75 protein-coding genes and 3 tRNA genes (1 of these 78 running past the window's edge) are annotated in these 81,373 nt (G+C 61.7%); 31 read left to right on the top strand and 47 right to left on the bottom strand.

Annotated elements, in window-relative coordinates; genetic code table 11:
- From CN673_RS17780 to hflX, 7 genes are all read left to right on the top strand, one after another.
- Positions 1–739 carry the 3' portion of a sensor histidine kinase NtrY-like gene (locus CN673_RS17780; protein WP_099867754.1) on the top strand. 1,541 nt of this gene lie to the left of the window's left edge, so the window shows 739 of its 2,280 coding nt (coding positions 1,542–2,280); its start codon lies beyond the left edge, outside the window; its stop codon occupies positions 737–739.
- Positions 729–2,093 carry a nitrogen assimilation response regulator NtrX gene (ntrX, locus tag CN673_RS17785; RefSeq protein ID WP_099867755.1) on the top strand — a complete coding sequence of 455 codons (1,365 nt, stop codon included), beginning with the start codon at positions 729–731 and terminating at the stop codon, positions 2,091–2,093. The genes CN673_RS17780 and ntrX overlap by 11 nt, the downstream gene beginning before the upstream one ends.
- Before the next feature lie 149 nt (positions 2,094–2,242).
- Positions 2,243–3,619 (top strand): Trk system potassium transporter TrkA, encoded by a 1,377-nt coding sequence (trkA, locus tag CN673_RS17790; RefSeq protein WP_099867756.1) that lies wholly within the window; start codon positions 2,243–2,245, stop codon positions 3,617–3,619.
- An 8-nt stretch (positions 3,620–3,627) separates the two neighbouring features.
- A complete protein-coding gene (locus tag CN673_RS17795) occupies positions 3,628–5,112 on the top strand; it encodes a potassium transporter TrkG (RefSeq protein ID WP_099867757.1) in 1,485 nt (494 codons plus the stop codon).
- Positions 5,113–5,193: 81 nt separating this feature from the next.
- The gene (locus CN673_RS17800) at positions 5,194–6,057 is read left to right on the top strand and encodes a D-amino-acid transaminase (RefSeq protein ID WP_099867758.1); all 864 of its coding nucleotides are present in this window, start codon (positions 5,194–5,196) and stop codon (positions 6,055–6,057) included.
- A gap of 116 nt (positions 6,058–6,173) precedes the next feature.
- Positions 6,174–6,422 (top strand): RNA chaperone Hfq, encoded by a 249-nt coding sequence (hfq, locus tag CN673_RS17805; RefSeq protein ID WP_099867759.1) that lies wholly within the window; start codon positions 6,174–6,176, stop codon positions 6,420–6,422.
- A 41-nt stretch (positions 6,423–6,463) separates the two neighbouring features.
- Positions 6,464–7,801, top strand: coding sequence for a GTPase HflX (hflX, locus tag CN673_RS17810; protein ID WP_370853072.1), 1,338 nt, complete (start codon positions 6,464–6,466; stop codon positions 7,799–7,801).
- Positions 7,802–7,829: 28 nt separating this feature from the next.
- On the opposite strand, the gene mazG is transcribed toward hflX, so the two are convergent.
- The 11 genes from mazG to CN673_RS17865 form a co-directional block, all read right to left on the bottom strand.
- On the bottom strand, positions 7,830–8,693 hold the full coding sequence (mazG, locus tag CN673_RS17815; RefSeq protein ID WP_099867761.1) for a nucleoside triphosphate pyrophosphohydrolase: 864 nt from the start codon (positions 8,691–8,693) through the stop codon (positions 7,830–7,832).
- Between the two features lie 142 nt (positions 8,694–8,835).
- Positions 8,836–9,927 (bottom strand): YeeE/YedE family protein, encoded by a 1,092-nt coding sequence (locus CN673_RS17820; RefSeq protein WP_099867762.1) that lies wholly within the window; start codon positions 9,925–9,927, stop codon positions 8,836–8,838.
- Between the two features lie 155 nt (positions 9,928–10,082).
- Complete coding sequence (locus CN673_RS17825; RefSeq protein WP_099867763.1) at positions 10,083–10,583, bottom strand: YbaK/EbsC family protein; 501 nt, start codon at positions 10,581–10,583, stop codon at positions 10,083–10,085.
- Complete coding sequence (locus CN673_RS17830; protein ID WP_099867764.1) at positions 10,583–11,413, bottom strand: MBL fold metallo-hydrolase; 831 nt, start codon at positions 11,411–11,413, stop codon at positions 10,583–10,585. The genes CN673_RS17825 and CN673_RS17830 overlap by 1 nt, the downstream gene beginning before the upstream one ends.
- Positions 11,413–12,207: a TatD family hydrolase gene (locus CN673_RS17835; RefSeq protein WP_099867765.1), complete on the bottom strand. Its 795-nt coding sequence runs from the start codon at positions 12,205–12,207 to the stop codon at positions 11,413–11,415. Before CN673_RS17835 ends, CN673_RS17830 begins: the two co-directional genes overlap by 1 nt.
- A 7-nt stretch (positions 12,208–12,214) precedes the next feature.
- Positions 12,215–13,762: a methionine--tRNA ligase gene (metG, locus tag CN673_RS17840; protein ID WP_099867766.1), complete on the bottom strand. Its 1,548-nt coding sequence runs from the start codon at positions 13,760–13,762 to the stop codon at positions 12,215–12,217.
- A 72-nt stretch (positions 13,763–13,834) separates the two neighbouring features.
- Positions 13,835–14,872 carry a DNA polymerase III subunit delta' gene (locus CN673_RS17845; protein ID WP_099867767.1) on the bottom strand — a complete coding sequence of 346 codons (1,038 nt, stop codon included), beginning with the start codon at positions 14,870–14,872 and terminating at the stop codon, positions 13,835–13,837.
- Positions 14,869–15,546, bottom strand: coding sequence for a dTMP kinase (tmk, locus tag CN673_RS17850; RefSeq protein ID WP_099867768.1), 678 nt, complete (start codon positions 15,544–15,546; stop codon positions 14,869–14,871). The genes CN673_RS17845 and tmk overlap by 4 nt, the downstream gene beginning before the upstream one ends.
- Positions 15,547–15,697: 151 nt before the next feature.
- A complete protein-coding gene (locus tag CN673_RS17855) occupies positions 15,698–16,879 on the bottom strand; it encodes a D-alanyl-D-alanine carboxypeptidase family protein (protein ID WP_099867769.1) in 1,182 nt (393 codons plus the stop codon).
- Between the two features lie 93 nt (positions 16,880–16,972).
- The gene (locus tag CN673_RS17860; protein WP_099867811.1) at positions 16,973–18,019 is read right to left on the bottom strand and encodes a septal ring lytic transglycosylase RlpA family protein; all 1,047 of its coding nucleotides are present in this window, start codon (positions 18,017–18,019) and stop codon (positions 16,973–16,975) included.
- 248 nt (positions 18,020–18,267) lie between these two features.
- On the bottom strand, positions 18,268–18,657 hold the full coding sequence (locus CN673_RS17865; RefSeq protein ID WP_198586046.1) for a hypothetical protein: 390 nt from the start codon (positions 18,655–18,657) through the stop codon (positions 18,268–18,270).
- 177 nt (positions 18,658–18,834) lie between these two features.
- On the opposite strand from CN673_RS17865, the gene CN673_RS17870 reads away from it, so the two are divergent.
- Together CN673_RS17870 and CN673_RS17875 are read left to right on the top strand one after the other, a co-directional pair.
- Positions 18,835–18,924: transfer RNA gene (locus tag CN673_RS17870), tRNA-Ser, on the top strand.
- A 225-nt stretch (positions 18,925–19,149) separates the two neighbouring features.
- Entirely contained in the window at positions 19,150–19,365 is a 216-nt protein-coding gene (locus CN673_RS17875; protein ID WP_157928939.1) for a hypothetical protein, read from the top strand.
- A 9-nt stretch (positions 19,366–19,374) separates the two neighbouring features.
- Here CN673_RS17875 and CN673_RS17880 read toward each other — a convergent pair whose 3' ends face one another.
- The 4 genes from CN673_RS17880 to CN673_RS17895 form a co-directional block, all read right to left on the bottom strand.
- Entirely contained in the window at positions 19,375–19,755 is a 381-nt protein-coding gene (locus CN673_RS17880; RefSeq protein ID WP_099867771.1) for a DUF1850 domain-containing protein, read from the bottom strand.
- Complete coding sequence (locus CN673_RS17885; RefSeq protein WP_370853071.1) at positions 19,752–21,884, bottom strand: TRAP transporter permease; 2,133 nt, start codon at positions 21,882–21,884, stop codon at positions 19,752–19,754. Before CN673_RS17885 ends, CN673_RS17880 begins: the two co-directional genes overlap by 4 nt.
- 130 nt (positions 21,885–22,014) lie before the next feature.
- Entirely contained in the window at positions 22,015–22,971 is a 957-nt protein-coding gene (locus CN673_RS17890) for a TAXI family TRAP transporter solute-binding subunit (protein ID WP_198586047.1), read from the bottom strand.
- A 209-nt stretch (positions 22,972–23,180) separates the two neighbouring features.
- Positions 23,181–24,170 carry a PepSY domain-containing protein gene (locus CN673_RS17895; RefSeq protein ID WP_099867772.1) on the bottom strand — a complete coding sequence of 330 codons (990 nt, stop codon included), beginning with the start codon at positions 24,168–24,170 and terminating at the stop codon, positions 23,181–23,183.
- Between the two features lie 168 nt (positions 24,171–24,338).
- Here CN673_RS17895 and CN673_RS17900 point away from each other — a divergent pair, with 168 nt between their 5' ends.
- The 3 genes from CN673_RS17900 to CN673_RS17910 are packed head-to-tail and all read left to right on the top strand — an operon-like array spanning position 24,339 to position 26,685.
- Positions 24,339–24,680, top strand: coding sequence for a PepSY domain-containing protein (locus CN673_RS17900; protein WP_099867773.1), 342 nt, complete (start codon positions 24,339–24,341; stop codon positions 24,678–24,680).
- Entirely contained in the window at positions 24,677–25,351 is a 675-nt protein-coding gene (locus CN673_RS17905; RefSeq protein WP_099867774.1) for a response regulator transcription factor, read from the top strand. The genes CN673_RS17900 and CN673_RS17905 overlap by 4 nt, the downstream gene beginning before the upstream one ends.
- Positions 25,348–26,685, top strand: coding sequence for an ATP-binding protein (locus CN673_RS17910; RefSeq protein ID WP_099867775.1), 1,338 nt, complete (start codon positions 25,348–25,350; stop codon positions 26,683–26,685). Before CN673_RS17905 ends, CN673_RS17910 begins: the two co-directional genes overlap by 4 nt.
- 7 nt (positions 26,686–26,692) lie before the next feature.
- Here the strand turns inward: CN673_RS17910 and CN673_RS17915 are convergent, their stop codons facing one another.
- From CN673_RS17915 to CN673_RS17930, 4 genes are all read right to left on the bottom strand, one after another.
- Entirely contained in the window at positions 26,693–27,121 is a 429-nt protein-coding gene (locus CN673_RS17915; protein ID WP_099867815.1) for a CBS domain-containing protein, read from the bottom strand.
- Positions 27,122–27,245: 124 nt separating this feature from the next.
- Entirely contained in the window at positions 27,246–27,950 is a 705-nt protein-coding gene (locus CN673_RS17920) for a rhomboid family intramembrane serine protease (RefSeq protein WP_099867816.1), read from the bottom strand.
- A 377-nt stretch (positions 27,951–28,327) separates the two neighbouring features.
- Positions 28,328–29,773 carry a trigger factor gene (gene tig, locus CN673_RS17925; RefSeq protein WP_099867776.1) on the bottom strand — a complete coding sequence of 482 codons (1,446 nt, stop codon included), beginning with the start codon at positions 29,771–29,773 and terminating at the stop codon, positions 28,328–28,330.
- A 93-nt stretch (positions 29,774–29,866) separates the two neighbouring features.
- A tRNA-Leu gene (locus CN673_RS17930) sits at positions 29,867–29,951 on the bottom strand.
- 766 nt (positions 29,952–30,717) lie between these two features.
- Between CN673_RS17930 and CN673_RS17935 the strand changes: the two genes are divergently transcribed.
- From CN673_RS17935 to trmFO, 3 genes are all read left to right on the top strand, one after another.
- Complete coding sequence (locus CN673_RS17935; protein ID WP_099867817.1) at positions 30,718–30,858, top strand: DUF1127 domain-containing protein; 141 nt, start codon at positions 30,718–30,720, stop codon at positions 30,856–30,858.
- A gap of 350 nt (positions 30,859–31,208) precedes the next feature.
- Positions 31,209–31,355 carry a DUF1127 domain-containing protein gene (locus tag CN673_RS17940; RefSeq protein ID WP_099867777.1) on the top strand — a complete coding sequence of 49 codons (147 nt, stop codon included), beginning with the start codon at positions 31,209–31,211 and terminating at the stop codon, positions 31,353–31,355.
- A gap of 53 nt (positions 31,356–31,408) precedes the next feature.
- Complete coding sequence (gene trmFO, locus CN673_RS17945; protein ID WP_245409980.1) at positions 31,409–32,860, top strand: methylenetetrahydrofolate--tRNA-(uracil(54)-C(5))-methyltransferase (FADH(2)-oxidizing) TrmFO; 1,452 nt, start codon at positions 31,409–31,411, stop codon at positions 32,858–32,860.
- Between the two features lie 40 nt (positions 32,861–32,900).
- On the opposite strand, the gene CN673_RS17950 is transcribed toward trmFO, so the two are convergent.
- The 6 genes from CN673_RS17950 to yajC all read right to left on the bottom strand — a co-directional run bounded on the left by CN673_RS17950 (position 32,901) and on the right by yajC (position 39,481).
- Complete coding sequence (locus CN673_RS17950) at positions 32,901–34,685, bottom strand: DUF4153 domain-containing protein (RefSeq protein ID WP_198586048.1); 1,785 nt, start codon at positions 34,683–34,685, stop codon at positions 32,901–32,903.
- Complete coding sequence (locus CN673_RS17955; protein ID WP_099867779.1) at positions 34,636–35,100, bottom strand: hypothetical protein; 465 nt, start codon at positions 35,098–35,100, stop codon at positions 34,636–34,638. Before CN673_RS17955 ends, CN673_RS17950 begins: the two co-directional genes overlap by 50 nt.
- 103 nt (positions 35,101–35,203) lie before the next feature.
- Positions 35,204–36,085, bottom strand: a complete 882-nt coding sequence (locus tag CN673_RS17960; protein ID WP_099867780.1) for a phytoene/squalene synthase family protein — start codon at positions 36,083–36,085, stop codon at positions 35,204–35,206.
- Positions 36,086–36,093: 8 nt separating this feature from the next.
- Positions 36,094–36,480: an Mth938-like domain-containing protein gene (locus CN673_RS17965; protein ID WP_099867781.1), complete on the bottom strand. Its 387-nt coding sequence runs from the start codon at positions 36,478–36,480 to the stop codon at positions 36,094–36,096.
- Between the two features lie 10 nt (positions 36,481–36,490).
- Complete coding sequence (gene secDF, locus CN673_RS17970; protein ID WP_099867782.1) at positions 36,491–39,061, bottom strand: protein translocase subunit SecDF; 2,571 nt, start codon at positions 39,059–39,061, stop codon at positions 36,491–36,493.
- A 96-nt stretch (positions 39,062–39,157) separates the two neighbouring features.
- On the bottom strand, positions 39,158–39,481 hold the full coding sequence (yajC, locus tag CN673_RS17975) for a preprotein translocase subunit YajC (protein ID WP_099867783.1): 324 nt from the start codon (positions 39,479–39,481) through the stop codon (positions 39,158–39,160).
- Positions 39,482–39,665: 184 nt separating this feature from the next.
- Between yajC and CN673_RS17980 the strand changes: the two genes are divergently transcribed.
- Entirely contained in the window at positions 39,666–40,541 is an 876-nt protein-coding gene (locus CN673_RS17980) for an ATP-binding protein (protein ID WP_099867819.1), read from the top strand.
- A 63-nt stretch (positions 40,542–40,604) separates the two neighbouring features.
- On the opposite strand, the gene CN673_RS17985 is transcribed toward CN673_RS17980, so the two are convergent.
- The 13 genes from CN673_RS17985 to CN673_RS18045 form a co-directional block, all read right to left on the bottom strand.
- On the bottom strand, positions 40,605–42,086 hold the full coding sequence (locus CN673_RS17985; RefSeq protein ID WP_198586049.1) for a peptidoglycan DD-metalloendopeptidase family protein: 1,482 nt from the start codon (positions 42,084–42,086) through the stop codon (positions 40,605–40,607).
- Between the two features lie 141 nt (positions 42,087–42,227).
- Complete coding sequence (locus CN673_RS17990; RefSeq protein ID WP_245409981.1) at positions 42,228–42,917, bottom strand: protein-L-isoaspartate(D-aspartate) O-methyltransferase; 690 nt, start codon at positions 42,915–42,917, stop codon at positions 42,228–42,230.
- Complete coding sequence (surE, locus tag CN673_RS17995) at positions 42,907–43,680, bottom strand: 5'/3'-nucleotidase SurE (RefSeq protein ID WP_099867785.1); 774 nt, start codon at positions 43,678–43,680, stop codon at positions 42,907–42,909. Before surE ends, CN673_RS17990 begins: the two co-directional genes overlap by 11 nt.
- Before the next feature lie 23 nt (positions 43,681–43,703).
- A complete protein-coding gene (gene serS / locus CN673_RS18000; protein ID WP_099867786.1) occupies positions 43,704–44,987 on the bottom strand; it encodes a serine--tRNA ligase in 1,284 nt (427 codons plus the stop codon).
- Positions 44,988–45,038: 51 nt separating this feature from the next.
- Positions 45,039–45,851: a twin-arginine translocase subunit TatC gene (gene tatC, locus CN673_RS18005; protein ID WP_099867787.1), complete on the bottom strand. Its 813-nt coding sequence runs from the start codon at positions 45,849–45,851 to the stop codon at positions 45,039–45,041.
- Positions 45,848–46,492, bottom strand: coding sequence for a Sec-independent protein translocase protein TatB (tatB, locus tag CN673_RS18010; RefSeq protein ID WP_099867788.1), 645 nt, complete (start codon positions 46,490–46,492; stop codon positions 45,848–45,850). The genes tatC and tatB overlap by 4 nt, the downstream gene beginning before the upstream one ends.
- Before the next feature lie 46 nt (positions 46,493–46,538).
- A complete protein-coding gene (locus CN673_RS18015; RefSeq protein WP_099867789.1) occupies positions 46,539–46,739 on the bottom strand; it encodes a twin-arginine translocase TatA/TatE family subunit in 201 nt (66 codons plus the stop codon).
- A gap of 192 nt (positions 46,740–46,931) precedes the next feature.
- On the bottom strand, positions 46,932–47,636 hold the full coding sequence (gene scpB / locus CN673_RS18020) for an SMC-Scp complex subunit ScpB (RefSeq protein WP_099867790.1): 705 nt from the start codon (positions 47,634–47,636) through the stop codon (positions 46,932–46,934).
- Positions 47,637–47,639: 3 nt separating this feature from the next.
- Positions 47,640–48,452 (bottom strand): segregation and condensation protein A, encoded by an 813-nt coding sequence (locus tag CN673_RS18025; protein WP_099867791.1) that lies wholly within the window; start codon positions 48,450–48,452, stop codon positions 47,640–47,642.
- A 50-nt stretch (positions 48,453–48,502) separates the two neighbouring features.
- Positions 48,503–49,528 (bottom strand): beta-N-acetylhexosaminidase, encoded by a 1,026-nt coding sequence (gene nagZ, locus CN673_RS18030; RefSeq protein WP_099867792.1) that lies wholly within the window; start codon positions 49,526–49,528, stop codon positions 48,503–48,505.
- Between the two features lie 82 nt (positions 49,529–49,610).
- A complete protein-coding gene (locus CN673_RS18035) occupies positions 49,611–52,733 on the bottom strand; it encodes an SPOR domain-containing protein (RefSeq protein ID WP_099867793.1) in 3,123 nt (1,040 codons plus the stop codon).
- A 63-nt stretch (positions 52,734–52,796) separates the two neighbouring features.
- Complete coding sequence (gene argS, locus CN673_RS18040) at positions 52,797–54,566, bottom strand: arginine--tRNA ligase (protein ID WP_099867794.1); 1,770 nt, start codon at positions 54,564–54,566, stop codon at positions 52,797–52,799.
- Positions 54,567–54,649: 83 nt separating this feature from the next.
- Positions 54,650–55,861: a deoxyguanosinetriphosphate triphosphohydrolase gene (locus tag CN673_RS18045; RefSeq protein WP_099867795.1), complete on the bottom strand. Its 1,212-nt coding sequence runs from the start codon at positions 55,859–55,861 to the stop codon at positions 54,650–54,652.
- 114 nt (positions 55,862–55,975) lie between these two features.
- Here CN673_RS18045 and erpA point away from each other — a divergent pair, with 114 nt between their 5' ends.
- The 7 genes from erpA (at position 55,976) to CN673_RS18080 (ending at position 63,806) form a co-directional block, all read left to right on the top strand.
- Positions 55,976–56,317, top strand: a complete 342-nt coding sequence (gene erpA, locus CN673_RS18050) for an iron-sulfur cluster insertion protein ErpA (protein ID WP_099867821.1) — start codon at positions 55,976–55,978, stop codon at positions 56,315–56,317.
- Between the two features lie 8 nt (positions 56,318–56,325).
- Positions 56,326–57,108, top strand: coding sequence for an exodeoxyribonuclease III (gene xth, locus CN673_RS18055; protein ID WP_099867822.1), 783 nt, complete (start codon positions 56,326–56,328; stop codon positions 57,106–57,108).
- Positions 57,109–57,332: 224 nt separating this feature from the next.
- Positions 57,333–58,802: a cryptochrome/photolyase family protein gene (locus CN673_RS18060; RefSeq protein WP_099867796.1), complete on the top strand. Its 1,470-nt coding sequence runs from the start codon at positions 57,333–57,335 to the stop codon at positions 58,800–58,802.
- A gap of 29 nt (positions 58,803–58,831) precedes the next feature.
- Entirely contained in the window at positions 58,832–60,166 is a 1,335-nt protein-coding gene (locus CN673_RS18065; RefSeq protein WP_099867823.1) for an NAD(P)/FAD-dependent oxidoreductase, read from the top strand.
- A 9-nt stretch (positions 60,167–60,175) separates the two neighbouring features.
- Positions 60,176–61,099, top strand: coding sequence for a DUF1365 domain-containing protein (locus tag CN673_RS18070; RefSeq protein WP_099867797.1), 924 nt, complete (start codon positions 60,176–60,178; stop codon positions 61,097–61,099).
- Positions 61,096–62,352, top strand: a complete 1,257-nt coding sequence (locus CN673_RS18075) for an SAM-dependent methyltransferase (RefSeq protein WP_099867798.1) — start codon at positions 61,096–61,098, stop codon at positions 62,350–62,352. Before CN673_RS18070 ends, CN673_RS18075 begins: the two co-directional genes overlap by 4 nt.
- A 53-nt stretch (positions 62,353–62,405) precedes the next feature.
- A complete protein-coding gene (locus tag CN673_RS18080; protein WP_198586050.1) occupies positions 62,406–63,806 on the top strand; it encodes an MFS transporter in 1,401 nt (466 codons plus the stop codon).
- Here the strand turns inward: CN673_RS18080 and CN673_RS18085 are convergent.
- Both CN673_RS18085 and CN673_RS18090 read right to left on the bottom strand, forming a co-directional pair.
- Entirely contained in the window at positions 63,766–64,557 is a 792-nt protein-coding gene (locus CN673_RS18085) for an SDR family NAD(P)-dependent oxidoreductase (RefSeq protein WP_245409982.1), read from the bottom strand. The genes CN673_RS18080 and CN673_RS18085 overlap by 41 nt on opposite strands.
- 45 nt (positions 64,558–64,602) lie before the next feature.
- Positions 64,603–65,253: a ChrR family anti-sigma-E factor gene (locus CN673_RS18090; protein ID WP_099867825.1), complete on the bottom strand. Its 651-nt coding sequence runs from the start codon at positions 65,251–65,253 to the stop codon at positions 64,603–64,605.
- A gap of 260 nt (positions 65,254–65,513) precedes the next feature.
- Between CN673_RS18090 and CN673_RS18095 the strand changes: the two genes are divergently transcribed.
- From CN673_RS18095 to CN673_RS18110, 4 genes are read left to right on the top strand one after another with little or no spacing between them, the layout of a single operon-like run.
- Positions 65,514–66,557 (top strand): cysteine synthase A, encoded by a 1,044-nt coding sequence (locus tag CN673_RS18095; RefSeq protein WP_099867800.1) that lies wholly within the window; start codon positions 65,514–65,516, stop codon positions 66,555–66,557.
- Between the two features lie 2 nt (positions 66,558–66,559).
- Complete coding sequence (locus tag CN673_RS18100; protein WP_099867826.1) at positions 66,560–67,291, top strand: alanyl-tRNA editing protein; 732 nt, start codon at positions 66,560–66,562, stop codon at positions 67,289–67,291.
- A 50-nt stretch (positions 67,292–67,341) separates the two neighbouring features.
- Positions 67,342–68,226 (top strand): 3-mercaptopyruvate sulfurtransferase, encoded by an 885-nt coding sequence (gene sseA, locus CN673_RS18105; protein WP_099867828.1) that lies wholly within the window; start codon positions 67,342–67,344, stop codon positions 68,224–68,226.
- A gap of 59 nt (positions 68,227–68,285) precedes the next feature.
- Positions 68,286–68,798, top strand: a complete 513-nt coding sequence (locus CN673_RS18110) for a GNAT family N-acetyltransferase (protein ID WP_099867827.1) — start codon at positions 68,286–68,288, stop codon at positions 68,796–68,798.
- Between the two features lie 42 nt (positions 68,799–68,840).
- Here the strand turns inward: CN673_RS18110 and ald are convergent, their stop codons facing one another.
- Positions 68,841–69,959, bottom strand: coding sequence for an alanine dehydrogenase (ald, locus tag CN673_RS18115; protein ID WP_099867801.1), 1,119 nt, complete (start codon positions 69,957–69,959; stop codon positions 68,841–68,843).
- Positions 69,960–70,114: 155 nt separating this feature from the next.
- Here ald and CN673_RS18120 point away from each other — a divergent pair, with 155 nt between their 5' ends.
- Both CN673_RS18120 and CN673_RS18125 read left to right on the top strand, forming a co-directional pair.
- Positions 70,115–70,588: an Lrp/AsnC family transcriptional regulator gene (locus tag CN673_RS18120; RefSeq protein WP_099867802.1), complete on the top strand. Its 474-nt coding sequence runs from the start codon at positions 70,115–70,117 to the stop codon at positions 70,586–70,588.
- Between the two features lie 99 nt (positions 70,589–70,687).
- Complete coding sequence (locus CN673_RS18125) at positions 70,688–72,337, top strand: MFS transporter (protein WP_099867803.1); 1,650 nt, start codon at positions 70,688–70,690, stop codon at positions 72,335–72,337.
- Positions 72,338–72,350: 13 nt separating this feature from the next.
- On the opposite strand, the gene CN673_RS18130 is transcribed toward CN673_RS18125, so the two are convergent.
- From CN673_RS18130 to CN673_RS18145, 4 genes are all read right to left on the bottom strand, one after another.
- Positions 72,351–72,896, bottom strand: coding sequence for an AAA family ATPase (locus CN673_RS18130; RefSeq protein ID WP_245409984.1), 546 nt, complete (start codon positions 72,894–72,896; stop codon positions 72,351–72,353).
- Between the two features lie 3 nt (positions 72,897–72,899).
- Positions 72,900–73,214 carry an HlyU family transcriptional regulator gene (locus CN673_RS18135; RefSeq protein WP_099867830.1) on the bottom strand — a complete coding sequence of 105 codons (315 nt, stop codon included), beginning with the start codon at positions 73,212–73,214 and terminating at the stop codon, positions 72,900–72,902.
- Positions 73,215–73,429: 215 nt separating this feature from the next.
- Positions 73,430–76,945, bottom strand: a complete 3,516-nt coding sequence (mfd, locus tag CN673_RS18140; protein ID WP_099867831.1) for a transcription-repair coupling factor — start codon at positions 76,943–76,945, stop codon at positions 73,430–73,432.
- A 4-nt stretch (positions 76,946–76,949) separates the two neighbouring features.
- Positions 76,950–77,246, bottom strand: a complete 297-nt coding sequence (locus CN673_RS18145; protein ID WP_099867804.1) for an FAD assembly factor SdhE — start codon at positions 77,244–77,246, stop codon at positions 76,950–76,952.
- Between the two features lie 92 nt (positions 77,247–77,338).
- Here CN673_RS18145 and recG point away from each other — a divergent pair, with 92 nt between their 5' ends.
- On the top strand, positions 77,339–79,444 hold the full coding sequence (gene recG / locus CN673_RS18150) for an ATP-dependent DNA helicase RecG (protein ID WP_099867805.1): 2,106 nt from the start codon (positions 77,339–77,341) through the stop codon (positions 79,442–79,444).
- Positions 79,445–79,452: 8 nt separating this feature from the next.
- Here recG and CN673_RS18155 read toward each other — a convergent pair whose 3' ends face one another.
- Entirely contained in the window at positions 79,453–80,154 is a 702-nt protein-coding gene (locus tag CN673_RS18155; RefSeq protein ID WP_099867806.1) for a DUF502 domain-containing protein, read from the bottom strand.
- A gap of 120 nt (positions 80,155–80,274) precedes the next feature.
- Positions 80,275–81,021, bottom strand: coding sequence for a cytochrome c biogenesis CcdA family protein (locus CN673_RS18160; protein ID WP_099867807.1), 747 nt, complete (start codon positions 81,019–81,021; stop codon positions 80,275–80,277).
- Between the two features lie 190 nt (positions 81,022–81,211).
- Here CN673_RS18160 and CN673_RS18165 point away from each other — a divergent pair.
- Positions 81,212–81,287 (top strand) — tRNA-Lys (locus CN673_RS18165).
- Positions 81,288–81,373 lie beyond the last annotated feature (86 nt).

Genomic DNA, 81,373 nt, shown 5'->3' on the forward strand with positions numbered 1-81,373 from the left:
CGTCGCGCGACGCATCGCGCACGAGATCAAGAATCCGCTGACGCCGATTCAGCTCTCCGCAGAGCGGATTCGTCGCCGGTACGGCAAGCAGATCGATCAGGACGATCGGACCATCTTCGACCAGTGCACTGATACGATCGTTCGGCAGGTCGAGGATATCGGCAAGATGGTCGACGAATTCTCCGCCTTCGCACGCATGCCGAAGCCGACCAAGGAGCGGCAGGATCTGCGCGCAATCGTCAAGGATGCCGTCTTCCTTCGGGAGGTGAGCCGCAACGACATCGCCTTTACCCAGGACCTTGGTGACGAGCCGATGGACGGCATGTATGACGGGCGCATGCTTGGCCAGGCCTTTGCAAACCTGATCAAGAATGCGACCGAGGCGATCGATGCGGTGCCGCCTGATGCCGTGCGCGACGGCAAGCGCATCGCCGTCAGGGCGAGCCGGGAAGGGGACATGACCATCGTCGACATCATCGACAATGGACGCGGCCTGCCGACAGAAAACCGCAACCGCATTCTCGAGCCTTACATCACCATGCGTGAGAAAGGCACCGGACTTGGTCTCGCGATCGTCAAGAAGATTGTCGAGGATCACCATGGTTCGCTGGAGCTACACGACGCCCCACAGGATTTCGATGCGCATGGGGGCGCGATGGTTCGCGTGAAGTTGCGCCCCGAAGGTCTTGAGGGCGAAGCAGAAATTAAAATGCCTGAGGAGGCCGACAATGGCGTCTGATATTCTTGTGGTCGATGATGAAGAAGATATCCGGGAGCTCGTCGCGGGGATCTTGTCCGACGAAGGCCATGAAACTCGTACCGCCTTCGACAGCGACAGCGCCCTGCAGGCCATCACGGATCGCGTGCCGCGCCTCGTCTTTCTCGACATCTGGCTTCAGGGAAGCCGTCTCGACGGGCTCGCTCTGCTGGACGAGATCAAGCAGCGCTATCCGGATCTGCCCGTCGTCATGATATCGGGGCACGGCAACATCGAGACGGCGGTTTCGGCAATCAAGCGCGGCGCCTATGATTTCATCGAGAAGCCGTTCAAAACCGATCGCCTGATTCTGGTGGCGGAGCGGGCGCTCGAGACATCCAAGCTGAAGCGCGAGGTCAGCGAACTGAAGCGCCGGTCTGGTGATCCAGCGGAACTGATCGGTACATCGATCGCGATATCGCAGCTCAAAGGCACCATCGAAAAGGTCGCGCCGACCAACAGCCGTATCATGATCCTCGGTCCTTCGGGCAGCGGCAAGGAACTGGTGGCGCGCCTCATTCACAAGAGTTCCTCGCGGGCCGCGGGCCCCTTCGTCGCCATGAACGCGGCGGCGATTACGCCGGAGCGAATGGAAATCGCGCTGTTCGGCACGGAAAACAACAATGGCCATGAGCGCAAGGTCGGTGCGCTGGAAGAGGCGCATGGCGGCATCCTTTATCTCGACGAGATAGCGGACATGCCGCGCGAGACGCAGAACAAGATATTGCGCGTTCTGGTCGATCAGCAATTCGAGCGGGTGGGTGGCTCCAAGCGGGTCAAGGTGGATGTCCGGATCATCTCCTCCACCGCCTGCAACCTCGAGGACCTCATCGCCGAAGGGCGTTTCCGGCAGGATCTTTATCATCGCCTGGCCGTTGTGCCTGTCAAAGTGCCTTCGCTCGCCGAGCGGCGTGAGGACATTCCGTTCCTGGTCGACATATTCATGCGCCAGATGGCCGAGCAGGCCGGGATCCGTCCTCGTCCGGTGGCCGATGATGCGATGGCGGTTCTCCAGGCACATGACTGGCCCGGAAATATCCGGCAACTCCGCAACAACATCGAACGACTTATGATTCTCGCGCGCAACGACGGGACCGACAAGCCGGTGTCTGCCGATATGCTTCCGACCGAGATCGGCGACATGCTGCCCAAGACGCCTAGCCGTGGCGACAGCCACATCATGACGCTTCCGCTGCGCGAGGCCCGTGAGATGTTCGAGCGGGACTACCTCATCGCTCAGATCAACCGGTTCGGCGGCAACATCTCGCGCACCTCGGAATTCGTGGGCATGGAGCGGTCGGCGCTGCATCGCAAGCTCAAGTCGCTTGGCGTTTGAACGAGCGCTCATCCGTCTCGAACTGCCACTTGCGCCGAGGCGTCCCGCTCTGCGTTCTGTTGCGTTCGAAACGCTCTAGCCGAGCACGCAGTGGAACACTATGCTGCCGCCCGATCCGCAATCGTTGGCGGCAAGGCACGTAGGACGGCATGAAGATTATCATCTGCGGCGCGGGACGCGTCGGCTTCGGCATCGCAGAGCGTCTCTCGCAAGAAGAAAATGACGTCTCCGTCATCGACACCTCCGCATCCCTGATCCATGCGATTCGCGATACGCTCGACGTGCGCGGCTATGTCGGGCATGGCGCCCATCCCGAGGTGCTGGCGCAGGCAGGCGCCGAAGAAGCCGATATGATCATCGCCGTGACACTCTCGGATGAGGTCAACATGGTGGCCTGTCAGGTGGCGCATTCGCTTTTCAACGTGCCGACCAAGATCGCCCGCATCCGCGCCCAGAACTACCTCGCGCCGCACTATCTCGACCTGTTCTCGCGCGAACACATGCCGATCGACGTGATCATTTCGCCGGAGGTGGAAGTCGGCAAGATGGTACTGCGCCGCATCGCTCTTCCTGGTGCGACGGATGCGGTGCGCTTCGCCAATGATGCGATCGCGATGGTGGCGATCGAGTGTCAGGAAGACTGCCCGGTCGTGAACACACCGCTGGAGCAGCTTACCGAACTCTTCCCCGATCTGACCGCGACGGTCGTCGGCATCGTGCGCAATGACGAATTGACTGTTCCCCATTCCAGCGATCAGTTGCAGACCGGCGACCTGGCCTATGTGATCTGCGACCGGGAACATGTGCGACGCACGCTCGGCCTTTTCGGTCACGAGGAGCCGGAAGCCGTGCGCATCGTCATCGCGGGCGGCGGGAATATCGGCTATTTCGTCGCCAACGCGATAGAGGAGCGGCAGCCCAACATCAAGATCAAGATCATCGAGCATGACCGTGCACGCGCCGTAGCGATCGCGGACAAGCTGCGCCGGGCCGTGGTGCTCAACGGTTCGTCGCTCGACCAGCAGATCCTGACGGAAGCCGACATTCACGATGCGGACCTGATGGTGGCCCTGACCAATGACGACCAGGTCAACATCCTGTCCTCCGTCATGGCGAAGAGACTTGGCTGCCAGGCCAATCTCGTTCTGATCAACAATCCGAGCTATCAGGACTTCACCAAGACGATCGGGATCGATGCCCATATCAATCCGCGCGCCGTCACCATTTCGCGTATTCTCCAACACGTCCGTCGCGGTCGCATTCGAGCGGTCTACAGCGTCGAACGCGGCGATGCGGAGGTGATCGAAGCGGAAGCCATGGATACCTCGCCGCTGGTCGGCAAGCCACTGCGTGAGCTCGATCTGCCCGAGGGCGTGCGCATCGGCGCGATCTACCGTGACAAGAAGGTGGTTCAGCCGGACGGGGCAACCAAGATCAAGGCCAAGGATCGGGTCGTCATGTTCGCGCGCGGGCGCTCCGTTCGCCATGTGGAGCAGATGTTCCGCGTCAGCCTTGAATTCTTCTGATCCAGACGATGGGACCGCTTTTCCTCGTCACGCTAAGTTCCGGCGGGCTGTTCATTCTCCTGATCCCCGCAATCCTGATCAACCTCGCGCTCGAGGAGCGCGATCTCGCCATCGAAATGGGGCTCGTGGGCGGTCTCGGCGCCTTCGTCTGCGTCATGATCATTGCGGCGCTTCTTGGCCGGATCAGGGGCGTCGAGCGTGAACTGAACTTCGTTTCGCTCGTGCTGATCTGGGTCTGTACGCCGTTGGTCGCGGCCGTCTGCCTCATGGTGCTCGCGGGCCTGCCGCCCGGCGGCGCCTGGTTCGAGGCCGTCTCGGCGCTGACCACGACGGGAGCCACCGTGCTGGTTCGCGACCGGTTCTCGGTCGGTTTCCTGTTCTGGCGCTCTTCGCTGGAATGGTATGGCGGCTTCCTGACACTGATCTCGATCATCCATGTCCTCGCTCCGGCCGGGTTCGGTGGTCTGCGGCCAAGTGGCCGCCGTCGGGGGACATCGAACCATCGGGACGGACACTGGGGCGCACTGTCAGCCTATTCGTCGGTCTTGTGGCAGTATGGCGCGCTCACCGTCGTCATCGCGCTCGGGCTGATCTTCTTCTCCGTTCATCCCGGAGATGCGATGATGCTCGCCATGGTCAGCATCGCGACGGGCGGGTTCCTGCCGTTTCAGGATCCGCTGGACACGCATATCGGGTCAGGCGCAATGCTGGTTCTCGCGATCGGCTTTTGTTTCGGCACGCTCAGCGTTTTCTGGAGACGCAACATCCTGCGCAGCCCCCGACGCCTGATCTACGGCAATCGGGAGGCCACCCTCGTTCTTAGCGTCATCGCGTGCCTGACGCTCTTCTATGCTGCCGCAATCGCCGAATCGGCGGGCAGCGGGATGCGCGGGATCGCTGCGGCCTTGCTTGAAGGGTTCTTCACGGCTGCCTCTCTGGTCTCGACCAGCGGCATCGAGAGTCGGCCCGGCGTGATCGGGCTTTTTCCGCCTTTTGCCGTTCTTCTCGTCATTTTCATCGGCGCAAGCGTCTACTCCACCGCTGGCGGCATCAAATATTACCGCTTGGCGAGCATGTGGACCTATGCACGTGCCGAGTTGAACCGACTGATCTATCCAAGCGGCATTTCACAGCTGAAATTCGGTCGCAGACATATCGACGACGCCGAGATTCGTGCGATCTGGGCATATTTCGTCCTGGCCCTGCTGTGCGTCGCGCTCGGAACCGTCCTGATCACCCTGTCGGCGGCGAATTTCGAGGGTGGGCTGGCGATGGCCATCTCGCTCTTTTCCGGTGCGGGCCCGGTCTACGATTCACTGCGTCCTGTCGGGGAGGGCGTTGCCAGCCATGCCGGCTACCTCAGCGGTTGGCCGGCCTTTGCCGATCTGCCGATCACCGCCTATGCGCCAGCCGTTGTTCTCATGACGATCGGCCGCCTTGAAGTTCTTCTCGTGTTTGCCGTAATCAACGTCAGCTATTGGCTGAACCGCTGAGGTCGGAGTATTCGCTTCGTCTCGACGGTCTCATCCGCCTTCGCCGCCTCTTCGGGCTATCAGAACTGAGAAAGATGCCGCATGTCTCGTATTGCCTATGTCAACGGCCGCTATCGCCCGCTCGCGCAGGCCGCCATTCATGTCGAGGATCGCGGCTATCAGTTCGCCGATGGCGTCTATGAGGTCTGTGAGATCCGGCATGGCTATATCATGGACATGACCCGCCATCTCGACCGACTGGACCGCTCGCTGCGAGAACTGGACATTGCCTGGCCGATGGAGCGGCGAGCGCTCGAGATGGTCCTGCGTGAGGTCGTGCGCCGCAACAAGGTGCGCAATGGCATCGTCTATTGGCAGGTGACGCGCGGCGTGGCGCGCCGCGATCACGTCTTTCCTGCCGAAGATACCGCGCCTGCGATCGTCGTGACGGCGAAGAAGATCAATCCGGCGACCCTTATCAAGAAGAACGAGACTGGCATCAAGGCGATCACGCTGCCGGAGAATCGTTGGGAAAGGGTCGACATCAAGACGGTCGGACTGCTCCCCAACGTGCTCGCCCGCCAGAAAGCCAAGCTCGCCGGTGCTCAGGAGGCGTTCTTCGTCGATGAGAATGGCATGGTCAAGGAAGGCGCGGCGACCAATGTCTGGATCGTCACGGCGGACAAGACGCTCGTCACCCGGCCGGCCGATTTCGGCATTCTGCGTGGCATCACGCGCACCACGGTGATCGATGTCGCCGACAAGCTGGGGTTGAAAGTGGAGGAACGCCCGTTTTCCGTGGACGAGGCGAAGGCGGCCCGGGAAGTCTTCATCAGCGCGGCTTCGTCGGTAGCCATCCCCGTCGTTTCGATCGATGGCGCGACGATCGCCAACGGACATCCGGGACACGTTTGCGGCGAACTCCGCGACGCCTTTTTTGACGTTGCGGAAAAGACACCAACCTGATACCACGGCAGCTTAAGGGGACCCTCGCTTCTGCACATTTCTAAGTCATTGCTTCGTCAATGCAAGCGGGGAAATCCGGTTCGGACGAAACCGGCAAAAAAGAAAGATGCGGCGCTATGGCGGAACGTTCTCAAAACCTGCAGGATCTCTTTCTAAACACCGTCCGCAAGCAGAAGATTTCGCTGACGATCTTCCTGATCAATGGCGTGAAACTGACAGGTGTCGTCACGTCCTTCGATAATTTCTGTGTTCTTCTGCGGCGGGACGGCCACTCGCAGCTGGTCTATAAACACGCCATATCGACCATCATGCCGGGGCAACCTTTGCAGATGTTTGAAAGCGAGGATTCCGGCGCCAACGCGTGACGACAGGCTGACGGACCATCAAACAGCACGACAAAGACGAACTGAACCCGGAGGGAACGAAGCGGAAGCTTCGCGACGATGGGCGTGCGCTTGTTCTGGTGCCGATCTTGCGCGCTACGGGCGACAGTGAAACCTTGCCCGCCGCGCCGCGCTCCAACGACGCGCGCCTCGAAGAGGCCGTCGGTCTGGCGTCGGCAATCGATCTGACGATCGCTGAAAAGCTTCTCGTGACGGTCAATCGCCCGCAACCGGCCACTCTCATCGGCAAAGGCAAGGTCGAGGAGATTGCAGCCCTGCTTGACGCCAACGATGCTGGTCTTGTTGTCGTCGACCATGCGCTGACGCCGGTTCAGCAGCGCAATCTGGAGAGAGCCTGGCACGCCAAGGTCATCGACCGGACGGGATTGATCCTGGAAATCTTCGGCAGCCGCGCATCGACGCGGGAAGGCGTGCTTCAGGTCGAGCTTGCGCATCTGAACTATCAGAGGGGGCGGCTGGTGCGCAGTTGGACGCACCTTGAGCGTCAGCGTGGCTCGACCAGCTTCATCGGCGGTCCGGGCGAAACGCAGATCGAAGCGGACCGCCGCATTCTTCAGGACAAGATCGTCAAGCTCGAGCGCGAGCTGGAGCAGGTCCGTCGTACGCGCCAACTGCATCGCTCGAAGCGCAAGAAGGTCCCGCATCCGATCGTCGCGCTGGTCGGATACACGAATGCCGGCAAGTCGACGCTGTTCAACGTGATCACTGGCGCTGATGTGATGGCTGAGGACATGCTGTTCGCCACGCTCGATCCCACCTTGCGGCGCATGCGACTGCCGCAAGGGCGCACCGTGATCCTGTCCGATACGGTGGGCTTCATCTCGAACCTTCCGACTCATCTCGTCGCTGCATTTCGCGCGACGCTTGAGGAGGTGCTGGAGGCCGACCTGATCCTGCATGTCCGAGACATGTCCGATCCCGACAACGGCGCGCAGGCTGCCGACGTGCTTGCCATTCTCGCGCAACTCGGAATCGGGGAGGGGAAATCCCACCGGATTCTCGAAGTGTGGAACAAGATCGATCGGCTATCCGCGGAAGCTGCGGACGCGGTGAGAGAAAAGGCGCGCCAGAGCAAGAATGCGCTGGCGGCATCGGCGCTGACCGGAGAAGGCTGTGATCGTCTTCTCGAGCGCATCGAAAAGGCGCTATCGGGGGAAATCGTCACGCGGGAAGTGATCATCGCGCCGGATCAGCAGGCTGTGCTGTCGTGGATCTACGACCGCGCCACGGTCCGCGAGCGCGACGACAGGGACGATGGCTCAGTCCGATTGACGTTTGACATCACCGAGTATGATGACGTTCAGCTTCAAAGCCAGCTTCGCTCCCCGAGCGACAACTGAGCCGCTGCCTATACAAGAGTAAAGCGGTCTAGGCGCTGCGCGAGCGATCTGCCGCCGGTGCGTCGATTGCGCGCTCGATGTCTTTGGCCGCCTGCCACAATGCCTCCATCCGCTCCAGCCCGGCGTCGGCGATCGCGATGTCTTCTGCCGCCAGGCTTGCCTCTATATGAGCGAAACGACGTCTGAACTTGGCATTGGTGTCGCGCAGCGCGATTTCCGGATCGACGTCGAGATGCCGGCCAAGATTTGCCACGGCAAAGATCACGTCGCCTAGCTCGTCCGACACGGCTGCGTGACGACCGGCCGTCATCGCTGCACGTAACTCACCGATCTCTTCTTCGATCTTGTCGATGATCGGACCGGCCTCCTTCCAGTCGAAACCGACCCTAGCGGCTTTCTGCTGGATCTTGAGCGCTTCGGTCAAAGCGGGCAGGGCACGGGGAACGCCGTCCAGCAGTCCGTCCGCTTCGTCGATCGGCTGGCCGCGAGCCCGGCGTCGCTCGGCCCGCTCGGTCTTCTCCTCGGCCTTTATCGATTCCCAGTTGATCTTCACCAAAGCCGGATCATCGGTGTCCTGGCCGCCGAAGACGTGGGGATGTCGCCGTATCAGCTTCGCGGTGATGGCGCGAACGACTTCGCCGAAATCAAAAGCCGCATCTTCCTCGGCCATGCGGGCATGAAAGACGACTTGCAGCAGGAGGTCACCGAGTTCGTCGCAGAGATCATCCATGTCGCTGCGTTCGATCGCGTCGGCCACTTCATAGGCCTCCTCGATCGTATAGGGCTTGATGGACTGAAAATCCTGCTGGAGGTCCCAGGGACAACCGGTGCCCGGCGTCCTGAGGGCGGCCATGATGTCGATCAGGACGGCGATATCGCGTGAAGGCTGCATGTGATTGGCCCTTGGGTCCCATTGCGGCAGCGAGAGGTGAACTGCCTCCTAATTACCAAGGACCTTAGCCGTCAAATACCATGCTGCACGCCGGGAACACGAATATCCACAAGCTCGGCGACAGCCATCTCGTGGCGTTCTCTTAGCGATTGGCCGGCTGCGCAGCCGATGCCATGGCGTCGACCGAGGGCCGGTCGACGAGCGTATCGGTGATCGCGCCGGCGATGACCATGGCCGTCAGGGCGATCAAACCGGACGCCGCCAGCGCCGATCCGCCGGTCAGACCGGCGCCAATGGAGCAGCCAGCGGCGAGCACACCGCCGCTGCCCATCAGCACGGCGCCGACCGTGTAGCGCAAGACGGAAGGCGATCCCGTCTGCGCGAAGGTCTCGATACGGAAGCTGCGCGATGCTACGGCAGCAACGAGCCCACCCACCAAGGCGCCAACCACCAATCCGCTATCGAATGTCGGTAGCTCCGCGGCGCCGAAGGCGTAGCCTGACCACTGGGCCAAAGGGCGGATGAACGACATGCTGTCAACGGCGATGGGGTCGAAGACCTGCTGCGACAATGTGGCGGTGAAATACCAGCCGCCGGCAACGGCCAGGCCAACCAGGGCGGCGCCGATCGTCTGGAGAACGCCAAGACGCGCGCGCGCGGCCAACGCCAACGCCACGATTGTAACGCCCAAGGCAAAGATCGCTCCGGTGAAATTTCCGCCGCCCGTGTGGTCGACAATCGCATTGCCGCCAATTGCGGCGGAACTCACCCAACTCGCGATCGATTCGCGGATCGGACCGAGGAAGCCGTAGAGCGTTGCAAAAGCGGCAAGTGCGACGACAACGATGCCGTAGAGCGCGCGCAGGTTTCCGCCTCCCGACAGGACGATGAGCCGCGAGACGCAACCACGGGTCAGCATCATACCGACGCCGAAGATCGCGCCGCCGACAGCTGCACCCGAAAGACTTTGGCCGGTGGCAAAATACCGGCTGTCACCGATGACGATGATGCCCAGCGCCTGCATCAGCTGGACGCTGAGCAGCGCGGACGCGAAGCCGACAATCCATGTGGCGGGACCGTAGAGGCTGCGAAGCCGGACCATGTCGATCACGGCCATACGTGTGCAAAAGCCGGTTCTCTGGACCGCCGCACCAAAGAGGATACCAAGTGACAGCCCGCCGACGAGCGCTGCACCGCCTTCGCCGAACCGGTCAATCAGAGGTATGAAATCCATAGAACGCGCTCCAGCTATTGCACGTCACGGCAAATACGGTGGCGAGGGAACCAAGGGAAGGGCTTACATCCCAAACTTCACGATCGTCATAGAATATCGTGCTAGGAGTCTATGTACCCGCCCCAAGCTTCAGTGGCATAAGATATATTATGGAACTATCTGGTGCCATGGGATGAGACGACATCAACGAGTTCGGCCGATGTCGCATCGGCAAGCTGCCCGGCATCGACCTCGAATACGCTGTCCGGTCGTCCAGCGGCAGCAAACACCGAAGAATGATCAAGAAGCGTTCGATCCATCAGGGTGCGGATCGGATTCAGATGCCCGATCGGCGCCACACCGCCGATTGCAAATCCGGTTTGCTCGCGTACGCGGCGTGGATCGCAGCGCTCCAATCGAACCCCACAGCGTGCGCCGACGGCATCGATATCGACGGTGTTGGCGCCCGATACCAGGATGAGAATGAGCCGGTCGGAGAGCGTATCGACAAAGACCAGTGATTTGATGATCTGCGCAACACCACATCCGCAGGCTTTGGCAGCTTCATCGGCGGTGCGCGTCGACTGGTCGAGAACCTGCAAATTGATGGCGAGCCCGAGTCGAGCGGCGCTCAGTGCCACGCGCTCGGCGCTCGTCTTCGGTGCTGAATCGTCCATCACACTTCTCCGACAGTGATCGAACGCTCGAAGCGCAACATGTCGAATGCCGGCTCGATGTGGTCGGGCGTTTCGTCCTGGACACGCTGGTAGTCAAGCGGAATATGCATGTGCGTCAGATAGGCGTGGTGCGGCTTCAGCCGTTCGATCCATTCCGTAGCTTCGTCCAGCGACAGATGGCTCGGATGCGTCTTGTATTGCAGCGCATCGATGATAAGCACGTCGAGATTCTGAAGTTTTGGAAGCGTTTCCTCCGGAAACCCACTGATATCACAGCAATAAGCCACATCGCCCACACGAAAGCCAAGCGAGGTGATGGCGCCGTGGATCTGGCGTAGCGGCGCCAGTTCGATCGGACCGCCGTCGCCCTCGACAACGATCGCTGAATCGGACTGCGCGATGATCTCGGGCCGGACGATCGGCGGGTAGTCGCTTCCCTCCGGGGTATCGAGGCAGTAGCCGAAGCCTTGCCGGATCCGCTCCATCGTGAAGGCGTTGGCATATATCGGAATCTGCGTGCGCTTGCGCAGCGCATAGATCCGCGCATCGTCGATCCCGTGAATATGGTCTGCGTGCGGATGGGTGTAGAAGATCGCGTCAAGCGACTGAACATCCGCGCGGATCATCTGTTCGCGAAAATCCGGCCCGGTATCGATCACCACCGTCGTCGTCCCGCGATCAGGATCGATCTGTTCGATCAGGAAGGATGCGCGGCTTCGCCTGTTTTTCGGGTTGGCGGGATCGCATGCGCCCCATTCACCATCGATGCGCGGCACTCCGGGTGAAGACCCGCAGCCGAGGATGGTGAAGCGGCGGATCACCTCGCGCATCACGCCGCGTGCTCTTCGATGGGCGGCATCTTCGTGAAGAGCCGCTCGACGTTGCCCGTCGTCTGCCGCGCCATCTCCGCCTCGGAAATGCCAAGCGTGTCGGCAAGAACCTTCGCCGTATGGACAACGTAGGACGGTTCGTTGCGCCGGCCGCGATGCGGCGTCGGCGCGAGATAGGGCGCATCGGTTTCCACCAACAGCCGGTTCATCGGCACGTCCCTGGCAATCGCACGCAGCTCATCGGACTTCTTGAACGTGAGAATGCCAGAAAAGGAGACATAGCCGCCAAGTTCGACGCCTTTTTCCGCAAGGTGTCTTCCAGCCGAGAAGCAATGCAGGATGAAGGGGAAGGGCCCCCTGCCCGTTTCCTCTTCCAGGATCGCGGCGACATCGTCATCGGCGTCGCGCGCGTGGATCACCAGCGGCAAGCCCGTCGCACGGGCAGCGGCGATGTGCGTGCGAAATCCCTTTGCCTGCAACTCGCGTGGCGCCTTGTCGTAATGGTAGTCAAGCCCTGCCTCGCCGATCGCCACTACCTTGGGATGCTGCGAAAGCGCGATCAGTTCTTCCGCCTCGATCCCAGCTTCCTCAGCAGCGTTGTGCGGGTGCGTGCCGACCGAGCAATAGACGTTGTCATAGCGTTCGGCGATCGCGAGGATATCCGCGAAGCGCCGCACACGCGTGCTGATCGTGACAAGACGCGTGACGCCAGATGCCCGTGCGCGCGACACAATCTCATCGCGCTCCTCGGCAAAGTCCGGAAAGTCGAGATGGCAGTGACTGTCGACCAGCATGCGGCGTTCACTCCTCAGCTTCGATGTAGCGCGGAAAGACCCCGGCCGGCTTGGGAAGCGGCGTTCCGGAGGCCAGGCGCCCCGCCTCCCCCAATCTTCCAAAGCCACGGTTCGCCTCGTCGATCGAAAGCAGATCGAGCAGTTTGGCCGCCGAGCCGGGCATGAAGGGCTGGCAAAGAATCGCGACCTGCCTGATGACTTCGGCCGTAACGTAGAGCACCGTGTTCATGCGTTCAGGATCGCTCTTGCGCAGTGCCCATGGTTCCTGGCCGGCAAAATACCGGTTGGCATTGGCCACCACCTGAAAGACGCGCGCGAGCGCCTTGTGAATGGCCTGGGTCGACATCTCCTCGCGCGCCTTCGTCAATACGCCGTCGATATCGGCCAGGATCTCTTCATCCTCGGTCGCAAGCGAGCCGCGAACAGGCACCCTGCCCTCGCAGTTCTTGGCGATCATCGAGAGTGATCGCTGTGCCAGATTGCCGAGATCGTTGGCCAAGTCGGCATTGATGCGCGCTGCGATCGATTCCTGACTGTAGTTTCCGTCCTGACCGAACGGAACTTCGCGCAGCAGGAAATAGCGCACCTGATCCAGCCCGAAATGCTCAACCAGTGCGAATGGATCGACAACGTTGCCGACCGACTTGGACATCTTCTCGCCCCTGTTGAACACAAACCCGTGGGCATAGATGCGCTTCGGAAGCTCGATGCCCGCCGACATCAGGAACGCCGGCCAGTAGACGGCGTGGAAACGGATGATGTCCTTGCCGATGATGTGAGCGTCGGCCGGCCAGTATCCCCATCTCTCATTGTTTTCATCGGGATAGCCGACTGCGGTTATGTAGTTTGTGAGCGCATCGACCCAGACATACATGACATGCTTGTCGTCGCCGGGAACCTTGATGCCCCAGTCGAACGTCGTGCGTGACATGGAAAGGTCCTTGAGGCCACCCTTGACGAAAGCCATCACCTCGTTGCGTCGTTCGGCAGGCCCGATGAAATCGGGACATTCGTCGTAATGCCGAAGCAGTCGATCCTGGAATTTGGAGAGGCGGAAGAAGTAGCTCTCCTCTTCGACCCACTCGACCGGTGTTCCCTGCGGCCCGTAGCGCACGCCGTCGTCGCGCGTTTCGGTCTCACTTTCCTGGTAGTAGGCTTCGTCACGGACCGAATACCATCCGGCATAGGTGTCCTTGTAAAGGTCGCCCGCCGCTTCCATACGCTGCCATATGGCCTTGCAGGCCGCGTGGTGCCGGGCCTCGCTGGTTCGGATAAAATCATCATTCGAAGCATTCAAGGACGTCGCCATCTTCTTGAATTCGAGCGTATTTCGATCAGCAAGCTCCTGCGCCTCCAGGCCGAGGCGCCGTGCGGTCTGCAGCATCTTCTGACCATGCTCGTCGGTACCGGTGAGGAAGAAGACATCCTTCCCGTCGAGACGCTGGAAGCGCGCCAGCGCGTCGGTCGCGATCAACTCATAAGCATGACCGATATGCGGGGTACCGTTCGGGTAGGAAATGGCCGTGGTGATGTAATAGCGATTGTCTGAACGCATGGGTATCGATGCCGTTATTTCTTGAAGGCCTTGTCGTGTGCGCTCTCTCATAGGACATCAGGCGCACCGAGGCTATGGGAGCCGCGCCGCAAAGAGGCAAGAAAAGAGCGACAAAACCGTCTGTTTGCGGTCGAGATTATACGCACCGGCTACCGTGACATCGTTCGCGATGCGTTCGGCAAGCGCCGCATCGGTCGCGGCGGCCTGGATATCGCCGGCAGCAGCCGCCATACGCGCACGGTCGCCGAGCCAGACGGAAACGTGATCGCAGAAGAATGTGAACAGATCGTCGCGATCCTTGGCTGACAGCGTATCGGCCAGCGCGTGGACCTTCAGCCGAGAGCTGGTCGCATCGCCCGCCATGATGGCTTCGAAAGCATCGACAATGTCGAGGCCGCCATAATTCAGCATCATGACGGCCTGCTGGACACTGCCGTCCGACCGTTCCGCAGCGCGCGAGCGTTCCTTTGCGGACGTACCTTGACCCGCCGGAAGTGCCTGCAGTGCCTGATCGACTTCATCCGTTGTCAGAGGCGAAAGACGAAGCGAGAGGCAGCGCGAACGGATGGTCGGCAACAACCGTCCAGGTGCGTGCGATAGAACAAGGAAGAGCGAGCGGCGCGGCGGTTCTTCCAGCATCTTGAGAATCGCATTTGCCGCTGATCGGTTGAGATCGTCGGCCGGATCCACAATGACGATGCGCCAGGCTCCAGTGCCGGAGGTCTGCCCAAAAAATCGCCCGGCGCGACGTACTTCGTCGACAGTGATCGCCGATTTGACACGGCCGGTCTTCTCGTCTGTTGGCCGCTCCAGATGGAGCAGATCGGGAGAGGCACCGGACGCGATATGTCGAAACACGGTTGACTCGGGATGCGCTTCGGCGAGTTCGGCTGGCGCGTCATGCGGCTCTGGATATCTCAAGACATGATTGGCGAACCGAAATGCCAGCGTGGCCTTCCCGATGCCGCGTGCCCCTTCGATCAAGACCGCATGATGGATCCGCCCACTGCGATAGGCCTGGGCAAGAAAGCTCTGCGCTGCCTCGTGTCCGACAAGAACAGGGTTGGCGCGCGGATCAACCGCGCCATCGAGAACGGTGCTTTCGCTCATCGCGCCGCCCCGCTTCGTCGCGGTCGCATCTTGTCGCCGAGCGTCGCATCGGCGAGGCTCCGGATGGCAGCGGCGATGGCGTCGACCGGCTGGAGGGCGTCCACCACCTTGCAGCGATCCGGCTCCCGCTCTGCCAGATCGAGAAAGGCCTCACGGCGCTTTTCATGGGTGGCGATGGCTTCCTTCTCGAACCTGTCGGGCGCAGCAGACGCTTCGCCGCGCTGCCGGGCGCGCTTCAGTCCCTCGATGGCTGGCAGATCGAGGATGATCGTCAGGTCGGGCACCATGCCGTTGACCGCGACGCGTTCCAGCGTCTCCATGAAACGCGGGTCGAGATTGCCGGTCACTCCCTGGTAGACGCGACTTGAATCCATGAAGCGGTCGCAAAGGACGATGGTGCCGCGCGACAAGGCGGGCCTGATGAAGACCTCCACATGATCGCATCGCGCAGCGGCGAAGAGGATCGCTTCCATCCGCACGCCGAATTCTTCCGCCGCGCCGGACAACAGAACGTGACGCACGGCCTCGGCACCGGGCGAGCCACCAGGCTCGCGTGTCACCGCCACATCGTGGCCGCGCTCTTGCAAACTCCGTGCGAGCAATCGAATCTGCGTCGACTTGCCGGCACCCTCGCCGCCCTCGAATGTGATGAATACGCCGCGACCGTCCGTCAATCCATGATCCTGCTGGTCACCATCTTGTGCTGCCCCCAATCAACTCCAGCCGGGCTGGAAGCGGGCAGGCTCCGACGCCATCGTCCCCGGACGTCTTAATGGATTTCATCGGTGAGGTGAACCGCCTGAGGCTTGCTCGCGCGCTGTGCCGTCACAGCCAGAACAGCATCAGCTCCTGCAGCGCATCAAGGGCCTGTCGATGGATCGGGCCGCGCTCGACTGCTTCCGCGGTATAAAGAGGCGTTTCCTGGCTGAGCGTCTCACCGATCCACACGCGCAGATGGCCGACAGGCTGACCGGTTTCGACCGGCGCGCGAAGCGGCCAGTCATAGACGATGCGCGCGGTGAGCCGATCGGCGTTTGCCGTCGGCACGAAGATATCGATCGGGCGCTGCGCGACGAGCGCAACGCCGGCCTGCGTGCCCCCATAGACGCTTGCCTCTCCAACGACTTCGTCGGCGGCGAACAGTGCGCGTCTTTCGAAAGAGCGCAATCCCCATTCGAGGATCTTGCGTGCCTCTTCTGCCCGTTCGCGCTCGCTCTCCATGCCGCTCATTGCCAGAAAGAGCCGGCGCCCGTTGCGCTCGATCGACGAAACAATGCCGTAGCCCGACTCTTCGGTGAAGCCGGTCTTCATGCCGTCCACACCGATGTTGGCGCTCAGGAGTGGGTTGCGGTTTCGCTGCCTGATGCCGTTCCAGGTGAATTCCGGCTGCGAATAATAGTGGTAGTAGTCCGGGTAGGACGCGTGGATATGGCGGGCGAGTTCGACCAGTTCACGCATCGTCACCTTGGCATCAGGATGCGGCAGTCCCGTCGCATTGCCGAAGACCGAGGTCTCCATACCCAGCGCACGGGCCCGTTCCGTCATCAGCTGCGCAAAATTCTCTTCCGACCCGGCCATGCCCTCAGCGATGATGATGCAGGCATCGTTGCCGGATTGAACGATGACGCCCTGGATCAGATCTTCGAGGCGGATCGACGAGCCGAGTTCCGCGAACATGGTCGACGTGCCAGAGATGGCGCCACCGGTGCGCCAAGCGTTTTCCGAGACCGCATAGGTGTCGTCGAGTGTCAATCGGCCCGACTTCAACGCGTTGAAGACAAGCTCCATCGTCATCAGCTTTGCCAGGGAGGCCGGCGGAACCGCCTCATTCTCGCTCTTGGCAAAGAGAACCGTGCCGGTCTCGGCCTCGACAAGATAGGCCTGAGCCGCGCGCGTCTCGAAAAGCTGAGCGCGCGCCGTTCCGCTGAATAACATCGGCGCGATCGCGGCAAGCAGCGCGACAATCAAGACGAGCGACGACAGGCCGCGACGCGTCCGAAATTTCATGACCTAAACCCCAGGCGGGAATCCCTACCTGGCCAGAGTATCAACGCGGCGATGGGCGATCAATGCGGCTGATCAAACGCAGCGTCGTCGCCCTTATCGATCCGACGGCATCCGCCGTTTCCAGGCTCCGACGATCGCAGCGGATGTCAACGCGTCACGATCCTGCTGAAGGACCCGCTGAAACGGCGCGGAGGACGCGACAATGCGTTCGGCAGCATAGGCGGCTGACAATGTCTGCCCAGGCGCTGGCTGAACGGCCTCGATGCCAGCCTCCGCAGGGCGTTCCGGTGGCAACGGTCCGGTCTGCGGCAAGGACAATGTGACTGTCGTGGTGGCCGGCACATCTTCCACTACGGCGGGCGCCGGCGCCTCGGTCACCGCGTCGTTGGCGGCCGGCACGAGGGCCGGTTGGGCGGCCAGCGCATCGCTGGCGACCCCCGGCATGGCGGGCGAGGTCTCGGTCATGGCCAGCATGACGCCCGATGCCACTACCCCTTCCGGGGCGACGACCGGGCCACGATCACCGGCCGGCCGGTAAGTGGCCATCAGATAGGGCATGTCGTGCCCGTCCATGCGCGCAGGACCCACATACTGCACATTCACCTTGGCAACACCCGAACTCTTGAAGTCGAGCAGGTCGGCGGCCTTGCTGGAAACGTCGATGATCCGGTTGTGGGCGAACGGTCCGCGATCGTTGACGCGAACGATCACCGAATTCCCATTGGTCTCGTTGGTGACGCGTGCATAGCTCGGCAGCGGAAATGTCGGATGGGCCGCCGACAGGTGGTACTGGTCGAAAATCTCGCCGTTGGCCGTCTTCCGCCCATGGAAATTGGGGCCGTACCAGGACGCCAGGCCACTCTTGTTGTAGTCCGGGTCTTCTGCGGGCGTGTACCACTTCCCACGCACCTTGTAGGGCTTGCCGACCATCTCCCGGCCACCGCCCTTGGGAACCGACTTGCTGGTGGTCACCCGCTCGCTCGCCGGCACACCGTATTCGACGGCAGCGAATTTTGTGGTCTCGCTGATTTCGGCGGCGGCCGCATCGTCCTCGGTGGTGACCGCCTTGGTCGTATTGCATGCGGCGACGCCGCTGCAGACCACGGCGACTGCCGCTATCCGAAACAATGGTTGCCGCATCTGCAGCAGCGTCGCTGCATTCAAACTCGGCAAGCGCGCAGCCCCTCGCTGCGAAAGATCGTGTCCCACACCAGCACTCATTCTGTCGGATCGCCCGGACGACGATGCTTCGTCCGTGAACGATCTGATGTCCCCGAAAGATTATCAAATCGTCAATTTCAGCGGGAACATGGCAGAAATGGGGGGAGTGAACCAGATCGTCCTGAACGGATCTGGGCGATTGTGATCGGGATCGGCCTGATCGAGGGTCAGCCCTCGATGCGAGCCGTGCCGGACTGGCCATCGTCACGCTGCCAGTTGATCGTGTTGTCGCCGGTCTTTTCGATGGTGAAGCAAGAGGCTTCCCCCTCGTACCATGTCGGGAACTGCTGGCACAGATTCGCGCCGTCGACCCACCAGTTGCCCGTCTCGCGTGGTGCGAAAAAGCGCGCCAGGCCGAGATCCGATCCATCGCCGGTTACCGAGCCGTCGGATGCATAAACAAGCGGAAACTCGCCGCCATAGGGCGTTTGAAGGTAGACACGCTTGCCGCTGACGAGGCTCTCCAGCTGCTCGCCGCTCATGTCTTGCGCCAGGGCCGGCGCCATCATGAGCGCTACGATGGCGCTTAGCGCGGTGACGGACTTCGTCGCGGCCATTGTGCGATCTCCTCAAGAGTTGGGCGGTCCTTTGAAGAACAACGGTCAAAGGCCACGTTTGGTTTTGGCGAGACCGCACTTATTGGTGCTACGCGTATTCACAAATGATTACGTTGTGTCATCTGCCTATGCGCCTTCTTGCAATCGCGGAGAGATTCGCGCAGAACGACCCGGTTCGGAGGAGTGGCCGAGCGGTTTAAGGCACCGGTCTTGAAAACCGGCGTGCGGGAGACCGTACCGTGGGTTCGAATCCCACCTCCTCCGCCATCATTCCCTAAAATTTTATTACCTCGGCCTTAAGCAATGTGGCTGCATTGTGGAACCATTTGGGCGCTCCGGGTGTTAACGGCGCAAACAAATGGAGAGGTCTCATGGACGAATTTTCCCGCCAGGCCACTGACGTGTTCGCGACGGCTCTTTCGGTTTTCGCCGTCGTGATGGTCGTCGTATCCATCGTTTGAACCGCCATCACCCAACCGGAGAGCGTGATCCATGTCCGAGAGCTTTACCAGAATGGTGCGTTATCTCGCCGAAGATTACGGCGTATCAGATGACGACCTCCACTCTGCTCTGATCGAACTTGACGAAGAATTCGCGGCGTCCGATCGCAGCACGGTCGTATCGATCGAGCGCTTCCGGCTGCGCAAGGTCTTGATGGCTGTCGCCAGACAGCGCGGGCTCGGTGCTGCCCCTCATGAGACTGCGTGATTCGCGCCTCTAATCGCCTTCTGCCGCGGTGCAGGCCCGCATGACCAGGCCGGAGCCCTTCGTCGGGATCACGCTATTCATCCGGTGACACTGTTCGTTCCAGCAGATGGTCCAGTCGCTGCCGAGCCCTGCATCGGCAAAGCGCACTTCCTCAAGCGGCGCCATGTCGGGCACATAGACCCAAGCGTTGCCTTCGCGCCGGGCGCCTTCAGGTATCTCCATGCCCGCGCCTGTGCCCTCGACGCTCGCCTGGACGATCGACAGTCCCTTTTCACCCACACGCCAGTCCTCACGCCATTCGGTCTTCTCAACCGAATGCGACCAGATCAGAGTGAAGGCTTCTATCGCCAGCGCGACCGTGCGGCCGGAGGCGTCCAGACAGAGCATCATTCCGGAATCGTCTGATGGGCGTGGCGCACGGCCCTGGCACGCCACCAGTGAAAGCCGATCACCCCTGCGGCCAGCGCGAAGCCGATTTCGTCCGTTACCGGCATGGCAAGGACCAAGGTAAAGGCCGCGATCGTCGCCACGCATCGCTCAGTCCAGTTGAGGGGAACGAGCAGAAAACCGATCGCCGCCGCGCCCCACAGGCCGATGGACAGCAACGTCTTGAACACGATGTAGGCAACGGCCGGCCAATAGCCGATCGCCGCTGCCAGGGGCCCACCGTCCTGCAGCATCAGTGCCGGCGTGTAGACCGCCATGAACGGAATGACGAAGCCGGCCAGCGCGATCTTCACGGCCTGCACGCCGATGCGCATTCCCGATTCCTTCGCGATCGGAGCTGCGGCGAAGGCAGCGAGCGCCACCGGCGGCGTCAGGTCGGCAAGGATGCCGAAGTAGAAGACGAACATGTGGCTGACAAGCAAGGGCACGCCGAGTTCCAGAAGGGCCGGCCCGGCGATCGATGAGGTGATGATGTAGTTCGGGATCGTCGGGATGCCCATGCCCAGCACCAGACATGTGAACATGGTCAGGACCAGCGAAAGAAAAAGATTCGCCTCTCCGACCCTGACGATGAAAGACGCAAATGTGGAGGCCGCGCCGGTCAGCGTCAGGATGCCGATGATCACGCCGACCATGGCGCAGGCGATGGCGACCGGCAGGGCATTCTTTGCACCGTCGGCCAGCGCATCGCGGCAATCGGCGAGCGTGGCGCGGCCGCCCTTGACGAAGGCGTTGACCAGGACGAGACCTGCAACCGTCAGGATGATGATGTCGACGCCGTATTGGAAGAACGCGGCACACAAGAGCCCCAGGAGCACCCAGAACAGGATGCGGATCGTCTGACGGGGCAGGCCGCGCGCGATGGCGCCGCCGAGGATCAGCACTGCCGTCAGCGCAAGTCCCATCGTGCCGGCGAAGAGCGGAGTGTAGCCTGTGAACAGGAGGTAGACGAGGATCGCCAGCGGAATGATGAGGTACCAACCGGCCTTCAAGGCGCCGAGTGCGCTTGGACACTCCTCCCGTTTCATGCCGAGCAGTCCGCGCTTTCCGGCCTCCAGATGCACCATCCAGAACGCGGAAGTGAAATAGAGGATTGCCGGCACGATCGCGGCGATGACCACCTGGGTGTAGGGAATGTTCAAAGTTTCGGCCATGATGAAGGCCACCGCGCCCATCACCGGGGGCATGATCTGCCCGCCCATCGATGCAACCGCCTCGACGCCGCCGGCGAATGCCGGCTTGTAGCCGAACCGCTTCATCAACGGGATCGTGAACTGGCCCGTGGTAACGACATTGGCGACACCCGAACCGGAAATCGTGCCCATGAATCCGGAGGAAACGACCGCGACTTTGGCCGGCCCGCCGCGCGTATGCCCGACGAGGCCGAGCGACACATCGGTGAAAAGCTTGATCATTCCGGCGCGTTCAAGGAACGAGCCGAACAGGATGAACAGAAAGATATAGGTCGCCGAGACATAGATCGGCGTTCCGTAGATGCCCTCGGTGCCGAATGCGAGATGACCGATGATCTGGTCGAAGCCATAACCGCGATGGGCGAGAACGCCGGGAAAATACTCGCCGAACATGCCGTAGAGCAGAAATATCCCGGCAATGATCGGCAGCGCCGCGCCCATCAGCCGCCGTGTTGCCTCGAAAACGAGCACAATCATAATCGTGCCGATCACGAGATCTTGCGGCAACAACCAGCCGCCTTCGCGCAGGATCAATTCCTCGTAGAAGACCAGATAGTAGAGGCCGCCGAGGAACCCGAGAATTCCCGCCGTCCACAGCGCAATGCGCAATGGCAGCGCGCCGCCCTTCAGGCTGGAAAGAAGGCCAAAGCCGAGGAGCAGGACGAAGCCGACATGCATCGCTCGCGCCGTCTGGCTGGGCAAGAGATGGTAGGCGGCGAACCAGAGCTGATACGCGGAAAAGGCAATGGCGATGAGGAAGACGATCTTGCCTTCGATGCCCTTGCCGAACCCGCCCGGTAAACCGTGCTCCGCGTCGACATCGGGCGGGGCCTGAAGCTCCGCGTCCATCGGAAGGTCACGCTGGGTGGTATCGGGCATCGTCTTTGCTCGCTCAATCTGGCGCCCGGACTGCAGCACGCATCCCACGCCGAAAACAGCTGGCGCTCCGGAAGAAATCCCGGAGCGCCGCACCAATCAGATCGTCGTCATCGCATGGTCAAGCGGACGATCAGTCGATCAAGCCTTCTTCCTTGTAGTAGCGCTCTGCGCCCGGATGCAGCGGAACGGGGTTCTCGTCCACGGCGGCATCGATGCTGATCGCCTCGGCGGCCGCGTGAGCGGAAACCATGCGGTCGAGGTTCTCGAAAAGAAGCTTGGTCATCTGGTAGACCGTCTCCTCATCGACGTCCTCGTGCGTGACGAGATAGTTGACGACCGTCGCCGTCTCCACGTCCTCATCCTGGCCCTCGTAGGTGCCGGCCGGGATGACGCCGGGTGCATAGGGCGCGCCGATGCTTTCAACGAGGTCGGACGGGATTTCCACGACCGTGGTCGGATTGGTCGTCGACAGGTCCTGAATGGATGCCACGCCGAGCCCGGCGGACTGCAAGGTGGCGTCGAGCTGACGGTTCTTCATGAGTTCGACCGATTCGGCGAACGGCAGATACTGGACCTGGCCGAGATCCTCGTAGCTCATGTCCGCGGCTGCGAGGATGGAGCGACTGTTCAGCTCGGTGCCCGACGCCGGTGCACCGACCGAGAGTGTCTTGCCTTCCAGGTCTGCAAGCGTCGTGATGCCGGAATCGGCCGTCGCGACCAGCTGGATATAGTTCGGATAGATCGCGGCCACACGGCGCAGCTTCTGCAGCGGCGCCCGGAAGCCGGCTTCCTCATTGCCTTCCCAGCCCATCACGAGGGAGTCGCCGAGCGAGAAGGCGATCTCGCCCCTGCCCTGCTCCAGAAGGTTCAGGTTCTCGACGGACGCGCGGGTCGACTGGACCTGGGTGCGAACGCCTTCGATGTTGTCGCCGTAGATCTCGGAAAGCGCGACGCCGAGCGGATAATACACGCCCGAGGTGCCCCCCGTCAGCACATTGATGAATTCCTGCGACTTGGCCGTCATCGGCACCATCGCCAAACCGAGCGCCAGCGCACCGGCGGCTGCCTTGGTGAACATTGTCGACATTGCTTGTCCTCCCTGGAGACGCGGAAAATGTCCGCGATCATGTCGTCTTCTTGGTTCTCGGAAGTCAGCTCCCGATCGCCGCTTAGGACTACACGCCGCCTCACAGCAAGGCAAGTTGACCGACCACACCGCGGCCACATTTCGCCGCAGGTGATCCGGGCCGCCGGAAGAGAACGCTCCAGCGGCCCTCATCGGACATCACGTGCAAATCAGCGGCGCAGCTGTTCCTTGTATATCTCGCCGTTGAGATCGACATGCAGTTCCACCGGTTCGCCTTCCGGATTTGTTGCGCGAACCTCGAAATGGCGCGGCTTGCGCTCGACATTGCCTTCGAACGTGTAACCGTTCGCCTCCACGCGTTCGCGCAACCCTGCCTCGTCGACGGTCGCCTGGGGCGGAGCAGCGCGATCATCGATCTCGACCTTGCGGATGCGGCCGTCATTCTCGATGTCCATCTCGATCTCACGCCCTTCTGCATCGAAACCCTCGACTTCATAGTGTCGGGGCTTGGCGTCGAACTCGCGGATGTCGACAACGCCGCGTTCATCGAGCGCGCGTTGTACGCCTTCCGGCAGAAGCGCGCGGAAATCAGCGTTCTGTGCCGCACCGCCGCTGTCGACCTCGACCTTCTTGAAGGATCCGTCGAACATCAGCTCGATCTCGACGGCCCGGCCGTCGACGTCTGTCGCGTCGAACTCGTAATGATGCTCGTCGCGTTCTTCCAATCGCACATCGGAGAACCCTGCATCGCGAAGAACGGCCGCTGCCTCGTCTTCATTCAAGCGAGCCTGGCGCGGTCCATCCGGTGCCTGCCGCCCGCTTTCACCCTGGCCGGCCCACGGCGGCGGACCGCTCGGGCGACGCACTTCAATCTCCGTTCCGTCCTCTCGCACGATCCGAAAGGCATCGAAGCTATCGCCATCGGGCTCCCCGAAGACCGTCAATCGCTCGCCCTCGCGCAGGTCGTACGACTGACCGCGCGCGGGTCCCGTCTCGACCAGAATGCGGCCGGTGTCGTCCTCGATCACGAAGCGGTTCCCGAAGACGTCGCGGACCTCCCCCTCGATGCTAAGCCCACCCGAAGCATCGAGCTGCTCGATGGACACGGTCTGCGCCAGCACGGAGCCAGAAAGCATCAGTATCGGTATGCCGGCAGCCGCGAAGATGGATTTTCTTGAAAGCGTGTTCTTCACAGTCATTTTCCTTCTGTGCGCTGCCAGCTGACCGGCAGCGGTCGTTGACGATGACTGGACCTTAGCTTCGAGAGGCTGAACCGCTGGGAAACCGTTCGGTTCAACTTCCGTTCAATCAGCCTGAACTATAATCTGATCATGATAGTGCGATCGACATTCCAGCGAAGCCTCTTCATGTTGATGACATCCGCCGCCAGCGCAGCTGCGCCTTTCCCGCTGATGGCCGGCGAGCGGCCCGCCGCGGTGGAAGAACGGGTCCAATCGGCATGGCGCGCCGCACAGTCGGAAACGATTTCCATCGCCGAGGCTATGGAAAAGGCTCAGGAGCGGTTCAAAGGCACCATCATCGAAGCCGCCATCGATGCCGGCCGGCCGCACGAAAAGACCGACGTGGTATTCGAGCTTCGTATGCTGACAGAGCGTGGCGACATCCTGAAGATTCGAATCGATGCCCTGGACGGAACGATCCTTGAGGCTGATGGGCGCGGTCTCGTTGACGCGAGACGCTTACCATGAGGGCTTTGGCCGTCGAAGATGATCCGCGGATCGCCGAGCAACTCAGGCAGGCCCTGACCATGGCCGGCTTCGCAGTCGATGTCGCCCATGACGGCGAGGAAGGCGAATTCCTCGGGTCCACCGAAACCTACGACGTTGTTGTGCTCGACCTCGGCCTGCCCAAAAAGGATGGCCTTTCCGTGCTCGAAAGCTGGCGGCGGGCCGGACGTACCGTCCCGGTTCTCATTCTGACGGCACGCGACGACTGGTCAGAGAAGGTGCGCGGCTTTCGTGCCGGAGCGGACGACTACGTCGTCAAGCCGTTCCGGATGGAAGAAGTCGTGGTTCGCTGCCGCAGCCTGGTGCGGCGTGCCGCCGGCCATGCGACCAGTGAACTGACATGCGGGGCGCTGACGCTCGATACGCAACTTGCGATCATCACGTTTAACGGACTGCCGCTCAAGCTGACGGCATTCGAGACACGGATGCTCGCTTATCTGATCCACCACGCCGAACGTCCGATCACCCGAACCGAGCTCAGCGAACATCTTTACGAGCGCGATACGGATCGTGACTTCAACTCCATTGAGGTGATCATCGGGCGGCTTCGCCGCAAGATCGGTCGCGACATGATCGAAACGATCCGCGGCCAGGGCTATCGTTTGTCCGCCGGTGGTGGCGAGACTCGATGACAATGCGCTCACTCCGGCTGCGGCTGATCGTTCTCGCGATCGTCTGGACCACGGTCGCCATCATCGTCGCAGGCTTCGTGATCTCTTCTCTACTGCGCAATTTCGTCGAACATACGTTCGACGAGGCGCTCTCAGCGACCATGGTCGCCGTAATGGCCGGCACTGAATTCGACCAGGCCGGCAATCTCGTCATCTCCAACTCGGTCGTCGATCCGCGATTCGATCAGCCGCTCTCGGGGTGGTACTGGCAATTGAACAATGCGCAGGAGGTTCTCTCCCGCTCCCGCTCGCTCTGGGATGTCGATCTTGGACTCGCGGTTGCAGAGCCGGACGGAACGATCACCACGCAAGAGGTCGGCGGCCCGGGCGGGGAAATGATTCGCCGCATGGCCAGGGATTTCACCGTGCCCGGCGGCACGCAGCGTCTGCGCGTGATCGTCGCCATGCCGGTTGCGGTGATCGATGAGGAAGTTGCCTCCGTGGTGGAGCCGCTGATCGTCTCTCTCCTCCTTCTGGCAACCGGTCTGTCACTGGCAATTGCCCTTCAGGTCCATTTCGGTCTTGCGCCGCTTCAGCGGCTCGGACGATATCTTGCAGAAGTTCGGCGCGGTGATCGAGAGCGAATTCCACCGCAAACTTACAGCGAAATCAGGCCGATCGCGAAAGAACTGAATGCGCTGCTTGATCACAATCAATCCGTGATTGCGCGCGCTCGGACTCACGTCGGCAATCTTGCCCACGGACTAAAGACGCCGCTCGCCGTCCTCGAAAACGAGATTGCCGCGCGAAACGAGGGATGCAATGGAAGGCTGGCGGAGGTGTCTGCGACGATGAACCGTCTCATCCGCCATCATCTGCGCCGGGCCCGATCGGCCGCGGCTCACGGCATACTCGGCGCACGAACGCCGGTCCGCGCAACACTTGATGACCTTTTGCCCGTTTTTAAAGGGGTCTACGCTGATCGGGCCATCTCGATTTCGGTCACGAGCCTTGGTGACGCGTTCTTCGCCGGCGACCGCCAGGATCTGGAGGAAATGCTCGGGAACCTCATCGACAACGCCTGCAAATGGGCAGCCTCAACAGTCGTGATCCATGCGACCAACTCGGCCAACTCGGTGGAAATCTCCGTATCCGATGACGGTCCCGGCATGTCGAAGGCTCAGATCGATGCCGCCCGATCGCGCGGCGTTCGTCTGGATGAGGCCAAGCCCGGGAGTGGGCTCGGTCTGGCGATCGTCGACGACCTCGTGCAACTCTACCAAGGACAACTCAGTCTGACTGCCGGAGCGTCGGGCGGTCTTGACGCGCACCTGACCCTTCCGAGGGTAAACTGACGCGCGGTCAACTCGCGATATAGGCCTTCATGTCCTCGGCTTCGCGTTCAACCTCCATGATGCGCCTGCGCACCACGTCGCCGATGGAAACAATGCCACCAAGTTTGCCATCGATTTCCACCGGCAAATGGCGGAATCGTCCGTTGGTCATGATCTCCATCACTTCATTGACGGTGTGAGTCTCGCGGCAGGTCACAACCTTCCGCGTCATGGCGCTCGACACCGGCTGGCCCAGCACCTCCGCCCCGGCTTCGGCGACGGCACGGACGATGTCCCGCTCGGACAAGACACCGAGGATCTGACGCTCGGCGTTTACGATAATGACGGCGCCGATCTTCTTACGCGCGAGAACAGCAGCGGCAGCGGCCAGCGTGGCCGATCTCTCAAGCGTTTCGACCTCCCGGCCCTTCTCGTCCAGAATTACCTTCACCGTCATCGCATCCTCCACGCCAGTTCCTGCCCCGCACGGCACCATAGCCGGCCACCATCATGATCGTGCGGCGCGATGCGGCAATTTGCAAGCCGGCCGTTCGGTCCATCCGCATGATCAAAATGGCCTGTCAGTGCCAGTCCCGCCGGTCGAACACGGCGAAGAGCAGGAAGCCGCACAGAAAGCCGCCGATGTGCGCCTCCCATGCGATATCCATCGTTCCCGAGGGGTCGCCACCAAACCCGAGCGCGGCGAGCGCATTGATGCCGAACCAGATGCCGAGATAGATCAGAACGGTGCGGTTGGTCAGGGACTCGGCGATCGACAAGCGCGGCAGAAAGTGCGCCTTGTCGCGACGGAAACGCCCATTTTCGGGAAACGCAAATCGCGCAGCCGCGCCCATCAGACCGGAAACGACGCCCGACGCCCCGATTACAGGAATTTCCTCGCCCCAGTGAAGCGCCAGATGCAGCGTAACCGCCGCCACCGACGTAGCGATCCAGAACGCGCAGAAGCGCGCCGTTCCGATCCGACGTGCGACAACCGCACCGAACGCAGCCATCCAAACCGAGTTGACGATGAGGTGCGCGAAACTGCCGTGCAGGAACGAATAGGTGACCGGAGACCAGAGCCAGGCCGGCGATTGGTCAGACAGTGGAACGGCGTAACGAAGCGGAATGAATGCCGTTTCGACAATCACGCGCAAATCCTGCCCACGGTCCAGCAGACCGACCCGTGCAAGATGGACCGCCCACACGATGCCCATGAAGATCAGCACGATACGGGGGAGATTGAAGATCGGCTCCCTGGGACGCTCCCTCAGCGCCTCCTGCATCGGCGGATGCAAGGACTGGGCGTCGGGCTCGGCATCGTTCGTCAAATTCGGTTCTCCAAATGGTTACCCCGCCCTTCCACGGGAACGCAGGCTTTCCAGACTTGGTATGGTGCGATGACGAAGTCAAATCGCCGGCCTCGATGCACAGCTCTGCCGGACCGGGGCTAAAAAAAGAGGCCGTCCGCAGGTATCGGACGGCCTCAACAGCTTCAGGCTGGGATGCCGGAAACATGGTCGAACTGGAGATGAGCCACGATGCCACAAGGTGGGATGCAGCTCAACATCAACAATCTGTTAACCCTAACGCAGCCATGGCCAAGAAAAAGGCCGCCAATGCGTGAGCATGGCAGCCTTTCTCCTCATCGAGATGGTCGCGATCAGGCTTCGTCGGAAGACTCGTCCTTCTTGGCAGCAGCCTTTTTCTTCGGTGCGGCCTTCTTCTTGGCGGGCTTCTTGTCGGCGGCTTCGGCCTTTGCCTCGCCGTCCTCGTCTTCATCCGCCATCAATTCTTCCTTGGTGACGGTCTTGTCCGTCACCTCGATCTCGCCGAGCAGGTGATCGATCACCTTCTCTTCAAAGATCGGAGCGCGCAGCGAGGCCGCGGCGCCCGGCGTCTTCTGGAAGTATTCGAGGATCTGCTTTTCCTGCCCGGGATACTGCCGGATCTGGTCATAGACAGCACGTTGCATCTCCTCATCGGAAACCGTCACGCCGGCCTTCTCACCGATTTCGGAAAGAACCAGACCGAGACGAACCCGACGCTCGGCCAGCTTGCGGTATTCTTCGCGCGCGGCCTCTTCGGTCGTGTCTTCGTCCTCGAACGTCTTGCCCGACTGTTCCAGGTCACGGGTGATCTGGGTCCAGATGTTGTTGAACTCCGCATCGACCAGGGTCTGCGGCGCGTCGAACTTATAGAGCGTATCCAGCTGATCGAGGATCTGCCGCTTCACTTTCTGACGCGTCATCTGGCCGTACTGGCTTTCGATCTGGCCGCGCACGACTTCACGCAGCTTGTCGGCTGATTCCAGCCCGAGCTTCGTTGCAAGCTCGTCGTCGATCTTCAGCTCCGCAGCCTTTGCGACATCCTTCACGGTGACGTCGAATGTTGCTTCCTTGCCGGCAAGGTGGGCGGCCGGGTAGTCCTCGGGAAAGGTGACGGTGATCGTCTTCTCATCGCCAGCCTTGACGCCGACCAGTTGCTCTTCGAAGCCGGGAATGAAGCGGTTCGAGCCGATCACCAGTTCCGCGTTCTCGTCCTTGCCGCCGTCGAATGCTTCGCCGTCGACCTTGCCGAGATAGTCCATGGTGACGCGGTCGCCGTCGGCCGCCTTGCCCTTCTTGGTCTCGTACGTCTTGGCATTCTCCGCCACACGCATCACCTGTTCCTCGACCTCCTCGTTCGGAACGTCGACGACTTCACGGGTGACCTTGAGCTTGGAGTTGTCCTGCAATTCGATCGCAGGAATGACTTCATAGGCGACAGAGAACTCGAAATCCTTCTTGGCGTTGAGGATTTCGTTCGCTTCCTCTTCGTCCTCGGTCATCTTGATCTCGGGCTGCGTAGCAGACCGTTCGCCGCGTTCGGTGAGGATCGCACTCGGCTTGTCGCGAATGATCTCGTTGACGAGATCGGCCATGAACGATTTGCCGTACATCTTCTTGAGGTGCGACATCGGCACCTTGCCGGGCCGGAAGCCGTTCAGCCGCACCTTGCTTTTTGCATCGGCCAGCCGCTCGTTGAGCTTCTGCTCCATTTCCTGAGCCGGAACGACGACCTTGATCTCGCGTTTCAGGCCTTCGGCCAGGGTCTCGGTAACCTGCATTGTCAAACCTTCTTGATAGTGTCTGGCAGCGCTCGACGCGGGTGGAGCGCTGAACCTGAATTCATTGTGCCTGAAGCGGCGTTCGATCGTTTCTGGTGCGGGTGGAGGGACTTGAACCCCCACGGCTTGCGCCACCAGAACCTAAATCTGGCGTGTCTACCAATTCCACCACACCCGCTCGGATACCCCATAGGACGATCGACGCTGCAAGGGCATCCTCGAGCGCGCGTCTCTATATCACTCGATTCCTGACGTTCAAAGGAAAAATGCTGCCAATCGCCCTGCCGCCAGCCCTACCTTGATGGCGGTGGGCGGCGCGCTGCAGCCGGCAGAGCTTGGCGTGAAGAAAAATGATGCCCAGCCCCTTCCCGCGGTGCGTCATCGTACCTAAATGCAAAGTCACGGCGATGACAGGTCGGCAAGTCGTTGACCTTCTTTCATGAAGGCGAATTTGTTGACGTTGTCGAGAACCGCGTAAGGTGCATAGCTTCCATGTGAATATTGCACTGCACAAAGTTCTCGAATCGCTTATTATGAGACCATCGAATGGTTTTAAGGATTATTCGATCGCCGACCGGGCGTTAATCGGCACCGGAATTCGGAGTGGCAATCTCCTCCTCCCATTGCCTCTTCGATACGATGGATGGTTATCCTCCTCCCAACCATCCATCACCATAAGTAGCGCCCGCCGGATCTCCTCCCCCGGCGGGCGTTATTTTTTGTCCAGGCCGGACAGGCAAGGCGCGGATCGCTGCTTCGGAAACAGGGTCGGCAGGGCCCAAGCGGCTGGTGTGAAGCTCCGGTTAATTTCCGCACGGTTTCTCATGCAGTGGGTGCATAGCCAAGATGCTTCTTTCGCACTGCACAAATGCCGCTTCACTCCCTATGTTCCGGCTATCGAATTCAGCCGCGCTGACGCGGCCGCAAGAAGAAGGATGAAGACGATGAACGTGACACGCTCTTTCAACAACTGGCGCAAGTTTCGGCAGACCTGCAACGAACTGAACCGCATGTCGGACCGTGAGCTGAGCGATATCGGTGTCAATCGCGCCGACATCTCGCGGATCGCTCGGGCCGCAATCTAAGCGGCTTTTAGAATTCGGCTTGAACGCTCCTCCTCCCAGCGTTCGCCGAACAGGCCGGCAGCCCTTCTCCTCCCAACTGTCGGCCATTTCACAAAGCCTGCTGGCACGATCGTGCCGGCGGGCTTTTTCGTTATGAAACCCCTTGCGCCGCCGCCGCCGTATTGGCGTTGCCCGTTTCACTTTCTGCCGTTTTTTTTCGCACGATGAACCGTGCGCCTTCATTCTCTGCAAGCAGCGCGCAGGCTGCATATCTGACGCCTAATGTTTGCGCTTCATGCGCAAGGATTGGGCGCCTATATCGGGCGCAATGCTGCACCGCACTATCGCGGTCGCCTCACAGGAACATTGACATGAGCATGATCGCCTCCGCCCGCGCGTGGCTGAACCACCGCCGCACGATGAGCCAACTCCGTGGTCTCTCCAACGAGGCTCTCGAGGACATCGGTCTGACGCGCTACGACGTCACCCACACCTTTGGCTCGCGCACCTCGCGCTGATATTCGCGCCGCGGTGCGTTGGCGCGATCGGACGAGCGTGCTAGAAGCCCGCGATGACGATGGATAACGATGCCCTCCCCGATGCCGCCGCGACGCCTGTTCATGTGATCGGAGGCGGTCTTGCCGGCTCGGAAGCCGCATGGCAGATCGCGGAAGCTGGTGTGCGGGTGATCTTGCACGAGATGCGCCCGGTTACTCCGACCGATGCGCACAAGACCGACGGGCTCGCCGAGCTCGTGTGCTCGAACTCGTTCCGGTCCGACGACAGCGAGACGAACGCCGTCGGTGTGCTCCATGCCGAGATGCGGCTTGCCGGTTCGCTCATCATGGCCTGCGGCGACCGCAATCAGGTGCCTGCGGGCAGCGCTCTGGCGGTGGATCGCGACGGGTTTTCCGATGCGGTCACTCAGGCGCTTGAAGCCCATCCCCTGGTCGAAATCGTGCGGGAAGAGGTGCCGGGGCTGCCGCCCGCCGAATGGGCCTCGACGATCATCGCAACGGGTCCACTGACCGCGCCTGCCCTCGCGCACGCCATCCAACATGAGACCGACGCCGACGCTCTCGCCTTTTTCGACGCCATTGCGCCGATCATCCATACCGATTCGATCGACATGGACATCTGCTGGCATCAATCGCGCTACGACAAGGTCGGTCCAGGCGGCACCGGCAAGGACTACATCAATTGTCCGATGACGCGCGATGAGTACTACGCCTTCATCGATGCGCTGATCGCCGGCGAGAAGACCGAGTTCAAGGAATGGGAAGGCACGCCCTATTTCGACGGCTGCCTGCCTATCGAGGTCATGGCAGAACGCGGACCGGAGACACTTCGGCATGGGCCGATGAAGCCGATGGGGCTGACCAACAGCCACAAACCCGACGAAAAGCCTTATGCCGTTGTGCAGCTACGCCAGGACAATGCGCTTGGAACGCTTTTCAACATGGTCGGCTTTCAAACAAAGCTGAAATATGGTGCCCAAACGGCCGTTTTCCGTATGATCCCCGGCCTTCAGAATGCGGAATTCGCAAGGCTCGGTGGGCTACACCGAAACACCTACATCAATTCTCCGGTTCTGCTCGACCCTTCTCTGCGGCTGAAATCACGCGCCAGCATCCGTTTCGCAGGTCAGATCACCGGCTGTGAGGGCTATGTGGAATCGGCGGCCGTTGGGCTGCTTGCGGGACGATTTGCTGCCGCCGAGGCGCTGGGCAGCCAACCGTCGCTCCCACCTGGAACCACGGCGATGGGGGCCCTGCTGAATCATATCACGGGCGGCCATCTGGTCTCCGATGATGAGCCCGGCAAGCGGTCGTTTCAGCCGATGAACATCAATTTCGGGCTGTTCCCGCCGCTCGATGCCGGTGCGATCGTCAAGCCGGAAGGGGTCAAGCGATTCCGGGGCAAGGACAAGGCGATTGCCAAGAAACGGGCGACCGCACGGCGCGCGCTAGCCGATTGCGCGGAATGGCTGGGCCTCCAACAGCCGGGAATCGCTGCCGAGTAGACCGTCTCTGCAGATTCCGGACTTCTCATCGCTCCTAATTCTAATTCCAATCCGCCTGATTGAGCAAAACGGTCGCGACGACGCTGTCGACGGTCGGTCCATCCCTTCGGCCGTGAACGTGGCTGGCGACCAGCGCCAGTCGCTTGGTGCCCGACGACAGATCGACACGTTCGCCCCCGCGCTCGCCGCCATCCGCCCAGACAGCGCGTTGGTCCGTGCTGAGCGCAAAACGCACCGTCGTCTCGCCGCGATGCACGAGAATGGCACTGCCTTCGAGTTCGATGGAAATCTCTGCACCGCCGGGCATCGAGATGGGCTGCGAGGCATTCGTTCCGATCGCGAGGCTCGGGATGACAACGTCAAAACCGGAAGCATCGATTGCCGGCGATTCCGGCATTGCACGGCTGAAATTGGGTCCATCCACCCTGAACCCGGCCTGAAGATCGACACCATAGGCCGATGCGACCTGCTCGATGGGACTAGCGCCGTCGGCGTCCGCGTCGCTGAAGTCGGCCTCGTCCAGCGCCACCACATCCAGGCCGTGATGCGTCTCGAGAAAGCGGAGGATCGACGAGGCCTCAGCCTGCTGTGAATCGGCAACGCGTCCATCATTGCCGAGCAGTCGTTCAAACCGGTGGCTCTGGCTGGAAATCGATGTCTGGATTGCGCCGAACGGACCAAAGGAGGCGATCAGCAAGGCGAGTACCGGCAATGCTGCCATCGGCCGGATGTCTCCGCGAAAACGGGACCACAGCTGAAGGACGACGACGATCAACGTAACCAGGCCGAAAAGAACCAGAAGGTAACGTTCCGGCGTGATGCCGTATGCAGCAATCCGCTGATAGGCCGCAAGGAACAGCAGTCCGACCGGCACAGGAAGAATAAAGCGCCAGATGCGGATCAGCGTACGCATCGGCGGCCGCGATGCCCTGAGGAAGGGATGGAGAACCATCAAGGCTGCGAAAAGGCAGAACCCGAAAGTCAGGACGAGCCAGCCTACCTGTCCCTCGGGCCATTCACCCGAGACAATGATCTTGGCCGCATAGACATGCAGCAATGCGGCGTAGATCAGGATCATCGGCGCTGCCACGAACTCGCCGAGCGTGCGCAGGCTTGCCTCGACATGCCGCGGAGCAGCCTCCGTGATCGTCTGGTCGAATGTTCGCGGCAATTGCCCGATTCCGAAGAGCGGCGCGGCCAGAAGGCCGGTGGTCATCCAGACATGGCCATAAAGGGATTCGGGCACCTCGATTCCGAAAAGATAGCTGAAGCTGGCAACGATCGCGGAGAGGCCGCCGGCGATGAGCAGAAGCGCGAAAAGTGCGAGCAGGCCGGCAAACATCACCGCAACGACGAACATCCAGAATCCGTCGCTCGTCCCGCGCGCAATAAAAGGTCCGACGAGCACGAATCCGGCTATTGCAGCCAGAAATGTCCATTCGTAGAGATGCACCGCTGTATCGAAGTGGCCGATCGCATAAATGGCGGCGGCGGCCAGCAACGACGCCGCATGGCGAAGCGCCGGGGCGATATCATGGGATTCACAGGTGAGCGCGATGGCAAGCGCCGCCATCGCTGAGGTGGCCAGTGGTAGACCGTTTGCTTCGAACAGCCGCTCGGCCCAAGCCCAGCCTCCGACAGCCGCATTGGCTTGGACGGCCATGACCAGAAGCACCAGGGCCGCCACTGGAAACCGGGCGATCGCGTGCTGCGTCCCAGCCAACATATCGGCGCCAACGCTTCGCCATCCGGCGATTGCACGATCTGCGGAGAGATCATGCATCGCCGCCACCATCTCCGGCTCGTTCGTCGGAACGGTTCTCAATTGCAAGCGATCCTACGAGCCAGAGCGCGACCTCCGCAGCATCAGCCGCGCTCTTGAACCGGAAGCTTCCGCCGGGGAAACTCACTTCACGAAAATCGAGCACGAGTGTGCGCTCATCAGGCGAAGGAGCGACACGGACGGCGTTCGCCGGCAGCAACCGTGTCAGAAAATGCCGTCCGACCGGCTGAACGAAGCCGGCCCGCCCGTCAGCCAGACGGAGGAAAGCAGCCTCATGCCCCGCCGTCATCACAACGCTGCGAATGGCAAGGGCGGGATAGGCCTTGCCGAATTCCACGATCGCCGCTCCGGCATCGTCGATCCGCGAGTTGCGAGTCTCCGTCCCCGACTTTCGGATCGACAAGGCTATGACGCACAGAACGGCAACACTGATCGCAATGAGCACGCTGAGACTCATCTCCTGGCCCTTTCCCCAAGATAGACGCAAAACGGAGCGTTGGCCTTACGTCCACGTCAAGGCTTGCAGGGAAAGATGGACAATTCAAGTCGTGTCCGAACGCTCAGATGCGCCCCGTAACGCGCGCCTTCAGCAGGATCAACTGACGTTTCCATTGTGCGATGGACGGCGCCTCGTGCCGAGGGTCGATCCCGCGTCGGCGCTCGGCTTGTCGAAATATCGGCTCGGCGAGCGCGACCGGCAACAGCGCGGCGAACGCATCCCCCGTTGGTCGCACCGAAGCGTTTCTCACCTCGTCCAGATGCTCACGGCCGTACGCCACCAGCGCCGCCACCAGACGTTGCAACCCTTCTTGTGGCGGATCACCGAAGAGAAGATCGCGATCAAGACCGCAGGCAGCGAGAAGGTCGCCTGGTACGTATACCTGACCTCGTGCCGAATGGATCGGCATCATCTGCAAGGTTCCCGCCACCGCCTGGGCAACGCCGGCGTGGCCGGCCGCATGGGCCGAACGGGACGCGGTCTCCGGCGCGAGAATGAGAAAGCTGAGCTGGATCAGCGCCGACGCCGTTTCGCCGGCATAGCCTTCGAAAGTCTGGCGATCGGGCATTGGATCATCATAGAGATCGAAAGTACGCGCATCGAGATAGGCCGCGAATGTAGAAACCGGCAATTTGTGTGCGGCAATCACGTGGGTCAGAGCTTCTGCCAGAGGATTTCCGGCAGGACCATCCTCAGAATGTGCCGTAACGACGTCGCGCCACCACTGGATGCGCATTTCCCCGGCGATCGGCTCCGTGACAAGCTCGCGCAGTCGCGCGATCTCGGCATTGAACAGATAGAGCGTGGCCAGCGGCCCACGAGCAGCTTCTGGAGCCAGAAGGCAAGCAAGATAACGATCGCGATCCAGGTCCCGCAATTGCGTGAGACAATAGGCGAAACATTCGGCGATGCGCTCGGGGGCAACGTTGCCAGCGTCGCTCATCTCTGGTCTCAAACGGCTATCAGCGCGGCCGCTACCGCACGCGATTCCGAAAGCATGACGTTGTAGGTGCGAACGGCCGCGCCCGTGCTCATCGGGTCGGATGTCATCCCTGCGTCGCGGAGCAGCGTCTTGATCTGGCTGGGGATGAGACGAATATCGCGCCCGGTCCCGATAAGCAGTGTCTCGATCTCTCCTGCATCCGCCAGCACCTTGGCGAACTGGTCCGGATCGAAGAGCGTCTCTTCGCTCGCCGCCCAGCCATGGATGCCGGACGGCAGGCAAAGAAGCGAGCCCCGGTGTGACATGTCTGCGAAGCGAAACCCGCCATTGCCATAAGCGTCGATCGGCGCTCTGCCGGGAAAATGCGCATCGCGGATTTCGATACCCTTGGCCATCGGCAGGGCCTCAGACCGTGCCCTGACGCGATGGGTGCGTTTGCGACGCGACCTCGGCATCGGACTTTTCGTCGTCCTCAGCGAAGGTTCCGGGCCGCAGCTTGAACAGATCGAGCAACGGACCGGCCACGAATACCGATGAATAGGTGCCGATCAGGATCCCCATGATCATCGCGAGGGTGAAGGATGCGATGACCTCACCGCCGAAGATATAGAGCGATGTCAGCGCCAGAAGCGTCGTGACGCCGGTCAGGATCGTGCGCGACAATGTCTGGTTCATCGAAAGATCGAGCAATTCGATGATCGGCATCTTCTTGTATCGTCGCAGGTTCTCGCGCACCCGGTCGTAGATCACGACGGTATCGTTGATCGAATAACCCACCACGGTCAGAATGGCCGCGATACTGGTGAGATTGAACTCGATCCCGGAGATGACGAAGAAACCGACCATCAATGCGACATCGTGCGCGGTCGTGACGATGGCGCCGAGCCCGAAATGCCACTCAAAGCGCAGCCAGATGTAGATCAGCATCGCGACAAGCGCTGCCAGAACGCCGATCGTGCCGGCGGTCGCCAATTCCGACGATACAGTTGGTCCCACCACCTCGACGCGGCGGATGTCATAGTCCTGCTGCAGGGCGGCCTGGGCTTGCGAAATCGCTTCTTGCGCGCCCTCGTCGTCCTCGCTGGCCCCGATGCGAACGAGAAGATCGCTTGCCGAGCCGAACTCCTGAACCTGGACATCGCCGATCTGGAGCGCGTTCAACCGGTCGCGGACGTCCGCGACATCGGCTTCGCCATCCAGCGCCTGAATTTCTATGCTCGAACCACCTCGGAAATCGATGCCGTAGTTCATCCCCATGGAGAAGAAAAGACCGATCGATGCGATCGTGGTGACGATCGAAAATACGTAGGCGAGCTTCCTGGCTTTCATGAAAGGAACGCTGGTATTCGCCGGCACCAGCGTCGCCAATCCATTCGGGATCTGCTTCGGCTTCATGCGGCGCAGCCACGCAGCGATGAGCCAGCGCGTCAGCGTGAATGCGGTGAAGACCGTCGTGATGATACCGATCGCCAGCGTGATGGCGAAGCCGCGAACCGGACCAGAGCCGAGATAGAAGAGGATGACGGCGGCGATCAGGGTGGTCATGTTGGCGTCGATGACCGTCGCCATGGCTCTGGAGAAGCCCGCATCCAGTGATTGAATGAGACTTCGCCCCTGTCGCTGTTCTTCCTTCACGCGTTCGAAGATCAGAACGTTGGAGTCAACGGCCATACCCATCGTCAGGACGATACCGGCAATGCCAGGCAAGGTAAGCGTCGCGCCGAGTAGCGTCAGCACCGCGATGATCAGCGTGACGTTGGCGATCAGCGCAAGGTTGGCAATGACGCCGAGCTGGCCATAAGCAACAATCATGAATGCGACGACGAGAACTGCGCCGATCAGCGAGGCGGTCTGGCCAGCGGAAATCGAGTCGGCGCCAAGGCCCGGGCCGATCGCGCGTTCCTCGATGACGGTCAGATCGGCGGGCAATGCCCCTGCCCTCAGCAAGATCGCAAGATCGTTGGCAGTCTCGGCCGTGAAGCTGCCGGAAATCTGACCGGTACCGCCCAGAATGGGCTCGCGGATCACAGGCGCAGATATGACCTCATTGTCGAGAACGATGGCGAAGGGCACGCCCACATTGCGCTGCGTCGCCGCGCCGAAACGCTGCGCGCCGCGGGTGTCGAAGCGGAACGTGACGATGGGTTCGTTGGTCCGCTGGTCGAACCCGGCCTGCGCGTCCGTCAAATTTTCGCCGGAGACCAGTTCCTGCCGCTCGACCAGGTATGGAACACGCGGCTCTTCAACGGAGTAAAGTACTTCGGAATTGGCCGGCGGGCGTCCATTTGCGGCCTCCTGCGCCGGCATCGACGTATCGACCATCCGGAACGCCAGCCTTGCCGTCTGGCCGATGAGGTCCTTGACCCGCTGGGGGTCGGCTTCGCCGGGCACCTGGACCAGGACGCGGTTCGTCCCCTGGCGCTGAATGACCGGTTCGGTCGTGCCGAGTTCATCGATCCGTCGGCGGACCACTTCGACCGACTGCGACACGGCGGTCGATACGCGGTGGTCTATGCCGGCTTCGGTCAAGGTGTAGACGAGCCGGCCCGGCTCGGGCTCGCTCGCCTCCAGTTCGGTGATCGAACCGCCCGCGAACATGCTGGTGCTGACTGGCTGAGTCAGCTCTTCGAGCGCGCTGCGCGCCGTCTCGATCTCGGCCTCGTCGCGCACACGGAATTGTACGCGGCCATCACTGGCCGACAGTCCGGTGTAGCCTACCCCGGCTTCGCGCAGCAATTGGCGCACATCGCTTTCCGCCGTGCGCAACCGCTCTTCCTCGATGTCCGCGCGATCGACCTCAAGCAACAGATGCACGCCACCCTGAAGATCCAGGCCAAGCGTCATCTGACGCTTCGGCAACCAATCGGGCATGGCGTTCAGGCGGTCCTGCGACACCAGATTCGGTGCCGCCATGATCACGCCGGCCAGAACGACGAGCCAGATGAGTACGGTTTTCCAGCGGGCGAAATAGAGCATGAGGTGCTAGTCCAGTTGAGGCGGCGGGTCGGCGGTCACCGCACCATGAGCGGACGCATAGGCCCGCTCCATGGTATTTGTGCGGCGCTGCGGCCTCTATTCTTTGACGGGTTCGCCCTTGACGCGAACGTCTGCGATCAGGCTTCGAGCTACCCGCACGCGCGTTCCCTCGGCGATCTCCGCCTCCACTTCCGTGTCGTCGACGACCTTGGTCACCTTGGCGATAATGCCGCCGCCCGTAACAACCTGGTCGCCGCGGCGGATGTTCTTCAACATCTCCTCGCGCTTCTTCATCTGCTGGCGCTGCGGCCGGATGATCAGGAAGTACATGATGACGAAGATCAGGATGAACGGCAGGATCGACATGACGATCTCGGCGCCGCCGCCAGCAGCTTGCGCATAGGCCGGGGTCACGAACATGGAGGAACTCCTTAAGGTGAAGGTCTTTGCGGCTTGCCGCCGTCTGTTTGGTGGGCGGAATATAGCCACGAACGTCCCGAATGCAACTGCGCGTCAATGCCGCTGATCGCGCGGAACCGGGCCCTTTCGCGGTTCGGACGGTCGTGCTACCGCGCCTGCGCGATCAAATGCAATGGGGAATGCGATGACGGATGTATTACTGCGCGACCTTCTGGAAGAGATGCGGCACTTGCGTCAGGCCATCGAACGGGCGACCGGTACTGCGCAGCGCGAGAGCGATCTGTCCACGGCCGACTGTTTCGTCTGGGAGCCCGGCCGCAGTTATCTGCAACCGGTGACGCAGCCCAACCGTATCGACATCGCCTTGATCAAGGGCGTCGATCGGGTGCGCGACATCCTTGTCGACAATACACGCAAGTTTGCCGAAGGTCTTCCGGCGAACAATGTCCTGCTGTGGGGCGCGCGCGGCATGGGCAAATCCTCGTTGATCAAGGCCGCCCACGCAATTCTGCTGGCCGATGCATCCTCGTCGCGGGCCCCCTTGAAGCTCATCGAGATCCATCGGGAGGACATCGCCTCCCTGCCGCGCCTGATGGGTCTTCTCAGAGACAATCGCGCCATCCGCTTTCTGCTCTTTTGCGACGATCTCTCCTTCGATCATGACGATACCGACTACAAGTCGCTCAAGGCGGCGCTTGATGGCGGCATCGAGGGCAGACCCGAGAACGTTCTGTTCTACGCGACATCGAACCGGCGGCATCTGTTGCCGCGCGACATGATGGAGAACGAGCGCTCGACGGCCATCAATCCGTCGGAGGCGGTCGAGGAGAAGGTGTCGCTGTCGGATCGCTTCGGCCTCTGGCTCGGCTTCCACAAATGCAGCCAGGATGACTATCTCGCCATGGTTTTCGGCTATGCCGATCACTACGGCTTCAGCATGGATCGCGACCAATTGCGGCGCGAGGCGCTGGAATGGGCGACCACCCGCGGGGACAGGTCCGGCCGTGTCGCCTGGCAGTTCACCCAGGATGTTGCCGGTCGATCGGGGATTTCACTCTGACAACGCAAAAGGGGACAGCTTTTTTGGCTGCCCCCTTTTTCCCACGCATCGCTGTACCGTCGATTATTCAAGGAAGCCGGTCGGATTGACGGGCGTCGCATTCTCGCGCACTTCGAAATGCAGCTTCGGCTGGCTGGCCGCGCCGGTCATGCCGGAGCGGGCAATGACCTGGCCGCGTGACACCGTGTCACCGCGGTTCACGGAAAGCTCCTTGGCGTGCCCGTAGACCGTGACCAGCCCGTTGTCGTGGCGCACAAGAACCGTATTGCCGTATTCCTTCAGGCCGGAACCGGCATAGATCACCACGCCGTTCTCGGCTGCTTTCACTTCGGAGCCTTCCGGCACCAGGATATCGATGCCATCGTTGCGCACATTGCCGTCCTGCGCGCCGAAGGCCGTCACAACCTGCCCACGGACGGGCCAGCGCAATTTGCCGATGCCGGTGGTGTCGGGTGCGATCGCAGCCATGTCCTGGCCGACGGCCTCGGACATCTCGGCGCTTTCCGGTTTGGACGGCGGCGTGTAACCGGCGGGTTTCGTCGCGCCAGTCTCGACCGCTGCCGTCTCGACCGCAGGTGCTGGCTCAACGGATGCGGTCTGTTGTGGGTCGGTCTGTTGCTTCGGTGCCGCCGAGGCTGTCTGCGTCTGCCCGGCGCCGCCGAGTTGAAGCGTCTGGCCGATCCTGATGGCATCTCCCGAAAGGCCGTTGGCCGAGCGGATCTGTGCGACGGAGACGCCAGTCTGGCGCGAAATCTTGCTGAGCGTGTCACCCGACTGAACGGTGTAGCTGCCGCCGGCTTGTGATGACGCGCCTGCTTGAGCCGACATGGCGGCTGCCTGCTCGTTCAGGGAGCGTTCTGTGAGGGCTGGATCCGTCTGGCCAGCCGTCGACGATACAGAAGCTTGCGCCTGCGGAGCCTGCTGCGATGGCGCTGCCGCCTGCATGGAGCCACCGCGGCTGAAGCCCGGGATCACGAGCTGCTGCCCTGGCGCGACTTTCGTCGCGTCGGAGATGCCGTTGGCGCGCATGATCTCGTCGACCGGCACGCCGTAACGGCGCGATATGCTGTAAATCGTCTCATTGGCCTGCATCGTCACGCGAGGCGCGCCTTCCGTCGACCAACCCTTCGGGCGGTCGCCCGACGCAGGCGTTGCACTGGTCGTCAAGGGATCGGCAGCCAACTGGCGCTGCGCGGCGGTCTGCGGCTGCGATGCGCCAACCGGCGGCAGGCTGGACTGCTGAATGGACTGGCCGCCGCTGACGGGTGCCAGAGCATAACGGTCGTTAGCAGACGCATCGCCCGGATAAGGCTGCGAGGGACTGTTCTGGCCAGCGACGGCCGGGTACCCGCCTGCCGGGACCGTTCCGGCCGACTGGCCGTTCTGGATATCGGCCTGAGGCTTCGGAACGGATGCCGTCGTCAGCTGATCGGCCCCGTAGTAACCATCCTGGAAGCGCAGCGAGTCGGCGCTGCAGCCTGCAAGAAGGCTGGCAACCAGCGCGGCGCCGGCAACCCTCCCAATCGAATTTCTTGATACAGGCACAGCAATCTTCCGCATAAATAGCCCCACGCAAACGCAAAACTCATTGCATGGAATTAAAGCGCGTTAGTATTACTGGCTGGTTAAGGCGGCGCGAAACGACATGGATTTGTGGCGGGGACGCATCAAATCGAGGCGATAGGCTCAAAGGCGAGCAGCGATCCCGGGGATCAGCGGGAGGTACGGAAGCGCGAATCCATCCGAACGTTCGAATCGGTTGCCGATTCGCGTGAGCCGGGTCAGGACAACATGCCCACCCTCCTTGCGTATGCCCGCGAGCATCAGGCCATTTGGTGCCAGATGATCGACGAACTGTCGCGGAACCGTCTCGAACGCGCCCGCGACGAATATCCGGTCAAACGTCCCCTCGCCCGGTGCACCGTTCCGGCCGTCAGCGACCTTCAGGGAAACGTTGCGCAAACCGAAATGCTCCAGCCGCTGATGCGAAAGGCTTGAGAGTGTGCGGTAACGCTCGAGGCTGACCACCCGGTCCGCAATTCGTGCCATCACGCTCGTCGCGAAACCCGATCCCGTTCCGATCTCCAGGACCCGCTGGCCCTTCTGGAGCTCCAGCATGTGAAGCAGACGCACCATGAGGTCTGCGCCTTCGAGGAATGTGCCGCACTCGATCGGAATCGTGCGCTGCGAGAATGCGGCTCCCGCGAAGGCGGGAGAGACAAAATAGGAGCGTGGCGACTGCTCGACGGCCTTGAGCAGTTCGGCATCGGCCACGCCCTCGCGCCTCAGCCGAAGGACCAGACCGGCGAAGCCCTCGATCTCGTCGAGTTCCTGTCTGCCGCTTGCTCCCATCAAGGCGATGCCCTCACCCGCCATTGACGGACAGGATATCCGTCAGCTTGGACTGGAATGCATAGTCCGTCATGTCGAGTTTCAGGGGGGTGACCGCGATCCGGCGGTCGCCAAGTGCCTCGAGATCGGTACCAGGAGAAGCCTCCTCGCTCGGGTCACGCGAAAAACGCAGCCAGTAGTAAGGAAATCCGCGGCCGTCGGAGCGCTTCTCCATGACGAGACCGTGATTGCGGCGGGCCTGTGACACGACTTCTATCCCGGCGACAGCATCCTTCTGGCAGGCCGGAAAGTTGACGTTCAAGAACGTGTCTCTCGGCAGGTCGAGTTCGATCAGCCGGCGCACCAGATCCGGCGCGTGCGCTTGTGCCGTCTCCCACGGAAGCTCCCGATCGCCATTCTGCCAGTCATACGCCTGGCTGAGGGCGATAGAGCGAATGCCGAGCAATGTTCCCTCGATCGCACCGGCAACCGTCCCGGAATAGGAAACGTCCTCGGCGATGTTCTGCCCGGAATTGACGCCGGAGAGCACCAGGTCCGGCGGACTATCCATGATCTCGCGGACGCCCATGATGACGCAATCGGTCGGTGTCCCACGCAGAGCATAGCGCTTGTCCCCATCCTTGCGCAGCCGCAACGGCTCCGAGAGCGTCAGGGAATGCGCAAGACCGCTCTGGTCGGTTTCCGGGGCTACGATCCATATATCGTCGGACAGTGTGCGGGCGATCTGCTCCAGCACTTTCAGTCCTTCGGCATGAATTCCGTCGTCGTTCGTCAGCAAGATACGCAAGATTTCCGGTCCTCTCGGCTGGCCTAGATGGCGGCGTTGATCGTTGTCTGCCCGCCCATATAGGGAACGAGCACGGCCGGTACCGTGACAGAACCATCGGCGTTGAGATAATTCTCCAAAACCGCGATCAGGGCACGGCCGACGGCAACTCCCGACCCGTTCAGCGTGTGGACGAACCGCGTGCCCTTCTCGCCATCGGGACGGTATCGCGCATTCATGCGCCGCCCCTGGAAATCGCCGCATACCGAGCAGGACGAGATTTCGCGATAGGTCTCCTGTCCGGGCAGCCACACTTCGATGTCATACGTCTTGCGTGCGCTGAACCCCATGTCGCCCGAGCACAGCATGACGACACGATAATGCAGACCAAGTCGCTTGAGGACCTCCTCCGCGGCGGCTGTCATGCGTTCATGTTCGGCTTGCGAGCTTTCGGCATCGGTGATCGAAACCAACTCGCATTTGAGAAACTGGTGCTGCCTGAGCATCCCGCGCGTATCACGTCCCGCAGAGCCCGCTTCCGAACGGAAGCAGGGTGTGAGAGCCGCAAAGCGCATTGGAAGGCTTTTCTCTTCGACGATCTGCTCGCGCACCAGGTTGGTCAGCGGCACTTCCGCCGTCGGAATGAGATAGCGCCCATCTGTCGTCTTGAAGAGGTCTTCCTCGAACTTCGGCAATTGACCCGTGCCGAAGAGAGCGCCGTCACGCACCAGAAGCGGTGGACTTACCTCGAGATAGCCATTCTCGCTCGTGTGAAGATCCAGCATGAACTGGCCAAGCGCCCGCTCCAGACGCGCCAACTGGCCTTTCAAGACCGTGAAGCGGCTGCCCGAAATACGCGATGCACCTTCGAAATCCATGAGATTCAGCGCCTCGCCGATCTCAAAATGCTGCAGCGGCGGATGATTCCAGATTGGCTTATCACCAACCGTCCGGACAACGACGTTGTCGGCTTCATCCTTGCCCTGAGGCACGTCTTCGGCCGGAAGGTTCGGCAGGCCGCTGAGCGCCTCTCCTAGATCGCTTTCTGCCTTTTCGAGCGTTGCTTCCTCGGTCTGCATGGCAGCTTTCAGCCCACCGACTTCCTGCTTCAGCGCATCCGCCCGTTCGGCATCCTTTGCCCCCATCGCGGCACCGATCTCTTTCGAGGCGGCGTTGCGGCGGGACTGCATGTCTTGAAGCTTTTGAACCGTTTGGCGGCGCGTCTCGTCGAGTTCGATCAACCGCGCGGCCGCCGGCTCGGCGCCGCGCATTGCCAGCGCCGCGTCAAGCGCATCGGCGTGATCGCGAATCCATTTTATGTCGAGCATTGAAAAGTCCAGCAGTCCGGAGGTTGAAGTCGCCGCAGGCTCTACGCGATTTTACTCCGAATCGGAAGGCCCGTCGCTTGTCGCCGCGGACGATGCCGGGCGGCGTCGCTCGATTCGCCTGGCGATATAGATCGAGATTTCATAGAGCAGGATCGTCGGCAGCGCGAGACCGATCTGGCTGACCGGATCAGGCGGCGTCAGGATCGCGGCGGCCACGAACGCGATGACGATTGCAAATTTGCGCTTGTCGACGAGGGTCTGCGCTGTGATGAGGCCGGCCCGTACCATCAATGTGCTGACGACAGGCAACTGGAACACCAGGCCGAAGGCGAAGATCAGCGTCATGATCAGGCCGAGATATTCGGACACCTTCGGCAGGAGCTGGATGGCGACCTCGCCATTGGCGCCCGACTGCTCCATCGCCAGGAAGAACCACATGACCATCGGCGTGAAGAAGAAATAAACGAGCGCCGCGCCAATCAGAAAGAGGATCGGGGACGCGACCAGGAACGGAATGAAGGCTTGTCGTTCATTCTTGTAGAGGCCTGGGGCAACGAACTTGTAAATCTGCGCAGCGATCATCGGAAAGGCGAGAACGAGCCCGCCAAACATGCCGATCTTGATCTGTGTGAAGAAGAATTCCTGAGGCGCGGTATAGATGAGCTCGACCTGTCGCCCGTCGAGTTCAGCCCAGTCGACCGCCCATTCGAAAGGGACGACCAGAAGATTGAACAATCCCTTGGCAAAGAAGAAGCAGACCAGAAACGCGACAAAAAAGGCACCGACAGCCCAGATCAAGCGCTGGCGGAGTTCAACCAGATGCTCGATCAGCGGCTGGGGTTTGTCGTCGATATCCGCGCTCACGCGTCACCCGTCTTCTTGCTTGCCGCAGTTTTCTTCGGTGCGGCCCTGACCGCTTTGGGTTTGACCGGCGCCTTGCGCGCCGAGGCTCCCGAAGCCTTGGATGCTGCTGCCGTCTTCTTCGTTCCCGCTGTCGGCTTCGCCTTGGTGGTCGTACCCGGTGCCGGCTTTGGCTGGGCTTTCGCGCTTGCGGTCTCTTGTGCCGCGTTTCCCGCGGCCGACTTGCCGTTCAGCCCGCTTTGGCTCTCAGCGGCTTTCTCTGAACGCGCCTGAGGTGCGGCCGGGTCCTTCGTGGCGAGCGTTTTTCCGGATTGATCCGCAGCGCCCGCCGGCTTGCCCGACTTCATCGTCCGATCGAGATCGCTGCGCAGTTCCTCGCCAGCCTGCTTGAGCGGGTTCATCGCGTCGCGCAACTCGCGCGCCGGATTCATCTTTCGGGCGCTGTTGATGGTCTGGCGCACGTCATCGAGTTCGGCTTCCTTCAAAGCGTCATCGAACTGACTGCGGAATTCGCCCGCCATCGAACGAAGCTTCGTCATCGTGCGACCGAAGCTGCGCAACATGCGCGGCAAGTCCTTCGGACCGACAACAATGATCAGCACGATGGCGATGACGAGGATTTCAGACCATCCAAGATCCAACATGCGAACGCGGACTCCCTCACCCCGTCACGACATCAACCGCAACAGCCTAGCTGACGCGGTCCTTGCGTTCGTCGTTCTGGTGCTCGACCGTCTTCGCATCCTGCTGTTCGTCGTCCGACATGCCGCGCTTGAAACTCTTGATGCCCTTGGCAACATCGCCCATCAGCTCGGGAATCTTGCCGCGGCCGAAAAGAAGCAGAACGACGACCAGAACGATCAGCCAATGCCAGATGCTGAAACTACCCATAACCATCTCCCTTGGTCGAACCCGCTTGTGATGTAAGCCTTTCGGGTCCGCCTTTCAAACAACTATCTCGTGCTCGTTAGCCCAATAGTCCGGCCTCCGCAATCGCGGCAAATGGCGCATGACTGTGTTGAAGAAGACCACCGCCTTGACTGCCGAACGCAGCCACGACGGATTTATTCCGGATTACGTATGCTATTCCTCGCCGCCTTTCGGCGCCAGCAGACCGAGATCTTCAAGGTCGTTGTCGGTGAACGGTTCCTCGTCCTCAGCCAGTTCGTCATCGGCGAACGGGACCGGAACCGTGAAGCCGGCCGGAATGCGCGGTGAGAGAAGTCCTGCGCCCTTCAGTTCCTCCACGCCTGGAAGATCGCCCAGTTCTTCCAATCCGAAGTGATCGAGGAAGGCGAGCGTCGTTCCATAAGTGACGGGTCGTCCGGGCGTGCGCCGCCTTCCGCGCATTCGCACCCAACCACTTTCCAGCAGCACGTCCAACGTGCCCTTGGACGTCGTGACGCCACGGATGTCCTCGATCTCGGCGCGTGTCACTGGCTGATGATAGGCGATGATCGCCAGCACCTCCAGGGCCGCCCGCGACAGCTTGCGGACCTCATGCTTTTCGTCGTGCACCAGAAACGAAAGGTCCGGTGCCGTGCGAAACGCCCAACAATCGCCGACACGCGTCAGATTGACGCCGCAGCCCGCATAGCGCGCTGCAAGACCATCCAGGACCAGGCGCACCGACACGTCTGCCGGAAGCCTTGCGGCAAGCAGGGATTCGGGGACGGGCTCGGCCGACGCAAATACAATCGCTTCGACAATTCGCATCGCCTCGCGAAGACTGGCCTCAGCCGCCGCGCCTGACGGTCCGATGTTTCCAAGGGCGTAGATTTCGGCCATGACCTAGCCTTTCCCGAACGATGGTTCATCGGCGCCATGAGCGTCGGCGGCTGGCGTACTGCGGCGCATGTAGATCGGCGCGAAGGCCACATCCTGCCGCACCTCCAGCCGCCCTTCCCGGACGAGTTCCAGCGTCGCGGCAAACGAACTGGCCATCGCACTGGCACGATCCTCGGGTCGACTGAGATAGCGCAGCAGAAAAGCATCGAGCGCGGTCCAGTCCGCCATCTCACCAATCATTCGGGTGAGGATCGTACGCGCGTCACTCAGGGACCAGACGCGACGCGACGCGATGGTGACGGCTGTGACGGATTGACGCTGGCGTTGCGACGCGTAAGCCGTGAGGAGGTCGTAGAGCGATGCCTGAAACTCCGAGCGTTTCTCCACCACGAGTTCGTCGGGCGCGCCGCGCGCGAAGACATCCCGACCAAGGCGGTTGCGATTGACGAGACGCGTTGCCGCATCACGCATCGCCTCGAGTCGCTTCAGCCGGAAGGCCAGTTGCGCCGCCATTTCCTCGCCTGTCGGCTCCTCGCCCTTTGCCGGCTGAGGAATCAGGAGTCGAGATTTCAAATAGGCCAGCCACGCGGCCATCACCAGGTAGTCTGCGGCCAGCTCCAGCCGCACCAGCCGCGCACGGTCGACGAACGCAAGGTACTGATCCGCCAGCGCGACGATGGAAATCCGGGACAGGTCCACGCGCTGATGACGCGCCAGATGAAGCAGAAGATCGAGCGGCCCCTCGAACCCGTCGACATCGACATGCAACGGGCTTTCCGCCGCCTCACGCACCGGCGCGTCCCAGGGCGGCTCCATCGCTGCGCGTGCGTTGCTGTCCAATGCCGAAGACACGGCGCTTCTCCCTTTCAGGCCATCGCGCCACTGGAAAGCAGGGCGTCAAATTCGTCGCGCGCGGCCGCTTCGTTCGCATTGTCGGCAGGTCGGCGGCATGCGGATACCGCGTTGGCGCGGCGCAGGGAATCACCTGCAAGAACCGGTGTTTCCCCTGCGATCGCCAGCATTTCATCCATGTCGCCGTTGCAATGCAGGGCGACGTCGCAACCCGCCGCGAAAATCGCAGCCGTTCGCGATTCGAAGGTTCCGGACAGCGCCTTCATCGAGACGTCGTCAGACATCAGCAGACCGTCGAAGCCGATATGCCTGCGGATGATATCACTGATCAGGGTCTTCGATGTCGTCGCCGGATTGGCCGCATCGATTGCCGAGTAGACGACATGCGCGGTCATGGCCATTGCAACGCCGCTGAGCGCCGCGAAGGGTTTGAAATCCGTTGCTTCCAGCTCATCGAGAGCTGTGTCGACGACCGGAAGCTCGAGATGCGAATCAGACCTTGCCCGGCCGTGGCCGGGTACGTGTTTGGCGACTGGCAGGACACCGCCGGCCATCAATCCGTCGACCGCAGCCGAGGCCATCGCGATGACCACATCCGCGTCGGCGCCATAGGCGCGGTCGCCGATAATCGAGTGACTGCCCGCGACGGGTATATCGAGCACCGGGAGGCAGTCGACATTGATTCCATACCGCTGAAGGTCGAACGCGTGCAGTCTGGACATCAGCCAGGTCGCTCTCAGTCCGGCCTTGCGGTCGGTGCGGTAAATCTGCGCCAGGATCGAGGCCGGGGGATAAAGGGGCGCCAGCGGCGGCTTCAGCCGCTGGACACGCCCCCCCTCCTGATCAATCAGAATGGGAACGTCATCACGCCCCGATGCATCGCGGATGGATTGCGTCAACCGCTTAAGCTGATCGGCATCGACGATGTTGCGCGCAAAGAGGATATAACCCCACGGCCGCTGGTCAGCGATGAAGGCCAGTTCGGCCGGTGTCATTTCCGCGCCGGCCAGGCCGACGATCATGGCTTTTGATTCGGTCATTGCAGCAGCATAGCGCCGTCGTCCCACGATCCGATATCGAAGACCACGCGATCAACAGCTTTGAGACTGGATGGCGTGCCGCTCAGCGGGCCACGAAGCAGCTGCCGCCTGCCGCCTGGTAGCGCTCACAGAGCGCCGTTGCCTCCGCCCTTGTGCCACCAGCGACCCGGACCCGATAAAAGGTCCCACGATCTGGAATGTCGGCCGACTGGATCTGCATGGCTCTTCCGCCGATGATCGAGCCGAAGCGGTCCGCGAGGCTCGAATAGGTGGACCGGGCGCCCTCTTCCGTTGGCTGGGATGCGATCTGCACGACATAGCCGCCAGGATTGTCGAATGGCGTCTGCGCATCCGAGGGTGCCGGCGTTTCCACGGAAGCCTGCTCGGTGTTCCCGGTTCCGACGATATCGACGGGCTGCTCGGAGGGGCGATCACCCGGCGTCGGTTGGCCATCGCCGGTGAGCGTTGTTGTGCGCACCGTGCGTACGGGCGCCGAAATCGCCTGGCCGCTCTGACTGTCCGCCGAGGCTGTCAATCTGGCATTGGGGTCGATCGGAGCGTTGGCGCTTTCTGGGCGCTCCTGGGGCAGCGGAATGCCGTTGACACTGGCGGGCGTTTCGTCGGTCTGTTGCCCGGATTCGATCAGGCGTGTCGCTTCGTTTGCCGCATCGCTGGTGATTTCCGACACGCCGCCGAGCGGCGGTGTATCGCTTGCAGGCTCGGCTGTGCTCTCGCGTGGCACCAATGTACCGTCGGCGCGCACCACGGATGTCTGAACGCGGCGCGGCGTCACGCCGAGCCGGTTGTCTTCACCCTGCTCTTCGACGGCCTGCGAAGCGGTGCCACCCGCTAGCGCGGCCAGATCGATCGCTTCGCCATCGCCGCTCTGCGGCGCAGCTTCCGCCACATCCGTAGCCTGCTCCGGTTCAAAGGCCGGTCGCCCCTCGAGCGGCAGGACCTGGGGATCGACCGTGCGCTGAACGACATCGACCGGCTCTTCCGAGCGAGAGACGAGATTCACGTCGTCGTCACCACCCGAGCCATCGACCTGGTTGTAGACAGCCTGATCCTGATTGGGGACAGAGCGCCCTCCGCGGTCTTCAGGCGCGATCTTGATCGGCTCTTCATTGGCCGCGATGATGCGCGGCTCGCCCGCTCCCGAGGTTCCGTCCTCGCCGGTAAATACTGCTATCAGCGCCACACCGCACAGCAGGACCGCCGCGGCGGCCGCGCCGATCTTCCATTTTGCGAAGCCGCCGCGTGATCCGGCTGCGGCCGGCAACGGGTGATCGAAATCGCTGAAGTCCAGATCGGATTCACGCGGCGGCATGGCTGCGTCGCGTCCCGCTGCAAATTCTGCGTCCGACGAACCATCGCCACGCACTGGAGGGGACACCGGCGCGCTTGAAAAATCATACTCGGCAAAGTCGATCTGTTCCGGCTCGACGGCGGCCGACGCCGCCTCTGGCACTGCAGAGCGCTCATCCGTCTGCGCTGGCGATACCGACACCGCATCGCCTTGAGCGAGGATTTCCGAGAACTCGTTCTCCAAGTCGCTCATGTCGAACGGATCGGCGTCGCTGCGCTCTTCGTCCAGGGGCAAATCGGGGACATCGATGTCGCGAACCGGCTCGACGACATCGCCCATATCAGCAACGTCGCGAACATCGAACACAAGATCTTCGTCGCTGACTGCGGCTGCCTCGACCGGTGCCTCGTAGGCTGCGGCCGGCGCTGTCACCACTGCGGCCGCAGCGACTGTCGCAACGTTGGGCGCTGGGACTGGCTGCGCAGGCTCTTCGCTGCGGCGCATGTCTTCCGCTTCGCGCTCATCGGCCAACAACGCCTCGGCAGCCTGCTCCATCTCCATCTCGAATCCGTCGAAATCGAAATCCAGGCCGTCGTCATCGCTGACGGCCGTGCCATAGGTCGGCTCCGGGAAGGCATCGTTCTGGCGGTGGTCATCGGGCTCCGCGAATTCCGCACCCGCGTCATCCCATCCGTCCGCCGCCATCTGGTCAGGCTCCGCCGGATAATCGCTGTAAGCAGCCGACGGAACCGGCGGCTCTTGCTCTCGCGACGTCTCATCTACCGGACGGAACGGTTCAATATTGCGAAAACTCGATGGATCGAGTGCGATCGGCCGCCATGGGGCGGATTGGACGGCGGTATCCTCGTCGCTCAGTTCGGCAAAGGCCTGTTCGAGTTCGTCGGCGATATCCCACTCATTGGACCGCGCAGCAACAGTCGGTGCCGCATCATCGGCGATTGGCTCAGGCGCGCGCTCGGGGATTGCATAATGCTCGAAATCGCGAAAAACGGCATCGTGACTTTCGTCCGGGCCGGTTTCGGCCATTGGGCCCGTGAGCGATCCGGTCGGCTGATGCACGGGGTCGACCGGTGCCGGTTCGTCATCCTGCGCTTGAGAGAGTGGTTCGTCATACTCCATCTCAGCCATGTCGTCGCCATAGGATCGCGCAATGGCGGCGTCCGCCCGCGCATCGTCTTCGGACCAATCGAATGGTTCCGATCGATGCTCTTCGGGCGCATCCGGCTGATCATTTTCGAGAGCCGATGCCGTAGCATGCGACGGCTGAGGCTCCAGCGGCTCGACCGGCGGCGAGGCGGAAAAATAGGGATCCGGCACGTCGTCGATGCCGCGCGATGCCTGGGCCGGACGCGTTGACGGCCACTCGGGAAGATCGGTCCACTCCTCGGCGATATCGCCGCCGGGTTCACCCATCGGCTCGCGCCGCTCGATGACCGTGGCCATCACAGGTTCAGGCTCGCGCTCCGGCTCACGGCTGACTGCGCCTTCATCAGCGGGCGGATTGCTGTCCTGCATGGCGGACGACGCCTCCGGCAGCGGCGAAACGGCATCTTCCGTCAAGCCTTGCTGGTCGGGCCGATCATTCTCCAAAGGCTGGCGCTCGGAGCGTAGAAACGCCGGCAGCACCTCTGGATCGATGTCGTCGCGCTCCGCAGACGGCCCCGTCTCTGGCGCGCTGTTGTCTGCGAGATCGCGCAACAGTTCAGCCTCAAGGTCGAGGTCGAAATTTTCAGGAAGCACGTCGATCTGGGGCTCCGGCTGCGTTCGCCGCGGCGCCTCATAGCCGGCGATGCGAGCGAGCTCAGCCAGAGGATCGTCGTCCGAGAGAAACGACGGCTCCTTGCCTGTGTATCGCGGATCCCGATTTTCAGCCATGACTGTTCACTCGCACGCTAATCCAGCCTCTTCTGCCAGATTATTGTGGGTAAAAGGTGGCTGCTAGCGCATCTCTTGCGGTGCGTCCGTGCCCGTCAAAGTCAATCCAGACTTCAACACTGAGGCGACGGCTCGCACCAGACCCAGTCTGGCGATGCTCAAGTCTCGATTGTTAACATTAATAAAGCGTAAGTCCGGCTGGTCCTTGCCCTTGTTCCAGTGAGAATGGAAGGCACTTGCGAGGTCGTAGAGATAAAACGCGACGCGATGCGGCTCATGGCTGAGCGCGGCGCTTTCGACCACACGCGGATATTCCGCAAGCTTGGCGATCAGTTGCAGCTCGCTCGGATCGGTGATCTCGCTCATCGCAGAGCGGAAGTCGACTGACCCGATATCCAGTCCCTCGATCGCAAGATCCGGAAACGCTTCGCCCGCTTGCCGGAAAACGCTGTGGCAGCGCGCATGGGCATACTGGACATAGAAGACGGGATTGTCCTTGGACTGCTCCGTCACCTTGGCGAAGTCGAAATCGAGCGGCTCGGAACTTTTCCTGTAGAGCATCATGAACCGGACCGGGTCGCGCCCAACCTCGTCGACCACCTCGCGCAGCGTGACGAAATCACCGGAGCGCTTCGACATGCGGACAGGTTCACCGCCGCGGTATAGCTTGACCAACTGGCACAAGAGCACCGTCAACTTGGCCTTACCGCCGGACACGGCACGCGCCAGGGCCTCGAGCCGCTTGACATAACCGCCGTGGTCCGCGCCGAGGATATAGATCATCTCCCCATATCCGCGGGCGTATTTGTCGCGAAAATACGCAACGTCAGCCGCAAAATAGGTGAAGCTGCCATCCGACTTGACCAATGGTCGGTCAAGGTCGTCGCCAACGGCGGTCGAACGAAACAATGTCTGTTCCCGGTCTTCCCAGTCTTCCGGAACCTGGCCTTTCGGGGGCGGAAGGCTACCCTTGTAGACATGACCCTTGAACGTCAGGTCGTTGATCGCGGACAGGATCGGTGCGCCATTCTCGGCATGCAGGGAGCGCTCCGAGAAGAACACGTCATGCTCCACATTGAGCGCGGCAAGGTCTTCCCGGATCATCGCCATCATCGCGGCGATGGCACGGTCCCTGACGATCGGCAGCCATTCTTCTTCCGGCATCTGCCGCAGGGAATCGCCGAACTCATCGCGAAGGGCTTCCCCGACCGGCACCAGATATTCACCCGGATAAAGCCCTGACGGGATCGCCTCGATCGTTTCGCCCAGTGCCTGGCGATAACGCAGGAACACCGATCGCGCCAGCACGTCGATCTGGGCGCCAGCGTCGTTGATGTAGTACTCCTTGGTCACGTCGTAGCCCGCATATGCCAGGAGATTGGCAAGCGCGTCCCCGACCACGGCCCCCCTGCAATGGCCGACATGCATCGGTCCTGTCGGATTGGCCGACACGTATTCGACGTTGATCGTGTGCCCGCTCCCGACGAGGCTGCGGCCGAAATCCTCGCCCGCGGCGATCGCCGATGCGAGAACCTTCTGCCAGTAGGCGGGCGACAGGCGGATATTGATGAAACCAGGTCCGGCAACGGTGAGTTGCGCGATGTCGGGATCCTGCTTCAATGCGTCGCCGATCAGGTCTGCCAATGCGCGCGGATTTTGGCGCAGCGGCTTTGCCAGCACCATCGCCGCATTGGTCGCGATGTCGCCGTGTGAAGGATCGCGCGGTGGCTCGACCGTCACGCGATCCAATGGCAGATCGTCCTGGGAGTTAATAACATCAATTGTTTGCATCGCATTCCTGATGCGCTGCTCGAAATCACTGAAAAGGTTCATCCGCTTCCATCCGTGCGCCTTCGGCCGAGAGGTCGGCAACCACCGTGAAGCGGGGTTGAAAGGCTTTGAAAATCGCGTTTGCGCTATCGCAAATCGGGCGTGTGGTCAAACAACTGGCGGTGCACGGAAAGCGCATAGGTGTCCGTCATTCCGGCAAGATAGTCCGCCACGTGCCGCGCTTTCCTGCCCGGATCGTCGTCGTCCGCGCCCTGTTGCCAGAAGTGCCCCTTCATCGCGGTAGGGTCTTGCATGAACGCGTCGAACAGATCACGCACGATCCGGGATGCCTGTTCGCGCACGACCATCACGCTTGGATGACGATAGAGGTTTTCATAGAGAAATGCCTTGATCGATCGGTCCGCCTCGGACATCGCCGCCGAGAAGACGGCAATCGGTCGTTCCCCTGCGCGCACGGCATCGACCGATTGCGGACCATCCTCCGCAAGGCGCTGTTGCGCCGTGGAAATGACGTCTTCGACCATCAGCGTGATCTGTCGACGCATGATCTCATGCGCCGTGCGCTCCGGGTCGAGTTCGGGGAATCGCTGCCTGACGGTGCCCAACATTTCGCGCAGGAACGGAACGTCTTCCAGCATCTCCAGGCTGAGTAACCCGGCCCGCAACCCGTCGTCGATATCGTGGGTGTTATAGGCGATGTCGTCGGCGATCGCAGCGGCCTGTGCCTCGAGGCTCGCAAAGGTATCCAGTTCAAGGTCCTGGAGTCGGCAGTAATCGAGGACCGGTTGCGGCACGCGCTCGTCTTTGGCGGCACGGGCGCCGATCAGCGGACCGTTGTGCTTTACAAGGCCCTCCAGCGTTTCCCATGTCAGGTTCAATCCGTCGAAGGCGCCATAGCGCCGCTCGAGCCGGGTAACGACACGCAGCGACTGTGCGTTGTGGTCGAATCCGCCGAAATCGCCGAGGCATTGATCGAGTGCTTCCTCACCGGTGTGCCCGAACGGCGTGTGGCCGAAATCGTGGACAAGCGCTACACCTTCAGCAAGGTCTTCATCCAGCTTCAAGGCCCGCGCCAGCCCCCGGGCGATCTGAGCGACCTCGATCGTGTGGGTCAGCCGCGTTCGATAGTGATCGCCTTCGTGGGCAACAAAGACCTGCGTCTTGTGTTTCAAGCGACGAAAAGCGGTGGAGTGAATGATGCGGTCGCGGTCGCGCTGAAAATCGGAGCGTGTGCGGCTCGCCTCCTCGCGGATCAGCCGCCCGCGGCCCTTCCAGGGATCGCTGGCATAGGGAGCACGTTGTGCAAGCCCGAAGCCGAGCTGCGTTTCATCCAGCATTCCGTTCACTCTCCCGTGGGCTTGCGCCATTGACCATCCCGGCGCCACTTCATACCTATGGAGCAACACTCGAATGCGACTTGCCACCTGCGATGGCAAGGCCTGGAGCATGCCATGACCCAAACCGATCAGCACAAGATCACTCTGTCCGAAGCCGCGGCAAGACGTGTCGCGGCGATTCTCGCCAAGGATGACAGCAAGTCTGCCCTTCGCGTCTCCGTCGAAGGCGGCGGTTGTTCGGGGTTCTCCTACAAGTTCGATCTCGTTGGCGACAAGGAAGACGACGACATCGTTCTGGAGCGCGATTCGGCCCGTGTTCTCATCGATCCGATATCCATCGTCTACATGGAAGGCTCGGAGATTGATTTTGTCGATGATCTGATGGGTCAGTCGTTCCAGATCAAGAACCCGAATGCCATCGCATCCTGCGGATGCGGCACAAGTTTCTCCATCTGATTGCCCTCATGAAGATTGTCACCTGGAACATCAATGGCGTGCGCGCCCGGATCGACAATCTTGTTGCCTGGCTGCGAGAGAGCGATCCGGACATCGTCTGCCTGCAGGAAATCAAGTGCCAGGACGATGGCTTTCCGCGCCAGACGCTGGAGGCTCTGGGCTACCATGTCGAGACGCATGGCCAGAAGGGCTTCAACGGTGTTGCGATCCTCTCGAAAGTTTCTCCCGACGAAGTCCACCGCGGCCTGCCGGGCAATGACGAGGACGAGCAGGCGCGGTTCATGGAAGCCGTGTTCTCGACGGCAGACGGCGCGCTTCGTGTCGCCTGCCTCTACCTGCCGAACGGCAATCCGGTCGATACGCCGAAATTCCCCTACAAGCTGGAATGGATGGAACGGCTGCGCGAGTGGACGACGGAGCGGCTTGCTCTGGAAGAACCGCTGATCCTGGCAGGCGACTTCAACGTCATTCCCGAGCCCTTTGATTGCCGTGACCCTTCCGTGTGGCTGAACGATGCGTTGTTTCAGCCCGAATCGCGCCGCGCTTACCGACTGCTGGAACATATAGGCATGACGGACGCGATCCGCGCGGTCAGCGATATGCCGGACATCTACACCTTCTGGGACTATCAGGGCGGTGCCTGGCAGAAGAACAACGGCATCCGGATCGATCATCTTCTGCTATCACCTGAAGCCGCCGATCGACTTTCGACCGCGTCCGTGGAGACGCACGTGCGCAGTTGGGAAAAGCCGTCCGATCACGTCCCCGCGGCAGTGCAGCTGGCACTTTGACCGCACTGCGGTCGTCTCATCGTCGTCGGCAGGATCGAGGCATTCTGCGCAACGTGTGCCGGCACCTTGCTTGGGGACCAGCCAACATCGGCATGCCCGCATGAATCGCGTTTGGTTCTGAAACCTTTGATCTATTCCGGTCGTAAGGCCGTAACAGATGACGAGTTGCGCCAGCAGCTTCGGGCGCGGACGTCTCCGCGACAACTGAATATGCAGATGGGGCCATGGCGTCTGATCATCATGATGCGGAAGAGGCTGAGACGACGTCGACACTCGTCTGGTTTCGAAGGGACTTGCGCGTCGCCGACAATCTTGCGCTGAGCGAAGCAATCGGCGCCGGCGGGTCGGTCACCGCGCTTTTCGTGCTCGATGATGAAGCCGGCGAGCGGCCCATGGGCGCCGCTCAGCGTGTCTGGCTGCACCACTCGCTGGAAGCGCTAGCCGGCGCTCTGAGAAAATTGGACGTCCAACTCGTCCTGAAGCGCGGAAACATGCAATGCGCTATCTCCGACGCCATTGAGGCGCTCGGCGCGCGGCATGTCTTCTGGAACCGGATTTATGAACCCTCCCTGATCAAGATCGACGACGCCATGGTGGACGATCTCGGCAAACGGGGAATCGCGGTTCGCCAGTTTGACGGCCAATTGCTGCACGAACCGGGCGCCGTCACGACGGGGAAGGATGAGCCCTATCGGGTCTATACTCCCTTCTGGCGCGCCTTGGAGCGGCTTGGCGAGCCGCGCGCGCCGCTCGATCCGCCCGAAAAGGCGAAGAGGAAAGCAAAATCGATCAAATCCGACGACCTGTCCGATTGGGCGCTGCTTCCCCGACGACCCGACTGGTCGAAATCCATCCTTGCCGAATGGAGCCCTGGCGAGGCGGGTGCGCATGAGCGTCTGGACGACTTCATCGAAGGACCGTTCGTGGACTACGACGATGCGCGGGACTTTCCCGATCGCGAAGGCACATCCCGGCTTTCACCTCACCTCGCCTTTGGCGAGATCACGCCGTACCAGATCTGGGAAGCCACCAAACGGCGGCCGAAGACCGTCGGCAACAATGCGCGCACCACCTTTCGCAAGGAGGTCGGCTGGCGAGAATTCGCCTACCATCTTCTCGTCCACAATCCGAAACTGGCGACACGCAATTTCAACAGCCGGTTCGACGACTTTCCATGGTCATCGAACAAGACCGCGTTTAACGCCTGGAAGGCAGGTCGTACGGGCTATCCGATCGTCGATGCGGGCATGCGCCAGCTTTGGCAAACCGGTTGGATGCACAATCGCGTGCGGATGGTCTGCGCGTCTTTCTTGACCAAGCATCTGCTCTTGCACTGGCGTGAAGGCGAGCGCTGGTTCTGGGATACGCTCGTTGACGCCGACCCCGCGTCGAACGCGGCGCAGTGGCAGTGGGTCGCCGGCTCCGGCGCCGACGCGGCGCCCTATTTCCGCATCTTCAATCCGGTCATCCAGGGCGAGAAGTTCGATCCGCAGGGAGACTACGTCCGTCAGTTCGTTCCGGAGTTGGAGAAGCTGGGAAACCGGTTCATCCACAAGCCGTGGGATGCGGCAGACGACATCCTGGACGCGGCCGGGATCAAGCTCGGCGAGACCTACCCGAAACCGATCGTCGACCACCAGACCGCACGCCAACGGGCACTTACCGCCTACGACAAGATCAAGGATGACGCATGACACTGCACACGCCGCCCAAGGGCCTTTCGATGGAAGCAGGGGACGTCGGGTCGGGACGACGATTGAAGGTCGCAGTCATCGGTTCCGGCATTTCCGGGGCATCGGCGGCATGGGCGCTCAATCCTGTCCACGACGTCACCCTTTTCGAGAAAGAAGCCCGCCCCGGCGGGCACACGGCAACTGTGGACGTAGATTATGACGGGGTCCGGATCCCGGTCGACACCGGGTTCATCGTCTATAACGAGGTGAATTATCCCAACCTGACGGCCCTGTTCGCACATTTGGGGGTCGCCACCCACGAGAGCAATATGAGCTTCTCGCTGTCGCTCGACCAGGGCCGGCTCGAATGGAGCGGCGACGGTCTGCGGACCCTTTTTGCGCAGAAGCGCAACATGTTCCGACCGACTTTCCTGCTGATGCTTCGCGAAATCCTGCGCTTCAACAAACTATGCCTGGTCGACCGCGCCGAGGGGCATCTCAGCAATATGTCGATCGGCGACTATCTCAACTGGCGTCGCTTCTCGCCGGGATTCACCAACAATTATCTCATCCCGATGGCCGCGGCGATCTGGTCGTCACCCACCAACCGAATGCTGGATTTTCCGGCAGAGCGTTTCGTCGCCTTCTTCGACAACCATCGCCTCGTCTACCGCAAGCAATTGCCGTGGCGCACGGTCACCGGCGGTGCGCGGACCTATCTCGATGCACTATTGGCGCCGCTCTCCGGCCGCATCCGGCTGAACTGCGCCGTGCGCTCGATCCGGCGGGCTGAGGGAAAGGTTCATATCCTCGATGCCTCGGGACATGAGAGCATTTACGACCGGGTCGTGATCGCGGCCCATTCCAATCAGGCGCTGGCCATGCTCGATGATGCGAATGAGACTGAGCAATCGATCCTCGGCGCCATCCCCTATCGACCCAATCGCGTGATCCTGCATCGTGACCCCAAACTCATGCCGAAGCGCAAGCAGGTCTGGTCATCGTGGAACTATCTGCGCTCCAGCAGGGGCGACGGCGAAGGTGATGTCGCAGTTTCGTACTGGATGAACCGGCTTCAGGGCATCGACCGGCGCCACCCCCTCTTCGTCACCCTCAATCCGGACCGGGAGCCGGAATCAGGAACGGTCTTTGGCGAGTATTCCTATGAGCATCCGCAATTCGGGACCGAGTCATGCCAGGCGCAGTTGCGGCTGCGGCAGATCCAGGGCCGGAACGGAACCTTCTTTGCCGGCGCATGGACGGGTTACGGCTTCCATGAAGACGGATTGACGTCGGGGCTGGCCGCTGCCGAAATGCTCGGCGGCGTCATCCCGTGGCGTCAGGACGGCGACGCGCAGGCTGCATTCATGGCTGCAGCCGAATAGAATAGCATCATGACCGCTCGTGCGAACCTTGGAAGATCGACGCCAGCCTCCCCTGTCGTGGCCGCTCCCGCACCCCGCGAAGCGTCGCAGCGGCAGGCAGTATCGATCTACACCGGAACGGTCATGCATGCCCGGCTGAAGCCGATGTCACATCGTTTCAACTACCGCGTCTTCAACATCCTGATCGATCTCGACCAATTGAACGAAGCGGGAAAAGGGACCTGGCTGTTTTCAGTCGACCGTATCAATTTCGTTTCCTTCCACACGCGCGACCATATCGATGGCGACACTCCGACGCTCAGGGCCTATGTCGACGGTCTCCTGGCCCGCGCCGGTCTCGCCGAACGCCCGGCCCGCGTCCTGCTCGCCTGCTACCCGCGTGTCTTCGGGCAGGTCTTCAACCCGCTCTCGGTGTATTACGCGTTCGATGCCGAAGGGAGTGTCGTCGCCTTGATCTACGAGGTGCGCAACACCTTCGGAGAACGCCACACTTACGTGTGCCCGGTCGAGCCAGGCCAGTCGAGCGATGCAGGGATTCGGCAGGAGCGCGCCAAACTGTTCCATGTGTCGCCGTTCATCGGCATGGAAATGCGCTACCATTTCCGCATGCGTCCACCCGGTGAAACCATGCACTGGCGAATCCTCGAAACCGACCGCGACGGCCCGCTGCTCTCGGCCACCTATTCCGGCCGACGCCTCGAAATGACAAGCAGGACCCTTGCCAATTGCTTGTTGCGCATACCCTTTCAGACGTGGAAGATTATCGTGGGCATTCACTTCGAGGCTCTTCGGCTGTGGTTCAAGGGTGCGCGCTACATTCCGCGCTCAGCCCCTCCCGCGAAGGTGAGCTTCGAGGACGCGGCGCCCGATATCAACGATCCGGACCGCCCGCGAGACGGCCGCGCCGGCAAGCATTGCAAGAGAACGGCATGAGGACAGATGCGATCGACTGGAATACTTCCCTCTCCAATGCAAAATCCCTGACGGCGGACAATATCGGGTCGCTGATTCAGGGCCTGCCCCGACGCGCGAAGCTGACGCTGACGGCGTTGATCAACATGACCTATGGGCGCCTGACCTTCAGGCTCCCCGACGGACGGGTGTTCCGTGTGGACGGCAAGCAGTCCGGCCCCGATGCCAGCCTCATTCTCCACAATTGGAAGCTGCCTCAGCGTGCCTTCGTCCGGGGAACCATCGGCGTGGCCGAATCCTATGTGGACGGCGACTGGGACAGTCCGGATGTTACCGGCTTCCTTCAGCTCTTCATCGTCAACATGGACCTTGGCGACAAATATGCGACCGGCGGCAAGGGTCTGTTCTATCTGCTGGAAAAGATCCGCTATTTCCTCAACATCAATACCAAAAGCCAGTCGAAGAAGAACATCTCGGCCCATTACGACCTCGGCAACGCGTTCTATTCGCAATGGCTCGACCCCACCATGACGTATTCGTCCGCGCTCTATGAGACCGGGGCGAACGATCTGCAGTCGGCACAGACGGCGAAATATCGCGCGCTCGCGGAAGCGACCGGCATCGGCCCCAATGATCACGTGTTGGAGATCGGGTGTGGCTGGGGCGGGTTCGCCGAGTTTGCCGCGACCGAGATCGGGTGCAAGGTCACTGGCCTGACGATCAGCCGCGAGCAGCTCGCCTTCGCGCGTGAGCGTATCCAGAAAGCCGGTCTTGGCGAGCGGGTCGACTTCAAGTTCCAGGATTACCGCGATGAAACCGGCGTTTACGACAGGATCGTTTCCATCGAGATGCTCGAAGCTGTCGGGGAGAAGTTCTGGCCGACCTATTTCCGCAAACTGCGTGAATGCCTGCGTCAGGGCGGGCGGGCCGGCATCCAGGCGATCACGATCGCCAATTCCGTCTTTCCCATTTACAGACGCCAGCCCGATTTCATCCAGCGATACGTCTTTCCCGGCGGAATGCTGCCGACCCATGATCATTTGAGGGAGCACGGGGAACGCGCGGGTCTCGCGATCGTCGAGCAACGGGCATTCGCGGCAGATTATGCGCGCACGCTGGCAGAATGGCGTGAACGGTTCCGCGACAAATGGCACACCATCCGCCCCCTCGGCTTCGACGAGCGCTTCAAGCGCCTTTGGGAATTCTATCTGTTCTACTGTGAAGCCGGATTCCGTGCCGAGAATATCAACGTCCGGCAGGTGGTCTACGCGTGAGGTGTTCTGCGTAGGAGGGGCATGACCTTAATCTGCTGCCGCATGGTCGGGCCGTGACGGGCCGCGCTCCCTCCGCCTCTGCCGCCTCAAGCTACGGCGACCGGCTGCCGCTGAGTGTTCTGGCGGCCTACGCGCTGCCCGGCATCCCGCTCGCGGCGCTTACGCTGCCGCTCTATGTTCTGGTGCCGACCTTCTACACCGAAACCCTTGGTCTTTCGCTGGCGACGGTCGGGTACATTCTGCTTCTCACACGGATGTTCGATGCACTGAACGACCCGCTGGTCGGTTGGTTTGCCGATCATTTTCGGCCCCGGTTCGGCCGCCGCCGCGCGCTGTTCGCGTTCAGTCTGCCGTTGACCGCGATCGCCGGGTTCATGCTCTTCTGGCCGCCGCAGGACGCTGGCGCCTTCTATCTGCTCGGTTGGGGGATGACGCTCTCACTTGGCTATACGGCCTCGCTTATCCCCCTGACAGCATGGGGCGCAGAACTTTCGACCACCTATCGCGGACGCTCGCGCCTGGCCGGATGGCGCGAGGGGTTCATTCTCACCGGCACGCTCATTGCCATTGCACTTCCCTTCTCCATCGGCTTTTCCTCCAGCGAAGGCGTACACGGACTTGCAGCCCTCGCGATCGCCATCGCGCTGACCCTTCCGCTGTTCGGTGCAATAACCGTGATCTTCGTTCCGGAACCGGTCGAACATACCCGCCAGCGCGTCGCGTTGAGAGCGGGATTGGTACACATTGCTGACAACCGCCCGTTCGTGCGGTTGATCGCGGCCTATTTCGTCAACGGGTTGGCGAACGGCATTCCGGCCACTCTTTTCCTCTATTTCGTTTCCGAGCGTCTCGCGCTGCCCGAGGCGCGAGGCCCCCTGCTCTTCATCTATTTCCTCTCCGGTATCGCCGGCGTCCCACTCGCCCTTCGCCTGGCGGACCGGATCGGAAAGCATCGTGCGTGGTGCTATGCGATGTTGACCAATTGCGCGTTTTTCGTCGCCGCCCCTCTGCTGCCGGAAGGCGCGCTATATCTATTCGGCGCGATGTGTGTCGCAACCGGGCTGTTCCTCGGATTTGACCTGTCACTTCCCGCCTCGATCCAGGCGGATGTTGTGGATGTCGATACGGCGGCGTCTGGGGAGCAACGCTCAGGCATCTATTTTGCAGCCTGGAGCCTGACCACGAAGCTGTCGCTCGCAGTGGGTGCCGGGTTGATTTTCCCTGCGCTTGCCCTTTTCGGCTTCGACCCGCAGTCTTCGTCGCAGGAGGGCAGCGCGTTGCTCGCGCTGGCGCTGCTCTATGCCTGGGTTCCGATCGCCCTGAAGCTCGTCGCCGTTGCGATCATGTGGAACTTTCCTCTCGATGAAGCCGAGCATGGACGGCTGAGATCGAGCATCGAAGCCGATCCGCAGATCAATCGAGCGGCCGATTCCGCCAGCCCGTCGCGCGGTTGATGGCCCAGAAATAGGCGGGATAAGGCAACAGCCGCAAGCACTTCAGCACGAACGTGAAACGACGCGGAAAAATGATTTCGAAGCGGTCCGATTTCAGGCCGGCTACCAGCCGCGCCACCGCGTCCTCAACCTGCATCAGGGCAGGCATTGCGAATTCATTCTTTTCCGTGGCCGGCGTGTCGACGAAGCCAGGATGAACGATCTGCAGCCGGATATTCATCTTGTCGAGGTCAAATTTGAGGCTTTCGGCGAGATTGGTCAGCGCGGCCTTGGTCGCTCCATAGGCTGCGCTGGTCGGCAAGCCGCCGAAGCCGGTGACCGACGAGACGATAGCGATCTGCCCCTTGCCATTGCGTGCCATCGAGGCGACTGCCGGCACGAGCCCATTGACGACACCATTCAGGTTCACGTCGAAGCTTTTCTGAAAATCGGTCGTGTCGAGTCCGTTCCCATGAACGGGCAGATAGACACCGGCGTTGAATACGGCCAGCGCCAATCGCGCATAGTCCCGATCGATTGTCTCCACAATGCGGTGCAGGTCGGCAGCGTCGGTGACGTCCCCAGGCATGGCAACGATCGATCCCTTGCCGAAATCCTCAGCCGCCAGCGCGGCGAGTTTGTCTTGTCCGCGCGCCGTCGCGATGACCGTGAACCCTTCGCGCGCCAACGCTTGAGCCAGACCCTTGCCGATCCCGGAGCTCGCGCCGGTCACCCATGCAACGCCGTCCTCAGGCTTGGCCACATAACCCATATTCATCTCCTGAAGAGGCCAGCTTGGCGCGGCGGGCAGCCTTGGTCAGCCGATCAGGTCACCGATCAGCTGACGGAACGAACCGGTCATTCTCAGCGGCGCATCGGTGACAGCAAACCCGATGCAAGGCCCCGCGTTCTCGGCGACCGGGCGGTGATCCACGTCATCGTCCGCAACCGAGATGTCGCCTGGGCCGTAGCGCCCGACCCCATCCGAAAAAGCGCCGCGCAGCACCAGCGTGATCTCGCATCCATGGTGGGTATGCGCGGGTATGGCGCGTCCGGGCCGGATCCAGAACATGCTGACCGTGCACCCGTCTACGTCGCCGATGTTGTATTCCTTGAAGCCAGGCATCTTTGTGCGCCATGGAATGTCATCGATCCCGTATCCGATGAAGTCGCGCAGCGCAGCTGGAAGGTCCGCTGCGTCTTCTGCCGACTTTTCGGGCGCCATTGGCAAGACAATATCGTTTGACGAGAAGATGCCTTGCAGTGCACCGTCCCGATCACCGATCGGCTCCGGCTCCACAGCTTCCAACGCCTCGCCGGCCAAGCTTTCCAGGTCCTTGACGAACCCGCGCGCTTCCGGGCGCATTTCCAGATGCGATTTCACGAGGACACGCGCCGGTGCCGGCAACGAACCGGCCACATAGCGCGCCATCAACGCGTCAATCGTGTCAATATGCTCACGAACCATGATTGCCCTATCGGTTTCGCCTGACATCTTCCCCCGCCAGGCAATTTCGATCGTTTGATCGCTTCATTCGATCCTACCGGCCTTACGACACAAGCAGCAAATCGGATCACTCGCGCTGCCCACAACATACCTTGGCACCGGATTGGTGGACGGCATTTCCCTCTCTGCGGGATCACGCCGAAAAGCATTTCTTGCAATGGGAGACTTGAGAACGCACAACCTGCCGACTACCGTAGAGACGCATCTAGAAGGCAGCATTCATGTCCTTTCTCCCCTCCGTCCTGGACGCCATCGGCAACACACCGCTCATCAAGCTCAAAAGGGCGTCGGAAGAGACCGGCTGCACCATTCTCGGAAAGGCGGAGTTCCTCAATCCTGGCCAATCGGTCAAGGACCGGGCGGCGCTCTATATCATCCGCGAAGCGGAAAAACGTGGTGCATTGCGGCCTGGCGGCATGATCGTCGAGGGCACGGCCGGCAACACGGGCATAGGCTTGGCACTCGTCGCCAAGGCGCTCGGCTACCGGACAGTCATCGTCATTCCCGAGACCCAAAGCCAGGAAAAGAAGGACGCCATCCGGCTGCTGGGCGCAGAGTTGGTCGAGGTGCCGGCCGTGCCCTACAAGAATCCCAACAACTATGTGAAATTGTCCGGCCGGCTGGCCGAACAGCTGGCAGCCAGCAGCGAAGCCGGCGCGATCTGGGCGAACCAATTCGACAATACGGCCAATCGCGATGCCCACATCGCTACCACGGCGCCAGAGATCTGGACCGATACCGACGGCAAGGTGGACGGGTTCATCTGCGCGGTGGGTTCCGGCGGAACACTGGCAGGCGTTGGCATGGCCTTGAAGGAGCGCAACCCGGACATCAAGATCGGCATCGCCGATCCTGAAGGCGCGGCACTCTTCAGCTACTATACCAGCGGTGAATTTACCTCGCCCGGTTCATCCATCACCGAAGGCATCGGCCAGGGGCGCATCACGGCAAACCTCGAAGGGTTTACACCGGACCTGGCATACCGGATCCCAGACAGTGAGGCCCTCCCCCTCATCTTCGGCCTCGTCCAGGAAGAGGGTCTGTGCCTTGGCGGCTCGAGCGGCATCAACATCGCCGGCGCCATTCGGATGGCGAAGGAGATGGGTCCGGGCCATACTATCGTGACCGTGCTTTGCGACTACGGCAATCGCTATCAGTCGAAGCTGTTCAATCCCGATTTCCTCAGATCCAAGGATCTGCCCGTTCCGCAATGGATCGACCACCAGACGCACTTCGACGTCCCGTTCGAGGCCGTTGAGTCGTGAGCCTGGAGACGCGACAGCTCTTTACGGATGATGCGTATCTGTCGACGGCCGAGGCGCGCGTCCTTGCGGTGAATGAAGCGGGCGGGATCATACTCGACCAGACATGCTTTTACGCCACGTCGGGCGGGCAACCCGGCGATACGGGCTACTTCGAGCGTGCGGATGGCAGCCGCATCGCCATCGCGGCGACCGTGACCGGTCAGACGAAGGCTGAAATCATTCATCTGCCTGCAACGGATGCACCACGGCCCGAACCCGGCGAGACGTTGGTCCTGCACGTGGATTGGGAACGTCGCTACCGCCTGATGCGCATGCACACTGCCTGCCACCTGTTGTCGGTGATCTGCCCCTACCCCATCACCGGGGCGTCGGTTTCGGAAGAGGACAGCTGGGTCGACTTCGACATGGCCGAAACGATGGATAAGGCCGACATCACCGGCCAGCTCATGGCGCTTGTCCGCGACAATCATCCGGTTTTCACCCGGTGGATCACCGAAGCTGAACTCGATGCCAACCCGGGGATCGTCAAATCGAAAAACGTGCGCCCACCGCGCGGGGCCGGCCAAATCCGGCTCGTGTGCATCGGCGAAAACGCGGCGGTCGACAGCCAGCCCTGTGGCGGCACGCATGTCTCGGAGACGCAGGAGGTGGGTGAGATACACATTGGCAAGATCGAGAAGAAGGGCAAGGAAAACCGCCGCTTTCGCATTCGCTTCGGCCCACTGCCGCAGTAAAATCATGCATCTGGCCGACGGTCGTGTCGCTAAGCAAGGAGGGTCCGGGCATGTCTGAAGTCAGTCGTTTCGTGATAGAGCCGGAGGCTCTCGGGCCCAGATTGGGCGAACCGCGGCTCAAGATCGTCGACGCTTCCTGGTATCTTCCAGCGCAGGCGCGTGACGCCAAGAGGGAATACGACGCAGCACATATTCCCGGTGCCGTCTTCTTCGACCACGACCGTGTGGTCGATCCGTCATCACCCCTGCCCCATACCGTGCCGACGGCCGAAGATTTCTCGCGCCACATGCGGGCGCTCGGCCTTTCGAATGAGGACGAGATCGTCGTCTATGACGGAATAGGCATGTTCACGGCGCCGCGCCTATGGTGGCTGTTGACGGTCATGGGTGCACGCAACGTCCGCGTCCTCAATGGCGGATTCGACGCATGGAGGGCCAATGGCCACCCGGTGACCGACCGGGCGAGCACGCCCGCCCCGGGATCGTTCGAGGCAACGTTCAACCGAGAGGCCGTCGCGACGCTTGCAGACATGCGGCGCATTCTCGACGATGGTTCTGCCCAGATTGCCGACGCGCGGTCGCATGGCCGCTTCACCGGCGAAGAACCCGAGCCCCGCGCCGGCATGCGATCGGGGCACATGCCCGGTGCTGCCAACGTGCCCGTCTTCTCATTGTCCACCGATGGCCGACTGAAAGACCTCGAAAGCCTTCGCACCACACTTCGCAAGGCCGGGCTCGATCCCGCCAAGCCCGTTGTCACGACGTGCGGCTCGGGGATCACCGCCGCCGTCATCACGCTGGCGTTGTATTCGCTCGGGCATGAGGACAACCGGCTCTATGACGGATCCTGGTCGGAGTGGGGCGCTCGCGAGGACACGCCAGTGAAGAAAGGCCACGGCATCCTCGACGAGGCTGCCTCCTCGCTGAAGGAGTAGGACGCGTGGCGCGCAAGGCGGCTGCCCCGCCGCTCCTCACCACGGTGACGTATCTCGCCATGTCGGCGCCTTCACGGGTCCATGCCGCGCTACCGATGAATGTGCAGGCGGCGCTCATGCGCGCCAAATCGATGCCGCTCCACTTCTACCGTTACCTGCAATACCGCGTCGGGCGCGACTATCACTGGGTCTATCGCCTGCGCATGGATGACGACACGCTATCCGGCGTCATTCACGATCCGGCAACCAGCATCGATGTGCTTTACCTGGACGGCGCGCCGGCTGGCTTCTTTGAATTGAAGCGGGAAAACGACACGACGGTGGATCTCGCCTATTTCGGACTGATGGCGCATGCCCAGGGGCGTGGACTCGGCAAATGGTTTCTCAGACAGGCCATCGACACGGCCTGGGCGTTTGAGCCTGAGCGCGTCACCGTCAACACCTGCACGCTCGATCATCATGCGGCGCTGCGGCTCTATCAGAAAATGGGATTCTCGCCGACCGGCCAGAGCGAGACGTTCATCCACCCCCTGACGGATCGCGACCACGTCCGCTTGGCAAAGCTTCCCTGAGAGTGAAGCGCGGCGAAGCCTGTCCGCGCCGCGCATTCGATCTCAGGCTGCCTTGAGGGCAGCCTGAGGCTCGATCATCTCGTATCCCAGCGCCTCTGCCACGGCCCGGTTCGTGATGCGTCCACGATGGACGTTGAGGCCGGCGCGCAGATGGCGATCCTCGGCAATCGCCTTCAGCCCATGATCGGCAAGCTTCAGGCCGTGATAAAGCGTCGCGTTGTTCAGGGCATGCGCCGATGTGATCGGCACGGCTCCCGGCATGTTCGCGACACAGTAGTGGATGACGCCATCAACGTCGTAGGTCGGCTCGGAATGGGTTGTCGGCTTGCTCGTCTCGAAGCAACCGCCCTGATCGATCGCCACGTCGACGATTACGGCGCCGGCCTTCATGCCGGAGAGCATTTCACGCGTCACCAGCTTGGGCGCCGCAGCACCGGGTATAAGGACCGCGCCGACAACCATATCGGAGGCGAAGGCCTCTTCTTCCAACGCCTCGATCGTCGAAAAGCGGGTGCGCACGCGCCCGGCGAAGATGTCGTCGAGCTGACGAAGCCGAGGCAGCGACCGATCGAGGATCGTTACGTCGGCGCCGAGACCGGCCGCCATCTTGGCGGCGTTCAGACCAACGACGCCGCCGCCGATGATCGAGACCTTGGCCGGCAGCACGCCGGGAACACCGCCAAGCAGAATACCGCGGCCGCCATTGGCCTTTTGCAGCGCTGTCGCGCCTGCCTGGATCGCGAGGCGCCCGGCAACCTCGGACATGGGTGCAAGAAGTGGCAGGGCACCATTGTCATCCGTCACCGTTTCATAGGCGACCGCCGTCACCCCCGCCCCGACGAGACCTTTCGTCTGCTCCGGGTCAGGAGCCAGATGGAGATAGGTATAAAGAATCTGATCCTCGCGCAGCTGAACCCATTCCGATGCCTGAGGCTCCTTTACCTTCACGATCATGTCGGACCGGGTGAAGACCTCTTCGGCCGACTGGGCGATCTTGGCGCCGGCAGCCTTGTAGGCGTTGTCGTCGGCGCCGATCCCGGCACCTGCCCTGGTCTCGACGATGACCTCATGGCCATGGGCGACATATTCGCGAACAGCGCCAGGCGTGAGGCCGACACGGTATTCGTGGTTCTTGATTTCTTTCGGGCATCCAACGCGCATTTTGATCCTCCATCAGCCAGCGGGCGGACCGCCTCCGCCATCGCACCGATTCCACCACATGGCGCTTCGAATGTCCTTGCAAATGCGTTTGCCGCAGCCACCGGACTAGGCTATTCTTGCTTAGAACTTGGCTTTTTTCGAAGAACGTGCGGCACATGGTTTTCGATGCAATCGATCGTGCTATCTTGAAGCGGCTTCAGTCTGATGGCCGCATTTCGAACGCCAACCTGGCGGAGGCCGTTGGGCTTTCGCCCTCTGCGTGCTCGCGCCGTCTGGATATTCTGGAAAAGTCGGGCGTCATCCGTGGTTACCACGCGCGCCTTTCCGACAAGGCGCTCGGCTATCGGATGACCGCCATCGTCCACATTTCCCTGTCCGGCCAATTCGCCAAAACGCTGACGGAGTTCGAGAAGGCGGTGCAGCGCTGCCCCAATGTTCTTTCATGTTATCTGATGTCGGGCGAATACGATTATGTCCTGCGTGTCGTGGTAAAGGACCTTGAGGATTACGAGCGGCTGCATCGCGACTGGCTTTCCGCCCTGCCCCACGTCGTGCGGATCAACTCATCCTTCGCGCTTCGTGACGTGATCGACCGCCCCAACACCGGTCTCGACATCAACTTGGCATGAAGTTGTGCCTTTCCCCGCGACCTTGCCAACGATAAGTTCGATCGGTGGCCGCCGGCTCGAACCAAGGATGGCGGCACCCGACCAATCAACGGAAACTGCATGCAAGACACGCCGTCGCGGCCCGATATTTCCTCGCCGATTGCGCCATTGAAGCACCCGACGTTCCGGGCGATCTGGATGGCCAGCATGGCATCCAATTTCGGCGGGTTGATCCAGACGGTCGGCGCCGCCTGGCTCATGACCCAGCTTGCGCAATCCGACGAGATGGTGGCGCTCGTACAGTCCTCGACGACCCTGCCCATCGTCCTTTTCGCCCTGTTGTCCGGCGCTGTCGCCGACAGCTTCAGCCGGCGCCATGTCATGCTTCTGGCACAGAGCTTCATGCTGGTCGTCGCTGCCCTGTTGACCCTGACGGCCTATCTCGACCTCCTGACACCGTGGTCGCTGCTCACCTTCACCTTCCTCATCGGCTGCGGGATGGCGATGAACAACCCGTCCTGGCAGGCCTCGGTCGGCGATATGGTGCCGCGCGACGACCTTCCGGCCGCCGTTACCCTGAATTCGATGGGTTTCAATCTGTCGCGCAGCGTGGGCCCGGCGATCGGCGGCGCGATCGTGGCGGCTGCCGGTGCGGCGGCGGCGTTCGCAATCAACGCGCTCAGCTATCTCGGCCTGATCTTCGTCCTCATCCGGTGGAAACCCGGTCTTCCGGAGAGCCGCCTTCCGCGCGAGGGGCTTGGCTCGGCGATGGTGGCGGGACTGCGCTATCTCATCATGTCTCCAAACATCGAAACCGTGATGCTGCGCAGCGCCATTTTCGGCCTGACCGCCAGTTCGGTGATGGCGCTTTTGCCCCTTATCGCACGGGACCTTCTTGGCGGCGGACCGACGCTCTACGGGCTGCTGCTTGGCGCTTTCGGTTTCGGAGCGGTATGCACCGCATTGTCGAATGCGCGTCTTCGTCGCCTGTTTGCCGGCGAGACCCTGGTACGCATCGCCTTCTGTGCCTTTGCCGTCTGCGCCTTCATCGCTGCAACCAGCCCTTGGCAAATCGTGACTGTCCTCGCCCTGACGCTTGGCGGGGCAGCCTGGGTCATGGCTCTGTCGTTGTTCAATACAACGGTACAGCTTTCGACCCCGCGTTGGGTCGTCGGGCGCCTGCTCGCCCTTTACCAGATGGCCACCTTCAGCGGCATGGCCCTCGGCAGTTGGATCTGGGGCATCGTCGCAGAAAGCCACGGAGCCGACGTCGCACTGCTGGTGGCAGGCGGATTGATGCTGGCAGGGGCCGCGCTCGGACTTTTGCTGCCATTGCCCGCCCCTCCAAAGCTCAAGCTCGACCCGCTCAATCGGTGGCAGGAGCCGCATCTGGCAATGGACATCAAGCCGCAAAGCGGGCCGGTGGTCATCATGGTCGAATATCAGATCGAGGACGAGATGGTCTCCGAATTCCTCAGCGCCATGGCAGCCAGGCGGCGCCTTCGGTATCGGAACGGTGCGCGACAGTGGTCACTCATGCGCGATCTGGAGGATCCCGAACTGTGGCAGGAAACTTATCATCTGCCGACATGGACCGAGTATCTGCGCTATCACCAGCGGACCACCGAGGCTGACGCAATCGTCTCGGAGAAAATCCGCTTGGTCCAAAAGAGCGGCACGGTGCCACGTATCCACCGCATGATCGAACGATCCACGGACTGGACCGCCAATGCTCGGGGCGAGATCCGCCGCATTGTCGAGATGCCCTGACGCTGCCTCCCGCTCAGGCCCGCGCCACATGCGACTCGATGAATGCAACGCGGTCGTCCACGGATCGGAGCGGCAGATCGACCAGCCGGTACCCAAGCCGCGCATAGGTCCGACGCAATTGTTCATATTCGGCAATGGCCATTTCGAACGACTTGTTGCGCTCCGGCTCATTGTCATAAAGCGCCGGCCACGGGGGTGTCATGAACACGTTGCGGTGATACGGGTATTGCCGGATCGACGTTTCAAGCTCATCTGCGCGTCCCCAGCCCGTATATTCGGCATGCGAGAGCGCGTCGACCAGACCGCGGTCGAAGAAGACGGGGCCGCTTCCGCGCGGCACCTCCCGATAGGCATTGATCGAGCGCTGCACCAGACGATCGATGAAGGCTTCCACGTCTCGCCAAGGCAGTGCCGTGCCGCCCTCGGCCAATTCTTCGCGCACGATCTGCCGCCCGGCTTCAGGCACAACCGCATAGCCACGGCGTGAAAGTGCGTCGAGAAGTGTCGACTTTCCGCCGCCGGAGCAGCCTGACAGCACGATCAGCGGGACTGCGGACACGGATCAGACGGGAGAGGTATCGTCAGGATCGGCGAAGAGACGCGGATTCTGGTCGATGATCTGCCGGGCCTTGCGAAGGCTGACAGCGACCGCTTCTTCTTGCGACATGCAAAGGTCCGCACGGATGAAGCGGCGCTTAACCGTTCGCCCGTCCACACTCCGGGAAATCGTTCCTCCCACACGCCATTGTCCGCCCTCATCAACGGGCGCTGCAACGATCGTGCAATCCTTGTAGTTTTCCGGATCAGAGGCCGCGGACGAGGAAGACGTGGCCGCCTTTTCGCCGCCCATTCCAAAGAGACGGGACAGAAATGACATGGGTTCGTACATCCTCTCGATGAGCGTTTCAGTGCGGGTGTAACACGGCCGCATGGCAGGGGAAATCGCGCACCATCGTCCATCCGCGCCTCGGGGTCGAGCTGCTTGAAAGCGGTCATCCGCGACTTTGAGGGTGAGCGACGTTGAAAAGCAGACGAACACCAAGGCGGCTTTCCGTGTCGCCGCCTACGGTCAGAGTCACATGCAGCGCCGTCTCACGCCTCTTTTGCGATGTCGGCCAGCTTTGTCATGATCACTGCCGCACCGGCGAGGCGCTTCTCGGCGGTGCCGAGCTCGCGAATGAAGACGACGCTCTGATCGGGGCGGATCTTCGCGTCATTCCCAAGCCGCGCGATGTGCTGAACCAGCCCGGCCGGATTGGGAAACTCCTTGCCACGGAACTGGACCACGACGCCTTTCGGCCCCGCGTCGAGCTTTTCGACGTTTGCGATGCGGCAGAGGGCTTTGATGTAGACGATCTTGAGGAGGTGCTCGACCTCCTTCGGCAGCGGGCCGAAGCGGTCGATGAGTTCGGCACCGAACCCGTCTATGTCGCCAAGATCGGTGATCTCTCCGAGGCGGCGATAAAGGCCCAGCCTCAAATGAAGGTCGGGCACGTAGTCCTCGGGGATCATGACCGGAGTGCCCACCGTGATCTGTGGCGACCAGCCGGTATCACGAACCTCGTCTTCTCCCTTGAGTTCGGCGACGGCCTCCTCCAGCATCTGCTGATAAAGCTCGAAGCCGACTTCCTTGATGTGTCCGGACTGTTCTTCACCAAGCAGGTTGCCGGCGCCGCGAAGGTCCAGATCGTGGCTGGCAAGCTGGAAGCCGGCACCCAATTCATCGAGCGACTGCAGCACTTTCAGGCGCCGCTCCGCCATCGGCGCAAGCATCCGGTTGACCGGCAACGTGAAGAGCGCGAAGGCACGCACCTTCGATCGACCGACCCGGCCGCGCAACTGGTAGAGCTGGGCGAGGCCGAACATGTCGGCGCGGTGGACGACGAGGGTGTTGGCGCGCGGGACGTCGAGGCCGGATTCGACGATCGTCGTCGACAACAGCACGTCGTAACGTCCGTCGTAGAAGGCGTTCATGATGTCGTCGAGTTGGCCCGGCGCCATCTGGCCGTGTGCCACCGCCACCTTCAGTTCCGGCACGTCCGATTGAAGGAACGCGGCAACGTCCTCGAGATCTGAGATCCTCGGACAAACATAGAAACTCTGGCCACCGCGATAGCGTTCACGCAGCAGCGTCTCGCGGATCGTCAGCGTATCGAAGGGAGAGATGAACGTGCGCACGGCTAGCCGGTCCACCGGCGGCGTCGTTATCAGGGACAGCTCGCGCACCCCGGTCATCGCCAGTTGCAGCGTGCGCGGGATCGGCGTGGCGGACAGCGTCAGGACGTGGACGTCCGACTTGAGCTCCTTCAGCCGCTCCTTGTGCTTCACGCCGAAATGCTGCTCCTCGTCGATGATCAGAAGCCCCAGATTGGCAAACTGGATCGACGAACCGAGCAGAGCGTGTGTCCCGATCACAATATCGCACTTGCCCGAGGCAACTTCACCCTTGGTCAGCGCCAATTCCTTGGATCCGACCAGGCGGGAGGCATGCCCGATGCGGATCGGCAGGCCGCGGAACCGCTCGGTGAACGTCTTATAGTGCTGGCGCGCCAGCAGCGTTGTCGGGACGACGAGCGCCACCTGAACGCCATTCATCGCGGCGACAAATGCCGCACGCAGGGCCACCTCGGTCTTTCCGAACCCGACGTCGCCGCAGACGAGCCGGTCCATCGGCAGGCCCTCGCCGAGATCGCCTCGAACCGCCTCGATCGCGTTCAGCTGATCATCCGTCTCGTCATAGGGGAACCGTGCGGCGAACTCGTCATAAAGACCGTCCGGCGTGGTCAGTGCCGGCGCGGTCCGCATCCTGCGCTCGGCAGCGATGCGGATGAGCCCGCCGGCCATGTCCAAAAGGCGCTTCTTCAGCTTGGCCTTGCGTGCCTGCCATGCAATGCCGCCGAGCTTGTCCAGCGCAACTTCCGTCGCGTCCGAGCCATAGCGCGAGAGGAGGTCGATGTTCTCCACCGGCAGGTAGAGCTTGTCCTCACCTGCATAATGGAGCTCGAGGCAGTCATGCGGGGCGCCCATGGCCTCGATTGTCTTCAGTCCGATGAAGCGGGCGATGCCGTGCTCGGCGTGAACGACGATTGATCCTTCGTCGAGACCTGCCACCTCGGAGATATAGTCGGCGCCGCGTTTCTTGCGCCGTGCCCGTCGGACGAGGCGGTCGCCAAGGATGTCCTGCTCGCCGACGATCACCAGATTGCCGGTCTCGAAACCCTGCTCAAGGGGCAACACTGCGGCGCCCGCCTCGCCCTTCGCGAGCTTCGCGACCTCGTCCAGCGATTCGATGCGGCGAACACGCTCGAGGCCATGTTCGTTCAGAACCTGGAGCAGGCGGTCCAGCGAGCCCTCCGACCAACCGGTGACGAGCACCTTCGCTCCATCCGCGCGCTTGCTCGCGATATGGCGGGCTGCCGTTTCGAAGATATTCTCACGATCGTCCGTCGCCTTACCGGCCTGGCGCGCTTCCTCGACCTTTCGAGCCCAACGCGGCCCCGGCTTTGCGGTCAAGGTGACGACCCGCCGCCCTCCTGTTTCCGGCTCGTCGAATGGCGTGACTCGGATACCGTGCAGCGCATCGATCCGCGCCATGACCTCATCGGATTCAAGGTAGAGCATGCGCGGCGGAACGGGTTTGTATGGCGTCCCCTGCCCGGCCCCGGACTGTTCACCGGCATGGCGGCGCGCCTCGTAATGGTCATTCACCTGCGCCGTGCGTTCCGTCGCCGCCTCGCCGACCAGATGGTCGGTGACGATCGCAAAACCGCTCAGATAGTCGAAGGCAGTATCGAGTTCGTCGTAGAAAAGCGGCAGCCAATGCTCCATGCCGGCATAGCGCCGTCCTTCGCTGATCGCCTGGTAGAGGGCATCGTCGCGGGTGGCGGCGCCGAAACTGGCCAGGTAATTCGTGCGGAAGCGGCTGATCGTTTCAGGCGTCAGGGTCACCTCGCTCATCGGATTGAGATCGAGCACCTTGCCCTGGCCGGTCGTTCGCTGGCTTGCGGGATCGAAGCTGCGTACGGTCTCCAGCGTATTGCCGAAGAAATCGAGACGCACCGGCTCCGATGAGCCGGGAACGTAAACGTCGAGGATGCCGCCGCGCACCGCGAATTCACCGACTTCCCGGACCGTCGACACCCGCTCGAAGCCATGGGCGGCCAGCCGCTCGATGATCGTTTCCATGCCGATCTGGCTGCCCGCCTTGGCAACGAACCCGGCCCCCTCCATCATGGCGACCGGAGGCGCCTTCTGGATCAGGGCGTTGACCGACACGATGACGATGGCTGGGTGCGGTGCCTTCCTGTGCTCGATCAACGCGCCGAGAGCGGCGATGCGTCTGGCGGCCGCCTCCGTGCTGGGCGAGACGCGGTCGTAGGGCAGGCAATCCCAGGCCGGCAGTTGCAGCACCGGGATTTCTGGCGCGGCGAATTTCAGCGCCTGCTCGATTTCGCTCATGCGCTGACCGTCGGAGACGACATAGGCCAGCGAGCGGCCGGCCCGCGCCATTTCCGCAAGGATCAGTGGTTCCGCTCCCGCCGGCACATGGGCGAGCGTGACCGACGCCCGATTGGCGGTCAGGATGTCGAGCGACAGACCTTCGATCATCATTCTATCCGTTGGCACCGAGAATGTCGGGGTTGAATGCGCGAATGCGGCCAAAGAGCGGCGTATCGAGATGCGGCGGCAGTTGCGCTTCACCGGTTACCCATTTCACCATTTCGCGATCGTCGATCTCCAGAAGCCTCTCGAACATGTCGAGCTCGGCTTCGTCCATCTTGGCGATCTCCCGGTCGGCGAAGCTGCCGAGAACCAGATCCATCTCGCGGATGCCCCGGTGCCACGCGCGGAAGAGCAAACGCCTGCGGCGCGGATCGAGGCCGGCGCTCGTCATTGTCGTTCCGGTCATTGAAAGCTTCCTGTTGATCGCGCTTCTATAGCCAAGGCGAAACGGCTTGTCAGCCTTGCCGGCACGATCAATTCGGCGCCAATGTGCGCACCATGCGACCACCCGAACTCGATCCACTCTTTGCGCCGGTTTCCACGCAGCCGGGAATCGGCCCGAAGCTTGCCGGCCTGATCGCCCGCGTCGCCGGTCGCGAAACGGCCGAAGAGACACGGGTCATCGACCTTCTTTTGCTCGCCCCGACCTCGATAATCGACCGGCGCCGACGGCCGGGCATTGCGCTGGCTCCACCGGGTACCATCGTCACGCTCGACGTCAGGATCGACCGGCATGAGCCGGCGCCGCGAGGCCGGTCCAACGTGCCCTATCGGGTCTTCGCACACGATGACACGGGCGAAATCGCTCTGACCTTTTTTCGGGCCAAGGCCGCCTGGCTCGACCGCCTGTTGCCGGTCGGCGAGAACGTGATCGTCAGCGGCAAGGTTGACTGGTTCAACGGGCGCGCCTCCATGGTGCATCCCGACCATATCTTGGCTCTGGCCGAGGCGGCGGCAATGCCATTGGTGGAACCTGTCTATCCGCTGACGGCGGGCCTTTCGCCAAAGGTGCTTCGGCGGGCAATCGAAGATGCACTCGGGCGACTGCCGCAGCTCAGCGATTGGCACGAGCCGACCCTCAAGGCGAGGAACACTTTCCCGGCGTTCGCCGAAGCGCTTGCAGACCTTCATGGACCGCATGTCGCCGGCGACATTGATCCGCGCGCGCCGAGCCGCCGGCGGCTGGCCTACGACGAGTTGCTGGCAGGTCAACTCTCTCTGGCGCTGGTCCGGCAAAGAGTCCGGCGCCTGCCCGGCAGCCCCGTCGTCGGGAACGGGCGGCTGGTCGGGGCGATTGTTCAGTCCCTGCCGTTCAGGCTAACGGGTGCACAGCAGGCGGCGATCGGCGATGTCGCGGCTGATCTTGCCCGTCATGAACGCATGCTGCGGCTGCTCCAGGGCGATGTCGGGTCCGGCAAGACGGCTGTTGCTCTGTTGTCGATGGCAACGGCGGTGGAGGCGGGTGGCCAGGCCGTCCTCATGGCGCCGACCGAGATACTGGCACGTCAGCACTTTGCGACAATTAGCAAGATGATCGCGTCGACGGATGTCTCTGTCGAGATCCTGACGGGACGCGCATCCAGTCGTGAACGCGCCGCCGCGCTCGGCCGCATCGCAGACGGAAGTGCGCAGATCATCATCGGAACGCACGCGCTCTTCCAGGAAAGCGTCACCTTCGCCAATCTGCTTGTGGCCGTCGTCGATGAGCAGCACCGGTTCGGCGTCCACCAGCGTCTGAGGCTGACGGCAAAAGGAACCGCGCCGCATATGCTGGTGATGACCGCAACGCCGATACCGCGAACCCTCGTGCTGGCCGCATTCGGCGACATGGACGTCTCGCGCCTTGACGAGAAGCCGGCGGGGCGACAGCCGATCAGCACTGTCAGCCTGCCCGACGAGCGCATCGACGATATCGTCACGCGCCTTGAGGCGGCCGTCGGCGAGGGCAAGAAGGCGTACTGGATCTGCCCATTGGTCGAGGAGACCGACGCCTCCGACCTGATGTCGGCCCAAGCCCGCCACAAGACGCTTTCCGCCAGGCTCGGGCCGGCGGTCGGACTTGTGCATGGGCGCATGTCGGGCCCTGAAAAGGACGCTGCCATGCAGGCGTTCAAATCGGGACAGACACAGGTTCTCGTCGCCACGACGGTAATCGAGGTTGGCGTCGACGTGCCCGATGCCACGATCATGATAATCGAACATGCCGAACGGTTCGGTCTGGCGCAGCTTCACCAGTTGCGCGGGCGTGTGGGCCGGGGGCAGGAAGCGTCCTCCTGCATTCTGCTCTACAAGGCTCCCTTGAGCGAAACCGCACGCGCGCGACTGTCCATTATGCGCGAAAGTGAAGACGGCTTTCGCATAGCGGAAGAAGACCTCAAGCTGCGCGGCGAAGGCGAACTGCTTGGAACGCGCCAGTCCGGCACGCCCGGATTTCGGCTGGCAAGCCTGGAAGCCCATGGCGATTTGCTGGAATTGGCCCGCAACGATGCCCGCTATGTCATCGAGACCGATCCGGAGTTGAAATCGGCGCGAGGGATGGCGCTGCGCACCCTGCTCTATCTGTTTCGCAGAGACGAAGCGATCCGGTTGCTGCGCGCCGGATGAGCACCGCTTCAGGCCTTCCCCGTTGTTTCCCGTGCCTGGCTGGCCTCGGCGAGCGAAGCCAGCTTCGGTTGGTAGTCGGGCGCGATAAGTCCTGCGGATATGATCATCTTGGCTGCATCTTCCACAGACATGTCGAGAGGCACGACGTCCCTGCGATCGACGAAGAGGAGATAGCCTGACGTGGGATTGGGCGTCGTCGGAACGAAGACGGCCACCGTTTCCTGACCACGCTCTTCCAACTTGTATCCCACCTCCCCTTTGCTTTCGGTGGCAATGAACACGATCGACCAGACGCCGAGTCGTGGGTACTCGATGAGGCCGGCCTGCTTGAAGGAATTGGACTGCTCTGCCAGCACCGTCTCGAAGATCTGCTTGAGAACCTTGTAGATGCTACGCACGATCGGCATGCGATCGAGAATGCTCTCGCCATATCCCACCAACGTGCGGCCGATCAGGTTTGCTGTCAGGAAACCGACCACCGTGATGAAGACGAGCGCGGTAAGCAGCCCGAAGCCTGGAACGCTGAATGGCAGATAGGAATCGGGGTTGTAGATTCGCGGAACGTAGGGCTTCACCCAGCCATCGACCCACATGATGAACGACCAGGTGAGATAGATGGTGATCGCCAGCGGGGCGCAGATGATCAGGCCCGTGAGGAAATAGTTGCGCAGCCGTAGCGTCAGCGGCATGCGAAGCTTCTTTTCTGCCATCGGGACGCGGACCGTTCAGCTCAATTGCGCGATTGCTGTGCGGTGCAACTTAGAGAATTTCGCCGCCGCGCGGAAGCACCGCAACACCATGAATTTTGCTCAAGACGCGGCGAGACGGCATCATCCGATCATGCCGAGCGCCGGAAACGTCTCGAGCAGCCAGAAGGCGAAGCGGGCCATGCCGCCGGTCAGGAACAGAACGCCTGCAAGGACAAGAAGGCCGCCCATCGCTTTTTCGACCAGGCCGAGGTGACGGCGAAACCGGACGAGGAACCGCATGAACCGGCCTGAGAAGGCAGCCGCGATCCAGAACGGGACCGCCAACCCGAGCGAATAGGCGGCGAGCAGCATCGCGCCCTCGTCGACCGTCTGCCGCGAAGCGGCAACACCGAGGATCGCACCGAGCACGGGACCGATGCATGGTGTCCAGCCGAAAGCGAAGGCCAGCCCCATCATATAAGCGCCCGTCAGCGTCGCCGGCCGCCCGCCCCCCTGAAACCGCCATTCCCGGTTGAGAGCGGCGATCCGGAACGCGCCGAGGAAATGGAGGCCCATGAGGATTATCACGGCGCCGCCAAGCTGTGACAGCAGCATCGTGTGGGTTCGAAGGGCGGCCCCGATTTGCGATGCGCCGGCGCCGAGCGCGACGAAGACGGTTGCAAAGCCGAGCGTAAAGATCAGCGCCACCGGCAAAACCGCCCGCCTTGCGCCGACGGCCGCGGCCCCATCGGACGCGCGGAAGTCCTCGACGCTCACCCCCGCCATGTAACACAGATAAGGTGGGACCAGCGGCAGCACGCAGGGCGACAGGAACGAAATCGCTCCCGCCAGAATGGCCGTGAATATGGAGATGTCGGCAATCGTCACGTCGGCCCGGCCGTTTCTTCCTGAAGTCTCGTCCTTTTAGGCATCATGAATGGCTGCGGCCAGTCACCTTTTCGCGGGCTGCGACGAAAAGCCTTCGACCCCGATGCGGACGGGCATTTTAGCAGTTGACCCGCCCCGGCCCCCTGCCTATGTTCCGCGCCAATCGCCAGCGGCCCGCAAGGCCGCGCGTGAGCCTGTAGCTCAGTTGGTAGAGCAACTGACTTTTAATCAGTAGGTCCAGGGTTCGAATCCCTGCGGGCTCACCATTTTTCCTGGGTACGACCCGGAGACATGGGTAACAGAATGTACCTAAGACATGGGTGACGACCTCGTGCCGAACGGGTTGTCGATG

It is taken from the genome of Neopararhizobium haloflavum, from assembly GCF_002750855.1.
In the GTDB taxonomy this organism is placed as follows: Bacteria; Pseudomonadota; Alphaproteobacteria; order Rhizobiales; family Rhizobiaceae; genus Georhizobium; species Georhizobium haloflavum.

What these genes read in the sequence shown, in the direction of transcription:
- scpB (WP_099867790.1), bottom strand. Translation starts at nt 47,636, where the DNA reads ATGGCCGAAATCTACGCCCTTGGAAACATCGGACCGTCAGGCGCGGCG.
- CN673_RS17940 (WP_099867777.1), top strand. Translation starts at nt 31,209, where the DNA reads ATGAGCATGATCGCCTCCGCCCGCGCGTGGCTGAACCACCGCCGCACG.
- CN673_RS17935 (WP_099867817.1), top strand. Translation starts at nt 30,718, where the DNA reads ATGAACGTGACACGCTCTTTCAACAACTGGCGCAAGTTTCGGCAGACC.
- CN673_RS17980 (WP_099867819.1), top strand. Translation starts at nt 39,666, where the DNA reads ATGACGGATGTATTACTGCGCGACCTTCTGGAAGAGATGCGGCACTTG.
- nagZ (WP_099867792.1), bottom strand. Translation starts at nt 49,528, where the DNA reads ATGACCGAATCAAAAGCCATGATCGTCGGCCTGGCCGGCGCGGAAATG.
- hfq (WP_099867759.1), top strand. Translation starts at nt 6,174, where the DNA reads ATGGCGGAACGTTCTCAAAACCTGCAGGATCTCTTTCTAAACACCGTC.
- CN673_RS18025 (WP_099867791.1), bottom strand. Translation starts at nt 48,452, where the DNA reads ATGGAGCCGCCCTGGGACGCGCCGGTGCGTGAGGCGGCGGAAAGCCCG.
- sseA (WP_099867828.1), top strand. Translation starts at nt 67,342, where the DNA reads ATGTCTGAAGTCAGTCGTTTCGTGATAGAGCCGGAGGCTCTCGGGCCC.
- CN673_RS17800 (WP_099867758.1), top strand. Translation starts at nt 5,194, where the DNA reads ATGTCTCGTATTGCCTATGTCAACGGCCGCTATCGCCCGCTCGCGCAG.
- CN673_RS18145 (WP_099867804.1), bottom strand. Translation starts at nt 77,246, where the DNA reads ATGACCGGAACGACAATGACGAGCGCCGGCCTCGATCCGCGCCGCAGG.
- CN673_RS17875 (WP_157928939.1), top strand. Translation starts at nt 19,150, where the DNA reads ATGTCCGAGAGCTTTACCAGAATGGTGCGTTATCTCGCCGAAGATTAC.
- CN673_RS17835 (WP_099867765.1), bottom strand. Translation starts at nt 12,207, where the DNA reads ATGCTGGTCGACAGTCACTGCCATCTCGACTTTCCGGACTTTGCCGAG.
- CN673_RS18155 (WP_099867806.1), bottom strand. Translation starts at nt 80,154, where the DNA reads ATGGCAGAAAAGAAGCTTCGCATGCCGCTGACGCTACGGCTGCGCAAC.
- CN673_RS17855 (WP_099867769.1), bottom strand. Translation starts at nt 16,879, where the DNA reads ATGAAATTTCGGACGCGTCGCGGCCTGTCGTCGCTCGTCTTGATTGTC.
- CN673_RS18110 (WP_099867827.1), top strand. Translation starts at nt 68,286, where the DNA reads ATGTCGGCGCCTTCACGGGTCCATGCCGCGCTACCGATGAATGTGCAG.
- CN673_RS17885 (WP_370853071.1), bottom strand. Translation starts at nt 21,884, where the DNA reads ATGCCCGATACCACCCAGCGTGACCTTCCGATGGACGCGGAGCTTCAG.
- tig (WP_099867776.1), bottom strand. Translation starts at nt 29,773, where the DNA reads ATGCAGGTTACCGAGACCCTGGCCGAAGGCCTGAAACGCGAGATCAAG.
- CN673_RS17820 (WP_099867762.1), bottom strand. Translation starts at nt 9,927, where the DNA reads ATGGATTTCATACCTCTGATTGACCGGTTCGGCGAAGGCGGTGCAGCG.
- CN673_RS18045 (WP_099867795.1), bottom strand. Translation starts at nt 55,861, where the DNA reads ATGCTGGATGAAACGCAGCTCGGCTTCGGGCTTGCACAACGTGCTCCC.
- CN673_RS17910 (WP_099867775.1), top strand. Translation starts at nt 25,348, where the DNA reads ATGACAATGCGCTCACTCCGGCTGCGGCTGATCGTTCTCGCGATCGTC.
- CN673_RS18075 (WP_099867798.1), top strand. Translation starts at nt 61,096, where the DNA reads ATGAGGACAGATGCGATCGACTGGAATACTTCCCTCTCCAATGCAAAA.
- CN673_RS17890 (WP_198586047.1), bottom strand. Translation starts at nt 22,971, where the DNA reads ATGTCGACAATGTTCACCAAGGCAGCCGCCGGTGCGCTGGCGCTCGGT.
- recG (WP_099867805.1), top strand. Translation starts at nt 77,339, where the DNA reads ATGCGACCACCCGAACTCGATCCACTCTTTGCGCCGGTTTCCACGCAG.
- CN673_RS17830 (WP_099867764.1), bottom strand. Translation starts at nt 11,413, where the DNA reads ATGCGCGAGGTGATCCGCCGCTTCACCATCCTCGGCTGCGGGTCTTCA.
- CN673_RS18065 (WP_099867823.1), top strand. Translation starts at nt 58,832, where the DNA reads ATGGAAGCAGGGGACGTCGGGTCGGGACGACGATTGAAGGTCGCAGTC.
- CN673_RS18090 (WP_099867825.1), bottom strand. Translation starts at nt 65,253, where the DNA reads ATGGTTCGTGAGCATATTGACACGATTGACGCGTTGATGGCGCGCTAT.
- CN673_RS17990 (WP_245409981.1), bottom strand. Translation starts at nt 42,917, where the DNA reads ATGGCGGGTGAGGGCATCGCCTTGATGGGAGCAAGCGGCAGACAGGAA.
- trkA (WP_099867756.1), top strand. Translation starts at nt 2,243, where the DNA reads ATGAAGATTATCATCTGCGGCGCGGGACGCGTCGGCTTCGGCATCGCA.
- CN673_RS17795 (WP_099867757.1), top strand. Translation starts at nt 3,628, where the DNA reads ATGGGACCGCTTTTCCTCGTCACGCTAAGTTCCGGCGGGCTGTTCATT.
- serS (WP_099867786.1), bottom strand. Translation starts at nt 44,987, where the DNA reads ATGCTCGACATAAAATGGATTCGCGATCACGCCGATGCGCTTGACGCG.
- CN673_RS18035 (WP_099867793.1), bottom strand. Translation starts at nt 52,733, where the DNA reads ATGGCTGAAAATCGGGATCCGCGATACACAGGCAAGGAGCCGTCGTTT.
- argS (WP_099867794.1), bottom strand. Translation starts at nt 54,566, where the DNA reads ATGAACCTTTTCAGTGATTTCGAGCAGCGCATCAGGAATGCGATGCAA.
- CN673_RS18085 (WP_245409982.1), bottom strand. Translation starts at nt 64,557, where the DNA reads ATGGGTTATGTGGCCAAGCCTGAGGACGGCGTTGCATGGGTGACCGGC.
- CN673_RS18135 (WP_099867830.1), bottom strand. Translation starts at nt 73,214, where the DNA reads ATGTCATTTCTGTCCCGTCTCTTTGGAATGGGCGGCGAAAAGGCGGCC.
- CN673_RS17825 (WP_099867763.1), bottom strand. Translation starts at nt 10,583, where the DNA reads ATGGACGATTCAGCACCGAAGACGAGCGCCGAGCGCGTGGCACTGAGC.
- CN673_RS17955 (WP_099867779.1), bottom strand. Translation starts at nt 35,100, where the DNA reads ATGAGTCTCAGCGTGCTCATTGCGATCAGTGTTGCCGTTCTGTGCGTC.
- CN673_RS17880 (WP_099867771.1), bottom strand. Translation starts at nt 19,755, where the DNA reads ATGATGCTCTGTCTGGACGCCTCCGGCCGCACGGTCGCGCTGGCGATA.
- CN673_RS18015 (WP_099867789.1), bottom strand. Translation starts at nt 46,739, where the DNA reads ATGGGTAGTTTCAGCATCTGGCATTGGCTGATCGTTCTGGTCGTCGTT.
- CN673_RS17920 (WP_099867816.1), bottom strand. Translation starts at nt 27,950, where the DNA reads ATGCAGGAGGCGCTGAGGGAGCGTCCCAGGGAGCCGATCTTCAATCTC.
- erpA (WP_099867821.1), top strand. Translation starts at nt 55,976, where the DNA reads ATGACCCAAACCGATCAGCACAAGATCACTCTGTCCGAAGCCGCGGCA.
- CN673_RS17960 (WP_099867780.1), bottom strand. Translation starts at nt 36,085, where the DNA reads ATGAGCGACGCTGGCAACGTTGCCCCCGAGCGCATCGCCGAATGTTTC.
- tatB (WP_099867788.1), bottom strand. Translation starts at nt 46,492, where the DNA reads ATGTTGGATCTTGGATGGTCTGAAATCCTCGTCATCGCCATCGTGCTG.
- trmFO (WP_245409980.1), top strand. Translation starts at nt 31,409, where the DNA reads ATGACGATGGATAACGATGCCCTCCCCGATGCCGCCGCGACGCCTGTT.
- yajC (WP_099867783.1), bottom strand. Translation starts at nt 39,481, where the DNA reads ATGTTCGTGACCCCGGCCTATGCGCAAGCTGCTGGCGGCGGCGCCGAG.
- CN673_RS18095 (WP_099867800.1), top strand. Translation starts at nt 65,514, where the DNA reads ATGTCCTTTCTCCCCTCCGTCCTGGACGCCATCGGCAACACACCGCTC.
- CN673_RS17900 (WP_099867773.1), top strand. Translation starts at nt 24,339, where the DNA reads ATGTTGATGACATCCGCCGCCAGCGCAGCTGCGCCTTTCCCGCTGATG.
- metG (WP_099867766.1), bottom strand. Translation starts at nt 13,762, where the DNA reads ATGCGTTCAGACAATCGCTATTACATCACCACGGCCATTTCCTACCCG.
- xth (WP_099867822.1), top strand. Translation starts at nt 56,326, where the DNA reads ATGAAGATTGTCACCTGGAACATCAATGGCGTGCGCGCCCGGATCGAC.
- mazG (WP_099867761.1), bottom strand. Translation starts at nt 8,693, where the DNA reads ATGCAGCCTTCACGCGATATCGCCGTCCTGATCGACATCATGGCCGCC.
- CN673_RS17860 (WP_099867811.1), bottom strand. Translation starts at nt 18,019, where the DNA reads ATGCGGCAACCATTGTTTCGGATAGCGGCAGTCGCCGTGGTCTGCAGC.
- CN673_RS17865 (WP_198586046.1), bottom strand. Translation starts at nt 18,657, where the DNA reads ATGGCCGCGACGAAGTCCGTCACCGCGCTAAGCGCCATCGTAGCGCTC.
- CN673_RS18070 (WP_099867797.1), top strand. Translation starts at nt 60,176, where the DNA reads ATGACCGCTCGTGCGAACCTTGGAAGATCGACGCCAGCCTCCCCTGTC.
- CN673_RS18125 (WP_099867803.1), top strand. Translation starts at nt 70,688, where the DNA reads ATGCAAGACACGCCGTCGCGGCCCGATATTTCCTCGCCGATTGCGCCA.
- CN673_RS17915 (WP_099867815.1), bottom strand. Translation starts at nt 27,121, where the DNA reads ATGACGGTGAAGGTAATTCTGGACGAGAAGGGCCGGGAGGTCGAAACG.
- ald (WP_099867801.1), bottom strand. Translation starts at nt 69,959, where the DNA reads ATGCGCGTTGGATGCCCGAAAGAAATCAAGAACCACGAATACCGTGTC.
- CN673_RS17895 (WP_099867772.1), bottom strand. Translation starts at nt 24,170, where the DNA reads ATGACTGTGAAGAACACGCTTTCAAGAAAATCCATCTTCGCGGCTGCC.
- CN673_RS17965 (WP_099867781.1), bottom strand. Translation starts at nt 36,480, where the DNA reads ATGGCCAAGGGTATCGAAATCCGCGATGCGCATTTTCCCGGCAGAGCG.
- CN673_RS17845 (WP_099867767.1), bottom strand. Translation starts at nt 14,872, where the DNA reads ATGAGCGAAAGCACCGTTCTCGATGGCGCGGTTGATCCGCGCGCCAAC.
- CN673_RS18120 (WP_099867802.1), top strand. Translation starts at nt 70,115, where the DNA reads ATGGTTTTCGATGCAATCGATCGTGCTATCTTGAAGCGGCTTCAGTCT.
- CN673_RS18060 (WP_099867796.1), top strand. Translation starts at nt 57,333, where the DNA reads ATGGCGTCTGATCATCATGATGCGGAAGAGGCTGAGACGACGTCGACA.
- CN673_RS17905 (WP_099867774.1), top strand. Translation starts at nt 24,677, where the DNA reads ATGAGGGCTTTGGCCGTCGAAGATGATCCGCGGATCGCCGAGCAACTC.
- mfd (WP_099867831.1), bottom strand. Translation starts at nt 76,945, where the DNA reads ATGATCGAAGGTCTGTCGCTCGACATCCTGACCGCCAATCGGGCGTCG.
- ntrX (WP_099867755.1), top strand. Translation starts at nt 729, where the DNA reads ATGGCGTCTGATATTCTTGTGGTCGATGATGAAGAAGATATCCGGGAG.
- secDF (WP_099867782.1), bottom strand. Translation starts at nt 39,061, where the DNA reads ATGCTCTATTTCGCCCGCTGGAAAACCGTACTCATCTGGCTCGTCGTT.